Raw genomic sequence first — 115343 nt, 5'->3', positions numbered from 1 at the left:
ACCCACAGATAGTCAATTAAAAACCAGTTGCCGAAAGTTTTGCCGCTAATACCGGCTAGTAGTTCGCCCTCTACATTTTGTAATTTTAGCCCGAGGTTTTTACGGCAAAGTCCTTGCCATTGAGCTTGGTTGAATTCAACGATTTTTTGTTTTACTGCATCGGCGAACTCGGTTGATTCATCATTAATTAAGGTTACATTCATCGTTATTTCCCATTTGGTTTTTTATGCTGTTTACGCTGTTATTCTGGGTTGATAGGCATTGGTATGCCGTAACGGATTAGGGTAAACTAGCGCCTTTGTCACTGGCCATAAGTATCGCAATGGAAACTTTTTACAGTCTATATCCTGCTATTAAGCATCTGCATTTAACCTTGATTGCCGTAAGCGTCCTCTTTTTTACTGTCCGTTTTGTGCTGCATTTACGTCAGTCTGAGGTAATGAATAAAAAAGTGATTAAAATCGCCCCTCATGTGATTGACACTTTTCTACTGCTGTCGGGCTTAACCTTGTGTTTTATGATCCAACAATTTCCTTTTGTTGATCCTTGGTTAACCGAAAAAATCGGTGCCGTTGTCGCCTATATTGCCTTAGGTGTGATCGCAATAAAATCAAATAGAAACAAACTGTTCAAAGTCTTCGCCTTTTTGGGTGCTATTGGTTGGTTGGTTTATGCGGCTAAATTGGCTCATTTTAAACAAGCGGTATTATTGGGTTAATGAGTAACTACACTCTGCAAGATGGCATTTCATTGCCCGAGTCGGCATTGGATATAGGTGCGCACCTTGGATTTTCTAAACTTGAAGCGGCTAGATTTGCTTGGTTTGAAATGGCGGGAGCGGTATTAAGTCATTATTTAGTTGATCAACAACAGCGCTTTAATGCGCTGTTGCATTGGTTTTATAACGACTTAGGCTTTTGCGTTCGTGATAACTACTTTAGCACTGAGGCAGCAGATTTAGGCACTTGTTTGATTAGCCGCCAAGGTAATAGCACCACGTTGGCAACCGTGTTGATGTTATTGGCTAAACAGCTAGACCTTGAGTTTGAACCCATATTGCTACCTGGTAATACGGTGCTACGTTGCAAGGTTGCCGGAGAAGTGAGTTATCTTGACCCTTTAACGGGTAAAGAGCTGACTCGTCACCAGTTACATGTGTTAGTACGCGGCGAGTTGGGTAATGCCGCTTTGCTTAAGCAAAGCTATTTAAAGCCCGCTACGGTGAAAAAGTTACTGACGCGTATGCTGCATGAACTTAAAGCCGGTTGCATTGTATCGCACCAATTTGAGGCGGCGATGGAATGTTGTAGTCTACTACTGCAATGGCATAGCGACGATGTGCATTTAAATCGCGAACGCGCATTTATCGCCCAGCAGTTGGGCTGTATTAGTGTGGCGGCGGCCGATTTACAACATTTTGTCGATAATAGCCCGCATGACCCAGTGATTGAAATCGTTAAAATGCAGCTTAAAGAACTTAACGAGCACGCCGAAATTTATCATTAAAGCAGAGCCTTTCGGGGCTCTTTTATCTACACACCGCAATACTCAATCAACAAAAAACAAATAACACTGAGCCAACAAAAAATTTGGCTCAAAGACTTAAGGTTAAGTCTCTAATATAAATAAAATAATAACTGTATCAACAGGGAGAAATTAGCATGACAAGTACGGCTTTAGTGACGAATGATGCCACGGCGTTAGGGATACTCGCGGCTATTTTAGGTTTTGTATTTTATACCAGTAGTAGCAGTCATCCATTTTGGAAAAAGTTCTATCGTTTTATTCCTGCCCTTTTATTATGTTATTTCTTACCTTCGTTATTGAATACTTTTGGCATCATTGACGGTAATACCTCGCAGTTGTATTTTGTAGCATCGCGTTATTTACTGCCTGCTTGTTTAGTCTTATTGATACTCAGTGTTGATTTTAAAGCTATTTTAAGCCTCGGTCCTAAAGCCTTGATTATGTTTTTAACCGGCACTGTCGGTATCGTTATTGGTGGCCCAATTGCCTTGTTATTGGTATCAATTATTGAACCCTCTTTGATTGGTGTTGATGGCCCCGATGCAGTATGGCGCGGTATGACAACTCTAGCGGGTAGCTGGATCGGCGGCGGCGCTAACCAAGCAGCAATGAAAGAAATTTATGAAGTCGGTGGCAATATTTTCTCTGTGATGGTGACTGTCGATGTAATTGTTGCCAACATTTGGATGGCCGTGTTGCTATTTATGGCTTCAAAAGCGAAAGAAATTGATGCTAAAACAGGCGCGGATACCACAGCGATTGAAGCGTTAAAAGATAAAGTTGAAAAGTATCACGCTGAAAACGCGCGTATTCCTACTCTAGGTGATTTGATGCTAATTGTGGCCGTGGGTTTTGGTATTACTGGTATTGCCCATATGGCGGCAGACTTTCTCGGGCCATTTTTTGAAGTTAATTACCCCTGGACCGAAGATTACAGTTTAACCTCTAAGTTTTTCTGGTTAGTGGTGATTGTTACTACCATTGGTTTAGCAATGTCATTCAGTCCAGTGCGCCATTTAGAGGCTGCAGGGGCATCGAAAGTCGCCTCAGCATTTTTGTATATTTTAGTGGCGACCATTGGTCTGCATATGGATGTGAGTAAAGTGCTCGACACGCCCTTGTACTTTTTAATTGGTATTGTGTGGATGCTTGTGCACGCAGGCTTTATGTTATTGGTGGCTAAGTTAATTAAAGCGCCGCTATTTTATATGGCCGTTGGCAGTCAAGCTAACGTAGGCGGCGCTGCTTCGGCGCCTGTAGTAGCTGCAGCATTCCACCCAGCTCTAGCGCCTGTGGGCGTGTTATTAGCCGTATTGGGTTATGCATTAGGAACTTACATGGCATGGCTCTGTGGCCAGCTGTTACAGGTAGTTGCGGCATAGCCATCTTAGCCTTATATTCAGTTCACCGCTGGGAACGATTCCAGCATTTTAGAGAGAAGTTGCGATGAGTAATAAAATCATAAACCTAGGTTCAATTGAGATTGCTAACGATAAACCTTTCGTGTTGTTTGGTGGCATGAACGTGCTTGAGTCTCGCGATCTTGCTATGTCGATTGCTGAAACCTACGCTGAAGTGACCCAAAAACTGGGGATCCCTTATGTGTTTAAGGCCTCCTTTGATAAAGCAAATCGCTCTTCAATCAACTCTTACCGTGGCCCAGGCATGGAAGAAGGTTTGAAAATTTTTGAAGAAATCAAAAAGACCTTTAACTTACCGTTGATCACCGACGTGCATGAAGTGCATCAGTGTGCGCCAGTGGCTGAAGTAGTTGATATTATTCAGTTGCCTGCATTTTTAGCCCGTCAAACTGATTTGGTTGTTGCTATGGCAAAAACCGGTGCCATCATCAATGTGAAAAAACCGCAGTTTTTAGCGCCGCACGAAATGCGCCACATCATCACTAAGTTTAATGAAGCGGGTAACGACGAAATTATTCTGTGTGAACGCGGCTCAAGCTTTGGTTATAACAACCTAGTCGTTGATATGCTCGGTATGGACGAGATGAAGCAATCTGGCTATCCAGTTATTTTCGATGCGACCCATGCGCTGCAACGTCCTGGTGGCCGTGCTGATTCTGCTGGCGGACGTCGTGCGCAAGCTACCGAATTAGCGCGCAGTGGCATGGCGTTAGGTTTAGCGGGCTTGTTTATTGAAGCGCATCCCGATCCTGATAATGCTAAGTGCGACGGCCCATGTGCTTTACCTTTGCATCAGTTAGAAAATTATCTCAAGCAAATGAAAGCAATCGATGATTTGGTTAAATCTTTTGAGCCTATCGATACTAGCAAATAATTTTTAACGCTATTGTTTAATATCAAAGCCTCGATTTGTCGGGGCTTTTGTTTTTACAGTGACATAGTGCATTTGTTATTGCTGCGTAGCTATCATAAACATGAATGTTTTATGATGGGCTTTAACATTCCCACGCTTTTACAGTCGACGACCTCTTACGGATTACCTTGATGTGGATTTTATTAACGCTGCTGGCGGCGTTTATGCAAGCTTGGCGCAATGCGTTTCAAAGCCAGTTGAGTAAAGAGGTGAGCGTTGCTGGCGTGACCTTAGCGCGTTTTATTTGGGCTGGGCCGATTGCCGCAACTTATCTGGCGGGTTTATACCTGTGGCAGGATATGGGTATCCCCGATTTTAGCGATCGTTTTATCGGTTTTATCCTTGGTGCATCGGCAATGCAAATCATTGCGACGGGCTTAATGGTAAAGCTATTTAAGCTACAGAACTTTGCCGTTGGCGCTGGGCTGGCCAAGAGTGAGGCGGTGGTTGCGGCGATTTTAGGTACTTTATTCTTTGGTACCCATTTATCGCTATTAGGCTGGTTAGGTGTATTACTTGGCGGAATGGCTATTTTTCTGATGAGCGCCAAACAAGGCTTACGTAGCTTATCGCTTAATACAGTGCTGATTGGTTTAGCATGTGGCACCTCATTTGCGTTGACATCACTTTGGGTGCGAGAAGCGAGCCTGTGTTTGAATGTGGGGTTTCCCTATAGTGCAGCTTGGGTATTGCTGTTTGTGATAAGCCTACAGACGCTGGTTTTAGTGATTTATTTATTAATGCGAGATCAGTCTACGCTGACGGCTTTATGGCAGCGGCCTAAGCTGACCTTGCTCACGAGTATTGCCAGTTGCTTTGGGTCTATCGGATGGTTTAGTGCAATGTCGCTGCAGGCGGTGCCCTACGTTAAAACTTTAGGCCAAGTTGAAATTTTCTTTATGCTGTTGATTGCGACCTTTTGGTTAAAGGATAACGTGAAGATCAAAGACATGTTCGGGTTAGCATTAATCGCTATTGCCGCGATTTTAGTCATGTGGCAGTAGCCAAATATTCTTAATATATCCTATGAACTTAATATCGCTATTGAGCGAGCAAAATATGCTTTAGATAGCGCAGCGAGCAACGTAAACCATTACCAATAAGCAAAATGATAAGACTATTTTCAACTGGTTGAATTATATCGCGTCTATCAATAGGCTGAGATTATATCGCATCAGCGCCTTCTTCTGAGGTGCGAATACGGATGACTTGTTCGAGTGCTGTGACAAAAATTTTGCCATCGCCGACTTTACCTGTATGGGCCGCTGCAATTATCGCATCGACAACTGCTTCTTCTTGGTCGGCATGAATAGCGACTTCAAGTTTTATTTTAGGTAAAAAATCTACCGTATACTCAGCGCCCCGGTAAAGTTCAGTATGGCCTTTTTGGCGGCCAAAACCGCGCACTTCAGTCACTGTCATGCCATGAACGTTAAACTGAGTTAAGGCTTCACGTACATCGTCTAATTTAAAAGGTTTAATTATCGCGGTGATCAGTTTCAATCTTTTCTCCAACCAATATCAGGCTCAATGTATGGAATAAAGCAGGAATCAGGCCAGATGAACAAGGCATTTATTATCATTATGTTGCTGTTATCGCGCACTGAAACAACATCAAATTTGACTCAAAACGGTGCAAGCTAAAATCATATCGCACATTTTTGGTGCATCTTGGTGCTATTTAATGACTTTGCCATAGCCCGCTATTGTGATTTTTAGTGAGTTAAGCCGTAACGGCTAACAGCTTAATTTGTTCACAGAGCTTAGCATTGATGGGCGCCGTTAAACCGTGCGCTTGTGCGCGTTCACAGATATAACCATTAATTTGGTCTATCTCGGTTTGCCTTTGATGCGCGACATCTTGGTGCATTGACGAGAAGTTTGCGGCGGTGAGCTGGATAACTTGGTAAATTCTATCGTGCAGTAAAGGTTTATCGAGCGGCACGCCATCTTGTGCTGCAACCATCACTAACTCATCGAGAATACCCTTAATTATTTCGTTAAAATCTGCTTTGGCTAGTGCGCCATTTGGGCATTGATGCAAAGCAGTGAGAGGGTTAATCGCCGCGTTGACGGCTAGTTTTTGCCATAAACAAGGCACTATGGTATCAACCCATTCACTATTGGGTATGGCTGTAAGTATGGCATTGCGATAATGCTCAGCCAGCTCTGTGCCAGTAAAATGTCCCAACTGAGTAAGTCCCTTACCCGTGTGTTTAATCTGCCAACGGGCTTGGCGTAACACGCCTTGCGATGTTGTACCTAGGCTTAGTCCTCGGTTATCTACTTTTTCAATCAGTGGCGCTATGGCTAAGTGAGGCCCCATACCATTGTGGAGTAGTAAAATATGGCATTGACGCGGGAGTTGATTGAGTAACGGCAAAAGGGCATCGATGACTTGATAGGCTTTAACACAAACAACCACAAGACGAAGATGATCAAGTGCATTGGTCGCTACGATGGGGACGCAATAGTCGATTGGTTGGAGTGAGTGGTTAGCCTCGCTTACCACTAATGGTGTAAAACTGAGCGGTTGTGATTGCGAATATTGCTGCGCCTGAGAATCTTGTTGCGATACCGAGCTTTGGGGATGACGGGCGATAAAACCAACATGCTCACCCGCGGCAATCAGTTGGCGACAAATAAGTTGCCCAACGGCGCCAGCACCTAAAATTGCAATATCCACCGCGCGCATATCTGTCAGCCTTAAATTCTTAATATCAGTGGATTAGGTTAATCTTTTCGTAATTGAGCTGCACGAAAGTATTTACCATAACCCCAATGACAAAAGTAGAACAGGGCGATACCGGCAAAATCAGCAATAACATCACCTACTGACGCACTACGATAGGGCAAGCGAGATTGCACCAACTCAATTAAAATGGCATAGATGGCAAGTGTGAGGGATAACCAATACCACTTGGGCTTGAACGCCAGATAGGTGAGATAGGATAGGCAAAAAAAGCTGCCAAGATGGCCTACCTTGTCAATATTCGGAATACTTTGCGAATAGGTTGGTCTGGAAAATACCAGATAACTGATCACGACAACGGCTACGGCTAACACCAGTTTAAATAGGGTATTTTTAGTTATCACAGCGCAGGTTTTATAATACTAAGATAGCGTCATGATAGAAAAATCTGCCACTAATGTCATCCATGTTGCGGCTTTATTCACGGCTTTATCTTCAACTTAGGCCAGTGTATGGGTAAACTAGCGGCATATTAATTTGAAACAGGACATAAAAACTATGCCTTCAATGGATATTGTGTCAGAAGTCAACGAAGTTGAGCTACGTAATGCGGTCGATAACACTAAGCGTGAGCTCGCGACTCGTTTTGATTTTCGCGGTAAAACCGCAGACGTTGAATATAAAGACCACGTGGTGACGTTAACTGCTGAGGATGACTTTCAGTGCCAACAGTTAGTGGATATTTTACGTATGCAACTTAGCAAGCGTAATGTCGATCCATCTTCAATGGATGTTGATGATAAAGCTATTCACAGTGGTAAAACGTTTTCTTTGAAAGTGAAATTTAAAGAAGGCATAGAAACCTTAATCGCTAAAAAACTGGTTAAGCACATCAAGGACAGCAAACTTAAAGTGCAAGCGTCTATTCAAGGCGAAAAAGTGCGAGTAACAGGTAAAAAACGCGATGATTTACAAGCGGTAATGGCATTGGCGCGTGAGTCTGATTTAGGTCAGCCTTTTCAGTTTGATAATTTTAAAGACTAATTTAAGCTGAACTTGGGATAACCCCTGCGTCTCTAACGGTTAATTTAAGTATTTAATACCATAGCGTTTATGGCGCAGTTAAATAAAAAGCCCTCAACTTATCGGTTTGAGGGCTTTTTTATGTGGTTTATTTATCAATTATGGCGCGTGGTTTAGCCTTTAATCTGGCTTTAACTCGCTACTTTTTGTGTCGTCATCGATTAACGAGGCGCTAGAATGCGGTGCATACTTGTTGACTAAGTAGATCAAAAATAATACTGGAAAACCAATAATACTGGCAGCCACAAAGAAGTTAACATAGCCGAATGAATCGACGTAAGCCCCCGAGAAACCAGCAATAAACTTAGGAAACAGCAACATAATTGAGGACAATAAAGCGTACTGTGTTGCACTGTAGCCGTTACTGGTGAGGCTTGATAGATAGGCAATAAACGCGGCGGTAGCGATACCCGCACTAAAGTTGTCTACGGAAATCGCAAAGGTCAAAAAGGGCACGTTATAGCCAATCACCGCTTGCCACGCGAATAACAGATTGGTTACGGCCACCAGTAAGGCGCCAAGGAAAAGAATCTTCATTGTGCCATAACGCGCTAACAGAACGCCGCCGAAGGCTGCGCCAACTAAGGTCATGATAAGACCGTATATTTTACTCAAATAAGCGATTTCTTCTTTAGTGAATCCCATGTCTACATAAAATACGTTCGCCATAATGCCCATGACAATATCTGAGATACGGTAGCAGGATATAAGCAGCAGGATGAGGATAGCGCTGCGACCATAACGTTTGAAAAAATCGATAAAAGGTAAAATGCTGGCCGTATATACCCAAGATATCGCAGCGGCAATAATTTTAGGGTGACGATCGCTTAAGCGCTGCTTTAATGCTAATTCGGTGGCATCGGCGGCGCGGGTATCAACTTCAGGCTCGCGGCTAAACAGTGTGGTTAGAATCCCTACTGACATCAAGCCCGCCATAATCAGATAAGAGGTTTGCCACGCGATTAAATTGTAGGTGGTATTACCCGGTTCGACCCAAGCTGCGATGGTGAGCGCCCCAGCGGTAGCAACAATCATGGCGCTGCGATAACCCACTTGATAGGCAGCTGCTAATGCGGCTTGCATCTTTTGTGGCGCCGATTCAATCCGAAAGGCATCAATGACAATATCTTGAGTGGCGGAAGCAAAGGCAACCATTAACGCGAACAATGCCAAACGTTGGAGATCTTGGAGTGGGTCGCTGAAGGACATTCCTAAAATCGCGCCGACTAATAATAACTGTGCAAAGAGCATCCAGCCTCGACGCCGTCCTAAAAATCGGGTTAATAGTGGCAACGAAAGCCTATCAACCAAAGGCGACCAAGCCCATTTAAATGCATAGGCCAAGGCTATCCAGCTGAAATAACCGATTGAAGTGCGATCAACACCAGCTTCACGTAACCAAAAGGATAGTGTTGAAAAAACCAGCATTAAGGGGAGGCCAGCAGAAAAGCCCAGTAATAACAGGATCAAAACCCGCTTATGATAATAGACACTGAGTGCGTCGAGGGTGCGTTGGATAAAACCTGTTGCGGGCATAGGTATAAGTCTAAGTGTTTAATTCGCCTAGCTTACGGGTAAGGCACTATGTGGTTCAAGTGCTATTGCGATCTAAGACTGGTTTATGACCTATGTGATTGGCATAACATGCAAAGATGGTTAGATGTGACTTGAGGTTTAAGCATATGTTAGTAAGGTTGGCGACTTACTTTGTAAGAAAATGGCCTTGTAAGAAAATAATGGCTTAATCAATTTGACTGACTTAGCCGAAAACGCAATTTTAAGCGGTAGGATATAAAATCGTATTATAAAAAAGGTCCTGCTAACAGGACCTTTTTTATACATGGAGCTTAGGGTCTTATCCCTATACACCCCTGTGGCATTTTGCCGCCTAAACTCAGGTAGTCACAGCAATCATTAACTTGTTTACGTAGATATTGGTTGCCGCGAATCGCATAGTCAGGCCACTGATTAAAACTGTGGAGCAAGTGCCAAAAGACTTTTTCTATTTCTGATTGTGCTTCGCCAGTTGAATTCAGTTGTTGCCATTCTTCTAACGTGTCCCACAAATAAAGCTGAACCTCATGGAAATCAAGTTCACCACTCAAAAACGCTTTTCCGTAACAGGCGAGTTGAGGTGCTTTATTATCGATGAATGCAGTCGTCCTCATCGAGCCTCCTTTCTGTTTGCCATTACAGTATAGAAGCAAAATTAGCGCTTTTACTCAAAATTTAAAATAAATTATTTTTTTGGTAATAATTTAGCTGTTTTCAATATGATAGGTGTCACTGGGACGTCGGGCCAATTCAGCTTCATATTGGTTCCTGTCTCCACTACGGCCATCGCTTCGAGGACGATTTTACCTTCAATGACGTCACCAAATACTGCGTAACCCCAACGACGCTTTGATGGATCAAGTTTAGTGTTGTCGGCAACATTAAAGTAGAACTGGCGTGTGGCTGAATGCGGTTGATTGTCCCGTGCCATCGCGATGGTGCCCATACTATTTGTCAGGCCGTTGCCCGATTCGTTGACTATGGGCTTGCCTGCTGGCAGTTCTTCAAGTTTAGGATTAAGCCCGCCACCTTGTACAACAAAATCGCTGATCACGCGGTGAAATAGGGTGTTGTCGTACTCGCCTTTAACCACATAAGTTAAAAAATTATCTACAGTGATTGGCGCACGAGTTCTATCTAGTTCTACCACTATTTTCCCGAGACTCGTTTCAAATTCGACTCTGGGGTACAAGTTATCAGCTTGAATATCGAGTGCGAGGCTATTAAAACTGATACTGAGAAATAACAGGGCTGATATCAAGCGGAGCATATTAATTTCCTTAAAAACTGGCGCTATTACTGTTGTAGAAACTGATTTAGCTCAGGATCATTTAAAATCTCTCCAGTCAGTTGACCGAGTAGTTTATTCATATCCAGTTCTAAGGTGGCAAAACCGGGAGTTAACGGGCCTTTTAAAACACCTTTGGCTTTATAGCGTTTAACCAGTTCTTGGGTGGAGTTTTTAGCCTGTACGGCAATCACCACACTGTGCTTCGCTTCATAGCCAAAGGTTTTTTTAGTCACATCCATTTGCAGTTCTTCTAATTGGATCTGCACTGCATTGGTGGCACTTGGATCGATTTGGTAGCCAGCTTCAGTAAAGCCTGTACGGAAAACTTCATCAAGTAACAGTTTTGGGGGTTCACTTGGGCCAATTAGACGTGTTTTAGTGCCTTCTTCAATAAAACGGGCCACATAATCGACGCTGCGAGAATCGACTGTTTCCAACGAAATGGGGACGCGTTGCGCTGTTTGTTGGCTGATATTAGGCACTTGAGGGCTGAAAGCCATATGAGTCGGATTTTGGCTGGCACAGCCCGTGAATAGTAGGGGGAAAGTTAAGGTCAGTAATAGCCGCTTCATAGCATCTCTCGTACAAATAAAAGTGGGTACAGCATACCAGAAATCACTTTTGATGCCACAAACCACGGTAATTGCCTAATAATAGGATGCCAAATCTCTTTGGATGATGACTACCGTGTACGGCATGCTGCTATTGAGTTCGAGCAGGTTTACTGAGTATAAAATAAGACCATTCAGCAACAAAATGACAACATTTGAAGCCTGCACCCTTTTAATGCTGATGGCGACAGGTTAGAGTAAAAGTTCGATATATAGGGTGAGCAAACATAAATGTGTCTCATCCTTTTTGTAAGGCCTAGCCATGGTAACGACAGCTACCCAAATCGCCCCAGAGAGTTTAATCAGTCCGAAAGGAATACCTCATTTTGGCCATTTCGATGGCATAGTTAACAGTTTAGGTTTAGCCCATTTTGCCTATTTTGATACTATGGATAAACCCGCTTCTAAGTGGGCGAAACACTTTGATTATAAACAATTTCAATTTATTTCTTTGGTCACTCCGCGTTTTGTCCTTGGAATAGCGCTTGCTGATATTGCCTATGTTGGCAGTGCTTTTTGTTATTTGTATGACATAAAAACTAACTCATTAACTCAGCTCGATTGGCTAAAACCCTTAAGATTAGGTTATAGAATGGCACCATCACCCGCCGCTGGTATCAGTAGCATTGGCCGTAAAGGGGAGCAGTTAAGCTTTGAGATTGTTGAAGGCGCTTGGCGCTTGGTTATCGATACCCCAAATATTCAAGCGGATATCACTTTGCATCCGGCTCCCTTAAGTCTGCCTATGGCCATGTGTACGCCAACCGGATATAACGGTTGGACTTATACCCAAAAGCACAATGGATTGACCGTTAAAGGCCGTTTAACCATAGGCCATGAGCCGCAGCCGTTACATCAAGCTTTAGCAGGCTATGATTTTTCAGCGGGTTATATGCGCCGCGATACCAGTTGGCGCTGGGCATCAATTAATGCGCAGATTGAAGCTGGCATTATGGGACTTAATCTTGCGGCAGGTGTTAATGAAACAGGCGCAACAGAAAATGTGTTTTGGATTAATGGTGAGCGGCACTTACTCGGCCCTGTACAATTTGAATTTGATCGCCATGCCACTTTGGGTACTAAGGTCTGGCGAGTTTACAGCCAGAACGGCCAAGTAGATTTACAGTTTTCGGCGCGCAATTGTCGGCAAGAAAAACGTAATCTATGGGTTATTAAGAGTAATTTCCGTCAGTATTTAGGTCACTTTAGCGGCACTATTATAGATAACCAAGGCCGCTGTTATCAGCTTAATCATGTGCTTGGATTAACAGAAGATCACTATGCCCGCTGGTAACACGCAGTTGTAAATACAGTAATATGCCGCTGATGATGAGTGAAGTCGTCATAAAAACTAAACCTAAACCGGATGAACGTATATGGATATCACTTCGCTGATCCAGCACCCTGAAGTGTTGCTGCTGGTGCTTGCACCGTTGTTTTTCGTATGTATTTTGCTGGAATGGTATGTTGGCGATAAAAAACAAAAACTGCCCTTAAGTGCACGTTATCGCGGCCAAGAAGTGTTGTGTAATTTTAGCTTGGCGGCGATGCACCAGGGGGCTGATTTGCTCACGGGTTTACTTATCGCTAAGTTGTATCTTGCGGTTTTTGGTTGGAGGTTGTTTGATATTGAAATGGGCCCGTTGAGCTTTATAGCTTTAATACTAGCGCAGGACTTTTGTTATTACTGGTTTCATCGGGCAAGTCACCGAGTGCGCTGGATGTGGGCGGCTCACGTGGTGCACCATAGCTCAGAAAATATGAATTTTAGCACTGCGTTTCGTCAGAGTTTGATGTATCCCTTGGCGGGTATGTGGGTGTTTTGGTTACCGCTGGTGGTAATCGGCTTTGACCCCAATTGGGTCATCTTTGTAGTGTTACTGAATCTTGGATTACAATTTTTTGTGCATACCCAAGCGGTTAAATCACTCGGGCCGCTGGAATGGATTTTTAATACGCCGTCACACCATAGGGTGCACCATGGTCGCAACTCTCAATATATAGATAAGAATTATGCCGGAGTACTGATTATTTGGGATAAGTTGTTTGGCACCTTTGAGCCAGAAGTTGAAACCGTGGTTTATGGCATTACTAAGCCGGTGAATAGCTTTAATCCCCTTAAAGTGACGTTTAGCGAATGGCGAGACATGTTTGCTGAGGTAGTGAGGCCAGGATTGAGTGTTAAGCAGCGATTACATATTTTATTAGCTCCACCTGCGAGCAGTTTTAACCGCAAAGAATAACAATCCACTGTATTTTCTAAGTTAAATAGCACAAATGGCTAATGGTGTCTTGAATTTAGCCCTGCTAGCCTACATTTCGTTTTTTGCCAGTATTTGGCTTAAAAATGTACAATCTTGTGCCTTGGTGGTGCTTTTTGTATTAGAAATATTAACTTGGGTGGACTTATCATGATAGATGAACCTCGATTATCAGCAGAGGAGCTTGCTTGTTTCAGTGAGCTATTTTCGTCGACTCGTATGGGCACTATTTTGAATAATGATTCCTTGGTCAATCATTTACTGACAGTGACAACCGAGGTGCCTCAAGTCGTCGCCTCTATTTTAGGTAAAGCAAAACTCACGTTATTAGCCGAAGTTGGCCCTTATAAACTTTGGTTTCCACTGCAAATAAAAGCCGATGACTTTGGCTTGTTTCAACCAACCTTGGGCGTTCCTGAGGTATTAGATGTATCAGGCATCGAGCGCAGTTGGCGTTTAGCCGATGCCGATGATGTGTGGATATTTGATCATGCCCAAGGCGAGCAGTGGCCAGTTGAGTCATTATCTAGCTCAGGCATGGCTATTCGTGCTCAATCTTCGCAGCAATTATTAAGTAGCAAGGATCTGCAATTACAGCTGCCTAATGGAGAAACGATGCGCGTTGATATTAAGCCTATTCGTAGAGAAAAAGGCTTAGCTGTGGTTAAGTTTGAAGCTGAATCAGAAGAGCGTGACGCTCTACGGCAGTTTTTGTTTAATCACCATCGTAGTCAACACGCTAATCTTTATAGCAAATTAAGCTAATCCCGCTATTTAGTGCTTGCACTTATGATCTGATTTTTAGCAACGTGTGCTGTTATGTTATTTACAATATCAAGCCTGCAACGCAGTTGTTGAATCCATTGGTTTAGGCTTTCTCATCTGCGATTGCAGCGCTTTTCCCTGATTGTTACCTGCCAATCTGTCGTCCGATGGATTAGAATAGCGTTGAATTCAAAACAGCAGAGCGAGCCGTATGCACGTACATATTTTAGGCATTTGTGGAACCTTCATGGGTGGTTTAGCGTTATTAGCTAGAGCTAAAGGGCATAGAGTGACTGGCTCAGATGCCAACGTCTATCCTCCAATGAGCACGCAACTTGAAGACCAAGGCATTGAGCTTATTCAAGGTTTTGAACCTAGCCAGCTGGGTGAAACTGGACAATATCCTGACTTAGTGGTGATTGGTAATGCAATGAGCCGTGGTAATCCCTGTGTGGAAGCGGTGTTAAACATTGGCATACCTTATACCTCTGGCCCACAGTTTTTAGCTGACCATATTTTACCTGAACGTTGGGTACTCGCAGTTGCTGGAACGCACGGTAAAACCTCTACATCCAGCATGTTAGCGTGGATTTTAGAAGATTGCGGCTATGAACCCGGTTTCTTAATTGGTGGTGTGCCGCAAAACTTTGGTGTATCGGCGCGTTTAGGCAAAACGGCTTTTTTTGTGGTTGAAGCCGATGAATACGACAGTGCCTTTTTTGATAAGCGTTCAAAGTTTGTACATTATCATCCGCGTACTTTAGTGATCAATAATCTTGAATTTGATCATGCTGATATTTTTGCTGATTTAGCCGCGATTCAAAAACAATTTAATCATCTGGTACGTACGGTTCCTGGTGAAGGTAAAATCATCTGGCCCGCAGATTCTCAAGCAGTTAAACAAACCATTGATATGGGCTGCTGGAGCGAGCAAGAAAACTATCATTTAGCTGAGTCACCCAGCGGCTGGTACGGCAAAGCCTTAAGTGATGATTGCCATCAATTTGAAGTATTTTTTGATGGTGAGTCCCAAGGTATTCTCCAATGGGATTTAATTGGGCAACACAATATTGAAAACGCGATTATGGCCATAGCTGCTGCGCGCCATGTGGGGGTTAAACCTAGCGCTGCAATTGTAGCTTTAGCTAAGTTTATGCCACCTAAACGTCGACTCGAATTACTCGGAACCGTTAAAGGTGTCAGCGTTTATGACGATTTTGCCCATCATCCAACCGCTATCGCAACCACATTAAAAGGAATGCGCGCTAAGGTCGGTCAGAGTAAAATTACCGTAATATTAGAACCACGCTCAAATACCATGAAGAGCGGCGTGCATAAAGATACGCTGGCTTTTTCTATGATGCAGGCCGACGAAGCTTTTTTATATCAAGCAGATAGTATCGATTGGAATATAAAAGAAGCGATGGAAGCCGCAGTGATCCCTGTGACCGTGCTACATCAAATTGATGAATTAGTGGCTAAAGTTGCCGCTAACGCTAAAGCGGGTGACACCATAGTGGTGATGAGTAATGGTGGTTTTGGTGGTGTGCATAAAAAGTTATTGGCGGCATTAGAATTAAACTTATCAGCGGTAGAGCAGGTTAGTTAATATGGCTTATGCAAGATCAACTAAAGCGATTAGCTTAGCGTGGACTGGTGCTTCTGGTGCCCCTTACGGCTTGAAATTACTTGAGTGTTTGTTAGTGTCGGGTTATCAAGTTTTTTTAATGATTTCTAGTGCTGCTCGGGTGGTACTGGCTACTGAGCATGGCTTACAACTTAGCGCCAATAGCGATAAAGCCCATGCACAACTATTAGCTTTATTGCATGAAAAAGGCGTAAGTATCACTGGCGAGTTAGTGGTATTAGGCAAAGATGAATGGTTTTCACCACCGGCGTCAGGTAGCGCCGCACCTAAGCAAATGGTGATTTGTCCTTGCTCGACGGGCACGTTAGCCGCTGTGGCCACCGGAATGAGTAATAATTTACTTGAACGCGCCGCCGATGTGGTACTTAAAGAGCGCGGCCAATTAATCCTAGTGCCAAGGGAAACACCGTTTAGTGCCATACACTTAGAGCATATGTTAAGTCTTTCTCGCCTCGGCGTGACGATTATGCCTGCCGCTCCTGGCTTTTATCACAATCCCCAATCGGTTGAAGATCTGGTAGACTTCATGGTCGCTCGAATTCTCGATCATTTGGGCGTTGACCATGCATTAACGAGTCGCTGGGGTTATGACAAACAGTCTAACCGCGACCTCGACAATTGAGACTTATATGAAACACACCACCGAAGTGATGATCTCTGCAGAAGAGATAAGCCAGAAATTAGATGAACTAGCCGAGCTGATTAATGCTCATTATGCCAACAGTGAGCGTTTGCTGATGGTTGGCCTACTAAAAGGCTCAGTGGTCTTTATGGCTGATTTATGTCGCCGCATTAAAGGCCATGTTGAAATCGATTTTATGTCAGTTTCTAGCTATGGCAATACCATGACCAGCTCACGGGATGTGAAAGTGCTGAAAGATATACAATCCGATATCGCGGGTCGCGATGTGCTGATTGTGGAAGATTTGATTGATTCAGGTAACACCTTAAGTAAAGTGCGCGAAATGCTGTTACTGCGTGAGCCAAAGAGTTTGGCACTGTGTACTTTACTGGATAAACCTGAACGCCGTGAAGTCGATGTGAAGGTTGATTTTATTGGCTTTACGATCCCTGATGAGTTTATTGTCGGCTATGGTATTGATTATGCGGAGCAGTATCGCAATCTACCTTATATCGCCAAAGTCGTGCCACTCGATTAAGTGTCCGATATTGTTTAAAACTCCCGCAGCAGGCGGGAGTTTTACTTTTTGCGCTTATACAAAAGTTAGAATAAATAAGTGAACCATTAAAGGCTAGTTTTTCAATCAATTAGCGAATTTATTTACCTTAGTTCTACAACCCATCATTGCAATTGTGTTTTTTAGCACCATCTTATGACTTTCTTAATATGTAAGGAACGGTACAAATATGGCAGATATTACCCATGCTCTGGTACTCGAAGGGCTTAAAAAAACCTATAAAGGCGGCGTCGAAGCGGTTAAGGGTATTAGTCTAACTGTGAACAAAGGGGATTTTTTTGCTTTACTCGGCCCCAATGGCGCGGGTAAATCAACTACGATTGGGATTATTAGCTCCCTAGTGCAGAAGAGTGCCGGTACGGTCAAAATCTTTGATTATGATATTGATAAACAATTAGAGCATGCAAAGCTGTGCATTGGTTTGGTGCCTCAGGAATTTAACTTCAATCAGTTTGAAACCGTGTTGCAGATTGTTGTGAATCAAGCGGGTTACTATGGAGTGCCTAAATCTGTTGCCCTTGAGCGTGCCAAAAAATACTTAAGCCAACTTGATTTGTGGGAAAAGCGTCACAGTCCATCGCGAGAATTATCCGGCGGCATGAAGCGACGGTTAATGATCGCCCGTGCGTTAATGCACGAACCTAAGCTATTGATTTTAGATGAGCCTACCGCAGGTGTAGATATTGAACTACGCCGTTCTATGTGGGAGTTTCTTAAACAAATCAATCAACAGGGCGTGACGATCATCCTGACCACCCATTACCTCGAAGAAGCGGAAATGCTGTGTCGTAATATTGGCATTATCGATAACGGTATTTTAGTGGAATGCACGAGTATGAAGGCGCTGCTGAGTAAGCTGAATATGGAGACCTTTATCCTTGATCTTCGCCGCGATATTCAAACCGCCCCCATCCTTGATGGCATGGCTTGTCGGTTAACCGACCCACACACCTTAGAGGTGGATGTGGCGAAAGAGCATAATCTTAATGATGTGTTTAGCCAATTAAGCGCGGCCAATGTGGAAGTGTTATCGATGCGTAATAAAGCTAACCGATTAGAAGAACTCTTCGTTGAGTTGGTGAAGAAAACTCAGGAGGCCTCTGTATGAACCAGCTCTACTTTATTGCTTTTAAAAGTATTCTTGCTAAAGAGATTAATCGATTTACCCGTATTTGGCTGCAAACATTAGTGCCGCCAGCAATTACCATGACCTTGTACTTTTTGATTTTTGGTAATTTAGTCGGTAGCCGCATTGGTGAGATGGGCGGTGTAACGTATATGGAGTTTATCGCTCCAGGCTTAATCATGATGTCGGTGATCACTAACTCTTACTCTAACGTCGCCAGTTCTTTCTATAGTGCTAAGTTTCAGCGTAATTTAGAAGAATTACTGGTTGCGCCAGTACCCCATTATGTACTGATTGCAGGTTATGTGGGCGGCGGCGTAGCCCGCGGTTTATGTGTCGGTTTAATCGTGACATTAGTGGCGATGTTCTTTGTCGATATTAGCTTACATCACGTAGGGCTTGTGGTTATGACGGTGTTCCTAACCTCAGTATTGTTTTCATTAGGTGGCTTAATTAATGCGATTTATGCCAAAAGTTTTGACGATATCAGTATCATCCCAACTTTTATACTTACGCCATTAACCTATCTTGGCGGTGTATTTTATTCGCTATCTCTCTTGCCATCATTCTGGCAAGGCGTATCGGCACTTAACCCTATAGTTTATATGATCAACGTGTTTCGCTATGGTTTTTTAGGCTTTGCAGATATTAGCGTGCCGCTCTCAATCGGCATCATGGTTGGTTTTTGTATTGCACTGTGGACGTTAGCTTATTATCTGGTTTCACGTGGGATAGGGCTTAAGGTTTAGTGTTGGTGTCTTAAACCTATAAAAAAACGCCCAACTCCGTGTGGAGTTGGGCGTTTTTTATTGAGAGTATTCGCTTAAGTACAAAGAGGGCTGCAAACTAAGCTAATTTGCTCTGTAAATTAGTCCTGCGAGTTTCTCGGGCGACTTGCGCCATTATTTGGACGACGAGTATTTTTCTTCGGGCCATTAGCGTAAGGATTGTCACCTGCTTGGCTACGATTCTCACCTGAGCTAGAACGGCCTTCACTCGGGCGACTAGCGCCTGAACTATTTGCACGACCATCGTTTGCACGTGGTGGGCGTGCTTGAGTATCGGCGCGTGGCGCACTCGTAGCATCATTGCTGTGTCGTGGGTTTTTATCGTTTGGTTTATGACCGCGCGCTACGTCACCACTGCGTTGACCATCTTTATGTTCAACACTTCTTTGGGCGCCCTCGCGTGAGGTTGATGGCGTTGAGCTGCGGCTATTTCGACGAGTCGCTACTGCTTTATTGTTACTTTTTCCACCACTACCTAAACGTGATTCAGGTAATACATGGTGGAAGCCTTCAACCATTTCACGATCTAACACGCGATTGATCAAACGCTCAATATCGTTCAGTAGTTTAATTTCTTCGTTACTGACCAGTGATACCGCTTGACCCGATGCACCTGCGCGGCCAGTACGGCCGATGCGATGCACATAATCTTCTGGCACGTTTGGTAAGTCAAAGTTAACCACTTGTGGTAATTGATCAATGTCCAAACCACGGGCAGCGATATCGGTCGCAACCAATACGCGGGCTTGGCCATTTTTAAAGTCAGCCAAGGCTTTAGTACGCGCGGTTTGGCTCTTGTTTCCATGAATTGCAGCGGCTTTAATGCCAGCATCTTCAAGGCTTTTCGCCAAACGGTTAGCACCATGTTTAGTGCGCGAAAATACTAACACTTGTTGCCAATCGTGTTGTTTGATCAGTTGGATCAACAACGCTGATTTTTGGCTCTTATCAACAGGGCAAATCCACTGTTTGACTGTGGTCGCCGCCGCGTTGCGTGGTGTGACCGAGATTTCGACCGGATTGTTGACTAAGCCTTTTGCCAGCTCGCGAATTTCATCGGAGAAGGTGGCTGAGAACATCAGGTTTTGGCGTTGCTTAGGTAAAATGGCCAGAATCTTACGGATGTCGCGGATAAAGCCCATGTCGAGCATGCGATCGGCTTCATCTAACACTAAGATTTCAAGCTGGCTAAATTTCACCGCTTTTTGATTGTACAGATCCATTAATCGACCCGGGGTTGCGACTAAAATATCAACACCGTGGCGCAATTTAGCGATTTGTGGATTGATAGGCACGCCACCAAATATCACCGCCGAACGCAGTGGTAAGTTCTTACCATAGGTTTCGACACTTTCAGCAACCTGAGCCGCCAGTTCGCGAGTCGGTGTTAACACTAATGCGCGCACTTGGCCTGCTTGAGCGCGCATACCTTTACTCAGGAGTTCGAGCATAGGCAGAGTGAAACCTGCTGTTTTACCTGTTCCTGTTTGGGCGGCCGCCATCACATCTTTGCCTTCAAGCACAGCGGGAATAGCTTGAGCTTGGATTGGCGAAGGTGTGTCGTAGCCTTGTTCGGCAACGGCTTTAAGTATCGGGGCCGATAAGCCCAGGGAGGTAAAACTCATAGATTGGTCTCTTGTGGCAACGCTTTGCTGCATTTATGGTCTGTTGCCAGGTCTGCTGGCGGGCGTGCAGCTTACAGGATTAGGCCCTTAAGTGCCATCAAATATGGACTTTTACAGCAGTTTTCATTCAGATTGGCACACAAATAGCTTGTCAGACTATTGAAGAGAGATTGGTTAACCTTTTCAGCATAAGTAGGATGGCGCAACTTAGTGGCTAAATATATGTCATAGATTAATCAGACGGACTATTACCAGTAATTTGTGCGGTATTACATCCGCCTTTTTTATCTATTTAGGGGTGATAATGGACTATTTTTTAACATGTTACATAAGTGAACGTTAGATCACTTCGTCCTGATTAGATTGGTATAAAATGAATGCTATTAATCTATCGCACTTAACACCGTTTTATAGCTGATATAACTTAAGAATCCGTCAGTGTATGCTTGCGATAGCGAGGATGTTTATTTTAAGGTAAACCATCTTCGTAAACGGTTAACTACCTCTTTAATAGGTGAATTATGACAGCCATACAGCATATTGAACGCCTTGCTCGTGGACGCAGCGAACAGGCCGTTGCTGTGATTAAAAATGTGCAACAGATGTCAAATATCCCTATGCATGAGATGCAGCTCGCGCTCAAGCAGTTACTCCATTGCGGCCGAATCGCGCTGCATTTCCATCCGGATAAAATTGATAGCCGTGGCATGACAGTCGCTGAAGGTTTACTGCGTGATGGCCAATACCGCAGTCAGTTTGAAACGCATATTTCTAATGGTCAGTTGTCACCTGAGTTAGGTGGCCCGCGAGATCATTGGGAAAATCAGCTTTTTGGTCATGCTTATAAAGGCACTAAATCACGGCCTAAGTATGGTGCACTTGATCTGGGCATGTGGCAGGATGGCCCAGCGCCCCGTTTTGGCAGTTGCTATTTACTGACAAAAACAGATGTGCTGGCACGCGCAACTTTTAGTTATCTTGATTCGTACCGTAACCCCAAAGAAAAGGGCACATTATCCTGTTTTGATGACATTTTAGCGGCGCTGTTAACCGAGAGTTTTGAGCGTCATTACGCTTTAGGTAAATCAGATTTTAAGCCATTGAATGTAGTCCAGTATATGGCGCATCAACTCAATGCTTCTTTGTTATCACGTTTTGAGCGACCTTTATCAAATAATCTTGATCATTATATTGAAGCGCAGATCCACGGCGATGTATTGCTTAGCGAGGATATTGCCATGTTGGTCGCTGATCCCAGCTTTAAGGGAACGGATATTGGTTCAACCTTAAGTAATGTGTGCGATAAATACGATATCGAGCTGCAATACCACAACGGTTTTAGTTTGCACACGGCGCAAATTCCGAGCGATTTTCGTGGTCCGACTATGCCATCGCTGGCGAGTCGTATCGCAATAGACGATAAGGTCGATGCCCATGCTATTGGCGTGGCTACGCGGGATTTATACCATTCGCCGCAGCATTGGCGCGAACGCGGTAATCGCGCTCAAGTCGCCCACGAACTTAAGTTGCTCTGGCATGTGCTAGTGAAATACGGCGCGGTGCAGTAAGGGCTAAGCCATTTAAAAATCCTTTAATGGTAAGATTTAGCTCTAACAAAAACAGCGAGCAACTTAAAGTTAACTCGCTGTTTTTTTTATGTTTTATATGTTATTACTGGTTTCAAGGTCGTCCTAGCAACCGGTATCAACTTTTTTATAGGTGGGAACACCAGTCGTTTCCCATTTGTAACTGATGTAGCAATTGGTTGCTTCGACTTGAGCTTGATTTGGCGTGGCAAGGTTTAGTTTTTGTTTTGGCGCGGCAATAACTTCATAGGTGCCGCTAGTAGTGTGAATGCGGTAGGACCATTCATTAACATTGAGCCCTGCAGCCTTAAAAATTTCTGGCGCAGTAGTGTAAGTATCGCTTGGGGTTATACCGCTGGTGCTAGCTGCCCAAGGTTGGTAGTTTTCACCACGAATATCGTCGTAAACGACTCGATTGGTGGTACCGCTGTTAGCAATTTCAGATTTCGCTTTGAATAAAGTGACGGCGGATTTCATCGATGCAAATGCTCCAGATAACTGACTTTTATAGGCATCTGATTGTAAATTGATGAATTTAGGAGCTGCAACTATGGCTAATATTCCTAGAATAATAATGACCACAATGAGTTCAATTAGGGTGAAACCGGCATTTTTATTTGGCATAGGTAGCAGGTACTTAATATAAAGAGCTTAATGCTATCGAAGTTTTGGCTATCAGGCTAGTGCTAGGGAAAGTTCCGTTAACTCAGGTATTTTTTTATCTTTAGCGCGTTTCTGTGAGTCTGCTAGCAAAAGTCTGTGGGAGGGTTTCATCTGCTGTAGATGCCTGCGATACTGCGTCCCTATCGAAACGTTTTCGCGGTTACAAGTACTTTAACTCAGTCGTTATCGGTATACATTTCTGCTATTCATCGCTTAATTTTTTTCTTGTTGGAGCACCATGGATAAGTCGTTAGAAAAATCCCTTCTTGTTTGGCTAAAAATACAAAAAAGAGCCTGTGGCTTGTTCCTTAAGTTGTCATTATGGCTGGGCATGCTAAGCGCTATCGCTATGGTGGCGCAGGCGTACCTGATTGCGACGATTCTTGATGGTGTCATTCTTGGCGGAAAGTTCATAAATAGCGAAGCTATAGCCGATAGCGGTACTCAGTCTTTAACGGTTAATATCGCCGCTTTTATGCCACATTTTATTGGTTTAATTGCGTTAATGTTGTTGCGCGCATTACTTGCCTATGGGCGTGAACGCGCTAGTTTTGAGGCGGGTAAACGCCTACGAGGTCATATCCGCTCAGCAGTAATGGACAAGCTGATTAAGCTTGGGCCTGCGTTTATTAAAGGTAAGCCCGCCGGTAGTTGGGCCAGCATAGTGTTAGAGCAAGTTGAAGACTTACAGGACTTTTATGCCAGATATCTTCCGCAAGTGAGTCTGGCTGGTTTTATCCCAATGTTGATTTTGGCCGCTGTATTTCCCCTCAACTGGGCAGCAGGATTAATTTTATTGCTCACCGCGCCATTGATTCCTCTGTTTATGATTTTAGTTGGCATGGGCGCTGCTGATGCTAACCGTAACAACTTCAATGCACTGGCCAGGTTGAGTGGTCATTTTATGGATAGATTAAAGGGCTTAAGCACCCTAAAACTATTCCACCGTGGCGATGCTGAACTTAACGTCATAGCCACGGCTTCGGAAGAGTTTCGCAGCCGTACTATGTCGGTACTACGGCTCGCATTTTTAAGCTCGGCGGTATTAGAGTTTTTTGCGGCGGTGTCGATTGCGGTGTTAGCGGTGTATTTTGGTTTTAGTTATTTAGGTAACTTAGATTTTGGCTACTATGGCGCTCATGCCAATATCAGCGCGAGTGCCGATCCTGAACTGGGTGGAATTCCTTTTAGTTTGTTTACTGGGTTGTTTATTCTCATCTTAGCCCCTGAGTTTTATCAACCACTGCGGGATATGGGCACTCATTATCACGCTAAAGCACAGGCCATTGGCGCAGCAGAGGCCTTGATTACCTTGCTTGAATATCCTGAGCCCGAGTTTGCGGGAACAATCCGTATTGATAGCATCCAGACGCTCCGCGCTGATAATCTTGAAGTATTCAGTGTAGATGGCACGCGTTTATTAGGCCCATTGAGTTTTGATGTCCAAAATGGTGAACATTTAGCTTTGGTTGGCCCAAGTGGCGCGGGTAAAACCAGCTTGCTTAATACGTTACTGGGGTTTTTACCCTACAAAGGTCATTTATTGATTAATGGCCATGAGTTATCTGCAATCGACTTACCCCACTGGCGGCAACACTTAGCTTGGCTTGGACAAGAACCGCAGTTATTTCACGGCACAGTGCGTGATAACGTTGCCTTAGCCAATCAAGCGATGCCAGAAGATAAGATTTGGCAGTTGTTAACTGCGGCCAATATAGCCGAGTTTATTAAAGCGCAACCATTGGGTTTGGACTCGCCGATTGGGGAGCAATCTTCAGGGTTGTCCGTTGGCCAAGCCCAGCGTATTGCGCTAGCAAGGGCGCTTGGACAGCAGGCAAGTTTATTTGTACTTGATGAGCCTACTGCGAGTTTAGATAGCCAGAGTGAGCAAGCGGTAAGCGCAGCCTTAAACACTGCGATGGCTGGCAAGATGTGCATTATGGTGACTCACAGATTAGATAAGCTCGATGAAATGGACAGCATTCTCGTGCTTGATAAAGGCTCGATAGTGCAGCGCGGCAACTTTACCACTTTATCTAACACGCCAGGGTTATTTCAAACGCTATTGCGGGAGAATGTTGAATCTGTGGCGGATATTGAACTTGCACCGTTATCAAACACTAGCTTGGTTGATTCCACGCTCGATATTGCCGCAGATATCACTCAAGGAGACCGCCAATGAAAGTGCTGATCCCCTTTATTAGATTGTTTTCGCGCCAATGGCTCATGATGTCCGTGGGCTTATTGTTGACCATTATTACCCTCATCACAGGTATAGGTTTGCTGTCACTTTCGGGCTGGTTTCTTTCTGCTACTGCGGTAGCGGGTTTAGCGATAGTCACAGCACAAACATTTAACTTTTTTACGCCCGCGGGCGGGGTACGATTTTTCTCAATAGCGCGCACCGCCAGTCGTTACGGTGAGCGTTTAGCCACCCATGAAGCAACCTTTAAACTACTGACCGAGCTGCGCGTTTGGGCGTGGCGTAAGTTGTTACCGCTCAGTGCTAAAAACCTACAAGGGTTACGCCGTGGCGACATGCTCAATCGCTTAGTTGCCGATATTGATACCCTTGATCATCTCTATCTTCGTCTGCTCACGCCAATGGCGGCATCATTATTGATGACGGGGCTGTTGTATCTGTTCCTCGCTTGGTTTGATGCCAAGCTTGCCCTGAGTCTTTGCCTGTTCTTAGTGGCGGTTTGGTTAGTGATGCCATTACTATTTTATCGACTGGGACACACGCCAAGCCGCACGATGCTCGAAACAAAACGCCAGTATCGGGTGCAATTATTAGATGTGTTGCAAGGCCAAGCCGAGCTGAGCTTATTTGGTGCTAACGACAGATTTAGGCAAAGACTGAATGAGGCAGAGGCTAGTTTGTTCAAAAGCCAAAGTGCGATGGCCAATATTACCGCGCTTAGCCAAGCCATGTTGATTATATCAACGGGTTCAGCCTTGATTATGATGCTGTATTTAGCCGCTCAAGGGGTAGGCGATGCAGTGCCGCCAGGGCCTATGTTTGCGCTTATGGTGTTTGCCACAATGGCCTGCGTTGAAATGATGATGCCGATTGCGGGCGCGTTTCAGCATTTGTCTGGCTGCGTGCTCGCGGCGACGCGGATTAATGAAATTATTGAACAAGAGGCCGATATTCAATTTATGACCGATACAGGCTTAAGAGCCAAATCGGGGGCGCTGTTGATTGAAGATATCCATTTTGGCTATCGTGAAGGGCAAAGTGTGCTGCAAGGGTTGTCCCTTGAAATCAAAGCCGGAGAAAAAGTTGCGCTACTTGGGCCAACGGGTTGCGGTAAGTCGAGCTTATTGGCGCTCATTACCCGTGAATGGCAGGCGCAGCAAGGACTTATCAAGCTCGATGGTCATGCACTTTCAGACTATAGCGAGCGCGGTCTGCGTGAGGCGATTACTGTGGTGAGCCAACGGATTTATCTGTTTGCAGGCACCTTGCGTGAAAACTTAGTATTGGCTTTACCGGTTGTTGAAGGTGAAAAACGCACCGCCCATGATGCGCGTTTGATTGAAGTGCTGCAAAGAGTCGGGCTTAGCGCCTTACTTACCGGTGATAAACCGCTGGAGCTATGGATTGGTGAAGGCGGGCGGCAGCTTTCAGGCGGCGAGCAGCGCCGTATTGGTGTCGCGCGAGCCTTGTTGCGTGATGCGCCATTGCTCTTGCTCGATGAGCCCACCGAAGGCTTAGATAAGCGCACTGAGCGAGAAATTTTAAGTTTACTATTTGAGTTTGCTAAAGATAAAACCTTATTGATGATCAGCCACCGTTTGACGGCAATGGCGAAGATGGATCAAATTCACTTGCTGCAAGAGGGCAAAATTAATGCCTCTGGCAATCATCAAATTTTGATGGCAAACAATAAAGAGTACCAAACCTTATATCAAAGGCTTGCATAAGTTTTTATACAAAATATCTCACGCTATATTAACACTGGAATTATGTCGATGAACCCTGCAATGCCAGTCGCCTTTGCCCCTCAAATTAATGCCCACTTTAGTGGCAAATTTGAGGTTGAGCTTAAATATCGTTTACTAGACCGCGATGCCTTTTTTGCAGTTTTGCAAACAAGGAACCCCGAGGTGATGCTCGAAGATAATCTAGAGCATGACTGTTACTTTGATTTAGCGTCACACTCACTGATAAGCGAGCATAAGAGTTTGTGTATCCGTGAGATGCAGCCATCGGGCATTATGCTGTGGATAGTCAAAGGCCCTGAGAAAGACCGCTGTGAAGCAGTTAATATCACCGATGCGACTAAAGCTAAGAGCATGCTGCATACCTTAGGTTACGAGTGTGTACTTGAAATCAAAAAGCGCCGTAGTATTTATTTTCTCGGTAAATTTCATCTAACACTGGACCATCTCGATGGGCTAGGGGATTTTGCTGAGCTGGCGATTATGACCGATGATGAAGCCCTGATGCCTGAATTTGAAGCGCAATTAGTGCAACTTGCTACCGAATTAGGTTTATGTGAAGCGCAGCGGGAGTTGTTATCCTATCGACAACTCTCTCAAGCTTTGAAGACCAACGGGCTTAAAAATGATGCTGCCCCAAGATGATTGGGGCTTATTAACTAGGCACTAATATTGTCGATAAGCTCGCAATACTTATGTATTCGCACAACATATCAGCAGGCTATACGGCCAGATATAACGATTAACCTAAGCGTTGCGAAAATGAAAGGTAACGCTTTACTTCAGCTTCATTGAATTTTAATTCGTTACCTTCTTGCACGCTCGATAGTAAGTTTTCTCGTGCAAAGCGTTTTATTGTTGCTGGCGTTTTATCGAGCATTTTGCACACTTCATCTAAGGTCAGTAAGTTCTCATTCATGTGACTTTCCTATCATTCCATTGCGTTATGATACCAACAGTATAGGACAATAATTCACAGCTGGGACACGCGTTAATCAGCGTGTGTGTTTCCTTTTATTTGACTTTCTATCAGTAAGTGACCTTTTGCCGCAGTAATTGCCGTGACCGCGCGGGATTTGAATTCGCGGCGATATAAGGTTGCAACTACGAATAAACTCGCGGAGATAAACAGTATCGGGTGTACAAACCAGCACAATACTGCCATCGAAAAATAATAGGCTCGCAGTCCATAGTTGTAAGAGTGCGCTGCTTGATCTTGCACTGTTGCCATTTGTCTTGCGTAAGCTTTGAGATTATCGTTTGAGCCATCGCTGTCTAATGGCCCTGCACCTATCATCACATTCACAAACCCATATTGACGCATTGACCAGGTAAACTGAAAGAAGGCCATCACAAAGATGCCAACTAATAGGGCAAGCTTTACTTGCACCAGTGAATGATTTGGAGGCGCAGCAAACGGAATGGTCGATATTACGCTCTCTAAGCGTTCAACTTGAGCAAATAAGGTCAGTACACCTGCGAGCACAAATAAAGTGGTTGAGGCAAAAAAAGCAATATTTCGTTCAAGGTTAGCCAGTAATGCTGCATCACCTACCCGTACTCCGCGGGTCATCACCTCAAGCATCCAATAAATTCTATGCTTATGTAGGCCACGGGCAATACAGTCGGTATCTTTCGCCTTAAGACGGGCAAAGGCGGTATAGCCAGCCCAAGAAACGATAAACCACACCAATGCAGAAATATCTAATAGCGAAAATGTCATAGCAACCTTAATAAAATTAACATTAGGATAAAACAAGAATAGCGTCAGGTGTTAATTATGGGGTGTTTGAAAGAGTCGGTGCAACAGAGAAACGATGACCTTGGAAAGTTTTTTTCGATAGTGGATATGAGTTCACAATAAACTGTTTCGAAAACACATAGGCGTTAGTCGTTGAAGCCATTTTAGGTAGGAAATCACTTATAAATTTAAGCTTTAATTAATGTTTTGGTTACATAAATGTCAACTTTAGATTGACTTTTCAAGGCTGATTTACTCTAATCCTTAACTTATTTTATCTATAGAATTCCGTTTGAATTTTAAAAAAAGTTAGGGATGACGATGAAGTCTAATTTCAAATCCATATCACTAGCCGTTGCTGGTGTATTATCGCTCAGTAGTTGTGCCATCACTCAGTCCGTCGAAGATAATAAAGAAACCGTTATTGGTTGTGCTATTGGTACCGGTTTAGGTGTGCTCATTGGTAATTATTTGGGCGGCAAAAAAGGTATGGTTTATGGTGGCGCGGCTGGCGCAGCGATAGGCTGTACCGTCGGTTATGATTTTCAGAAGAAACGCGAAGCGTTAGAACAATTGGCCAAAACTGAAAATCTCGATATTCAATTCACTTCAATCAGTGCTTCAAAGGCCAGTGATGAGCAACAAAGTAGTTTGTTGATCAGTTCTCCTGAACAAACTATGTCTAAGGACGATCAACAAAAATATGCCGATTATCAAGTTGTGGGCATGGCTGCAACTGTGTCTAGCAATGAGGTGATGTTTGCTTCAGGATCTGCAGAAGCCACGGCAGAAGCTAAGAAAAAGTTTCAAAAACTCGCTGCGATTTATAAAGATTCTAAACAAAATATTTTGATTACTGGGCACACTGATGCTAGTGGCGGAGAAGCGTTAAATCAAGAGCTTAGCGAAGCAAGAGCACGCTATGTAGCGACAATTTTTAATCAAGCGGGTATTCCGACAGAACGATTATTCTTCCAAGGTGCGGGCGAATCACAACCCGTTGCCGCCAATAGTGATGACGTGGGCAAGGCTAAAAACCGCCGCGTTGAGATTATTGAAATTGATGGTAAACCTGATCAATTACTGGCTTATTCCTATAAACAAAAAACGAATTTAAGCTATTTATCCCGCCGTTCGCAGGATAAAGTTGCCACGGTTCAACCGACAAAAGCGGTGGCGCAAACCACCCACACTCCAAGCCCATCAACTGCTGAGTCTGCATCAATTGACATGACGCAGTCAGAAATCGTGAAATTACTTGATCCCGTCAAGCAACAAAAAGCCCTCGTCGATTTTGGTGGCAAAAAAATGGCAGACGCCTCGACTAACTTTGCCCAATTGGTCGGAGTTAAGAAAGAGAGTGGTTTTGCACTATTTAGTAAGGCTTATGCATCAGAGATATCAAGTTTAAACTGCGCCGTAGAAGGGCCTCGGGTAACGGGTGATGTCAAAAGTTTATCTACGGGTGAGAGTTACAATCGTAATGATTACAACACCGCAGATTACTTACCCGGCATGAACGGAACGGTTTGGGTGAGTAAGGTTAACGGCCATTATATTGGCTTAACGCCAGTGGCTGTTATTAAAGACAGCGGCACCGCGATATCTGCACCTAAAGTGAATATTTGGAAGAACTATAAAGGCTCAAGCAAAGATGCGCCTAATTATCAACTGACTAGCCATGTAGAAACGTATTATGGCGATAAAGGTTTGTTATATCGTGTGTTTACAAGTGAGAAAGACTCGCCAGTGCGTTGCATGGATTTAGTGATGCCTATTGACCGTTCAGCTGCTGCGATTGCTGGCAAGCTGTATTACGAAAAAAACAAAGCGGTTTATGAAGCCGATTTTGAACCAAAATTGTTATAAGAAATGCGCTTAGGAGTTAGAAATGGATTTGGTGTCAACGCTGTTTAACGAGTATCGCGCATTAGTGTCGCTGTTACTGTCTTTGATGGTCTTAGTGGTCGTGATAACCATTTGGTGGGATAAAGTGAGCTTTTGGTGGCTCAATATGTGGTACGCCTTCCCATTGATCGGTAAGGAAAGTCGCTTAGCGAAAGATTATGAAACTCAAGTTAAGATTTACGATAAAGATTGGCTGAACACTGAAGTCGCGCTGTGTACCGACTTTGCTGCTCATTACGAAAAAGTAAATAAAGACGAAGAATTGTTCAGTAAAAGCCAAGATTACTTAGGTAAAGTGACTGAAAATGGTCGTAATAACTTACACATTTTAGGTTGGATTCTGATCGCCGCTTTAGTATTTGTTGAGGCGATGGGGTTTAGTTATGTGTTGTCTGGTTTTACTATTCCTGGCGCATCAGAAAAGCTGCAACAGCAAGGCGCTGTGGGTATTGCTTTTATTATTTCAGTTTTACTGGTTGGTTTAACTCACTTTACTGGGCATGAATTACATGCAAACTCGCTGATTAAAAAAGCGAAAGTATGGTGGAAAAATGCTAAAAATCGTGACAAAGCCACCCCAGAACTCGCGCCTAATACCCGCATTAATTTAGATAAAACCTTTGACGATGATGATGAGCCGCAATACAAACAAGTCATTAATCGGATTTCTACAAATGCTGAAGTTAAGCCCCGTTATTTCATCACTACAATAACTGCGATTGCGATTATTGTTATTGCGGTGTTGGCTACATATGTTCGTGGCCAAGTGCTTGAAAAAATGCACATTGACGAAGTCATGATCAAAACCTCCGGTGAAATGTATCAAACACAGGATCCCTACGCAGAAGCGCCGCCCGCATTTTTAGTGGCAGAAGCGAAAAGTGCCGACGATAAAGCCGGTGGTGATATTTGGGAGCGCGAACAGAAAGGCGGTTGGGGAACCTTCATCTTCCTCGCATTCCTGTTTGTACTGTTACAAATTTTCGGTATTTTGATTGGTTTTAAAACCGGATTTGCAGGTAAGCACTCTAAAGATGCCCGTAAAGAAATCGGTAACTTTAAGAGTGAGCGTGAGTTTAAGACGCATTATTCACGCTTAAAGCAGCAAGTTGCACGTGTGGCGCAAAAACGCTTAACCAACTTACAACAAAGAATGAATCAAAAGGCTGAGATTAACTGCCAAGATCCTAGAGTGTTGCAAGTATTAGAAGCGTGCGGCGATCGTTCATTCTTGATGTATATGGAAGATTTAGGTAATGCTGAAAATCGTTATGATCAATCGGTACGGTTACGCGAGCATCAAACGTTAGCCAGTCATCAGGCGATGAAAAATACCCCAGCCGCGGCAGAGAAAGTCGCTGTGGCCAAAGTCGTCGACGATGTTGTTACTGAGTCGCCAGAGCAAATGGAAGCCAGACTTAAAGCTGAGTTGATTGCCGATGCAGCCGCAAAGCAAGCAGCTGAAGCTAAAGCCGCTGCTCAAATAGAAACACCAGAACAGGCTGAGCAGCGTATTCGCCAAGAATTGCTTGCTGAAATGGCGCCGCCGCCAAAAGTGGCTGAAACGGAAGAACAGATGCGCGATCGTTTACGCAAAGAGTTGCTAGGAGAATTAAGTTAATGGCATGCGTGACAAAGCTCGCTAAGTTCGTTATCGGTGGCCTATTGGGCTCTTTCGCTATTTCTGCGAGTTTACCGCTCATCGCTGCTGAGCGAAATGACATTAAAAGTTGCTACGAGTTTGCCAAAATTGATCCCAGTACCGCGATATCAGTACCAGGACGGCACTTATTTGTGGCAATCGATGGTACCTTTTCCCCTGATCTTAATATCAAACAGTCAGTACATGAAAAGGTGCACCTTTTTCTTCAGCCGGGCGACAAAATCACCATCATCAGCTTTAGTGCTTATGTGAAAGATTATTATACCGATGTCTTGTTTAGTGGTCGATTGGACACCAACATTGCTGATAGAGATGATGTTTCAAAGAAAAACCTGATGACCTTTGATAGCTGCATGAATAAACAGGCTCAGTTTGTTAAGACTAAAATTGATGCCCATATCAAGCATGCTTTTAAACCTGATGATGTGGATTTACCTAAAACGGAAATTCTTAGCAACCTTTCGCAAGTGATAGCGCCGCAAGTGGCTGCTGATAACGAAGGGCGACGAGTGTTGTTACTGGTCTCTGATATGGTTGAGAACTCGGATGTCACCAGCTTTTACAGTAAAAATGCCTTAAAAGTTATTGCTCCAGAGCAAGAAATGCAAAAAATTACTAAAGCTAATATGCTCAGTGATTTTAAGCAGGCAGATATTTATGTGTTAGGCGCAGGTTGGGTTCCGGCAACGTCAAAAGGATTTCGTGGTGGCCAAGTTATGTTGCCGCTAAAGCAGTTTTGGCAGCAATATTTTGAGTCCTCCCATGCTGAACTTAAAGGTTTTGGTCAACCGGTGTTAATGACAGATATGTGATGCAGTTTTGGTTCAATAGCACTTACACTTAGTTAAGCACAGCGAAATAGCAGATCTGTAGTGGTTATCGAAGTCTTAAACGTAGTGTTGGGTTATGCGATTGATTTAAAGTAAAAAAGCCAGACGATAGTCTGGCTTTTTTAATGGCTTAGCGATTAGTTTTGATAGTCACGATATTTCAGAGCGATACCAAGAAATATCGCGACTATTTAACACAAAGATGCAGTGAGTTTATTCGTCGCCATCACCTAGTGATAGTAACGTCGCGTTACCACCGATGGCGGTGATGTTGTTGGTGCGAGTCTTTTCAGTCACAAAACGGGTTAAGTAATGCGGACCACCGGCTTTAGGGCCTGTACCAGACAAACCTTGGCCGCCAAAAGGCTGTACGCCAACCACTGCGCCGATTTGGTTGCGGTTAATGTACACGTTACCTACATTCACTTTATCGGCAACTTCAAGGGCATGGCCTTCGTTACGGCTGTGGATACCTAAGGTTAAACCAAAGCCTGTGCTGTTGATTTCATTAATCACTTGGCTTAGCTCTGCAGCCTTGTAGCGAATAACGTGCAGGATTGGGCCAAAGTGTTCTTTCTCAAGCACTTTAATCGAATCGATTTCAACCGCTGTAGGCGAAACGAAGTGACCATTTTCAGTCCCCGCAGGCAGCGGCATTTGCTTGATAAGCTTACCGACTTGCTTGATATGGTCGATATGCGCATCTAAGTTAGCTTTTGCTGTGGCGTCAATCACAGGACCCACGTCAGTTTTCACTGAACTTGGGTTACCAATGACTAATTCATCCATCGCGCCTTGCAATACTTCAATCACGCGATCGGCAATGTCTGTTTGCAAGAAGAGTACGCGCAGCGCCGAGCAGCGTTGACCCGCGCTAGTGAATGACGATGACACCACATCGTTAACCACTTGCTCAGGTTGCGAGGTTGAGTCCACCACCATGGCATTTTGACCGCCAGTTTCAGCAATTAAAGGAATAATTGCGCCTTCACGGTTGGCTAATGTGCGGTTAATCAGTTTTGCTGTGCCAGTTGAACCGGTAAAGCACACACCGCCAATACGCTCGTCCGCTGTAATTGCGCTCCCCACAGTGGCGCCAGTGCCGGGTAAGAATTGCAGCACCTCAACAGGAATACCCGCTTGGTGAGCCAGCTGCACTGCACGGTAACCAATAATTGAGGTTTGCTCTGCAGGTTTGGCGATAACAGTGTTACCCGCCGCTAATGCCGCAGAAACTTGGCCAAGGAAGATTGCTAGTGGGAAGTTCCATGGGCTGATACACACGAATACACCGCGGCCTTGCAGAAACAGTTCGTTCAGCTCACCCGTTGGGCCTGGAAGCAGTTCAGGCTTAGCCATCATCTTCTTGGCTTGTATGGCGTAGTAACGACAAAAATCAACGGCTTCACGCACTTCATCAATACCGTCTTGAATGCTTTTGCCTGCTTCACGGGTACAAAGAACAATTAACTCTTCACGGTTTTCTTCTAATAAATCCGCTAATTTTTGCAGCGCACAAGCACGTATTTCTACAGGCGTACGCGTCCATGAGGCAAATGCTGCGTCAGCAGACGCTAGCGCTAGCTCTATGGCAGCATCGTCGGCAAAGGCTATTTGTCCCACGGTTTGAGTGGTGTCGTATGGGCTAACAACGGTCTTGTGCTCGCCGATTAAGGTTTTGCCGTTAACCAGTGGACCCGCTTGCCATTGGGTATCTTTAAACTGTTCTAATGCGGCGAAAAATGGCTCAGATTCGGAAATGATGTTCATATTGAGTCCCTTGGAGTTTTTGCGATCACTACCGAAAATATCGGTAGGTAAAACGATTTTTTTGTTAGCCAGGGTTTTGTAACCCATAAGCGTTGTTAGCGGATGTACCACTAATGACTCGATTGGGGTTTTTGGATCGACCAATTTGTGGACGAACGAGGTGTTAGCCCCGTTTTCTAGCAGACGACGCACTAAGTAGGGTAGTAAATCTTTATGGGCACCAATGGGGGCATAAATACGCACTGCTTTAGCGCCTGCTTCTGCCAAAATAGTGTCATATAATTCTTGTCCCATACCATGCAAGCGTTGGAACTCATGGTTACGGTCGCCCGCCATATCTGCAATTGCTGCCACGGTTTGTGCGTTATGGCTGGCAAATTGCGGGTAAATAGCGCCACGAGTTGCCTCTGATAATAGATAACGAGCGCAAGCAAGGTAAGAAACGTCAGTACCGGCTTTACGGGTATAAAGTGGGTAAGCGGCTTCACCCGCTTGCTGAGCCCATTTAAGCTCGCTATCCCAATAGGCGCCTTTTACCAGACGTAAGGGGATTTCGTCCCCTTGCTCTTTTGCAAGACGGGTTAACCAAACTAGCACAGGTAGGGCACGCTTAGAGTACGCTTGTACTACGATACCTAATAATCCCCAGCCTTTTGCCGCTTCTGAATTAAATAGCTTTTGGAACAGCTTTAGTGATAACTCGAGGCGATCGACTTCTTCGGCATCGATAGAAATACCGATATTTAGGCCGCGCGCTAATTTAATCAGGCGGATCACGGTATCGTACAGTTCAGTTAAGACGCGATCTTCATTAGCGACTTCATAGCGTGGGTGTAATGCCGAGAGTTTGATTGAGATGGTTGGTCGCGGTGATTCGTTTTCGTTATAGTTTTGCGCCCCCAGCTCAGTGATGGCATTGGCGTAATCGGTAAAATATTTATCGGCATCTTTACGGGTTAATGCCGCTTCACCGAGCATATCGTAGGAATGGGTATAGCCGAGTTTACGTTTGTCTTCGCTGTTTTTAAGGGCTTCTTTCATATTGCGCCCCAGCACGAACTGTTTACCCATGATCTTCATTGCGGCCATCATGGCTTGGCGGATCACGGGTTCGCCAAGGCGATTGACTAAACGGCTCAGCAGATTGCTCGGGGAACCATCAAGATTTTTATCAAGCTTAACGATTTTACCTGTGAGCATTAGCCCCCAAGTCGATGCGTTGACCAGCACTGAGTCACTTTTGCTCATGTGCTCGTCCCACTTAGCCCCTGAAAGTTTATCTTCAATCAGTGCATCTGCAGTGGCCGCATCGGGAATACGCAGTAGCGCTTCGGCTAAACACATCAGGATAATTCCTTCTTGTGTCTCTAAGCTGTACTGTTGCAGGAAGGCGTCTATACCGACCATTAAGCCTTTTTTATCGAATTGACGAACCTTACTGACCAATTCATGGGCACGACGAGTGACGCGCTCTATGGCTTCATCACTGGAGGGAACAAGTTTGATTAGCTCTGACAAGTATTGTTCTTCGTCGACAATATAGTTATCGCTGACAGCTTTGAACAGTTCGTCGAGATTGGCAGAATCGTAGCGGCCTGCCAGCACTTCACTCGCTTTGAACATAGTAATCGCTTCCATCTTGGCCGTATTTAGGGCGTTATTGTTGAAACAAATGGGGAGGCGCTAAACGCATTTAGTATTTTGTATACAATATGAAGGTTTGCGCGCGCCGATTATACAACCAAAATGTGACGGGCAACACCATAGTGTGAGTAATTGTGAGGTTGTTTGATGGGTTTGTTAATAGCGAGATGTAATGCTGAGTTGACAAAAAAGCCAGTGTTTAAAAACACTGGCTTTTAGTGGGTAAAAAAAGGCTGATAAGATTACATCCAGCGTTTCTTACTGCGACGCTGTGGCCTAGGTAAGTAAACTAAAATAATCCCTACGAGTAACCCCATACCAGCAATTAATCCGCCTTGGCGCCATAATTCAAACCGCTCATCTTGCGCGGAGCTATCCAAGGCATTTTTGAGCTTGTCACGTTCTTGAGTCGTGGTAGCTAAGTTGCTTTCTAACTCGCTTAACTTAGTCTTTAGCTCAGCAACTTCGTCAGCATGGTTATTCGTTGAACCGAGCACTTCAGTTAACTTAGCTTTAGTTTGGGCTAACTCAGCAGTTAAGGCTGGCACTTGTTCGCGAAAACTTTGAGTAGAACTAATTAAGTTCGTTTGCACCCAACCTTCACGATTTTTATGATCGATTATTTTGGAATAATCACCTTGAGTTTCATTGAGCAGTGTCACAGGTTGGCCTGCTTCGATTGAGCCTACAATTCGAAACTCAGTACCCGGGCCGCCTAGAAGATAAAGAAACACATTATCTGATATGAAGCGGGATTGGCCTTCGGCCAGCAGGTTGGAAGACAATAACATCATTCCTACCAGAGTCAGGAGTCTAAACACTTTTGTATTCTCATCAACGAAATAGTCTGCACATGCTATGGATTTGAAGCCTGTAATGCAAGAGGGAAGTCATAGACTTCCCTCAATTTTACAGCATCCATGCTATGTCAATTCCAATTTAAAGCACTCTTTTTGACAATCTTCTTACGGAACGACCTGATGGTAATCAGCGCTCCAACAAGGCGGATTAATTAAAGACGCCTTTAATCATAAAGAAGAAGATGATAGATAAACCCGCACCAGCCGGTAGGGTTACTACCCAAGAGACAACAATATTACGGACAACACCCATGTTAATGGCTGCAATACCACGAGCCATACCTACACCTAATACCGCACCGACTAAGGTTTGTGTGGTGGAGATAGGTAATCCGGTACCAGAGGCAATAACAACGGTTGAAGCTGCTGCTAATTCAGCTGCAAAACCACGGCTCGGGGTTAAGTGAGTGATATTTTTACCAATAGTTTGCATTACGCGCTGACCAAAAATCGCCAGACCCAATACAATACCAACCGCACCTAAAGGCAAAATCCACCATGCGAGTGCTGATTTAGCTGCTATCTCACCACCGCTATTGACCACAGCTACAACTGCCGCTAATGGGCCAATGGCGTTGGCTACATCGTTTGAACCATGGGCGAATGCCATACAGCAAGCGGTTAAGACCATCAAAATCGCAAACACTTTTTCGACGTTTTTGAACTGGGTTTGACGATCGTTTTTCTCACTCATCTGCAAGCGAGAAATAGCAATCTTACCGAAAATACCAACAACTAGGCCAATGGCCGCTGCAAGTAAATAGGCTTGAGCCCCTGTAATATGGATACCCACATGGGATAAACCTTTTAAAATGGTCACCAGCGACATGATAAAGCCAGCAAATGCCATATAAAACGGGACATAGCGCTTAGCATTACTCAGAGGATCATCAGTGTTGAAGATAAGCTTCTGTACGCTTTGAAATATGATAAAGGCCATAAAGCCTGAGATTGCTGGGGTAATGACCCAAGAACCAACGATACCACCGACTTTAGTCCATTCAACCGACTCACTGCCTACACCCACGGCCGCAAAACCAATGATAGCGCCGACAATAGAGTGAGTGGTTGATACTGGCCAACCGAGAGCTGAAGCGACGACTAACCAAATACCAGCGGCTAATAGCGAACCTATCATGCCGTAAACCAGTAATTCAGGTGTATCAGTAAAATAATTTGAATCAATAATTCCATTACGAATTGTACTGGTGACTTCGCCACCGGCTAAAAAAGCGCCCGAAAACTCAAAAATCATTGCGATAATAATCGCTTGCTTGATCGTAATTGCGTTTGAACCTACAGAGGTTCCCATTGCATTGGCTACGTCATTAGCACCAATACCCCATGCCATCAGAAAACCAAATGCAGCCGCAACGGCAATAAGCCACGGGCCATTAGTGACTAAGACGTTAGCCACCTCAATACCTGCATCAACCATATTGATACCTTAGATAACCTTAATTTATTAAGCGCGAGCTAGCATAAGCTCAAGACGCGAACCGACGCGCTCGGCAAGATCTGCAAGACCACCGACCCACTCAATCGTTTTGTAGAGGAACATCACATCGATAGGATTCAATTGTGATTCCATAGCGAACAACTGACGGCGTAACTGAATTTGTAAATCGTCAGTATCTTCTTCGATGATATCGAGTTCGTTAATCATTTTGGCCACTAAGTCGAGCTCACGACCACGGAAACCGGTTTCGAGTAGATCTTCGAGTTCGTTAATGACTTGCTTTGCAAGGGCAACCGCATCTATACAACGTTGTAGATAAGCGATAAAAGGAACTTGCATGACCTGGGGTATTAACAACTGACGGCCGATAACACGGCCAGAAATATCTTTTGCCTTATTGGCGATCTTGTCTTGTTGCGTTAATAGTTCCAATAGATCGGTACGTTCTACAGGCATAAACAAACCGCTCGGCAGAGTAAGACGAATTTCACGCTTCAGTGAATCGGCTTGCTTCTCGGCTAAACTAATTTGCTTACGTAATTGAACTGCACTGTCCCAGTCATCTGCGAGAGTCGCTTCGAAAAAGGGGACCAGTAACGATGCACAATCGTGTACTTTGTCCATGTGCTCTTGAAGTGGCTTAATTGGCGATTTTGCAAACACGCCCAAAATAGAGTTTACTGGCATTGCCGTTTACCTATTTAGATTGTTCCATTATTGGAAAAAGCGGGCGCATGTTAACCTAAGCGTCCGCATATTGAAACTGTGTTTTTTTAAGAAAAAATCACAGCTTTATTCTAACGGGTTATCTACCAACTACAAAAGCAAATCCTACGGGAGTTTTATGACACATTTGTGACATTATGAACTAAACATGACGTATCAATGAATATTTGATGACAAAATGAGCGGCTATGCAATGAATGCTGAGATTGAACTAAAACTGTTTTTCCTACCGATATATCAACAATCCCTGATAAATAAGTTAGATAGCCTCGATAATAGTGTGCCTCAAGGGCTGCGTCGTTTGGCAAACGGTTACTTTGATACGCCTGATCTGCAATTGCGCCAATGGGACATGGGGCTGAGGGTCCGTGGCTATGATGCACACCGAGAACAAACCATAAAAACCGCGGGGCAGGTCATCGGTGGCATTCATTCTCGGCCTGAATATAATGTGACTATCCAAGCGGATAGCCCAGATTTAAGTCTATTTCCTCGTGAAATTTGGCCAAGCAATGCAGATTTAATTACTACCCAAGCTCAATTGGGCTGTATTTTTCACACTGATTTTTATCGCCGCGCTTGGCATGTTCAAATTGATAACAGCGTGGTTGAAGTGGCGTTAGACATAGGTGAAATCAGCGCTAATGGTCGGCAAGAAGCTTTGTGTGAACTGGAATTTGAACTGCTCAGTGGTGATACCGAAGCCTTACTCAAGCTCGCAACTCAAGTGGCGAGCGTTGTGCCAGTTCGTTTAGGTAAGGCCAGTAAAGCCCAGCGAGGTTATCGTTTAGCGGGCCAATCTCAGCCACTCGATTTAACCGTATTAGAATTTTTGCCGCTGGCGGAACACCGCCAGACTGCAGCCGCAGATTTAACTGCAAGTTGTCAAAGTTTGCTCGAAATCGCCCTTGAGCGTTGGCAATTATTAGAAAGTATGATTGCAGAGGCGCATACACCTGAAGCTTGTGTTGCGCTCTGGTGGCGAATGCGTGCGTGTATTCGTTTATTACGAATGACCTTAAGTCAGTTTGCGTTACTGGATGCGACGCTTTTGAGCCAATTTATACAGATTGAAAAACAGCTCGATTTTATTGAGCCTGCGCAAGCGCTAACAGCGTTACTGGGTAGCCAATATCGTTTGTTTTATCGGCAGCCGCAGAGTCGTCAATTAAAACCACAGCTGCAGCTCGATTTAGACGATATTAAGCTTGATGAACAATTAAACTTGCTTTGGCAGCAGCCTGAATATGGTCAATTGCAGTTAGCAGTCGTAGAGCGATTACTTAAGGTGAGTGCGGGTGATTTTGGCATTAATAAGCCGACAAGTTTGCGTCAGCATGCTGATAGTGTCCTACAAGCCTCTTGGCGGGCAATATTCGAGGTGATGTCAGTTAATAATGCCATGGCAAGCAAAAATTACCAGCAAGCAGCTACAGTGCTTGATGAGAGTATTCTCGTCGGTCAGGCTTATGGTAATTTATATGACGTTAAGTCGCGGGATACATTTCGTGCACCTTGGCTCGATTTAACCTTAGGAATTAAAACCTTGGCATGTTACAGCGCTTTAAATAATGCGGGCCATAAACTGGGTATTGATTTACATGAGTGGCTTGATGATAAACAGCAAAGCCTGTTGTTTGCGATGGAGTCAACACGACATAATGCGATACAACAATCTGGCTATTGGTAGTCAGTAACGGTTTATGATCCGAATGTGTAAATAAAAAGGCCCAATCCAATAATGGAGTAGGCCTTTTTATTGTAATTAATCGTTAGGTTTTCTGTCAAAACTCTGTTTTAACTCAGCAATTTTAGCGAGCATTTGTGCTTGATTCTGCTCCATCTTTAGTTGGTTTTCTTCCATTCTTGCTAACGCTAATTCAAGTTCTGATTTGAGTTCAGCTTTACTGGCGTCTTGGCGTTCTTGACGTTCAGCTTCATCGGGTGCGACAAACACAGAAGCCATATAGCCTGAAATGACACCGAAAAAACTCACACCGCTGATAATCACTATGCCGCCGATGACATGACCAGCCGTACTCACAGGATAATAATCACCGTAGCCTACGGTCGAGATAGTCACCAATGCCCACCAAATCGCTTGCTCAGCGGTTTGAATATTCGCGCCCTCTGTGCCACTTTCGACGATGAGCATAATGACAGAAGCTAACGCTAAAATTGTCACCATAGCGACCAGTAAACTGGCTAAGGTGGTTTGTTTGCGTTGTTTTATCAGCGGTAAGAGTAATGAACGGCTCATGCGGATCAGGCGTATAACGCGTAAAATCTGGAACAAGCGCGCCATGCGCAATGCTTCTATTGCCGGGATACTGGCAACAAAATCGACCCAGTGATGCTTAATAAAAAATAATTTATCACGAGCGCGGATCAATCCAATAAAGAAGTTAAGCATGAAAATCATGCAAATACCGCTATCGATGAAGAAGAGTAAGCGATAGGTTTCGCTATCGAGGCGGCCAAAGGTCATGACGAGCACGATAATCACTGACAGCAAGGATAAAATCATCATCGCCATTTCGATTGGAGAAGGCGTATCGAGGGTGCGAAGTGACCACGGGGTTTTATCTGTCATGCCAAACATTATTCCTGTTTTAGTGCGGTGGATCACTAAAGTAAAAGACTTTTGATTGCGAGTAAATTTTTTTAGTGAATTTAAAGAGCACTTTTGGGGGTGGGTTCTTCTTTATTACAGCGCATTTGACTCAAGGATTGCAGACCGATTTGATGTATGAGTATTAGGCTTTATCCACAAAATGGACGAGGTCATCAAGTACACGACGTTTAATTTCGAGTTGTGAATCGGCACTTAAACCATACTTTTCTGCTAGCTGAACGTAATCATCGGCGTTGAGTGATACGGTTAGGCGTGGGCGAGAAGGGCGTTTTGAGACCGTTAAGCCCAAAATAGTGCGAATTTGATCGGAGGGGCTAACGCCAGCATCTAATGCGGCTTTACGAATCGAATATTGAAATTTTTCATCGAGATCGAAAGCCACTTGTGTTGCTTTCGCGGCCTGTTGGTTTTTTAACCATTGCTCAGGGAGAGCGTGCTTGGTTTTACTCATAACGTATTACCTATTGCTATCAATCGTTTCTATCGCGCTTATCTGTGAGATTGTATTGGGATTATTGATAAAGTGCGAGCTCACACTTTATCTTATTTATACATTATTTTGCTGGCCAGTAATCGCGAATATCCGTTAGTGGGCGATATAGAGTCAATACGACATCGGTATCGCCGCCCTCATAAACTTCAACTTCGACGGCACGGTTCTCATCGTCATTGAGGAGTAAATAATACTCGAAGGGTTCACCCGTGGCACCATTAGCATCTTGTGGTGGCTTTTGGCCGCGGTAATCCTGACGATGGAAATAGCCAAAACCTGCAAAAGTGACTTGATGGTACTGTTTACCAAGCCATTGTTCAAATTGCGTAGCAAGCTCCGGAGGCAGTGCTTGAGTTGTGAGTTCGGCGTGGCCGGGTTCATCAAATATGGCACTGAACTGCTCAAGATCGAATAATTGCTCCACTTGGGCGCGAGAAATCTTAATCGAAAAAGCAAGATAGCTTTCATCGTCTTCTTCAATACTTAAAAACAGCGTGTCGCTACCATGACCTTTAAGCAACCACTCCGGCTGTTGATCCCGCTCTGATTCGTAGGTATTGACGGCTTCAACCCGTAATTGCTGGCCACGCAGTTGTGGTGGTAGGGCAAAGCTATCATCAAGGGTAATCATATCGCCCACATTAAGTTGTGATGGGTGATTGAGCTCGCGTGGCGGCGGCGCTTTTTTACCAAACATGCTATTGAAAAATCCCATCGTAACTCCTGCTGTGATTTACATGTGATAATAATGCTTACTCGGGCGCGGCTTTAAATTGACTCGCTGCGTATATTCACGGGCAAGATGATCATTATTTGATGAATAAAACAAAAAATGCCGAGTTCAGTAGGGGATTATCCCTCTAGAACTCGGCATTCGGTCAATCATAACTTAGCTTTTACGTGCTTTAATTCGATCTAACACGGCATTTGCATTTGATTTCTGTTCACCAATACCTGCTTCAGCTAGCTTAGATTGCAGTGATTTATCACTGTTTTCATCGGCTAAGGTTTCAGCAGCTTTCAAACGGTCATCAAACTGTTGCTGACGAGCCTTGATGCGCTCTAATGAATCCTTGGCGTTCATCAACTTAGAGTTGCTAGACGCGAACGAGTCTGTAATGGTTGCCGTCGCTTTTTGTACGCTTTCAGTGGTTTTAACCATGCTTAACTGGCGTTGATAATCAGACAGTTGGCGCTCGGTCTTTTTCACTAAGTCTTTCAAGCGCGTTGCATGGGCGCTAAAGCTGTCGTTAGCACTTTGTTGCTCGGCTAACTCTTGATCTAACATGGCAATTTTTTCAGCCACTTCAATCGCTAATTCTTCATTACCTTTATCAAGAGCTTGTGTTACATAACTTTCGTGTTCGGCGATTGAACGCTTTAGGCGGTCGATTTCACGACTGGCTTGCATTTCTTTCGCCATCACGTCAGTGAGTTCACGTTTAGCATTGGTTAAGTGCTTTTCAGCGTCACGAACTTCCTGTTCGAAAATACGGGTTGAGTTGGCATCAACAATACTTTGGCCAACTTCGGTGGCACCGCCGCGAAACGCTGTTAAAATTTTATTTAAAATGCCCATTTTGTGGCTCCTTATTTAAGATAGTCGACCATTTCATCAATAACTTCTAAACAGTTATCGGATAAAACTGCTAATTCTTGTTCAATTTCAAGCATGCTAGATTGAAGTGATAGCGCACCGTAAACCACGTATTTGTCATCAATTTTTGCAAAGGCTGACAAGGGCATTGGAATGTTGAGCTCTAGCATAGTTTCAAACATTTCACTGCGACGCTCTTGGTTTACTTCGTTCTCGCCCCACAAATAGCTGATGCACAAAATCTGATTGTCCGTTACCGATACAAATACTGGGATTTCTTCACGGCCAACGACATTCACTTGCAACACTTCGACTTCACCAGTAATTGGATAGCAATCAAACTGGAAGCCTGTTTGGCTGTTGTTGCCCAGACTGTTGAGGTGGTTGGCAATGGTATGGATATTCATATTTGTCCTTGTTGACATATTATGTCTGTGTTCAAAGATAGCACTGAGACATAATATGTCAAGCACTATCGCATCCTATTAAAAAAGATTCAGTCCTTGATTCTCTGACCAATCTTGCAAATGGTAGTGATACAGTTGCAGCGAACCCAATTCATTGGTTTTAATCTTAGTGGCATCTTGATAAAAGTTTGCCGGAAATTCAAAAGCACCCTCTACTAATCCTAAGGTTAGCCAATCATCTTTGATGGGCAACTCAGTCAGCTTGGCTAGCCTGTGCTGTGCATCAAGGCCATCTAAGGTTGCAATACTCCAGCCCCATTCACCAAAACTGGGGACATTATGATGATACTGTTTTACGTTAAATCCCGCTAAGGCCAAGGTTTTTGCAATCGAAATAAATGCCTTTGGGGCATGGTACGGCGACGTTGACTGTACTGTCAGAGCACCATCACTACTGATAAGTTCCTTTAATTTACGGTAGAAATAATCTGAATACAGCTTGTTAAGATCAGGATGGCTCGGATCCGGTAAGTCCACAATAATCGCGTCATATTTCACACCAGTTGCAATCAGTTTGTCGACTCCATTAAAGGCGTCATCGTTGATCACTGTGACGCGGGGATCGTTCAGCGCATTACCGTTGAGCGCGAGCATAGCGCGGCTGAGATTTTCAGGCATATCGGTATCAGGCGATGTAAATAATTGCACTAAACCCACATCAAGATCGAGAAGTGTAACTTGCTCAGGCTGCCAACGGAGCACTTGCTTGAGGCCAAGTCCGTCACCACCGCCAATGATCAGCACTTTGTTGTGACGCGCACTGGCGGCAAGTGTGGGATGCACCAGAAACGCATGGTAGATGTGTTCGTCTATGCTAGAAAACTGCAAGCGACCATTGATATATAAGTTATATACGGGGGCGAGACCATTACCACGTAACCGCTCAGTAAAGGTCAGTTGCTGGAAACGTGTAGCTTTGGAATATACCACCTTATCTTTATAGATCAGGTTGTTGAAGTGCTGCTCCCAGTGCGGGCCTTGGAGTGCTAGGACTAGCAAGACACCCGTGACGATAACATGTCCAGTCAACAGCAGTTTTGCACGACGGATTTTAGACCAGAAACGCCAGATAAATACAAAACCCGCCAACAGATTAAAACTAGCAGTCAAAGCGGCAGCGAGCTGGATATCAATGGCGAGCATAAAACCAACCCAAATGGCGGCACCTATGCCAGCACCAATATAATCAGCGCCATAAATCGTCCCCGCATTATGCAGTAAATGTTCATCTGAAAGCGATTGACGCACCCGTGCAATTAATGGAATTTCCATGCCGATCATCAAACCCAGTAACACGCCCCAAACATAGGGTAAATATTCGCTGAGTTTTTGCAGTGTTCCTATCATGCCGCCTTCAGGCAAGTGATCTGGCGGCAAGCCTAAGGTGTTAGCAATCATCAACGGTAGTTGTTGGCCAAAACCAATGACCGCCGCAGTGATTAAAATGGCGAGCGAGCCACATAGCGCAACAGTGAGCTCTAAAATCACAAAACCGGTAAAGGCATCACGGATCTTACGGGCGGCGAAGGCGCCTATGCCCATGGAAACGATCATCAGACCAATCATGGTATAGATGGCGGCTTCTAATGCGCCTAAAATGCGCCCCGCATAATGGGATAAAAGATATTCGTAAATCAGGCCGCAGCCTGCTAATACCGCCATAATGCCCAATAATAAGACATCATCGAACCAACCTAGGCGGCTAGGTTTAGCCGCCGAGGGAGTTAAACTATTTTGTTGCATTTGATTAGGCCATCAGTGCCGTAAGAATAAGTGCGATAGCGATGCAGATCGCCATTTCTACCGCAGCAATACCGATATTGTGCTGTTTTTCTACTTCATCAGCTAAATCGATACGGGCTAATACCAGTTTTTTCACGATAAATAGCAGTAAGGACAGCACGAGCAGCATGATGATTGAAAACACTAACCAGCCGATTACGTTGGTTACATAAGCGGTTGGATTAAAAATAATAAAGTGACTAGCAGCATTAAAGCTCAGCGCCATGGCAATCATATAACCGGCATGACGTAGCGCTAATGCGGTATGACCTTTTACTAGGGCTTGCTGCATGGACGAGTCTTGATTGCGACTTGCAAAACGGTTTTCGCGCCAGCGCGTCAGCAGCACTAACATTAACTGTGAAATTGCAAAGGCGCTGAAAATAGCAATAAAAGTATCTAAGGTTAAGTCTTCTGCCCATAACAACACGGCGCGGATAATAATTGCAGTGGCGATGGCGGCACTGGCATCAACAATCGCGACTGACACATTGCCTTTGATGATTTGCTCATTCTTATCAAATTCATTTAGCGCTAATTTATCGTGCAGGAAACGGCCAAATTTAATCAGCACTAAGCCGAATAAACCATAGGAGCTCATGCCAATCGCTTCAGTAAGATAAGAGTGTGCAGCAGCCCCTGTGATCGCGCCCGTTAGCACTATGCCCAGTGCGGCAACAGCGCCAGCGGTACTGATACCAAAGGCGAAGTTATCCCGCTCCGCCAGCTCTTTGCTGCTGTTGACTTTGACACTCCAACCCTGCAAGTAACGCATCAACGTTAGCAGAATCACCGCAATAGTGAGATCAATCGCCAGAATGGTAGCTAGCTCTGACGTGATACCGAAATCTTGAAATAATATCATTGATAATCCTTAGTTACTTACCGCGGCGCACACTGCGGGTCGTACGATTACTGGAATTGCGAAAACTGCTGTCTTTAGCATAGTTAGAGCGAAACTTACTTTTTGAGTTGTTCGCTGAACTCTTGCTTGCGCTAGTGGTGTTGGCTTTGGGAGCGCTGGTGCTTTCACGGGATAACGCCGTGCCACCGGTGCGTGCTTTCGCATAGGGGCTGTCAAAGCGCTTACCTTGGGAATCAAAGCGCTTTTTCGTCTGCTCAAATGTCTTAGTCTGTGCGCTGGCTTGTTTGGGTGAGGTATAGCGGTAACGACCTACGTCATTATAATAACTATAGCCTCGGTTCCCTGACCAGCGGTCGTAGGACACTGGTCGATTGAAGATATTGGAAAACATCGAATACATGCCATACCAAGCCCAAAATGAGGTACCGCTTGAGTTTGTTTGCCAATTACCATAAGCCGGATTACCCACCAGTTGGCTACCTGGGCCAAAGTCTTCGCCGCCATTAGCGAGGGTTGCGGCTTCGCGGCTAATCGAATTGACTCGAGCCAGTTTGCCGTCAGACATATCGGCGACGACGTTGACAGGATCTGACAGCATGTCGTTATACAAGCTGGGATCTGCAGCTTGATAGAGGTTTTCAGCCTCTGCTAGCTGTTGATCGAGATCGGCAAAGTTACTCGCTACTTTCGACTCATCTAAACGACGTTTTAGTGAGGTATACATGGGGCCTTGAGTGCCTGCATCTTTAGCTAATTCATCGAGTAAGGGGGCTAACTCAGGCTTCTGTTGCGTCAATAATGTGGTGTATTGTTTTAATAGGTTAGCGTTACGCAACTGCCCATCGTCGAGCATAGTCGTGAGTGTGGCAAGGCGTTGCTGCGTGAGTTGTTGATACTTAGCAATTTTATCCGGTCTGTCATCGCCACAACCCGTTAGCGCTAGCGCAACGGTTATAAAGAGTATCGATGTGAGAACACGGGTTAGCATTCCTGCCATGTTTTCTCCAAAAGGTAATGAAATAAAACGCAAATAGTTGCAGACAATCATAATCCGCTTGCTCAATATGCCTACTGCAAGGTTATAGTACCCTTAAATGTCGCAGATAAAGCCTGTAGCTTTACGTGTGTGCTACATCTGGCAGCTGTAAGTCATGGCAAACATAACATGATGCTGCATTAATTTATATCATTACGACATAATATGTCGATAGCTAAATTTGTTAGGAACCATTATGGCCATGCAAAAAGACAGTAATAAGTCATTGTCTATTCTCATTAATCAAACTGCGGAGCGTAATTTACAGCGGTTGGAGGAAGTGTGGTCCGAAGGGCTGGCTCAATTAACGCTTACACAACAGCAAGAGCTAAAAACGGTTTTAGGGCTCAGTGATTATGTGGCCGCCCAGTTATGCCGACATCCCGAGTGGATTAACATGTTGTTTGCCGGCGAGTTAAGCTTGATTGAGCGTAAAAACTTTGATCTTGAATTGCACGAAGTATTGAGTAGCACCACAACAGAAGAGATGGCCAAAGCCAGCTTGCGACAGTTTCGTAATTATCAAATGGTGCGCTTAGCCTGGCGTGACTTTTTAGACTACGCCAGTTTAGAAGAATCACTACTGGATCTGTCGGCGCTAGCTGAAGCCTTAGTGATTTGCGCCCGCGACTGGCTCTATAAAGAGATGTGCGCCCAATATGGCACGCCGATGGACAAAGAAGGTAATGCACAGCCGTTACTGATTTTGGGTATGGGTAAATTAGGCGGCCGCGAGCTGAATTTTTCTTCTGATATTGATTTGATTTTTACCTTTCCAGAACACGGTGAAACCGTCGGTAGCCGCCGTAGTATAGATAATCAACAGTTTTTTATCCGTATGGGGCAAAGGTTAGTTAACTTGCTTGACCAAGTTACGGTAGATGGATTTGTGTTTCGCGTAGATATGCGATTGCGCCCTTATGGTGAAAGTGGCCCGCTGGTGGTGAGCTTTAGTGGTCTTGAGGATTATTACCAAGAACAGGGCCGAGACTGGGAACGCTACGCCATGGTCAAGGCGCGTGCGCTAGGACCTTGGAGCCATTTCTGCGATGAACTACACAGTTTGCTCAGGCCCTTTGTGTATCGCCGTTATATCGATTTCTCGGCGATTGAATCTCTGCGAAAAATGAAGCAACTTATCGCCCAAGAAGTGCGCCGCCGTCATTTGACCGACAATATTAAACTCGGCGCGGGTGGTATTCGTGAGGTCGAGTTCGTGGTGCAGAGTTTCCAATTAATTCGCGGTGGCCGCGAACCAGCACTGCGCCAGCAGAGTTTATTCGGCGCTATCGATACGCTCTACAGCTTAGGACAATTTGAATATTTGGCAGTCGATGAGCTTAAACACAGCTATTTGCTACTGCGCCGAGTCGAGAATTTACTGCAAGCCATAGACGATAAACAAACCCAAACCTTACCGAATAATCCGCTAGATTGGGCGCGACTCTGTCATGTACTTGATATGGCCAGCGAGGTCGATTTACGTACCCATATTGAAGCAGCAATGAGCAAAATCCATCGTCACTTTAAAGCCACTGTGGGCGGCGAAGAAGGCGAGGATAAAGCTGAACACTGGACGGCGCAGCTGTGGAATGTACAAGATGTTGATGATGCCGTCGCGTTATTAGCCGAGCAGCAAATCGACGATGACAAATTATGCCCTATGCTCAGCAGTTGGCGCGAAACGGTCACTAAGCGTTCTATTGGTCCACGTGGGCGGGAAACCTTAGATAAATTAATGCCAAGATTATTGGAAGAGTTAATTAATCAACAGAGTCCATCGGCTGCTTTTGAGCCTGTGTCTAAGGTGATGGAGCAAATTTTAACTCGCACTAGTTACCTGGAACTTTTGTGTGAAAATCCAGGCGCGCGGCAGCAGCTAGTGAGCCTATGCTGCGCCAGCCCTTGGATTGGGGCGCAGTTGGCTAAGTTTCCTATGCTGCTCGATGAACTGATTGACCCTTCACAGCTCTATGACACCACCTCCATCGATGATTATCCTAGTGAGCTGCGCCAGTACATGTTGCGTGTGCCCGAGGATGATATGGAGCAGCAGATGGAAGCGCTGCGCCAATTTAAGCTGTCACAACAACTTAAAATAGCTGCAGCCGATGTCACAGGGGTTTTACCTGTGATGCAAGTGAGCGATCACTTAACCTTTTTAGCTGAAGCGATTATCGAGCAAGTGGTAATGCAGGCGTGGCAACAGGTTTCAGTGCGCCACGGCGTGCCCGCTCACCTTGAGGGCAATGACACCGGTTTTGCCGTGGTTGGTTATGGCAAGCTCGGTGGTATCGAATTAGGTTACGGCTCAGATCTCGATTTAGTTTTTTTGTGTGAAAACAAAGCAGATAACAGCCAGACCAATGGTGAGCGGCCAATCGAAGTCGGCCATTTCTACCTCAAACTCGCCCAGCGTATTCTGCATTTATTCTCGACTCGCACCACTTCGGGTGAGTTGTATGAAGTGGATATGCGCCTGCGTCCCTCGGGCGCCTCAGGATTAATGGTCAGTGAGATTGAACGCTTTGGCGAATATCAAGCTAACGAGGCGTGGACGTGGGAACATCAAGCCTTAGTGCGCTCGCGTTTTGTTTTCGGCGACAATAGTCTAGCGGTCAAATTTAGCCATATTCGCGCCTCGATATTGGAAAAACCAAGGAACAAAGTTGAGCTTAAGAAAGCGGTACGTGAGATGCGCCAGAAAATGCGCGACCATTTACTTAAGGCAAATGAAGGCATATTTGATCTAAAACAGAGCCCCGGTGGTATTGCAGATATTGAGTTTATTGCCCAGTATTTAGTACTGGCTAACGCCCATGAGTATCCGGAACTGACGATTTGGTCTGACAATGTGCGGATTTTTGGTGTATTAGCCGAGCTTGAATTACTACCCATGATGAGTGCCCAGCATTTAACTCAAACCTATTGCTTACTCAGGGATGAAAATCATCGATTGACGCTGCAGCAAAGACTCGGCCTATTACCCGTGCCTGCGGTGTCTGAATATACGGAGCGAGTGTTGGAGATTTATCGAACGATACTTGAATAAGTGTGCTGTCAAATAATACGTTACTCTGTAGGTCAAGCGTCTAAAGAAGCCCGCAAGAACACCTAATTTAGGCTAGAGTTTAATAAGAGTCGTTAGCAGAGATCGCTATGATATTACCTATAATTCCTGACAATGAACTGCAACGTCTGGCTAAGTTACGTGCACTAAATGTGCTTGATACTGACACAGAAGAGCGTTTCGACCGAGTCACCAGGCTCACTCGCAGAATTTTTTCTGTGCCTATTTGCCTTGTGACGTTAGTCGACGCTGAGCGCCAATGGTTTAAATCTCATCAAGGAATCGAGGCGACTGAAACATCTCGAGATATTTCCTTTTGTGGCCATGCGATTAATTATGACGGTATTTTTATCGTTAACGATGCACTTAACGATCCGCGATTTTGTGATAACCCATTAGTAGTACAAGAGCCCTTTATTCGCTTTTATGCTGGCTATCCATTAACGATTAGTGATGGTTTTCGTGCAGGGACTCTATGTGTTATTGGTACAGAACCTCGGCAACTAACTAGTGAAGAGATTGAGATTCTCACCGATTTAGGGAAAATGGTAGAAGCTGAATTATTGTCAATTGTGCAGAATACCCTAGACCCTTTGACGACTATTTCTAATCGTCGTGGTTTTGAGGTATTAGCACATCAGGCATTAGCGAGTTGTCGACGTACAAAGATGGCTGCTACGTTGGTCTTTTTTGATCTCGATTTTTTCAAAGAAATTAATGATAGTTTTGGCCATCGTAAGGGCGATCAGTTGTTATGTGATTTTGCCCATATTTTGTTAACGGCTTTTAGAGAGTCAGACGTCATTGCTAGAATGGGAGGGGATGAGTTTGTCGTGTTGTTAAGCTTTGTACACAAAGATACGGTTAACCATGCTATTGAACGCTTTAAGTTATTGCTTGAACAATATAATCAACACCATCAGCATAAAATATCTACCAGTATTGGTATTGCGCACTGGACACCCGATTCGGAACTTGGTTTGGATGATCTTTTAGATTGTGCTGATAAGGCCATGTATCAAGATAAAGCGATTCGTCGTAAATCGTGATTTTAAGCGTTAGCACAATGAACTCAATAAAAAAACAGGTATGAATCTCCCTTCTTTATTACTACTTCTATGCAGTAGTAAGCATGGTCCAATCTTGATATAAAGCAAAGCCAATTAATACGTTAATTGGAAGATAACTCCAAGTGATGCCGACATGGCTAGACTAATATTGACTTCAGGTATCGCTGCCTGCGCGGCAATATAAGATGCAACTGCACTCTTAACCCGGCCAGCACCTAAATACTCCCCGAGGTGACATCCAGCCATAAATCGGCACTAATTCCACAATATGCAAATACAAACGGAATAATCGCGGTAAACACCAGTAACCGCCCAATTTTGATTGTTGGTAATCACTTCGAATATGGCACAGTGATGCCGTAGTGGGAGGAGACCATCACATCAGGTTAAGTATACTTTAGCGCTGACTAAACCCATTTCACGTAAAAATAATGCAAGTAACGTTTTATTGTGCACGAAGCAGATTTTGCTACTTGCTTGATGTTTGGATTGTTAGTGGTGCTCAAGGCGTCACGCTCGGTGACACAATATAAATTGAGAGTAATGAGATGATACTGCTTAGCATCGCTTCAGGCTTAAGTTAGTTATTTCATCGAGCACATTACAAGAAGGTTGTGAGAAACCAGTAATCCCACTACATTTTTTTGCTTAACACTATCTTTAATGAATTAAAAAAGTAATAAAGAAGCTTAAAGTCCAAATTTACCCATTAAACACCACTTCAGCTTTGCGTCTTTGTGGTAACGAGGACAGTACATCACTCAGCAGTGCTTATTTTAAAAGTTTCTACACAGATATTTGCATATCTTTACCTGTTAACGACACTTCCTTCGTCTACTAAGTTTGGCTAACTCTATATACTGCAGAAATAATTTTGGTTTCTTAACAAGCTTGAGCCAGATAATGGCTTGCTGTCTTTAGCATTGATGGACATGACAATACCGATGAAAAAATCCTCAAAGCGTAACTTACTGCTCGCATTTAGCGGCTTAATTATTCTGGGCGGCGGTGCTTATTTTCTGTGGCATAAGCCTGATACAGCGCCTACTTACGTGACTGAAGCAGTGCGCCGTGGCGATATTGAAAACTCAGTACTCGCCAATGGCATGTTGCAAGCCTCTAAACTGGTAAGTGTGGGCGCGCAGGTGTCAGGTCAGATTTTAAGTTTGCCTTTGGCACTCGGGGATGAAGTGAAGAAAGGCGATTTAATTGCCCAGATTGACAGCCTTGCACAACAGAATAATTTGAAAGATGCGCTCGCATCACTTAAGAGTATCAATGCCCAGTTCCGTGCTAAACAGGCGCAAATTCGTCAAGCAAAATTGGAGTTTACTCGCCAGCAAGCCATGCTCGCCGATAGCGCCAGCTCCCGTGCCAGTTATGAAACTGCAGAAGCTACTCTGACAGTTTACCAAGCTGAACTTGAACAATTAGAGGCGCAAAAACAACAGGCTGAGATTAATGTTGATAGTGCCAGAATTGATTTAGGTTATACCAAAATTACCGCACCTATGGACGGCACTGTGGTGTATTCGGCGGTGGAAGTCGGCCAAACCGTTAACGCGAATCAAACCACACCAACCATAGTCGAAATGGCGCAACTCGAAACTATGACGGTTAAGGCGCAAATCTCCGAGGCCGACGTGGTCAATGTCCACCCGGGGCAAGCCGTGTATTTTACTATTCTGGGTAAGCCCAATCATCCTTACCTTGGCACATTAAGGGCGATAGAGCCTGGGCCGATTTCGATGAATGGTGACGACAGCAAGATGAGCTCAAGTGACTCAGATGCGATTTACTACCATGGCTTGTTTGATGTAGAAAATCCTGATCGTACCTTACGTATTGGTATGACTGCGCAGGTTTCAATCGTGTTAGCTAAGGCTGACGCTGCGTTGTTAGTGCCCGCGCAAATACTACGTATCAAGCCGAGGGACAAATCAGCGGCATCAGATAAGCCTAGTGAGCGCAAAACTCGCCGCGGTCCGCAGTATCAAGTGCCGGTATTAGTTGATAACCAGGTGCAATATATGGATGTGACCGTGGGCATTAATAACAAAATCAATGCTGAAATTACTGCAGGGTTGAAAGAGGGCGATCAGGTTGTGTTGGGTATGCCATCTTCAGACAGCGGCAGTAAGCTGCGTCGTCCACCTAGTATGAGGTTTTAATAGTGACAACGGCATTACTTGAAATTTCAGGTTGTTACCGCACCTTTCAAGCAGGCGATCAGCAACTTACTGTACTGAAAGATGTTAATTTATCGATTGGTCGTGGCGAATTGGTGGCGATTGTCGGTGCTTCTGGCTCGGGTAAATCGACCTTGATGAATATCTTAGGTTGTTTAGATAAGCCATCAAAGGGTGCGTATTTTATTAATGGCCAAGATACGTCGACTATGGATGTTGATGAGTTAGCGCAATTACGCCGTGAGCATTTTGGCTTTATTTTTCAGCGTTATCACTTGCTTGGCGATCTCACCGCCATAGGTAATGTCGAAGTGCCCGCTGTATATGCGGGTAAAGAACGTAGCGCGCGTAAGCTAAGAGCCGAGCATTTATTAACGCGCTTAGGTTTAGGCGATAGATTAGATCATAAACCGAACCAGCTCAGTGGTGGTCAACAACAACGGGTGAGTGTTGCGCGGGCGCTAATGAATGGCGGTGATGTAATCCTCGCTGATGAGCCCACTGGCGCACTCGATAGCCATAGCGGCGAAGAGATGATGCGCTTATTGCAAGAGCTACACCACGACGGCCATACCATCATTATCGTGACCCACGATATGCAAGTTGCCCAGCATGCTGACCGTATTATTGAAATTAAAGATGGCGTCATTATCAGCGATGAACCTAATCGTAGTACGCGTGATAATACAGATCCGCAAGGGGCTCACACTACGAGTGCTGCTGGTGTTACTCAAACGGTAAAACCGACACGTATGGCTTCGTGGGACAGATATGTTGAAGCATTAAAAATGGCTTTGCTTGCCATGTCGACCCACAGATTACGTACATTTCTTACTATGTTAGGGATTATTATTGGTATTGCTTCGGTAGTATCTGTTGTGGCACTGGGTGAAGGTTCACAGCGTGAAATTCTTAATAGTATCAGTTCGATGGGCACTAATACGATTGATATCCGCCCAGGCTCTGGCTTTGGTGATAGGCGTTCTGCACGGGTACGTACCTTAACGGGTAATGATGCCAGTGCCCTTAAAAACTTGCCCTATGTTGATAGTGTCACGCCGAGCATTACCTCCAGTGCAACGGTGCGCTTTGGTAATAAAGCCGTATCGGCATCGATTAATGGGGTCGGACCTGAGTTTTTTAGGGTACGCGGTTATGAATTAGCACAGGGGCAATTTTGGGATGATGCCAGTGTAACTGCCTTAGCTCAAGATGCCGTGATTGATGATAATACCCGTAAACAAATCTTCCCCGATGCCTCGGCAATTGGCCAAGTGATTTTTTTAGGTGACTTACCTGTGCGCATTATCGGCGTGACCCAGCCAAAGGAAAGTGCTTTTGGCAATAGTGATGCGCTGAACGTATGGGTACCTTACACCACAGTTTCAGGGCGTATGGTGGGGAAAAAATACTTAGATGGAATAACCGTGAGGCTCGATGAATCCGTACCCAGTAATGCCGCTGAGCAGGGTATTATCAGCTTGCTAAAAATGCGTCATGGGACTCAAGATTTTTTCACTATTAATACCGATACCATAAGGCAGAATATCGAAAAAACTACTGCCACTATGACCTTGTTAGTTTCGGCGATTGCGGTGATTTCTCTTATTGTTGGTGGCATTGGGGTAATGAATATTATGTTGGTGTCTGTTACCGAACGTACCCGCGAAATTGGTGTACGTATGGCGGTAGGTGCACGTCAAAGTGATATTTTGCGCCAGTTTCTTATCGAGGCTGTGCTGGTATGTTTGTGCGGAGGTGCCTTAGGCATTGCCTTAGCTTATTTGATTGGCGTTGTATTTGCGTCGGCGGGCGGTAGTTTCCAAATGATTTACTCAACAACATCCATCGTTGCCGCCTTTGCCTGTTCAACATTAATTGGTGTGCTATTTGGTTTCTTACCTGCCCGCAATGCGGCGCGATTAGATCCCGTTGATGCATTAGCAAGAGAGTAATAACACCATGGAACATAAAATCTTTAATCGAAAACTGACTCTTTGCGCTGCAGCGATTGCGGTTGGGATAGTGCTTGGCGGCTGCGGTAGTTTTATGCGCTCAGATTTTGAGCCGCCCGCACTGGCGATGCCTGCCCATTGGCAAAATATTACTGTGAACGAGCAAGTGAAGCTTGACCCTTGGTGGCAGCAGTTCCATCAGCCAGAGCTTGATAAGCTAATCACTCAAGTATTAAGCACCAATAATGACTTAACGCTTGCCACGCTAACACTGCAAAAAGCCCGCTTACAGGCGGGGTTAACGCGGGATGATTTATATCCGCAGCTATCTTCAAATCTGAGCGCTTCACGCAACCAACCCCTTGATGGTGGCGATGCGACAAAAAGTTATCAAGCCAATTTATCGGTGAGTTATGAAGTCGATTTATGGGGTAAGGTTTCGGCTAATATCGACCAAGCTCAATGGGCGGCTTTGGCCAGTGCCGAAGATAGAGAAAGTACCGCCCAAAGCCTAGTTGCAACCACCGCATCTCTTTACTGGCAGTTAGGCTATTTACATCAACGAGTGGATTTGAGCAAAAAAAGCATAGAGTACAGTCAACAAACTCTCGCATTAACTCAGCGGCAGTATGATTCTGGCGCCGTCACTCAATTGGATGTGCTTGAATCAAAGCGCAGCCTTGCAGGGCAAGAGGCGGCTCACAGTCAGCTAGTGCAGCAATTAACTGAAACACAAAATGCCCTTGCTATTTTATTGGGTAAGGCGCCAGGGCTTGATGAAGTATCGGGGGAGAATGGGCTTGAGATAACGCAACTCCCCGAAACAGCGGTGCCTGAGATTAGCGTTGGCGTTCCTGCTGATTTATTAGTGCGCCGTCCCGATGTTAAAGCGAGTTTGTATCAATTGCGTTCAGCCTTAGCGAGTAAAGATGCCACCTATGCGAGTTACTTTCCAAGCCTCAGTTTAACCGGCAGTGTTGGTGAATCGACCTCTGAGTTAAAGGAATTACTACGTAACCCCATTGGCAGTTTAGGCGCAGGCTTAGTGTTACCTTTTTTGCAGTGGAATCAAATGCAGATCAATAACGATATTGCAGATATCGATTATCAAACTGCGGTAGTGAATTATCGCAAGACACTCTATTCCGCTTTTAAAGATGTCGATAATGCGATTTCAGCAAAGCAGCAATTTGCTTATCAAGGTGATAAACTCATGCAGCAGTTTACGGCTGCCGCTGAGGTTGAAGCCATTTATGCTAGCCAGTATCGTTACGGCGCGATTGGAATTCAAAATTGGATTGACGCGCAAGAGAAACGCCGCAGCGCTGAGGCGGCTTTACTTGAAAACCGCTACAACCAATTCACGGTACAAGCCACGCTTTATCAAGCGCTTGGCGGTAGCGATATCGCCCCTCCTTTAATGCAGGAATAACCGTTTATACCGAAAAACAAAAAACCGCTATTAATAGCGGTTTTTACTTTTTGAATCGTTCAATTAGACGTTGTTAACTCTATTAGCTACGTAATATTTGTAGTGGTAGGCTGAGCATGTCATCGCCTGAACTCGCTAAGTGCCAGATAATGGCAATCAAGGCGCCGACAGTAAGTAAGTACCAAATAATTGAGAATATTTGTCCATATCTGTCTAACGGTAACAGATGGCTTTGGTGGCGAGTGCGCCACTCAAAGATAATTTCTAAGCTACCGATTAATAGTAAAAATCCTAATAATGCTAAGCCCAAGGTATAGCTGATATATACGCCAAAAGCTGCGCCTGCAGCACTGGCGACTAAGCCCATAATACTGTTCATTGAAAAGCTAATACTCTTCAAAATATGGCCGCCGTCTAAGGGTAAAATCGGCAATAAATTAAACAGGTTAAGCAGGGCGTTGAAGGCGGCAAGGCCAGCAAAAAATACATTGTCTGTCGCGTGGTAAGCGATGAGCGAGGCTATCGACATCAATAGACCAAAGGTCGGCCCCATGATGGATATCACTACATCTTGCCAGCGGGTGTTAATTTTTTCATCTGAGAGCGCAAGTCCGCCCATAAAGGGGATAAGGTAAATGCCTTTAGTTTTCATGCCGAAATATTTCATTGCACGGATATGTCCGTATTCGTGAAATACTAAACAGGCGATAAGTGCCAGAGCAAACTGGAATGAAAATAGCCAAGAGTAGGCTGCAATACTGGCGCCGGCTAATACGACCTTGATGACCTTAGCACTTTTTAGCAGTTTAAAACCGAGAGACGCTAACCCCACCATGCTAAGTTTTTGCTGTTTAACGATAGGTGTTTCAGGGGTTTGGCGTTCGATATCTTTTTCGGTACGTTGGCCTTGTGCGATGACTTTATCGTCTTGAAGTAAGCAATAATCGAGGCGAAAAGGTTGCCAAACGAGATCGATTTCAAGGCGCATTTGTATTGTCGTTGCTGCGATAGCATTAGCCTGTTCGCCGCCTTCGAGGACTGGAATACTGCTATGGTGTGTCAGTTCAAAGACATGCACTTTGAGGCCGCCATTATCGACTGCTGCGGCTTTTTGTGAGACTAAGTTGTTATCCCAGAAGAGTTGTTGCCAACCTGCGAGCGAGCCTTCTAAGCGCAGTTGTTTACCTAAACAGTCAATCTTAAGTAGTTCCAATTTCGGTTCCATTTGTTCGTATATCTGAGTGCTAACTCATCAGTTATTGTTTGAGTTAACACCTGAAATTGCCATATTTTAGCGTATTGGCAGCGTTTAATCACCGCCTGAATAGTTGATATTGTTACGTTGCAGTAAATTATGCTGCTGACTTGCCAATTGTGTGTGCTTTATTCTTCAAGGGTACGGACGATTTCAAACCCTTGAGTAACGGTGGTAAAAGCGAGTTTAGCCACACAACATTGGCCTAGTGCTTGGGCATGGTTTTGCACCCATTTTATAAACTCTGTAAGCGGGAGTATTTGTGGTTGACGCAGTAATTGAGGTAGTTCGCTCACGGGATCTTCATGGATGGTCTGTGGTGTGGCACAGATAAAATAAAGCTGACTTTTTGAGTCTAATAATTGATCCGTTTCAATAAAATGGTGCTGATAAAGACAGGCTAATTCGAGCCAATCCCTTTGGTGTTCAAGGTAGAGCAATTCATCATGTTGAGTGAGCTTTACAATTGCAGGCCACTCAATACTCGACATATTAACGCTTGTCATTTTAGATCCTTAAGATGTTAATCCTATTGGCGGCAGTAACAAGCATGAAGGTTGAAGAAGAGGCTTTGACATACTGCTGCCAATGTTGCTATTGAGCAGTATGCCATGCTTGGAGAAGATAGATAGAGGCTAGAGTGGCTTGGCTATTTAGCAAGCGCTTAACGGCGGTTTCTCCGTCAGGGTAAGGCTTACGCGATGCCATAATGCTATTTTATGTCATGGGTAGCGCAACGGCTTTAGCATTATAATCAAAGTTGATTTCTTGATTTACATTGGCAATACAACAAGTGCCATGTTCGCGCGCAGTGCGATGATTGAGTGGACCGATATGCACTTCAACGTTAAGAAATACATGTTTGAGTGCATCGATACGGTATTTCTCGTAATAACTTTCAACTTCTAGCTTTAAATTATCAAATTCAAGCTCTTCACGGGCGCGCTCATCCATTATTCGATTTTTTTCATCGAGCATCATTTTGATTTGTTCAATCATAATGGCATCACCTTGCCACTCTGACTTAGGTGGTAACTTATTCAGACGAGCTGTGATATCTAAGCTCGCCACCACCATTGCTTGAACGCTCTCATCGAGCAGCTTAAGATCTTGTTTCAGCGCAGCTTGTTCCATCGCGCAGTAAAGGTCGGTTTTAGTTCCTGCTGTTGCACCTATAACAACCGCAGTGATACCTTTTTCAGCATGGGCGACGCCACCAACCAGATCGCCGCGACGACCGCTAGGATCGCTCACCGTTAAACTACCCGCCGTTTTGGTATTACTGTGTAGCAATTGTTTAGTGACTAAGATATTGCCTTTAGCAACTAAATGGGAATATTGCACAAATTGAGCGCAGATCTGCCCTTGAGCATAAAGATTGGTAGAGAATTCATTCACTTTTACTTGTCTGCCGATGACTCCTTTACTGACGATAATGTCCCCTTCGGCTTCTAAGGTTGCCGAATCAACAAATCCCATTACGGTAATATCACCTGAGCTTTTTACAACCATGCCTTCGTGCACATCGCCGGTAATTAGAATACTGCCCTTAAACGTAATGTGGCCAGTGCCAATATCGACATCTTTAAGTTCTAACACATCATCCACATTCATTCCTGTGCGGGTTTCAACGGGTTGGCCCGCCACCGTCGCAATCAGTATATTGTGATCTTTGGGATGAAAAGCCGTACCTGTTCCCGCTTGGAGTACGATGTCTTTACCGGACTTTTGTTTGAGCACTTCGCCTTTAATATTGTAGCCAGGAGTGCCTTCGGTGACAGGGTGTTTGATCATCAGCACATCGTTTGCCTTGACCATAATCATTGAGCCGAGATTACGCATATCGACACTGCCGTCTTCACGTTCTTGCGGCTGTAACAAACGCTCGCGAGCAAGAAATACTTTTCGCTCAAATCGAGCATTTTTACCATTGACGGCAGCTTTACCTTGGGCGATTTCACTTTGGCAAGTTTCACCGGCTTTAAGTGTGCCGAGTTGCTGTAGTAGCGCTTGAATTTTGAGCTTACTTAAGCCCATGCAAACATTATTTTTTTTCAGGTAAGTGAGGATTGCTGGTAGATCGATTTCTTTTCCGCCCCACGCTGCAGTTAGCGTAAGGCTAGCCTGCATTTTATCTGGCGAAATTTCGATAGCGATACCGCCATCACGTCGCTCGGCTAACACAGCGAATAGTTCAAACTTACCCTCATCCTTATTACAAATGGAGTTAATTTTAGTGACGGTTTTAGTTATGGCGGGTTCGAGTGGGAATAAAGAGGCCAATTCGGGTAAAGATAACAAGCGCATTATGGCGTCGTGAGTTACAGGGCCATGGAGATTCGGAATTAAACGCAACTCGGCTTTGGTCTTATCGCTATTTAACTCAAGGAGTTCAGGATCCAACATAGAGAGCTTCCTACCCATTTGTTTTATTATTGTTTGAATTACTGCTTGAGTATACCAGTAGACTCTTTACGTAAAGAAGCCCTTTGGCTGGCAAAGTGAGTAAATGTTGCTATTTGGTTTGTTGTGGTCTAAGTGAAACATGTTGGATGAGGTTTTATAGGGAGTTGAAGCTGTTTTTTATATTGCAACCTGCTGTTTTTTCAATGAAAAATATTTCATTTTAAGTTTTAAATATCCACTTTCATCTTGTTGTTTTAATGTTGGTATTTGTGCTGAAGAAGAGTGTTTTGCGGTGATCACTGGTTTTTATCAAAACATATTGGCATGTTGTAGATCACAATATTGAATTTTTTAATGTTATCAAAGTGTATCTTTGGCGGGGCTTTAATCTGAGTTGTAAATAAGTAGGCGAAGAGTAGCCACGCGCTTAGTGCTAAAGCCTAAGCGCGTTTGGGGCGTTCAAGTTACTTCTGTTGGAAAAAATACAGTTTGTACTTGTTGTTATCGGCAACCACTTTTAATTGGCCAAATTCAGCGGCGATGATATCTGAATAGGGTAAATGACGGTTGGCGACGATTTGCCAAATACCTTTATGCTGCAATTGTTTAGCGCTGTCACTGACAAAATTCTGCGCTATGCTGGTGGTACTGGCGAGGCCATCATGAAACGGTGGATTAGAAATAATCCCGTTAAATTTACCTGTGGTTTGTGCGAGTCCATCGGAGGGATACACTTTGGCTGTCATGCCATTGGCGGCTAACGTTAGCTCGCAAGAGGCCAGTGCCATCGCATTAATATCGATACATTCTAGGGCTAAGCTTGGCTGTGCCTTGAGCAGTGCTGCAGTAATCACGCCTGCACCACAGCCAAAATCGAGCACTCGGCCCGATAACGTCGGTAGGTGTGATAGTAATAATTCAGTGCCTAGATCTAAGCGTTTCTCGCTAAATACCCCGACTAAATTACAAATGTTAACCTCACCTTGGGGTGTGGTGAGCTGATACTGGCTGACCCAGTCACTGAGTTTCATTGTCGGTGCACTGCCTTCTAAATTACTGCTAAATAGTAGGCAGTGGCGGGCATTATCGAGTTTCATCCCAGTCGCAAAATATTCTGGTAATAACTTAACCAAAGACTTAATACCGCCCTTATTTTCACCTACAACGAGCAATTGCCCATTAGGTAGCAGATGATTGGCGGCGAGGTTAAACAGATAAGGCGCAAGGGGTTTCGCCTTGGGGAAATAAACAATCACAGTGTCGTATTTTTCTGGTATCAGCGGGTCTTGGTGCGGCAGTTCATGGCCGAAATAGCAGCGTAGTTTGGAGTTAGCGTACGGCGCTAAGTGTAAGTGATGGTGATAATCCAAGGCGAGCGCATCGACCGATGCCGCGATATCAAGCAAGGCTTTTGGCAGTAGATCGGCTTCATGATTGAGCACTAATACCTTATGTTGGTTTAGGCTGTCTTGATTACGAATAATGACTTGCGATGGATTGGTTAACACTGTTGTAGGCACCGATAGACTTAAGTACGGGCATTATACCCGTTATTTACCCTCGAGCCAGTTGCTATGCAGCGGGCAATAAAAAAAGGCAACAGCGACATGCGGTTGCCTTTGATTAACAATATCGATTTAAACTTAACTCTTAGGTTTTTTAGGCTTAGGTAGCAAGCTAAAAACTTTATTGGCGATATCGGTATTGTCTTGATGACCGTTAAATAGCTCTGATGCCGGGCCTGCGGCAAATACTTGTACGTCGGTGCCAGTATGGCCGTCAGTTGTCCAACCGGTATTGGTACGTTTATCAATCAGGTGACGAATCGCGATTGTCAGTGTTTCTTGACCTTGCATTCTGGCAACATCTACCCCAGTCAGCTCTTCTGCGCTAAGCTCGAATCCTAAACCACGGGCAAGATCGGCTTGCCATTGCTCACCGTTAATGGCGGCTAAGGCTAAGGTGTCGGAGCTGGCGGACATATTGCGCAGAATTTCAGGGTTCCAGCTGTATTGGCCATGTGCGCCGATAGAGAGTCCACCGGTGTTATGGTCGGCTGTGATGACCATGAGGGTATCTGGATTTTCACGCACAAATTGTTCAACCACTTCAATGGTATTGGAAAACTCATCCATTTCACCCATTACCGCCGCGATATCGTTATTGTGACCCGCCCAGTCAATTAGGCTACCTTCAACTAACAGTACAAAACCTTGGTCATTTTGCGACAGTAAACTGAGTGCTTTTTGCGTTAAGGTGCTGAGTTTTTTCGCTTCTTTCTCATCAATCACCCAGGGTAATTGCACCTGCGCAAATAACCCTAACACTTTAGGTTGGGTGATGCTGGCAAGATCCTCAAAGCGAGTGATGTGTTGATAACCTTTTGCTTTGAACTGCTCTAATAGCTCAGGAGAAAAATACTTTTGGCCACCGCCTAAAAACACATCGGCATTGGTGTCTAAATAGCTCAGCGCTAAAGCGTCGTAGTTTTTACGACTTTCGTTGTGAGCTAAAAAAGCTGCCGGCGTGGCGTGGTTTATTTGTGATGTAACGGCCACTCCGGTACTCAGACCAAGACTTTTGGCTTTTTCGAGTATGGTGGGCAACGGTTGCTTTTGGGTATCGACTGAAATCGCCCCATTGTAGGATTTTACCCCAGTAGCGAGCGCGGTTGCCGCGGCAGCCGAATCGGTAACATAACCACTGACGCTGGCGGGATAAGTGCTTGCCATACCTACTAATAAGCGGTCGAATACAGTTTGTTCGACTTCTTCAGTGTCAGGGTTATCTTTGTAGTAGCGATAGGCGCTAGTGTAAGACGGCCCCATACCATCACCAATCATGATGACAATATTTTTGGGGCGCGAAGGCGCTTTGGCTGGGCCTATTTCGTCGGCGCCGGCTTCTTTGGCAAAAGAGGGCGTCGAAAATAGTAAACTTACGCCGAGTAGCAAGAATGGTACTTTGGTAAAACTCATATCACATCCCTATAGAGTCACTGGGCGCAGGCTAAGTAAAGCGCCTTACATAACAAACGATAACAACCTGTTTAGTTTAATTTTATTGCTGTGCTTATGCTTTAAGACGCGCTTCGATAGCATCCATCAACATGCCAGTAATATCAACATCAAATGCCGCTTGGATCTCACGGATACACGTTGGGCTTGTCACGTTAATTTCGGTGAGTTTGTCACCAATTACGTCTAGACCGACAAAAATCAATCCACGTTTTTTAAGCTCAGGGCCAATGGTGCGGGCAATCGCCCAATCGCTGTCGGATAAAGGCTGCGCCACACCGCTACCGCCGGCGGCTAAGTTGCCACGGGTTTCGCCTTTCATTGGGATACGGGCTAATGCGTATGGCACTGGCTCGCCATCGACCACCAAAATGCGTTTATCGCCTTGGGTGATTTCAGGAATAAAGGCTTGTGCCATTGCATATTGTTGGCCGTAGCTAGTCAAGGTTTCGATGATCACCCCAAGGTTAGGATCGTCCTGCTTGACGCGGAAAATTGAAGTGCCGCCCATACCATCTAACGGCTTTAGAATGATATCGCCCTTAGCTTGATGGAACGCGCGGATACGCTTGGCATCACGGGTCACGATCGTTTCTGGGGTGAATTCGCTAAACCATGCGGTGAATAACTTTTCGTTAGCATCGCGTAGGCTTTGCGGTTTGTTGATGATTAACACGCCTTGTTCTTCGGCGCGCTCAAGCATGTAAGTGGCGTAGATAAACTCAGTATCAAATGGCGGGTCTTTACGCATTAAGATTACGTCAAGTTCGCTCATTGGCGTATCCACTGCTTCGCCTAGCTCATACCACTTACTGGCATCATTGATAACCGTTAACGGACGCATATTAGCCATCGCTACGCCGTTGACCATGGCAAGATCGGCCATTTCCATATAAAACAGCTGATAACCTCTGTCCTGCGCGGCCATTAACATGGCAAAACTGGAGTCTTTCTTAATGTTGATCTCACTGATGGGGTCCATCACTATGCCGAGTTTTATCATTAATCTGTTCCTTATTTGTCGCCGTTTGCAGGCAAAAAATCATTTGTTGGATAATGGAGTCTGTCATGCCAACGCAGTTTGCAGCTGCGGTTTAGCCTAAATCACCAAATCTGAGTTGCAGTGCCGTAATGGCGGTGAGCGAGGCGGTTTCGGTGCGAAGCACTCTGGGGCCAAGCAATACATCGGTAAAGTGATGAGTCTCTGTCATGGCGATTTCCTCTGCCGACAAACCACCTTCAGGGCCAATTAATAGGCGTACACGCGTGTGAGTTAAGTCTAACCCATTGATACCGTGAGCGGCGCGTGGGTGTAGATTAAGTTTTAGCGCCGAGGTTGGCTCACTGCACCAAGCGTGTAAATCCATCGCCGGGCGTACTTCTGGTACATGGCTACGGCCCGATTGCTCACAGGCGCTGACAACAATTTTTTGCCATTGCTGAATTTTTTTCTCAAGGCGTTCGCCGTTAAGTTTTACGCCGCAGCGGTCAGAAAACAGCGGCGTAATCGTATTAACGCCAAGCTCTACTGATTTTTGAATGGTAAATTCCATTCGATCACCACGGGAAATCACTTGGCCTAAATGCAGGTTAAGCGGCGACTCGGTGAGATTTGCCTCAACAGAGATAATGTTAACCGTTACTGATTTTTTACCCGCATCGATAATTTCAGCAAGATAATCATTACCATCGCCATTAAACAGACTGATATGCTCGCCGTTACCCATACGTAATACTTTACCGATATGGGCCGCGCCATCTTCGTCTAAGTTCAACGATAGGTTGATGGCTAATGGCTGAGATTGATAAATTCTTGGGACTCTCATTGTTGACCTTACTCGGCTAATTGTTGACGCTGTGGCGGCGCATTACAGGCATTTTGCACAAAGGGATTATGGTTACCTTGAGTGAGTGCAATCGCGTTATCGCGTTTGCACTCAATAGTATCAACTGGATAGGTTTTATCCCATGCCTTAAATAATTTTAATTGACTGGACGCAATTTTAAGCCCGTAAGTATGCTGCATATATAAGTAGGTTCTGGCTATTTTGCCGCGAGCCTTGGCAGGTGGCTGCGCTTGACGATTCTTAAAGTCGACCACCATAGCGCATTGGCCATATTGATTAGCTTTACCATTCCATTGGCTAAAACGGAAATTACTGCGATCGCCGTTCACTTCACCAATCGCGGGCACTAGATTGTGCATGTCAGCTTCCATCGTATTGAATTCTTTGCTGTTGCCAGCACAGTTTTTTCGGCCACCTTTTTGCCAACATTGGAGTTGATGACCAAATTCCCATGCGGGCACAACATGCTCCCATTCAATACGATTAGCGCGTGTTTGTTGTTTGCGTACTTGATAACCGCAGCTGGCTAAATCGGGCTTCCAGGATTTGCCTTTGATTTGGATATCGCAGCCACAGTAAAAACTGACGGCAGGCAGTGCACCTTGGCGAGTGCCAACATAAAGCGCTTGTGACTTAGTTTTCGCTTGACCGAAACCGCTTGGGTGCGCTGGCGAAGCCTTGACTGGCGCAGATAAGAGTACGGCCCAAGCCAATAGGCACAGCAAAATGTGCCGCGAATGAGCACTTAAAAAAGTTTTGTTCAAAATTTATCCCAAAATAACCAACACTACGCGAGCCTTTGGCTCGTCTTTTATGGCGTGATGGTAAGGGAAATGCCATTGCTTATGCAAATTGAGTCGTACTTAGGTGTGAAAATTTTATGCCGTAGTCTGCTATGCCGCGATTAAATGGGCTTTGCAGCGTTTGCAAATATAGCGACTCTCACCACGTAGCACCTTGTTATGGCGACGAATGCTCAAGCGAATTGGCCCACAATCACAGCGGTATTCAACGTCTTTACTTGCAACCGAAGTGGTATTAAAACTGTGGGTGGTGCTCGGCTTGACCTTAAATACAGTGAGCATTAAAGATTGCCATTCTTTGCCGTGGGGCTTAGTTTTGCCAAAAAGTTGAAAACACAGTAAATGACAAATCTCATGCGGCACGACCTCAGTTAAAAATGCTTCGCTATTTTCACGAAGTAATACGGCATTAAATCGTAAACGATTTTGTTGTAAATGTGCCGTGCCGGCACTTTTCCCTCTGAGACTAAATTGTGTGATGGGGCGTGGGAAAGCGCGTTTAAGCGCTATTTCAGCTTCTTGATAACAGATTTCGACCCGTTCAAGTATTTGGATTTGCAGTGATGAAAGTGGCCGTGATGAACCCGAAAAGCTATGCGAATGTACAGCGGTGTTATCAGTTTTGCTAGCTAGCAGAGGTTGATTAAGAGCAAAAGCTGCCAATGTTGATGGTGCCAGTGGTGTAAGAACTTTACTGCCGCCACGACGTAAGACATTGAATAAATCAGCAGGTTTCAACATGAAATTAACCTTGGGTCTTATCGGTTAAAGGTAAAAGTGTAACGCTACACTTTTACCTATTTATCTCGATTTTGAGTTATTTAAAACCCATTCAAATAAAGGGAGCGAACTTTAGCGTTTAAGCGCTTGTATAATAGCGAACGACTTAAAAGCATACCAGCACAGCCTTGCTATAAACTCGCAGCGGCTTGCATCACCATAGCGCGTACTTGCTCGACAATGGCTTGTTCGGTATCGGCATCATAGCCTTTGACTCTTGGGGTATGAATGTGGCCGACTTTCGTATGGCTATTGAACTTTTGCTGCAACACTATGGCGCGATAAGAAATTTCATTAGAAAGATAACCGCCGCCAGAGCCTTCGACAGAGGTTTCGTTTTGCAGCTCATTCAATGATGTTGCACTAAACTCGCCGCGGGCAAGGGTGGTGACAGTGTGGTTATCGTTGACTTTCCATTGGCCATCTTCGACTTGCATCGCTGCAACGGGCAGAGAAAACTCAACAAACTCGGGGCCAACAAAATCTTGTCCATTGAGCTTAGGCGCAACTGGTGCGGTCTTAGTGCCGCCGGTGAGTACGTTTTGGTTATCAAAAGCGGCAGCGCTTCGATTACGGCCAGGGAAGCGTTCGATATCAAAATCGCTGCGGCCCATACTGACGGTAAACACCAATTTAGTGTTAGGGTCGCGGTAAATTGGACTCAGTAACGACTCTATAAGGCCTTGATCAAAATCCTCAAAACGTACTGGGATCATCGCGGTTTCGATTTGCGCTATTTTGCCATTCACCTCAAAGCGCCAACCATCTAAGGCAAGAGCGACTAAACCGGATGGATTACTCTGGGTGATATCTGTATCGAGGAAAAAAGGATCGAAACCAGTAAGGAATATTTTGATTTGAACATCATTCCCATATTGAATATCACTAAAGCCCCGTGAGGCTTTTTCTACTGCGCTCAGTAATATACTCTGTTGCCAATCGGCCATTTTGAAGTTGGCGTGGGAGGTATTAAGGTTATTTAGCATGGCAAGGCGAGCCCAATATAAGGGGCGGTCGTCAGCATGGCCAGACTGCACATCGCGTACCGCCTGTTGCCATAATCTGTGACCTTGACGTGCGGCCAATTGAGTGGCATCAGCTTCATTTTTTTTCGAGCCTAATTTATGAGCCAAACCATCATCTAAAGCTTGATAGCGGCTAACGACGTCGCTAATATTTTTTTCAGCTGTCGGTAGGCGAGAAGTTTCGACATTACCTAACAGTTGTACGGCATTGGCGGTATTGATTAAGCTGCTAACAAGAATGATCGTGAATACGGGTTTTAACATAATTGATTTTCCTGTCGTTATTTTGTGTCATACACGCGAAATGAGACGTCTTTTTTGTGGCTGCTGGACGTTTATATCAAAAAGTATGCACTACATGCACAGGGGAAGAAAGTTAACCCCAGTGTTCTTTATTGTTCAAAGCCATTTTTTTGCCACAATTGGTCAGCAGTTTGCTAGGGAAAACAGAAATATAAGGTGGTAGCCTTCAGTGTTTTTTGTTATCTGCGGTTTATCTACAAGGAAATATTATGCGTTGGTTAGTTATATCGGCTGTACTTCTCATATCACCAATCTTTGGTGCAACGGCTTTTGCATCAACAACGGCCAAAGCATGGCAAGAAACCCGCAGTTGGGATGCCATTTTCACCCAGTACGCAATTGAGTCGCAACAAGCTCGGTTGCCAGCCGCTAAGCTACAAGCAAATCAACCGCAAAAATCACAGGGTGTGGTGCTGTTGTGGAATGAAAATAAGCAGCAAGGATTCACTAACAATCTTAAACGCGCCAATCAAGGTTTTTTACCAGCATCGACGTTTAAAATTCCTAATAGCCTGATTGCGCTTGATTTGGGTATCGTTAAAGATGAGCATCAGATTTTTAAATGGGATGGTAAGACCCGCGATATCGATTATTGGAATCGGGATTAAACGTTAATTACTGCGATGAAATATTCAGTGGTACCAGTATATCAAGAGTTTGCTCGCCAAATCGGTGAGGCGCGTATGTCGAAAATGATTGCCTCTTATGATTATGGTAATGAGGATATCTCAGGAAATTTAGATAGCTTCTGGCTTGATGGCGCTATAAGGATTTCGGCCACTGAACAAATCGATTTTCTGCGCAGGCTTTATCACCATAAAATACACGCCTCAGAACGCAGTCAACGAATTGTTAAGCAGGCTATGCTCACTGAGGCAAATGGTGATTATATTATCCGTGCAAAAACGGGTTATGCAGTTGGGGCTAAGCCGAGTATCGGTTGGTGGGTGGGCTGGGTAGAGCTTGATGATAATGTATGGTTTTTCGCGATGAATATGGATATTCAAGCGGCAGATAGCTTGTCACTACGCCAGATTATTACTAAGGAAATCTTCAAACTGGAGCATGTCATTCCTTAAGCAGTGTTTGATATATCACCCAAGGATAACGGAGTTAATTTAAGTTGCGTGCTTGGCCTAAAACTAATTTTGACGCTAAAAGCCTAGATAACCGTCTAGGCTTTTTATTGGGCTTTTAAATAAGATTTTTAGCAGCATAACGAGAAAAATTAGCCCATTAGAGATTGCAGGCTTTCTTGGCTGCTGAAACGTTTGACGAAAAAATCTAAGAAGACACTAATGTTAGTGGCCAGTTGGCGCCTACTTGAATAAACCCCGTAAACCTTAAAAGGTTCAATTGGCCATTCCTGTAAAATCGGTACGAGTAAGCCATTGGCAAGTTCTGTTTTACAAGCTGAATTAGATAACATCGCAATACCAAAGTGATCTACCGCTAACTGCTTCACCATGATAGGGCTATTGACCCGCACCTTACGTTGAAAGCTAGCCATTGTTTTGCGTGGTCCTTTACCCAGCGGCCAAATAGGTGCCGAACGAGACGTGCCCAATAAAATACCATTGTGTAGACTGAGTTCTTTTGGTGTAGCGGGCGTGCCTTTGAGTTTTAAATAACCTGGGCTTGCGACTAAAATCGGTTGGCGTTCAAATAGTAACCTAGCGACGAGATCAGAGGATTGCAGTGGGCCATACTTGATCGCAATGTCATATCCTTCTCCGACTAACCCAATATCATTGTCGGTAAACTGGACATCTAATTCCACATTAGGATATAAACGCATAAACCCGCTACAGAGGTTCGCAATCAGTTCTTGGCTAAATGACACCGGGATCGCAATCCGTAATGATCCAGACACATCATCGTGAGTGTTCTCGATAACAGCTTTGGCCGCTTCTACCTCATTGCGAATAGAATCACAGTGTTGATAAAACAGTGCCCCGACTTGGGTTAAACTCAAATTACGGGTGTCGCGTTGTAATAATCGCACCCCAAGTTGTTCTTCAAGTTGGGCGATTTTGCGACTAATGGTAGATTTTGGATGGCCGGTTTCGCGGGCAGCTTGGGAAAATCCTTTGGCTCTTACCACGGCTGCAAATAGCATCATACCGTTTAAATCTGGCATGTTTTACCCACTGTCTCATATTTGGAACAAAGCGTCTTATGCAGTTTAATGGCATTTGACAGGATAACAAAGTTATATTTATTGGCTAAAAAATTTCAGAGGCTAAGCAGAGGATCTTTTGATGACCAGCAATAATCAGCCCAAACACATGACTCAAGCCCAAACGCCCGATCCGCTTTTTTTACAGGCCGAGCACTTGGCAAAGGATTTTTCTCTGTTTCCTAAGCACAGCAAACAGAGTTTATCGGAAGAAATTAACGGTCTTTTAAATGAGGATGCCATTCAGGCAAACTTGAAAGACTTGGCATTATTAGATGTCGATGGCTACGTGGCTAAAGTGATCCAGCCGACCCAAGATAAAGGTCGTCCTGGTGCAAAACGTATCATTGCCGATCTTAAAGGTCGTTTGATTACGGAAACGCACTTAGGCGCTTTTTACAGTGCTGAGGTCGAGCTTAACTTTGGCGTGCAAACTCGTCGTATTGGTTTTATCGCCCAAGAGCGCACTACTGCTAACGGTGCTTGGATGCCTGAGCATCACTACGCCGCCTGTAAAGCAATTCGCCACTTTGCCGAATTGTCTATGCCAATTATCTATTTAATTGACACTCCTGGCGCGGATGCTGGCGAAATCGCTAACAGCCAAAACCAAGCACATTCAATATCTAAAGCCATTGCAGAAAGTGCCAACGTTGACGTACCGACAGTCGGTATTGTTATCGGTGCCGGTTATTCTGGTGGCGCAATTCCATTAGCGGCAGCAAACATTTTATTATCGCTGCGTGATGGTATTTTCAACACGATCCAGCCGCAAGGTCTGCAAAGTATTGCCCGTAAGTACAACTTATCTTGGCAAGAATGTGCAAAATCTGTGGGTGTATCACCAGAAGAGCTTTATACCTCAGGTTGTATTGACGGTATTATTGACTTTTCACCGGGCGATCGTGACGAACGTCAGCATAATTTACGTCGCGCGATTATTAGCAGCGTAGAAGCTGTTGAGCGTGCCGCAATAAATTTTGTGCGTGATTCTAAAGATTTACGTGAACATTATGACCGCAGCTTAATGCGTTTCCTCGCACCCTCTAAAAACCTGATGGCGCTTGAGCAAAATGCAGAATTGGCCGTGGCCAGCAGCCCGACTAGTCACCATAACCTGTTTGGTAGCGCCTACCGTTATTTGCGTTATTTGACACTTCGTAGCCGTATTCATTCGATTTCGCAAGAGCAATATGGTCGTCTGTCGCGTGCTAGCGTGCCTGAAGGTGACTTGTTGGCGCGTATTCAGCAAGAACAAGATCGGGTATTCCAAGCTTGGTTATCTAACCCAGATAAACTGGTTTATGACGAAGAGTTAAATAAACTGTGGACTACCTTTGTCGCTAAGCGTGATGAAGTGTCAACTGAGCGTAACATGCTGACACGTTTGATTTTGGGTGAACCAAAAGAGAACTATAAAAAAGCACGTAAGGCGCTGTTATTTAACATCAGCTGGTCTTTGTATCACCGCTGGAAGAGCAATGCGGCTAACAACTTCAAGGGACTGATTCAGCACTTAGAAAGTTTGCCAAAGTCGGTGACTCAAGCTAAATGGCCTGAGCTAAATCAACTGACCGTACTCGATGTGGTTGTTAATGAAGAGCTGCGTGAAGACTTTATTTGGCAATGCCACAACATTCTGATCTTCAATGCCTTGTACGACAACGTTGTCGGCAGCTTAGCGTCAATTGCGAAAGAAGCCATGATGTCGAAGAGTTTGTCACGTAATTCAGTGAACAATCTACTGCACAAGTCAATTGACCATGCAATGTCGACACAAGATACTTCGAACGACAAAGCTAAGTTCTATAAGTGGCTTAAATATTTCATGGGTCAATCGAACCGTGCCGATTTGTTGGTGCGTGTAGAGCAATGGAAGAGTGTGGGTTTCCCGCAGCTTAACGACAGTTTGTTCGTGGTGCTGACTTACTTCTTTGAGCGTTTACTGCCTGAGTACTTTGATAGCGAAAGCGATAACAGTAAATACACTGGCGCAATTAACCCGGTGCGTATTGGTCGTCGTAAAGACTTCTGGAACCGCTTAACCATGGGTTATCAAGATTTGTTAATCCAAAAAGTGCTGCGCGACGAAAAACGTAAAGGCAACATGACGTGGGAAAATGTGGTTAAGCAGTTCTTTACCCATTTTGAAGAGATCAATGGCGACAAAATGTCGGCCAACTTGCTCAACTTCCCAGGTTTCCGTTTATCGATTGAAGACGCGTTAGATAAAGGCATTCGTCCGTGTGGTTTGATTACCGGTATTGCTGACTTTAAAGAGAAAGGCCAAAAGGTTCGCGTGGGCGTGGCTGTGTCTAACACGGCATTCCAAGCGGGCGCATTTGATATGGCCAGTGCCGAGAAATTCTCAGCGCTGCTTATTGAGTGTGCGAAACGTAAATTACCTGTGGTGTGCTTTATCAGCTCTGGTGGCATGCAGACTAAAGAAGGCGCTGCGGCACTGTTCTCAATGGCTGTAGTGAACGACCGTATCACGCGCTTTATTCGTGATAACGAATTGCCTGTATTGATGTTTGGTTTTGGTGACTGTACCGGTGGTGCACAGGCAAGCTTTGTGACTCACCCATTAGTACAAACTTATTACCTGTCAGGTACTAATATGCCGTTCGCCGGTCAAATGGTGGTACCCGCTTACCTGCCATCGACTGCCACGTTGTCTAACTATCTGTCAAAAGTACCTGGCGCAATGGCGAGCTTAGTGCATAACCCATTTAGCGACACTTTAGATAGCCAGTTAGCAAGTATCGACCCTCTGATGCCAATGCCAACGGCTAAAATTAACGACGTGATTATCAATGCGCTATCGACCTTAGTGGTTGAAGCGGCCGTTGAAGAAGATGTGATCGTACAAAACGATCCGCGTAAGTTAATGAAACCTATTAACAAAGTGTTGATTCACGCTCGTGGTTGTACTGCGGTAAAACTTATTCGTAAGGCTCACGACAATAATATCAATGTGGTATTAGTGGCGTCAGATCCTGATATGACGTCAGTACCTGCAGATATGCTAAAAGACACTGATAAGTTAGTTTGTCTAGGGGGTAACACCTCGGATGAAAGTTACTTAAACGCGTATTCAGTGTTAAGAGTGGCAGATTACGAACAAGTTGATGCCTTGCATCCGGGTATTGGTTTCTTATCTGAAAGCCCTCAGTTTGCAGCATTATGTGTCAATAATGGCGTTAACTTTGTCGGCCCAAGCGTGCATTCAATGACGACTATGGGTAACAAGTCGAATGCGATTAAGACATCACAAGCGCAAAATGTGCCTGTGGTACCAGGTTCGCACGGCATTTTGACCAATGCTGAGCAAGCGGTGAATGTGGCAACTGAAATCGGCTATCCAGTATTGCTTAAAGCGGTACAAGGTGGTGGTGGTAAAGGTATTCAGGTTGTTAAACGCCCTGAAGATATGATTGGTTTATTCCAAAAAACCGCGACAGAAGCTGCCGCAGCTTTCGGTAATGGTGACTTGTATTTAGAAAAATACGTAACATCATTGCGTCATATTGAAGTGCAATTACTGCGTGATAAGTTTGGTAATACCAAGGTACTGGGTATTCGTGACTGTTCAGTACAGCGCAATAACCAAAAAGTGGTTGAAGAGTCTGGCTCAACCATGTTGCCTGATGAGCTTAAAAAGCGAGTGTTGGATTATACCCGCGCTTTAGGAGATGCGACCGATTACATGGGTGCAGGTACTGTTGAGTTCATCTATAACTTAGATGCCAATGAAGTTTACTTCATGGAAATGAACACGCGTTTACAGGTTGAGCATCCGGTTACTGAAGCGACTTCGGGTATTGATATCGTTAGCGCCCAGTTTGATATTGCTGCAGGTCGTTCGATTGAAGCGTTACAGCCCCAAGAGATTGGTTATGCGATGGAAGTCCGTGTGACGGCTGAGAAAGCAGCGCTCGATAGCCATGGCATACTGCAGCTTATTCCAAACCCAGGTAAGATCACTGAGTGTGTGTTCCCAGAACACCCAGATGTCGAAATAATTTCGATTGCCGCGCCAGGTAAAGAAGTATCGCCATACTACGATAGCTTGATTGCGCAAATTATCATGCGCGGTGAAAACCGTGAGGATGTGATTGCCAAACTGTACGAATACTTAGACAGTGTAGTGCTGAAAGGCATCGCGACTAACATTCCGTTACTCAAGCTTATCCTAAAAGACGGTACCTTTAACGAGGGTGTTTACGACACTAACTATCTGCCACGCTTAATGGCCGAACTGGACATTCCGGCATTAATTGCTGAAATGGAAGCAGCGGCTGAAACAGTCGCAGTTGATACTGAATCACTACGCGTAGGTGAAAGTAACGAGCTGAAAGTATTAGCTCAAGGTGCAGGTATCTTCTATACCTCATCGGCACCGGGTGAAGCTGACTTCGTAAAAGAAGGTGACATAGTTACGGTTGATCAAACGCTTGCACTGACAGAAGCAATGAAGATGTTCTCGCAAGTGACGTTAGCTGGCTTTAACCGTCAGAGTGCAATTTTGTACCCTGAAGATAAGAAGTATCGCATCGAGCGCATTTTGAACAGCAATGGTCAACAAGTGTCGCAAGGTGACTTACTATTCGTAGTATCACCCGTCGAAGAGTAAACCTTAGCGGTTAACGATACCGATGAGTTTGATAATACCCGCCATTGGCGGGTATTTTTTTAGCATAAATCTGATAAACGTGACCGCTTAAGTTTAATACCATGCATAAGGCTATAAACACAGAATTTGAATGCCAAGTTTAAAGGTATGCAGGCCGATTATTAACAAACAAGCACTAGTTTGGCGCGAATTATGGCGGCGATTTTGAGGTGTTAAACGCGGTTATCTAAGCCACTTGCTTGTCGTTTTATTGTTAGTCGATAGTGCTTATGATGATATTTTTTAACGTATTGCCGTTGGAAGTTGTTAAAAAATGTCCTTATTAACGCATGTCAGGCTTTTTTAATGGCTTTTATTTTAAGGTTAAAAAATAAGCTGAAGTGTTTTACTTATTTGTTTTAACTTATGTTTACGGTCATTTAGTTAAATTAACACGTGACTTTGTCGTGAAAAAGTACGCTAGCCATTTGCGCCGAGCAGGGTTCCAATTTACAATATGCGCCTAAATAATCTGATGTGCGGTGTGTCGGTGTTTGTCGCATACTCCGTCTACTCCTTAAACTACTCATTTAAAGTTGAATCATGACCGAATTATCCAAATACAGAAACATTGGTATCTTCGCTCACGTTGACGCGGGTAAAACCACGACCACCGAGCGTATCCTTAAGCTAACAGGCCGAATTCATAAAGCCGGTGAGACTCACGATGGTGAATCTACAACTGACTTCATGGTACAGGAAGCTGAGCGCGGTATTACCATTCAGTCTGCTGCTGTAAGCTGCTTCTGGAAAGACCACCGTTTCAACGTTATCGACACACCAGGACACGTTGACTTCACCGTTGAAGTTTACCGTTCTCTGAAAGTGCTTGATGGCGGTATCGGTGTATTCTGCGGTAGCGGTGGCGTTGAGCCTCAGTCAGAAACTAACTGGCGCTATGCGAACGACTCAGAAGTTGCTCGTATCATTTTCGTAAACAAGTTAGACCGTATCGGTGCTGACTTCTTACGTGTTGTTAAGCAAACTAAAGACGTATTAGCTGCAAATCCATTGGTTATGGTTCTGCCAATCGGTGCTGAAGATCAATTTGTAGGTGTTGTTGATCTATTAACTCGTCAAGCTTACGTATGGGATGACTCAGGTCTTCCAGAAAACTTCAGCATTCAAGATGTCCCTGCTGACATGGTTGATATGGTTGAAGAATACCGTGAAATGTTAATCGAAACTGCTGTTGAGCAAGACGATGCAATCATGGAAGCTTACATGGAAGGCGAAGAGCCATCTATTGAAGACATTAAGCGTTGTATCCGTATTGGTACACGTACTATGGCTTTGTTCCCAACATACTGTGGTTCTGCCTTTAAAAACAAAGGTATGCAACTTATTCTTGATGCAGTTGTTGATTACTTGCCATCACCAGAAGAAGTTGATCCACAGCCGCTGACTGACGAAGAAGGTAATGAAACTGGCGAGTTTGCTATTGTTTCTGCTGACTTACCGTTGAAAGCGTTAGCGTTCAAAATCATGGATGACCGTTTCGGCGCCCTGACTTTCGTACGTATTTACTCAGGCCGCTTGAAGAAGGGTGACACCATCCTGAACAGCGCAACGGGTAAAACTGAACGTATCGGCCGTATGTGCGAAATGCACGCTGATGACCGTATCGAAATTGAATCTGCTCAAGCTGGCGACATTATCGCTATCGTGGGTATGAAGAACGTTCAAACAGGTCACACTTTATGTGACGTGAAACACCCATGTACTCTTGAGGCTATGGTGTTCCCTGAGCCAGTAATCTCTATCGCTGTTGCGCCAAAAGATAAAGGCGGCAGTGAGAAAATGGGTGTGGCTATCGGTAAGATGATCGCTGAAGATCCATCATTCCGCGTAGAAACTGACGAAGATTCAGGTGAAACCATCCTTAAAGGTATGGGCGAACTTCACTTAGATATCAAAGTAGACATTTTACGTCGTACTTATGGTGTTGAGTTGATCGTAGGTGAGCCACAAGTTGCTTACCGTGAAACAATTACTCAAATGGTTGAAGATCAATACACTCACAAGAAACAATCTGGTGGTTCTGGTCAGTTCGGTAAAATCGAATATATCATCCGTCCAGGCGAGCAAAACACTGGTTTCGTGTTCAAATCTACAGTTGTTGGTGGTAGCGTTCCGAAGGAATTCTGGCCAGCAGTTGAGAAAGGTTTTGCGAGCATGATGAACACAGGTACTATCGCTGGCTTCCCAGTGTTAGACGTTGAGTTCGAATTAACTGACGGTGCTTTCCACGCAGTTGACTCATCAGCTATCGCGTTCGAAATCGCTGCTAAAGGCGCTTTCCGTCAGTCAATTCCTAAAGCTAAACCACAACTTCTTGAGCCAATCATGAAAGTTGACGTGTTCAGCCCAGATGACAACGTAGGTGACGTAATCGGTGACTTAAACCGTCGTCGTGGCATGATCAAAGACCAAGTTGCTGGTGTAACGGGTGTTCGTGTTAAAGCTGACGTACCGTTATCAGAAATGTTCGGTTATATCGGTACACTACGTACAATGACTTCTGGTCGTGGTCAGTTCTCTATGGAGTTCTCACACTACAGCCAATGTCCAGCTAGCGTAGCTGAGAAAGTTGTAACTCAGGTTAAAGAACGTAAGGCTGCTGAAGCTAAGAAGTAATTCTTACCTTCTATTCGCTAATTTAGTTAGTGAATAAAAACCGCTGTTGGCCCTAAGGCTAACAGCGGTTTTTTTATGGACGACATTTAGATAAACCACGTGCGACTAATGACCAAGTTCAACCTTGACCCTGTTTATCTAACGTTTGTTGTGGTGCGACTTCTCAGTGCTCAATTTTTTGTTTACTCAATTCGAGTAAAGCGCTAGCCGCAGGGGTTAAGGGTAAATTTTGCCGCCAAATAAGCGCGAGATCCCATGTCATAGCGGGTTGCATTGGTTTAAATATTAATTTACTAGCGTTTAATCGATTACAAATTGGCTCAGGTAAAATCGCTACGCCCATGTCTGCTTCAACCATAGCAGCAAGAAAATCCCATTGGCCACTGCGAAAGGCGATATTAAGCTGTACACCTGCTTTACGGCTGAGGCGATTAATCAGTTTCGCGAGTGAGAAATCTTCGTTATAGAGAATGAAAGGATAGGGTTCAAAGTCCTGCCAATTTAAGTGGTCTTTCTCGGCTAAGGGATGTCCCTCTGGCAGACAAGCAAGTAAAGGATACTTAGTCAGTGGTTGATTGACGAGCTGCACCTCATGGGTTGTTGGTAGTGCAGTAAAGGCGATATCAAGGCTGTTATTGAGTAGGGCTTGTTCGCAGCCAAATCCACCGTACTCATACATTTGCAGCTCAACCCCAGGATAACGCTTACGATAGCTGGTGAGTAAACCAATGATAAGGCTACTCATCATAGGGCATACACCTAAGCGTAATCGCCCAGACTTTAGGCCGCTCAGATTACTCATGTCCTCTTGCAGTCGATGCCATTGGCCTAGAATTTCCCGCGCACTGTGTTCAAATAGCTGCCCCGCTTGAGTTAATACTACCTTCTGGTTATTACGGATAAGCAAGGTTTCGCCTAGGCTTTCCTCCAGCCTTTGGATCATTTTGCTCAGTGTGGGCTGGGTAATAAAACATTTTTGCGCGGCGCGGGTAAAGTTTTCTGTTTCCACTAAGGTTAAAAAACACTGTAAGGTCTTGATTGGAATATTCATGCTTAAATGGAATCCATATTATGGAATTTATTCATTTTACTAATCATGGCTCGAGTATTACTTTGACCTTGTTAACAAAATAGGGGAATACCGATGAAATCCACTTCAAGTTTATGGGTAAGTGCTTTGTGGCAGGCGGCTATGCCTGTGACAAAAGAGGTAGAAGCAGCAAAAGTGTCGCAGGTTATTAAAGCGGCGCCGGTGGGTGTTTTGCATAAAGCAAAACCGCAAGTCAACCCAGCCTAGGCTGGGTTTTTATTTTCTGTTTTCTATTTAAAGTATTTTTGTTCCTTATTGTTGTTACCTCATCTGCTAAAACTCGACTTAACCTCCTTTATCAGAAAGTATCGCTTAGCAATAAAATGGCTGATTTTTTCGTCTGCAATAAAATATAACTATATTTATCTTTGATTTACTCGAACACGTGGCTCACGTACTGATAAAACCGTGGGGCGCTGCCAATTATCGTTGCGTGTTTCTTCATCTATCATTAAACAAATCACCCGTTATGGGCATTACTCTTAGCGGCTAAGGGAGTATAGGTTTACACTAGTGTAGTTTTGTAAATTTGATCACAGTTTACGGGTATTTTGTGAGCGCGATCGTCAGCATTTATTCGTGCAAACATAACCAAGTGATATTTATAAACGGAATGTGAGGTTTTTGCCTCGTCTTTTTTCCATTAAAAACCAAAAAACAATGAGGCAATGTAATATGCGTAAACGCAGTTTATATAGCGTGTTTATTGCTGCTATCGTCGCTGTGGGCGCTTTTAGCATTTATGCTTGGCATCCATCGATGGCACCGATAACGCCACCCGTCAAAGACCAGTTTGCTGCAGATGTGATTGCGCAAGGTAAAGTGCTGGCCGCCGCAGGTTACTGTAGCACTTGCCATACCACGCCAGGTGGATCTCCGTATGCAGGTAATTACGAGATGCACACTGATTTTGGCACTATCTACTCCAGTAATATTACCCCTGACGTTCAGACCGGTATCGGCAATTGGTCAGAAGAAGCATTTATTCGTGCGATGCGAACCGGCGTGAGCCGTGATGGGCACCACTTGCTGCCAGCATTTCCATACGAGCATTTTAATAAGATGACTGATGAAGATATTAAGGCAGTTTATGCTTATATCATGTCGTCAGTCCCAGCTGTTAGTCAGCAAAAAACCGATAACGGTATCCCGTTTCCACTAAATATTCGTTTCTTGCAGTCGGGTTGGAAACTGTTGTTTGCCGACACCACCCTGTTTAAATCGCAAGTCGATGAATCAGCAGAATGGAACCGTGGTGCTTATCTCGCACAAGGCGTTGCTCACTGCGGGGCATGTCATACACCACGTAATGCGCTTGGTGGTGAAAAACGTGACCAAATGTACAGCGGAGCCGCTATTGATGGTTGGATTGCGCCATCGTTGACCGCTAGCAGTAAGGCACCATTGAAGTGGCGCGCTGCTGATTTTGATGAGTACCTACGTACTGGTAATTCTTCTTTCCACGGCAGTGCGGCGGGCCCGATGGCGCCTGTTGTGCATGCGGGTTTATCGGCACTGTCTGATAGTGATCTCAAGGCGATTAGTGTTTATTTTGGCGCACTTGCGGGCAATCACAGTGATAATCCTGCCAGTAGCCCAGAGCTTAAGGCGGCTCTAGAGTCACAACAGCTGCCTGATCCGCGTATTGATAATGGTGCTCGCTTATATGCGATTTCTTGTCAGTCGTGCCATTACAGTAGTAACGAGCTTAACAAAGGGCGCCCACTACTGGCATTAGGCAGTGCACTGCATTTGGATGATCCTACGAATCTTATTAATGTCACGCTTGACGGTTTCCGTGCTAATCAAGGTATCACAGGGGTGGTTATGCCTGCGTTCCGTGACGCATTATCAGATGAAGATATAACTGCGATTGCAACCTATCTACGTCAATCTGCCGGTGAACAACCTTGGCCTAACCTAAAACAAAAAGTGGCTGAGATCCGTCTTCAACCACGCTTTGAACATTAATCACGGGAGAAGTGAGCAATGGCTAAATTTATTTTGAATGGCAAGCCTGTAGCTGCCGATGTAGACGGAGAAACCCCGCTGTTGTGGGTTATCCGTGATGAACTGGATATGACTGGCACCAAATTTGGTTGCGGTATTGGCACTTGTGGAGCCTGTACTGTGCATGTCGGTGGCCGGGCGACGCGCTCTTGTGTGACGCCTATTTCTGCCGTTGAAGGTGCTAGCATTACCACGATTGAAGGCTTATCTGAAACAGGGGCTCACCCATTGCAGATATCTTGGCAGAAACATCAGGTACCACAATGTGGTTACTGTCAGTCTGGGCAAATTATGCAGGCTGCGGCGCTGTTGAAAGACATTCCACAGCCAACGGATGCAGAGATTGATGCAGTGATGAGCGGTAATCTATGCCGCTGCATGACTTATGTGCGTATTCGCGAAGCGATTCACGAAGCTGCTGATTCAATGAAGGAGGCCAGCCATGTCAAGATTGCCTAATAAAAATAAAGATTCTGGCATGACACGCCGAGGTTTTTTAATTGCGATGACCGCAGTGGGTGTGAGTTTTGGTTTTCCGCGTACGTCTTGGAGTGCGATGGACCCTGCTACTGAAGGTGGGGCACTATTACCCGATAACGGCTCGCTGTATGAACCATCATTATGGTATTCGATTGATGCTAAAGGCAAAATCAAGGTCAATATTATTCGCGCCGAAATGGGCCAGCATGTGGGTACCTCCATCGCTCGCATTTTAGCCGATGAGCTAGAAGCCAATTGGGACGATGTAGAAATTGTCCACGTTGATAGTAATAAAAAATGGGGCTTAATGGTCACAGGTGGCAGCTGGTCTGTGTCACAAAGTTGGTCAGTATACCGTCAGGCAGGTGCTGCGGGTCGCACAGCATTACTTGAAGCGGCTGCCAAAAAATGGGCTGTACCTGTGGGTAAATGCCACGCCAGTAACGGCAAAGTTATCTGTGGTAACAAAGAGATTAGCTATGGTGATCTCATTGCCGCAGGGGTGAATCGCCAGTTCACTGAAGCAGAGCTTAAAGCGTTGCCGCTTAAGCCTAATGACGATTTGAAATTAGTTGGCAAGCAGGTAACGTCGCTCGATATCAGCAATAAAACTACCGGTAAGACCGTATTTGGTATTGATGCCAAAATCGACGGTATGGTTTACGCTGCCCCTATTTTGCCGCCGACTCGTTATGGCTCAACTGTGACGGCAATGGATGACTCAGCTGCCAAAGCGGTTAAAGGTTATCAGCAAACATTAGTGCTTGAAGATCCAAGTCAGACGGTACCTGGCTGGCTTGTTGTTATTGCCGACAGCTATTACGCCGCGCATAAAGCTGCTGCGTTAGTCAAAGTCAGTTGGCAAGCAGGCGCTGCGGCTAATGTGTCAGAGGTCGATATTATCAACCACGGCCGTGAGCTGCTAAAAGACAGCAGTAAAGGCGCCATTCTTGATACGGGCGATGTCAACACTGAGCCAGTGTTTAGCCAAGCCGCATCGACTATAGAGTATGAATATCTGACCAGCACTGTGTTACACGCGCAGATGGAACCGCTCAATGCGCTGGTGTTTCAGAACGAAGATGGTATATGGGAAATCCATTCAGGTTGTCAGTGGCAGTCGTTAACGACCTCGGTATTGGCAGCAGCGCTAGGTGTCGCGGAAGATAACATTCTTATTCGCGCTTATATGCTCGGTGGTGGTTTTGGTCGTCGTCTTAACGGTGACTACACAGTGCCTGCCGCGCTGGTGTCTAAAGCTCTGGGGGGCAAGCCGGTTAAGTTGGTGTTTACGCGCGCACAAGATTTGCAGTTTGATAGTCCGCGCTCGGCTTCTGTGCAACAACTGAAAATGGCCTTTAACGCCGATAAAACAGTTATTGCAATGGAACATCATGCAACTGCGGGTTGGCCGACCGAGGTGATGATCCCTGTCTTTATGCCTAAAGGGGTAAATGGTCAATCGTTTGATCCATTCTCTATTGCTGGCGCCGATCATTGGTACAGTGTTGGCGCACAAAAGGTGAGAGCAGTCTCTAACGATCTTGCTAATGCCTCATTCCGCCCCGGTTGGTTGCGTTCAGTTGGCCCAGGGTGGACCAATTGGGCGCTCGAAAGCTTTATGGATGAAGCCGCGCACCATGCGGGTAAAGATCCCTTAGCATTTCGTTTAGCACTATTGACCGCACAAGGCCGTAATGCTGGCAGCGGTCCAATTGCCTCTGGTGGCGCCGCGCGCCAAGCTGCGGTATTGCAAAAAGCTGCCGAGATGATTGGTTGGGGAACTGCTTTACCTGAAGGCAGTGGTATGGGGATAGCCTCGACCTTTGGACAAGAGCGTGATATGCCCACTTGGGTTGCCGTTGCTGCGCAAGTTCGGGTTGATAAAAGCACCGGACTTGTGCATGTAGAAAAACTGCAAGTGGTCGTGGATGCGGGCATTATCGTTGATCCTAATGGCGCGCAAGCCCAGTGTCAGGGTGCTGCTTTATGGGGCTTATCGATGGCACTTTATGAGGGGACTGAGCTGGTTAATGGCAAGTTCAAAGATTCGAATTTTGACAGCTATACACCATTGCGTATTGGCCAAACACCTGCGATCAATGTTGAATTTATCGTCAGCCCTTATGCACCATCAGGCTTGGGTGAGCCGGCGGTCACACCCGTTGCGCCCGCCATTGCTAATGCGATTTATCAAGCCATTGGTGTACGGCTACGTAAAATCCCAATGACTGCGAATGATGTTAAAGCCGCATTGACTAAAGCGTAATCCAAAGGCCCGTAGTTAATGCGGGCCTTATTTATATTCTTATGAAGTAAACGGTAGCGTTAACGCCGTTTACTTTTATACAGGAACTGTTCATGTCGTATCTCTCCCAACCATTAGATGCCAAAGTACTACAACAAGCCGCAATTTGGGTGCAATCCAGCCCAGTATGGCTTTGTACCGTGCTGCATACTTGGGGTTCATCACCGCGTTCACCAGGCTCCTTATTGGTAGCTATGCAAGATGGGCGACAGGTGGGCTCCTTGTCTGGCGGTTGTGTAGAAGATCATTTTATTCGTGAGATAGCGAAAGGTCGCTGGCAACAACCCAGCCAAGTGATCCGTTATGGCGATGGTGAATTGGCACCCGATGTATCACTACCCTGTGGAGGGGTTTTAGAGATATTGGTGGAGTACCTTCCGGCAAGCGAGCAGAGCGTTTTTTATCTACAGCAGCAGCTTAAAGCCGTGCAAGGTTATCAAGCTATGCGGAAACAATTGCGATTGCCTGAAGCCTGTAGCGCGATAGTGCCCGAAGAGTTAACTGGGACTACTGCTATTAGTTACCAACATCCCGACATTGAGATTCGTATTGCCGCCGCGCCGCGCCTGTTAGTGGCCGGTTACTCACCTGTAGCGCATTACTGTTTAGAGTTTGCCCATGCTTTGGGGTTTGAAACTGTGCTGTTGGAGCCACGTGAAAATGTATTGGCAACGCTGGCTGAACAATGTCCACCCAATACGAATGTGATCAACAGCTTTCCTGCAAAATATCTGGAACAACATGGCTGCCATTCTAATACCGCCATAGTCGCCCTGACTCACGATCCGCGCATGGATGACTTAACGATGATGGAAGCGGTTAACACCCCCGCATTTTATATCGGGGCTATGGGTTCAACACGTAACAGCGCCAAACGCCGTGAACGTTTAGAACGTATTGGTGAGCTGACAAAAGATCAATTATTACGTATTCATGCACCGATAGGATTAGCTATTGGCAGTAAAACTCCGGCAGAAATTGCCCTAGCGATATTAGCCGATATTGTGCGAGTCAAAAATCTGGGCACACTTTCAACCCGCCCCTTGCTTCTGGGTACGTTAGAGCAACAGCTAAGCACTGGTGTCGACAGCGGCTCTAGTTGCATGATCTAATTGTTTTTAAATGCCCAAAATTTTGTCATTCACTCAATATCCCGTCAGTTCCATATACCCTGTGCCAGTATGGCTGCCAGAGAGTAGTACTGGGCCTTCCCAATAGGGTGTCGATAATGGCATGGCGCTATTAGGATTAAGTGGGGTGATAGTGAGATTGATATTCTCGCTGGGAATTCTAACCTGCCAACTGACGGGGTAATCGCCATTGACGGTATGTTGCCATTTGAGCGGCGTCATCTGAATGTCATTGGGGTTATCGGTGGAATTGATATTACGCCCCGTGCCATCGGCAAACATTCTTCTGGCGCTATAAAATGCCGAGATAGGGGTATTGGTAGCGGCCTCTGTTGGTGATTGATCCCGTAACTGAAACAACATCAGCGTCGATCCATCGTTTAACCGGAGCGCGAACCAATCCCAACCTTGCTGTGTTTTAGTGAGGAACTGCGAACTCCATTCCCTGTCGAGCCAGCCTTGACCCGTGACTCGCTCAACTTTGCCATTACGGCTAATTTCACCGCTGATTTCAATAAAGGGTTGGCTGTAATAGTAAGATGCGACTTGTCCATCGCGGCTTTTGAGGCTATAGCCGTTATCGCCTTGGTATTGCAGTGGCGCTTGACTATTGAGCTTTAGTTGATAGCTAAAGTCAGGATTTTCTACCGTTAATGTGGCGGGGAATAAGGCATTAGTCTCGCTCTGCCAGCGCCAGTTATCGAGGCGGATTTGATAGGGGTTTAATGTCACATCGGCAAACTCGCTATGACGGCGTGACCATTTTTCGTGGGCAAGGTGAGTCGTGCTTGAAGTGAGTGCGCTGTGGGCCAAATACAGTTGGTCTGTAGCCCAAGTGGATTGGTCTTTAGGCAGCGTATCTTTTATTGATTGCTTGGACGATTTAAGGGCAACTCTAAATTGTGTCCATTGGGCACCGAGTTGCTCTCCTTTTTCGGTAGTTAAATTAGCCGTCAGATACCACCATTCTTGTCGAAAACCATTATGTGTTAAGTGATCGCGCGGGAATTCAAATTTATAGCCAGGAACAACCGGGGTGTATGCCTGGTCATCTTGAGTACCCGAGGTCTTCCCTACCACATTGGCCATCGATTTTGGCTGAGTGTTCTGCATTGACGGCGCTTTATCGCAGCCGCCGATAAGCATTAAGCCAATGGCAGCCCATAACATACACTTCAAATTAAGAGCCTTCATCACAGGGTCTCCTGTTGCAGACTGGCGACGAGAGGTTTGCGGGTTTGCCAATACAGTGGCAAGAGCACGGCTAATGTACAGGTGGCTAAAGCAATCAATATAGCATGGCCATAGGCTTGCCAATCCCAAATCATTTTTATCGTCCAACCAAAGGCTTGCAAGGTGATCTTGTTAATCAGCAAGTAGCCTAGCAGCGCGCCCGTTGGCATAGCGAGTAGGCAAGTAATCAGCACCACAATCAACATTTGCATAAACACCATGCCGCGCAGCGCATTACGACTAACGCCTAAGGAATACAAACGCGCCAGTGGCGCTTGTCTTGCCTGCGTCAACATTAAGCAGGCACTAAAAAGGCCAATAGCCGCAACAATTAGCGTCAAACTGTTCAGCACTAAGGTAATAGAAAAAGTACGTTTAAACATGGCGATAGCTTGAGTTTTAATCTTAGTTTGGCTGTAAATTTGTGCTTGGGATAAGCCTAGCTCGGCCGCCAATTCAATTTGGAGTTGGTCAAGCGCTGTCTCAGTGATTTTACTGCCTTGCTTATCACCGTGAAAACTCGCCGCTAAACTGATGGGCAGTAGCGGCAATTGCGCTTGTTGCCAAAGTGGCTGGCTGATAATGACCTCGTTGCGGGTATTACCATGGTCATAATAAATACCGCCGATAATCGCTTGGCTGTTACCGGTTTTTGCGAGCGCATTTAATGACACATTGTCACCCAGTTTGAGCTGGTATTTGAGGGCAAGGGGTTCACTCACTAAAATAACGTGGGCGTTAAAGTAGGATTGCCACAGTGTTGGTAGGCTTTCCTTTAGGGCGCTGGTGTGACGAACCGAATAATCATCGCGGCTGAGTAGACTGACGGGAATCGTCTGTTCGCTCGCATTCTTTGCAGATGCAGGCAGTGAAAGTTCGGCTTCAATTTGCCACTGTTGATACAGGCCGCTAACTCTAGTGTCATGCATCAGCTGGGTTTGTATGGTATCGATACGCTGACTCGGTGGGCGAATATAAAGATCGGCATGTAAGCGGGTCTCTAACCAAGTGCGCAGGGTTTGTTCAAAACTGCCAACGAGCGTGTTCATCGACACATTGGCGCTTAGCGCCAGCAAGATTGCCATCATAGCTAAGGAGAGCGGCGCGATAAGCTCGCGGGTTTCGGCAAGTAGATATTGCCATAATCCAGGGCGTGCCAAGGGCATTAAGGCGCTGACGCCCCAATGTAATAGTTGTGGCAACAGTAGCGGGATAGCGATAGTGACGGTACCGAGTAACACTAAGCTGATGTTGTAGCTTTGGCTGAAGGGAAACAACAACGCCGCTATGCCCAACAGACCACAAGCTGAGGCAAATTGAATACTGTGTGTTTTGCGGTGCGCCTGCATCTGCTGATAACGGTTCGCCCCTTGTGCCAGCGCTTGGCGCGTGAGATCTCGATATAAGGGTAAACAAGCGGCGAGGGCGGCAGCTAAGGTGAGTGCAATCGCCTCAAAAAGCCAAGTCCATTGCCAAATCCCGGGCAGCAAGTGGGCACCATACATTTGCTCTAAGGTCATGGCGACCATAGGTTGCAGCCAGTGGCTAAGCTGTAAGCCACTGATAAAACCCAAACTTGAGCCTATGACCACCAGCAAGACTAATTCAAGCATCAGCGCTGTCATTAAAGCGCGGCGCTCAATTCCCTGCTGTAATAACTGCACTAACAGTTTTTGCCGTTTCATTAGGCTGTAGCGCACACCGTTGTAAGCGATAAACAGGCCGACAACGAAGGCTAACATACTCATGGCATTGAGATTAAGATGAAAACTGCGGGTTAGGGCTACCAGTGCTTGGCCTTGATCTTGTTGGCTAAAACTGGCCTTTTGCGGCGTAATTCCTAAGGCATCGAGCTGGGATTTTAGTTGAGGTAGGTCTGCTCGTTCACTGAACATAGCGATATAACTGAGCTGGCCTTGCATATTCAATAATTGCTGGGCGAGTGAGATATCCGCCAAAATAGCACTGCCTAGACCAAAGCTGTCGTCAATACTAATGACGTCTAAGCTGCTATTTTCTAAAATAAGTTTACCATCTGACGCTACTTTAGCGGCGAGACTTTGGCTCATGATTACTGTGGGTGCGCCGCTCAGTAGCTCGGCAAGCGGTAAGTGATTCATCTGCGGCGAGGAGGTGGGCGACGTTTCAGCCGAGGCACCATTTTTAGATTGTTGTAGTGTTAATGCGGCAATCAGATCGCTGCCTTCCAGTTGCCAAAACTGCCCATTTTTACCGCTTATTTTGCCATTCACCACGGCGAGACTTTGACTTAATCCGGCAGTTCTTAAGGCAAAATAAACTGACTCATTTAAGCTGTTTTTCCCAAGTGGCGGCGTAAGTAGTACATCGGCACGCTGGCTCAAAAGCTCAGTTGCGTCGCTATAACTGCGCACCGCATTATCGTTGGTCGCTTTTACTCCAATCAGTAGCGTCACGGCTAAGGCTATACCGAGCAAAATGGCGCCGGCTTGTAATGGCGCATGGCGGTAATGGGCAATAAAGACCTTTAAGCTGAGCCAGGTTAGGGTAAGCGAACGTGACTCAAGTTTTGTTGGAGCCGCCTTAGTGAGCTGTTTATTTTTCATAGATAGCCACTGCGCCTTGGGATAAATGCCAGCGTTTTTGCATAAAAGCGGCGCACTCTTCACTGTGGGTGACCATTAAGATGCTGGTTTGGCTTTCCTGAGCCAGTTCACACAGTAGTGCCATCACTTGTTTACCCGACACATCATCTAGATTACCTGTGGGTTCGTCGGCTAATAGCAGCGTCGGTTTATGAGCTAAGGCACGGGCAATGGCGACCCGCTGTTGTTGACCGCCAGATAGCGCCTCAACTTGTCGATGCAGTAGCGGCAGTAGCCCCAGTTTTTCAACCAGATAATCGCACCAAGCAGACCATGGCTGCGCCGTTAAACTTAAGGGAAAGGCAATATTATCTTTGACGTTGAGTGGCGTGAGTAAATTAAATTGTTGAAACACCACCCCTAAAGAATGGCGTCTGAAATGGCTCCAATCTTTATCCTGCCAATGTGATGTGGACGTTTGGTTGAGTAAAATCTCACCTGAGTCTGGCATTTCAAAACCGGCAATCAAGTTGAGTAAGGTGCTCTTACCGCTGCCGCTGGGGCCTGTGAGGGCGACGGTGTCGCCTCGATTAATTTGCAGGTCGACCGCTTGCAGTACCTGATGATATTGCTCGCCATCGCGAAAGCCCTTAGTAACTTGGTTAAGTTTAGCGACGTCGGCCATTGAGCCACTCCTTCATATCGATTGGCAGTGTGTGAGGTAAGCCGTAAGTATGGCGATAAGTTAGCATTGCAACCTCATGTTTAACATAAAGCATTTTCTATTCAAATAGATACTGGTTTTTCCTGTAATGGGATCATAAACATAACAATTAACTGTAAATCATCATTTGCCGTAAAAATAATCAATTGGATTAAATCTACTCCCAACAGTGGGTAAACGGCTTGAGCTGACGCCGTGTTTGTTGCATTCTGTGCGCCTGCTAGCGTGAGATTGATATTTTAGGCTAGCAATCCGTTCGGATGAAGGTAGCAGGAGAGTGGGGAATTGACCCCACACCGACGAGGCAACTTTGGTTTTATCGAAGCAAATCTTCTGATAAAAACAAAGCACTCTTTCAGGTGCCACAAGGCGAGGACTGTTACTGGACGAGCCTCTGGAGAGACTACCAATTGCACTTAACTTAAAGTGCAGTCAGGTGGCGCCGAAGGCGAAAGTGTCGTGATGTTAAACACTACGACGCGAAACGCTCAGGCAAAAGGACAGAGGAGAGGATGACTGCACAGTCCCTGTCGTTTGTCGTCGTGGGCTATTTTTACCTTTTGCTTGCAATAGCGCATTTTGCCGCCATTAAAAGCACTTGTTTAGGCTACTTGCTTGCAACGCTTTTGGCGTTCAGCGTGGGTGAGTCTAAACCGAGAACAGGCTTAAAATAGTTTGCTATAGCGTCCGACTGCGGCGCGTCACAGCCATTTCTTTTCCTCCTCCGTTTATTAATTTTGTTGTTTAATATTCGAGGAATATCATGAATTTTCAAGCTTTTCTTGCCAGCATTAATGGCATTGTCTGGGGCCCTATCACCTTGTGTTTGCTGGTGGGCACTGGCGTTTATCTCACCGTTCGTCTCAAACTTATTCAAGTGTTTCGCTTACCTATGGCGCTGGGGTTGTTATTTAAACCGGCAAAGGGTCACGGGGATTTATCTTCCTTCGCGGCGCTATGCACTGCATTGTCTGCCACCATTGGTACGGGCAATATTGTCGGCGTGGCGACAGCCATCAAAATGGGCGGTCCGGGCGCGTTATTTTGGATGTGGTTGGCGGCGTTTTTCGGCATGGCGACTAAATATGCTGAGTGCATGTTGGCGGTAAAATACCGCACCACCGATGCCCGCGGGCAGATTGCTGGTGGGCCCATGTATTATATTGAGCGTGGCCTTGGGTTGCCTTGGATGGCAAAATTGTTCGCTATTTTCGGGGTTGGTGTGGCCTTTTTCGGTATTGGTACTTTTGCGCAGGTTAATGCGATTAGTGATGCGCTGACCATCGCCTTTGAGGTGCCAACTTGGCTCACGGCGACGGTACTGACGCTTTTAGTGGCGGCGGTGACATTAGGCGGCGTTAAACGCATTTCTAACGTGGCGCAAAAATTAGTGCCTACTATGTCAGTAGGTTATGTACTGGCGTGTGTGTGGATTCTGGTTGGTTTTTCCGACCAAATCTTACCCGCTTTAGGTCTAGTGATTGAATCGGCCTTTACACCACTCTCGGCAGCGGGAGGCTTTTTAGGGGCTACGGTGGCACAGGCGATTCAAATCGGTATTGCCCGCGGTGTATTTTCCAATGAATCAGGCCTTGGCAGCGCGCCGATTGCTGCGGCTGCGGCTAAAACCAATGAGCCGGTTGAGCAAGGGTTAGTGAGTATGACGGGCACCTTCTTCGATACCATCATCATTTGCACTATGACAGGCTTAGTGTTGATCATCACCGGCGTATGGAGCGGTGAAACGGCAGGTGCTGCTATGACCAGCGCGGCGTTTGCCCTTGGAGGCTCTGCGATAGTGGGTCAATATGTGGTAACAATAGCGCTTGTGTGTTTTGCTTTTACCACCATCTTAGGCTGGCATTATTACGGTGAACGCTGTTGGTATTACTTAGTCGGTGAGCGTGGACTACGCGGGTATCAAGTGATGTTTTTAGTGCTGATTGCCGGCGGGGGTTTTATCAAGTTAGATGTGATTTGGCTGCTGGCCGATACCGTCAATGGCTTGATGGCAATACCAAACCTGATCGCAATTGTGGGCTTAAGGCATATCATTATTGCTGAAACGCAGAGTTATTTTAGCCGTATTTTACCTAATCGCACCTTAGATACTGTTTATTAATGTTGTTAAAACAATAAATTACTTTGTATATTTTTAGTTTTAACATTGTCGTCACTCGGTTATTCGTTTACTTTATAAGCACTATTTAAAAATAGTGCTTATAAAATCGGAGACGTTAAGGCGGCGTTATGAATAAAAATAAACTTCGTACGTTTCGCAGCAAAATTTTATCTCACATTGCCTTGCCTTTAATTTTAATTATGGCGAGTGTTTATGCAGTAAACGCTTGGTTTAGCTATCAATCATCCGAGGAGCGGCTGTATCACAGCTTGACACAAGAGGTGAACCATTCCGCTTCTCGTCTACAGAATTTACTCGAATACGCACAAGCTAACACTCAAGGTCTTGCAGACTTCATCGGTTTTCTGTCTAGTAAAGAAGACATTAACGATGCAGATAAAGTCAAACGTGTCTTAATTAATCGACTGCAACGTAATCCTGACTTTTTTGGTTCTGCAGTTGCATTCAAACCCAATACCTTCACTACTCGAAAGCTGTTCTCGCCTTATGTTTATCGTGATGGACTCGATAATGGCGAACTGCATTATCTCGATATCGGCGCTGAAGGTTACGATTATACCGATGGTACTTGGGATTGGTGGAGCAACGCCATCAATCTAACTGGTGGTTACTGGACCGAAGCCTATTTTGATAAGGGCGCTGGCAATGCACTGATGGTGACCTATTCTGCTCCTTTTGGCGCAGTGGACCATTATTTTGGCGTGGCCACAGTTGATCTAGCCTTAGAGCGATTGCCTGAGCAATTAGGGGTTACTCCCAATCGTTTAGTGGTTTTAGACGATCAAGGTCGGCTGATATATCACCTCGATAGGGATAAAATATTAGCGAGCAGTTCAGCTGCATGGTTAGATAAAAACAAACCTATAAATGCCGACTTTTGGGCGCTACAGGATAAAGGGCTTGATGGTCAGGTTCGGTTTATCGATGATAAAAATGTAGTGTATCTTGCGAGTATTGCTACCGTTTCAAAGTTGAAGTGGCAAGTGATTGTGTTAGCGCCAGAGCAAGATTTATTTAATTTGTTGTTTGATGAGGTGCTGGCAAGTATTCTCGATTTAAGTTTATTAATACTGTTGTTATTACTGACCTGTTATTTGGCGGCTAAACGGCTGACTCGGCCGTTAGAATTATTAGAAGCGGATATTATGTCCTTTGGACAAGGCAAGTTACAGCAGCTGGCGGTACCTAAAGGTGCGGTGAGTGAGATAGTGACCTTAAGCCATGCTTTTAATCACATGGCGACATTACTGGGTGAACGTGAACAAGCGATTCTCGATTCTCGCGGTAATCGGTTTGCCCGTTTAATTGATGGTATGAGTGATAAATCTTTTTATTGTTCTCTCGCTCCAGACGGTAATTTAGCGCAAGTCAGTGAAGGTGTGACTAAAGTACTAGGTATTTCTCCTGATTTACTGAAACGTAAATATCAACGACTCTTTTCGGTTAACCCTCTTAATGAAAAAAACTGGCAATACACTAATTTGGCTTTAAATGGCGAAAACGTCCCTGCACATCAAGTCGAGATGCTTGACGTTAATGGTCATGTGAAAAGGCTTGATGTATTCATGCAGCCCTTAGTTTCGGATGCGGGTGAATTAATGTCGGTGGAGATGCTATTCACGGATGTGACCGAACAATTCTCGGCGGCGGCTTGGTCAAATGCCGTGCTTGAGGCCGCGCCAGAAGCCATGCTGATTGTTGATAAACAGGGCAATATTGTTTTTAGTAATAGTCGCTGCCAGCAACTGTTTGGTTACGATGCGCAAGCGATGCTGAGTTTGCAGATTGAAACATTAATACCACATGCACATGGCGATAAAAGCCTACTTGAAAAGCGACAATTTATGCGCTCTGGCTTTGATAGTACGATGGCAAGTAATCGCTATGTGCGAGCGATAAAAGCTGATGGCAGTGATTTTACTGCAGAAATTATGTTGAGCATTCTTCCCGCTGATATCGATGGCAACAGGCAAGTGGCGGCGTCTATTCGCGACATGACACAAAAGCTCGCTGTAGAACAAAAAATCCGTGATAGCGAGCAACGTTTTCGTGGATTGGTAACCAATATTCCTGGCGCGGTATATCGCACTCGTCTTGGCGCAGTATGGGTAATGGAATATGTAAGTGACAATATTGCTGAAATTACTGGTTATGCCGCGAGCCAGTTTATTGATAATAGCCAGCGCACTTATTCTTCGTTAATTTTAGAAGAAGATAGAGTCCTGTGTTATCAACATATCGATGCTGCTTTAGCGCAACAAGAAACCTTTGAAGTGGAATATCGCATCCGTCATCGTGACGGTAGCATTCGTTGGGTACATGATAAAGGTAAGGCAAGTTACACCGAAAATGGCAGTACTCTGTGGTTTGACGGTAGCATCGATGATATTACTGCGAGTAAGTTTGCCTTAGAGCAATTAGAGGCATCGCGGCTGCAATTGGCCAATATTACCGAGACGATTCCTTGCACTGTGTATCAATTATTATGGCATTCGGCATCAGAACGTCGATTTGCTTTTTTGTCTAGTGCAGCGATAAAAATGTTTGGGCAGTCCCGTGATGAGTTAATTAACGACTTTAACATGATCTCGGAGCGAATTTTCGACGAGGATCGCTCGGATGTTGTGCAGGCGCTTTCGGGCCTGAGCAGCGATAAGTTGCAATGGATCCGTGAGTTCCGCTATCGCCATCCTAACGGCTGCATATGTTGGATGGAAGCGGGAGCCAGTGGGAATATAGGTACTGATGGGGTGATTACTTGGAATGGTTATGTGATGGACATAACCCAACGTAAAACCATGGAGCAAGAGTTAGCGCTCAGCGAGGCACACTTTAAGGCGCTGTTCGATGGGGCGACAATTGGCATAGTTAATGTGGATATCAAAGGCGTTATTTTAGATTGTAATGACCAATTCTGCGCCGATATGACACGCACCCGTGATGACTTATGCCAGAGCACGATTTTTGAGTTATTCAGTGCAGAAGATAAAGTCATCGCTAAGATGCAATTTACACAATTAACCGCTGGTAAAATTAGCCATTATCGTGCTGAGAGAAGCTTTATTCGCCCCACGGGTGAAACGCTATGGATGACAGTTAATGTATCCGCGCTGGTAGATGTTGACGGTCATTTTGATTCGGCCGTCATCAGTATGGTTGATATGACAGAGCTTAAATTGCTCTCCGAACAATTGTTACAAGCTAAAGAACAAGCCGATGCTGCCAATAAGGCTAAGAGTGACTTTTTAGCGAATATGTCCCATGAAATACGCACGCCGATGAATGCCATTATTGGCATGTCTCAATTATGCCTGCAGACTGAGCTCGATAAAAAACAAAAAAACTATGTAGAGAAAATCGAGCGAGCCTCAAAATCTTTACTTTCAATCATTAATGACATTCTCGATTTTTCTAAAATAGAAGCGGGTAAGTTAGAAATCGATGCCGTGTCATTTCAGCTTGATACCCTACTTGAAGATCTCAGTGATATGTTTGCCGAAAAAGCGGCGCATAAACAGCTTGAGCTGTTATTTGCTGTTGCTCCTAATGTGCCTCGGTACTTATACGGGGATTCGCTGCGTTTAAGTCAAGTGTTGATAAATTTGGTGAATAACGCGATTAAATTTACCGAGCGAGGCGAAGTATTACTGTCGCTGAATTTAGTCGAGCAACAAGATGATGATGTGACGTTACGTTTTAGCGTGCGCGACACCGGTATTGGTTTAACCGCTGAGCAGCAGGATAAATTGTTTACCTCCTTTAGTCAGGCCGATACCTCAACTACCCGTAAATATGGTGGCACAGGTTTAGGCCTTGCCATCTCTAAACAGTTAGTCGAGCTAATGGGCGGTACCATAGGCGTTGAGAGTCAGCTTGGTCATGGCAGTAATTTCTATTTTACGGTGAAGTTACAAATCGCTGATGGTCAAAAACTGGTACTTGAGCAAGAGTTAGAAGGCATGTCGGTGCTGGTGGTGGATGATAATGCTACCGCTCGGGACATTATGCGTACCACACTCGAAAGTATGGGGTTTAGCGTTGATACCGTACGTAACGGCGAAGAAGCCGTGATTCGTTGCGCTCAGCAAACTTACGCCGTGGCGTTAATTGATTGGAAAATGCCAGAGATGGACGGGATAGAAACCGCTCATAAAATCCAATTGCAAGCTCAATCGCGGGCTCTGCCTGAGCCTAAAATTTTGATGGTATCAGCCCACGCTAACCATGACTTCCTCACTCAGATTGAGCAATTAGCATTGGCGGGATACATCAGTAAACCCATCAGCGCCTCACGTTTACTCGATGGCATTATGAATGCGGTTGGTCGCAGCGGTTTACTGCCAGTTAGGCGCAGTAGTGAGGAGTTAGACCTTCAATTATTATTACCACTACAAGGAAAACGCATTTTATTAGTCGAAGATAACGAGATGAATCTTGAAGTGGCGAGCGAGTTTTTAGAGCAAGTCGGTATTATTCTCTCGATTGCGACGAATGGTCAAATCGCCTTAGATAAACTGGCTCAACAGTATTTTGATCTGGTCTTAATGGATTGCCAAATGCCGGTGATGGATGGTTATCAAGCCACTCAAGCCATAAGAAAAATCCCCCAATTTGCTGATTTACCCATAGTCGCCATGACGGCTAATGCGATGGCTGGCGACAAGGAAATGTGCATCATGGCAGGCATGAACGACCATATTGCGAAACCCATCGATGTGAATGTGCTATATCAAACATTACTAAAATATCTTGCGCCCTCGAATAACGGTTCTACCACCGAAGGTGCCGTCACCCCAGAACAAACAATAATATCGAAGCGGTTGTATGAATCTGTAAAAAACATAGAAAAAGCACGGTTATTTAAGTGGCCAGAACACCCAGAGCTAGATATTGATCGAGGTTTACAGCTAGTACAGCATTCGTCGCGGCTTTATCAACGTATTTTCGAGCGTTTTGTGATGAGCCAGCGCGATGTGGTGGCGAGAATTCAACAAGCTATTGCTGCGGAACAGTACGACGATGCCGTACGTATTGCTCATACTTTAAAAGGCTTAGCGGGTAATTTAAGTTCACCTAAGTTAGTCGAGTTAGCACGTTTATTGGAGTTACATTTAACTGAAAAGACGCCCTTTGACGATGAGCTTGCACAAATTCAACTATTAGTGAGTTCTATCTGCGATGCAATCGAAAGCGCTATGCCTGCAACGGCTAATCAGCTTGAACCACAAACGGCTGATTTATTATCTAATGAAAATTTGAAGGCCGAATTACATGCCCTGCGCCAAAGTCTCGATGAGGCTGATGCTAATGCAGTCGCTAAAATTGAGGCGTTAAAGCCCCAAGTCAGCTGTGCAATGTGGCAAGCGTTAAATCCAATATTGTCTATGATTAATCAATATCGGTTTGATGAAGCTATCGACTTAATTGATGATGCTCTTAGTCAGCTAGACTAAAAGAGCCACACCGTGAATGATCAATAAATAAGATAGATTGGAGTTGTTAATGGATAAGGCAACAGTATTAATCGTCGATGACACACCGGAAAATATCGATATTTTAGTCGGCATATTAAGTGATGATTACAAAATCAAAGTGGCGATTGACGGACCAAGAGCGTTAGCGCTGGTAGCAAAATCTCGGCCTGATTTGATTCTGCTCGATGTCATGATGCCGGGGATGAATGGTTATGAGGTCTGCAAGCTACTTAAGCAAGATCCGCTGACTAGCCATATTCCGGTGATATTTGTGACCGCCTTATCTGAGGTGGCTGATGAAACTCAAGGTTTTGCACTAGGTGCCGTGGATTACATCACCAAACCGGTGAGTGCAGCTGTCGTTAAAGCGCGCGTTAAGACACACCTTGCTTTGTATGATCAAAAACGCCTCCTTGAACAACAGGTTAAAATTCGTACCCAAGAGTTAGAAGCCACTCGTTTTGAGATTATTCGCCGGCTTGGGCGTGCAGCTGAATATAAAGACAACGAAACAGGATTGCATGTGGTGCGTATGAGCCACTATGCCCGTCTATTGGCTATTAAATTAGGCTTACCGGATACTTTCTGTGACTTGATCTTTAACGCCGCCCCGATGCACGATATTGGTAAAATAGGCACACCTGACGCCGTATTGAAAAAGCCGGGCAAACTCAATGCTGAAGAATGGGCGATCATGCAGCAACACGCTGTGATTGGTGCTGAAATCATTGGTGAGCATGATGATCCTTTATTAAAAATGGCTCGCCGCATTGCTTTAACTCACCATGAAAAATGGGATGGTTCAGGGTATCCCTGTGGCTTGGCCGGTGAGGATATTCCTCTTGAAGGGCGTATTGTCGCAGTTGCGGATGTGTTTGATGCGCTGACATCACAACGGCCTTACAAACCGGCTTGGACTATTGAAGCGACCATGGAATTATTTGAAAGCGAAGCGGGAAAACACTTCGATCCTAAGTTAGTAGCAGAGTTCAAACAAATCTTGCCACAAGTCATCGAAATTCGAGACACGCATTTAGAGTATTGAGTGGCAATTGAAGAAACTAAAGGCGCCAATGGCGCCTTTAGTTTTTCATTAAATCAAAGCCTTATGCTTCTTCTAATGAGTAGGGTAGGGCTTGAATCGTTAGGCTTGAGTGTTCATCGCCAGCAAAACGCAGTTTAGTGTCATTTTCGGTATCATTGGCCAGCACAGCGGTTAATAACACTTGGTTACCGCGTTGTACAAACTCAATAATCTGACCGCCTCGACGAAAGCCGTCTTCTAGGGCAATTTCTAAACCTGATTCTAAGCTAATTCGCAGTTCTGTGTGACCACGCAAAATATATAGGGCGCGCTTATTACCACCACGATATTTCATCCGTGCGATAGTCTCTTGCCCCATATAGCAGCCCTTGTTGAAGCTAATACCGTTGATCGCTTGCAGATTACACATTTGCGGCACGTACTGACCAGCATGGCTGGCGGCAAGGTTTGGATAACCAGCTGCAATTTCTAACGCTTGCCATGCATGGGCATCAAATACACTGAGTTTTGATTGAGTCACTAAGGTTGATGCAGCATCAGGGCTGAGCATTAATATAAAACGCTCAGCGTCTTTTAAAATTGCGCCATGCTCAATGATTGTGAGCTCTTGATTTATTTCACCAAAATGCTCAGTGATAAATTGGCTTGCTTGTTCTCCAGCAACACCCAGTAGTGTCCACTCACCACTGGCATCACTTAGGGTTGCCTTGCTAAATACGGCATATTTTTGCAGTTGTGGTAAATCTACCGCGATGGTGTCTCTTGGCATTAACATAAACAGTGCATCTTTAATGGCAAAAGTTCTGAAGCTGGCCAGCATCTTACCTTTGGGATCGCAATGTGCGCCCCAGCGCCATTGGTCGGCAGTTAATGAGGTGATGTCGGTGGTCACCTGACCATGTATGAAACTGCGGCCTTGCTCGCCAACCACTTTGATAAGGCCAAGGTGAGATAAGTTAGCTAGCATAAGTGGAGGCAAAGAAGCATCCAGATCCCAATGGGGCGTAGAAACTGAAATAGTCATAGCGAGATCCTGAAAATGAAGACGATGAGAGGCTAGATTGTAACGGAATTCCTGCAGGCTCAACAGCATAAGGCGCACATATCTGTGAATGATATGCGCGCCTTAATATAGATGCCGTCGTTGTAAAGCGTCGTTCCGCTTAATCGCCGACCTTAAAGCTTAAAACAATACGCGGGTGCGCAATGTGCCTTCAATCGCTTTTAGTTCAACCAGCGCTTCTTCTGCTTGATTAGTATCGACCTCCATCACCACATAACCAATCTCTGCGGTTGTTTGCAGATATTGCGCGGCAATGTTGATGCCTTTTTCTGAAAACGCTTGGTTGATTTTAATCAGCACACCCGGGCGGTTTTGGTGAATATGCAGTAAACGTGAAGTGCCTTTATGCATTGGCAGTGAGACTTCTGGAAAGTTAACGGCAGAGACAGTTGAGCCGTTATCTGAGTATTTAGCTAACTTACCAGCCACTTCAATACCAATGTTTTCCTGTGCTTCGGCGGTACTTCCACCGATATGAGGCGTCAGTAACACGTTATCTAAACCACGCAGTGGGGTGATAAATTCATCATCATTTGATTGTGGTTCAATCGGGAACACATCAATTGCAGCACCTGCAAGGTGACGTTCTTTTAAGGCGATAGCTAATGCATCAATATCCACCACAGTACCGCGTGAAGCATTAATGAAAATACTGCCTTTACGCATAGCGGCAAATTCAGCAGCGCCTATCATATTTTTAGTTTGTGGGGTTTCTGGAACGTGTAAACTCACCACGTCAGCTTGTGCTAATAGCTGCTCCATCGAATGGATTTGCAGTGCGTTACCTAATGGTAATTTATCTTCGATATCGAAGAATACGACGCGCATGCCTAAAGTCTCAGCCAAAATACCCAGTTGAGTACCAATATGACCGTAACCGATGACGCCCAAGGTTTTACCGCGGACTTCGTAACTGCCTGCAGCCGTTTTCATCCAGCCGCCACGATGGGCAATGGCATTGCGTTCTGGAATGCCGCGCATCAGCATAATGATTTCACCAATAACGAGCTCAGCAACACTGCGTGTATTGGAGAATGGTGCGTTAAATACGGGGATACCCAAGGATTCGGCAGTAGCAAGGTCAACTTGGTTGGTACCAATACAGAAACAGCCTATCGCAATCAGTTTCTCGGCGCGTTTTAGTACTTCTGCCGTTAATTGGGTACGCGAACGAAGTCCAACAAAATGCGCATCTTTAATCGACTCCAGTAATGCTTCGTCGCTCAATGAGGCTTTGTGGTATTCGATATTTGTATAGCCTGCACGTTCCAGTACATCAACCGCCGATTGGTGGACGCCTTCCAACAGCAGGATTTTGATCTTATCCTTGTCCAGCGAATGTTTCGCCATGATATGGGTACCCTCTGATTAATAGAAATGTTTCTTATGATATGCTGACAACCTTCACCGACCAAAGTAGCACTTTTTTTGCTCATTGTGGAGGGCTAGATGGCTAAAGTTAATATTCTAAATTTAGAACAATATCGCATAAGAGGGAACTATGTTGAATAACAAAATCGTGTGGTGTGGTATTTATCTCAGTGTATTGGTCTGGTCAGTGATCAACCCCGCAGATATGTTTACCTGGTGGCTTGAAGCCGCTCCTGCATTAGTGGCAATACCGCTGCTATTTTTCACCCATAAACGCTTTCCATTAACCTCCTTAGTGTACTTTTTAGTATTAGTACATTGCTGTGTATTATTTGTTGGCGCGCATTACACCTATGCAGAAGTGCCATTATTCGACACCATTGCCAATTGGATGGGATCAGAGCGTAATAATTACGATAAATTAGGTCACTTTGCCCAAGGCTTTATTCCTGCCATGTTAGCGCGAGAAATTATGCTGCGTAATCAAGCGGTCAAACCCGGTGCTTGGTGTGCGTTTATTGTGACCTGCTTTGTTTTAGCTTTTTCAGCATTTTATGAGTTGATTGAATGGTGGGTTGCTGTTGCTACAGGTGAAGGTGCAGAGGCCTTTTTAGGGACTCAAGGTTATGTGTGGGACACACAATCTGATATGTTGATGGCGTTGATTGGCGCTATCGTTGCTCTACTTTTATTGTCTCGTGTTCAAGATAAACAAATCGCTGAACTCAAGTTAACATCTTAATCGGGCGCAGCGGTTACTGCATTACATTTGGATGGCACGTTATTTCTCCTCACAATTATCAAACAATCGAGTGATGACATTTAGTTGTCACACTCGAACGTTAGTTTAATGTTTATTTTGTGTTGTTAGTAACGGGCATTGTCTGCATAGTCAAAATGTACTAGGAACAACGGGCGAGCTCAATGTAGTAGTTTTTTGCACTATTATTCCTTTTTATAGGGTGAGATAGTCCTTTTTATTAGAGCGAAGTAGGGAATAGTACATTTGGGTGATGTTTTTACCTCCTTAACTCGTCAGAATCGACAAGGTTAATAGGATGTTTAAAATTAAAACAACATAGGTTGGTCAAAGCATCCTCGTTTGCGCATTAAGACACCATACTTTTCAGGGAGGAGAGTCAGTGAGCACAATTAATGAATTGGTTTTTTTACATCAAATGGCTGCGCCATGTCATTTAGCTTTACTCGCCGAATCCATCGGACTAAAAACCCGCATAGTGAAGAATACCGCAGAGTTAGATTTAGATAAAAGTAGTCGTAGTTTTTATCTGATCACCCAAAAAGGTGCTGCATTAGATAATAAAGGAATCCCTTTACTGGCTTCGCGTTTAGTCTCGCACGCCCCTGTAGCCTTGTATCAAGTTGAACGCGATTCTCTGGATCAAGAGTCGGCTATGTTACTGGGCATTCGAGGTATTTTATTCGCCGATCAACGTATGGATTTAATGTTGACTGGGTTACGTAAAATGGTAGCTGAAGAGCTTTGGTACGATAGAACGTTGTTGAGTAAGATGTTTCGGCGTGTCGTGCAAAAATTAGATGGTAACAATGAAATACCAGCTGATACTGTGGCTATGTTACAGATGCTGACCTCTCGAGAGCGCACCATTATTCAATTTGTTTCTAGTGGTGCGAGGAATAAAGAAATCGCTCACAGATTATGCATTAGCGAACATACTGTGAAAGCACATATTTCTTCTATTTTCCGTAAAACGCAATCCCGAAATCGTGTTGAGTTATTGCGTTGGGCGCAAACTTATCAAACTCACTTCGAGTTGTGCAGTTAATATTTATCTGTTCTTTAGCACTTATTTTATTGCTGATTTTATGGTTAGTTTATAGGCTTGGGTTGAGATATTTATTGCGGTTACGGTTTGAATCGTAAAATGGATACAGTAAAAAGCGGAAATGTTGATATCAACATTTCCGCTTTTTGATCTGCACTTTGGTTAACAGCCACATGATTCGGCCGTTAACCATTATCGCAGCTGATTAGTATTGCACCACACTGGCAATGTTCATGTTGCCTGATTGGTTAACGCTAATGCTATTGTTATTACCCGCTTGAGAACCTACTACCAAGTTGTCATTGCCAGCTTGAGTAATCAACAGGCTGTTATTATCACCGGCGACAGTAAATGAACTCGTGTCATCACCGCCTACCCAGTTACCATTACCTGATTGAGTAATTAGTGCCGTGTTTTTATCACCTTCGATAATTAAATCGATAAGGTTTAAATCGCCATTTTGCAGTGCAGTGACATCAGCATTATTGTTGCCAGCAATTGAAATGACCGCTTCGTTTTGAAGGCCATCTTGCTCGACATCTACTTCGTTATCGCTACCCACTACATCGACATAAGCAAAGTTAGCATCACCTTCTTGGCTAACTTCGATGCTGTTGTCTTCACCTTCAGCGAAAGCAACGATTTCGTTGTTATCGCCTTTAGAAGATAAATCGAAATCGTTATCTGTACCGTATGCACCAAAGGTTGCGAAGTTAGCATCGCCTTTTTGTTTCAAGTCAACGTCGTTGCTATTGCCCCATACTTGGAACTCAGCACCGTTGACGTTACCTTTTTGTGTGATAGTAATATCGTTATCATCACCTTGGATATCGGCCACTAGCGTATCACCAATAGTGTTGTCACGACCATTTTGGGTAATATCGACAGTGTTATCATCACCTGTTGTCATCGCAAGGTAAGCTGTGTTGCCTTTACCTTTTTGGTCCATTGAAATATCGTTATCGCTGCCAGCTAGTGCGTAAACGAAACCAACATGGTTATCACCTTTTTGGACTATGTCTACAGTATTATTGTCGCCTGCAATACCCTTAGCTGCGCCAAAGTTATTATTACCTACTTGTTCAACAGAAACGTCGTTGTTGTTACCTACGTTAGCTGTTAGGCCGAGTGAGATTAAGCCCGCTTGGTTGTTATCACCGTATTGCGTGATTTTACCGTCGTTATCGTTGCCTTGAACGCGAAATACTGCCAAGTTAGCATCGCCGTCTTGCTCAACTGATACGCTGTTTTCTGCACCAGTGATTTCAACTTGGCTGTCGTTGACTTCGCCTAATTGGCTAACGATTACCGTGTTATCGTTACCAGCAACATCGTTGCTGCTCTGATTAAAGAAACCATTTTGCGACACATTTACATTGTTGTTGTCGCCTACAACATTTGCACTTGCCACATGCCAGTCAACTTGTTGCGTTATTTTGACTGTGTTATCTATGCCTGTAGAATTAATAGTCGCTTCGTGCCACACACCGTTTTGTTGCACAGTTGCGACTTGATCTGTACCTGTCTGCACCACTGAAGCTGCGTTAATGATACCCGTTTGTGAGACTGAGGCTTCCTGACGTTCGCCAGATTGCACTACGCTAATTTCGCTCACTGAGCTGGCTGCAAACGCATTGCCGCTTAAACCTGTTGCAATGGCCAAAGCAATAAGAGATTTTTTAGCTTGTGATTTCATGTGACGCTCCCTGTTTAATATTGAGTTATTGAGATTGCAGCACCATCTGCAATCTGTTGAATCGAAAAGTTACCGCTGCCTAATTGGTTCAGTTGCACTAAATTGTCATTGCCAATTTGTGTTACTGAGGCCGTATTTTGACTGCCGACTTGCAGTAGTTGAACTTCGTTATTTGAACCAATCTGTGTAATTAGCGCATCGTTCTCATTGCCCACCTGCATTACATCAGCCTTGTTATCGCTACCTGATTGGAACAGTAATCCTTGGTTTGCATTGCCTTGTTGAACCAGTTCGATAAGGTTATCGCGCCCAGAGCGTTCTAGTAATGCTTGAAGGGTTACGGGTAACTCGCTGACGTTCAACTCTTGTGCTGAGGTCATGCAACTACATAGCAAGATGAGCGATACCAAAAAACGTAGAGATAGATTTGGCACGAGTGACTCCTTGCATGCATCAAATACTTTGAATTATCTAAAATCTGAATAATCCAAATTCAGGTTCATAAAGTACTGGGCATGTGAATATCAATCAATTGGTCAAAAGGATATGAATAATGAAATACTACCTGAGCGTCAAATGCAGCTTTTTTTGTTAGTTTATTGATTAAATTGAGCTTTTATCTGTGTTATCTACTTTTGCTTATCGTCACTAACCTAGTCGGCCTAGTAGTTAAGTCGTATTCTGCTGGAGCATTTTTTGTCTTTAGATTGTATAAGGTAAGTATTGTATGCCATGACCGAGCGGTAACACTGTGATTGAATTTAGTTTGTAAATACAAGGTTGGTTTTATCTGGGCGATTATTAAATCTATGATTTTAAATGATATTTTTGATTCTGCATGAGTGAGTGATTAACGATAAGGTATTGTTGATGGAGTATGTGCTGAAACAGAAGTATTCAACTACGGTAGATGTAATGGTGGGGAGTCGTTAATGTCTCAAATGGTATTAATGCAGTTCTGGCTCTTTAGATGTGTCAGTGCTAGTTTCGCGAGTGATTTGAGTTTTTCGATCGCTTAGCTGTTGTATTTTAGCATTATTATTTATTAATGACGCATTAAAGTGAGTGTTGATATCGCTCATTTCATTTATATATTCAGGATCGTTTTTTTCTTGGTTTTGCCAATAACGTTTGCGTTCTAATTTTTGTAATTCGCTGGCGCGCAAAATCTCAAAGTAACTATTTTCTTGTTTAAGACGATAAATCTCGCCATCAAGTAGTTGCAATAACTTTTCTTTTGAAATAGTTTTTTGGTTTAGTAATGCTTGAAATGGATCGATTAATATTTCTTTTTTATCTGAATCAACTTCTGTGGTCACTCCCAGTTGATACTCAATTTTATGCTGGCTAAATTCTTGTGGGCAAGCGGTTTGGCTAAAGATTACTTTATCCTCTTTACGGCACTTATAAATAGTATTTGCCTGAGAGAGACAGGGCAAAAGAACCCAAATTAGGGTGAGTATCAGTCTTGCCATTAGGCCACAAATCCTTTGTAAACGAATATAGCGATCATGATTAAGTCTTTTTAGCCTATGAGGTAAATCGTCATTAGCTCGTTTTATGATGACGGCTATTCAGTCTCTACTTTGAGGTGTTATCCAGCTGCTTATACTGAGTATTTTGACTGCTAACGGCAAGCTAAATCACTCCAGTTTAATTGCGCCAGTATACTTAAAATTAACATCTGCATCATACTATGACGCAATTTATTTAATAAAACCAGTTTTTGATAAGACAAAAGATTTGTATTTTAAGTTTTTGATAAAATAGGGAATAATAGAGTCGTGCAGCGTTTATGACATAAAAAAGGAGCACGTAGCTCCTTTTTTATTATTGATGCGCAAAATTAGCGTTCGAATCTTAAATTATCAATAAGCCGCGCTTTACCGATATAAGCCGCCGCTAGAATGACTAAGGCTTGATCTTGTCTCTGCGCCGCTTCAAGTGTATGAGCATGGCGAATTTCAAGGTAATCGGGTGTAAATCCCGCTGCGACTAAACTGGCTTGCGCTTGCTCAGTAACTGCGTCAATACTCTCGCCTTGCTTGATCCCTTTTGCCATGGCATCGATAGCTATTTTTAGCGCTGGCGCTGCGGCTTTTTCAGTGTCAGTAAGGTAGCAATTACGTGAACTCATAGCTAAACCTGAGTCTTCACGTATGGTATCTACACCAATAATTTCAATCGGTAAGGACAAATCTTCAACCATAGCTTGGATCACTAACAGTTGTTGATAGTCTTTATTACCAAAAAAAGCCAAATCGGGTTGGACTATGTTGAATAGCTTACAAACTATGGTCGCTACTCCACGAAAATGTCCTGGACGACTGGCACCGCATAATACGTCAGAAATCATCGGCACTTCGACAAAGGTTTGTTGGCTTAACCCTTTGGGATACATCACCGCAGGCGTGGGCGTGAACAACAGTTCGGCTCCTGCTGCAGTAATGGCCGCGCTATCGGCGGCAAGTGTACGTGGGTAGGCATCGAGATCTTCATTTTGGCCAAATTGCATTGGATTAACAAAAATCGATACCACCACATGGTCGCACTTTTGCGCCGCTTCGCGCACTAAAGTAATGTGTCCCTGATGGAGGTTGCCCATGGTTGGCACAAAGGCGATGGTTTCGCCCTTGGCACGCCATGCACGCACTTGAGTGCGAATATCATCAATATGGGCGCTAGTGATCATTGAGCCTTACCTTGCATAAATCTATGACTAATTAAAAGTGTGTTCGTCGCTAGGGAATATCCCTTGGGCCACTTCGTCGATGTAAGCTCGCACAGCAGAACGGATTTCACCGGTTTGCTTTAGGTAGTTTTTCGAAAAACGTGGAATATAACCACTTGAAATACCTAGTACATCATGCATAACTAAAATCTGACCATCAGTTGATGCGCCAGCACCAATGCCAATCACTGGGATTGTTAAGGCTTCAGTGATTGCTGCGGCTAATGGCGCAGGAATACATTCAACCACCAATAGTTGAGCACCAGCAGCTTCCATCGCTTTGGCTTCGTCAATAATCCGTTGAGCATTTTCTGCATCACGACCTTGTACTTTAAAGCCACCAAATACATGCACTGACTGCGGCGTTAAGCCTAAGTGTGCACATACTGGAATGCCGCGCTCAGTCAGTTTAGTCACGGTTTCTAGCAACCAATGGCCGCCTTCGACTTTGACCATGTTGGCACCGGCCTGCATTAGCTCAGTCGCATTAACCATGGCTTGCTCTGGTGTGGCGTAACTCATAAAGGGCATATCGGCGATCAGCAGGGCACGTTCAATACCACGACGGACACAGCGCGTGTGGTATGCGATATCCGCTGTAGAGACGGGTAGTGTGTCGTCATGGCCTTGTAGCACCATTCCTAAAGAGTCACCGACGAGCAGTACCTCGACACCTTCGCTATCAAACGCGTTGGCAAAACTGGCATCATAGGCTGTAAGTGCCGTGAATTTTCTACCTTCCCGCTTATATTTCAACAGGGTTGAGCTAGTAATTTTAGACATATGGATGATCTTCAAACCAAATAGAAGTGGTGTTATAAGCTAACTGGAGACGGACTTCAATGATCAATGCCCAGTTGTTGTAACTCGGCCAACATTTTAGCATCGATGAGACATGTAATTGCAGTGCCACAGGGCAAAATAAGACTCGGTGCAATAGCGGCTAAAGGTACAAGCACAAAACTGCGTTCTTTCATGCCGTAGTGGGGCACTTTGAGCCTAGGAATATCAATATTCTCATTGCCATACAAGAGTAAATCGAGATCTAAGGTTCTGGGCCCCCAGCGCTCAAGACGTATTCGGCCTTGGGTGTTCTCAATCTGCTGCAGTGCATCGAGTAAAGCTAATGGCGTAAGCTCAGTATCAAAACTGACTACTGCATTAACATAATCGGGTTGCACCACATCGCCCATGGGCACCGAGCGGTAATAGGGTGAAACCTGTAGGCGGTTTTCTAAGGCTAATATGGACAATGCCGCAACAGCATTGTCCAATTGAGCCTTTGGGTCTTCAAGATTTGCGCCTAACGCAACGTAGACACGAGGCATTATTCTGCGGCTTTTGTCTTTGGCGTGGTTGGCGCAGAACCATCAGCATTTGGCGCACGAGGGCGACGGCGACGCTGAGTGGCATTACGGTTACGGTTTGGCGATTTACTGCCGCCACGGGCAATGGCTAGGCGCTCTGTTTCATCGGCTTCGACAAATTGTTGCCACCAAGCTGCACTCTTAGCTAGATTACCAGCTTCGACTTCACCTCTGAGCAATAGCAAATCATATGCGGCTCTAAACTTAGGATGTTCCATCAGTTTAAAGGCGCGGGTGCCTTGACTGCGGTCAAAGCGTAGCTGTAACTGCCAAATATCTTTTGCTGGCGTACTAAAACGGCGTGGAATGCTAATGGTTTGGCATTGCTGCTCCATTACATCGCCCATCGCGGCAAAAAAAGCATCATATAAAGTTAAGCCACTTTCAAGCGCAATATCTTCAGCGCGTTGGCGTAGTGGATACCACAGAATGGCGGCATAAAAGAAAGAGGGCGTGACCGGCTTATCTTCGTTAACGCGTTGGTCGGTACTCTTCATGATAGCTTGTAGCATCTTCATGGGAGCGCCTTTAGGATCATCCTTTAGCAGTGCAGCCACTTGCGGAAACAGTGGTTCGAACAGTTTGTATTCTTGCATTAGCTCAAAGTTGGCTAAGGCTTTGCCTGCAAAGAAGAGTTTCAGCACTTCTTCATACATACGTGCGGCAGGAATATCTTTTAACAACGGCGCTAATTGTTTAATTGGTGCCGCTGTTACGGTTTCGATAGTCATGTTGAGTTTAGTGGCGAAACGTACTGCCCTTAACATGCGCACGGGATCTTCACGGTAACGGGTTTCAGGATCGCCAATTAATCGTAAAGTCCCCGCTTTAAGATCGTTCATACCGCCGCCGTAGCTGCGAATAGAGTAGTCGCTGATATCGTAATAGAGTGCATTAACGGTAAAGTCGCGGCGCTCGGCATCTTCGTCAATTTCACCATAGACGTTATCGCGCAGCAAACGCCCTTCGGCATTAGCTTTAGAGACTTTCTCATTGCTTTCGCCATGGTGACCGCGAAAGGTGGCCACTTCGATAACATCGCGGCCAAAAACGATATGCGCTAGGCGGAAACGACGGCCAACAACACGGCAATTACGGAATAGCTTTTTGATTTCTTCTGGGGTTGCGTTGGTGACGACGTCGAAATCTTTCGGTTCAATCCCTAAAAGTAAATCGCGTACGCCGCCGCCGACTAAATAGGCTTTAAAACCCGATTTATTCAGTCTGTATAATACCTTAAGGGCATTTTCGCTAATTTGTTTGCGCGAGACGGTATGGGCATCTCTTGGCACTAACTCTAAGCTTAACGCACCAGAATTTTGTTCGGGTGTGGAGGGTTCAGTCTGAGCTTGAGTTGGAGCGGTCGTTTTAGGCGCGTCTTCAAATAGCTGTTTGCAGAATTGGCTGATACGGCGAAAAATGGGACACCTCGAAATATGATCTGTTATTTGATTAAAAATCTGGCGGCTATCATATACCAAATGCGGCCTAATGAGTATATCAGGGCTCGATCAGTATCTCAGATTGTTGCGGGATTGCAGATAATTGAAACTGAACCACAGCTTGCGCGAGCATTTGTGCCACATCAGTCTGGTTTTCAACTGGGGCTTGGCCTAAAAAAACCAGTGCCGCATTGAGACTCGTCTGTGGATTACGTGTATCAATCGCCTGCGCATGGTTTTGTTTGGAGAGCTTAAAGCCTTTACTAATGCAAGCCAGCGGTAGGTGCAACCACTGCGGTGCAGTCAAACCAAAGTTTTGATACAAGCTCAGTTGACGGCAACTGGCTTCGATTAAATCACAGCCTCGAACCACTTCAGTAATCCCTTGATAGGCATCGTCGAGCACCACGGCCAATTGGTAGGCATACAGGCCATCACTGCGTTTGATAATGAAATCCTCTGCGGCAAAATGGCTGTCGACGTTAATATGGCCCATTAAATTATCATCAAACTCTTGCACTCTGGCTGTATTAACGATTCGCACTGCGCCCATCTTTAAAGCCTGAGCGGCGGGTAATCGGTGGCAGCGACCATCGTAGACACCGCCCATGGCTTGAATTTGTTTGCGGCTACATTGGCAGAAATAAGCTTTATCTTGGGCGAGTAGCGCATCAATGTGAGCTTGATAGGCCTCAGTACGCTGGCTTTGATATAAAGGTGCATCATCCCATTCAAACCCATAGGCTTCTAGGGTGCGTAAAATATCATCGGCAGCACCTTTGACTTCACGCGGAGGATCAATATCTTCAATGCGGATTAGCCACTTGCCCTGTTGTGAACGCGCGCGTAAATAGCTACCAAGGGCAGCGATAAGCGAACCAAAATGTAAGGCGCCTGAAGGCGAAGGTGCAAAACGGCCGACATAAGGTTGGCGGGATAAATCACAGTGCAATCGATTCAGCATAATATTTAACGAGTATTTAAAAGCTGGGGTATTTTAGAGGCAGATAAGAATAAAAGCGAATGCTGGTGTATGGAGGCGATTATGGCGTTAACTTAGATTTTAAAACCTAGATCTTAAACCTCGGATTTTGAAATTGGGATATTGAAGTTGAAGTATTGAATTTTTTCACTACAAAAAAATAGGCGGGGAAGACCCGCCTATTATATTTGATTAACCAGCCATTTGTTTCTCTTTGATCTCTGCAAGCGTTTTACAGTCGATACATTGATCGGCTGTTGGACGCGCTTCGAGACGGCGAATGCCTATTTCAACACCGCAAGAATCACAGAAGCCGAAGTCGTCTTCTTCAATTTTTTGCAGTGTTTTTTCGATTTTCTTGATCAGCTTACGTTCTCTATCGCGAGCACGAAGTTCGAGACTGAACTCTTCCTCTTGTGCTGCACGGTCAACAGGATCGGGGAAGTTTGCGGCTTCATCCTGCATGTAGTTAAGAGTACGGTCGACCTCTTCACGCAACTGATTGCGCCAAGCTTCAAGAATTGTCTTGAAGTGACCCAGTTGCTTAGCGTTCATGTATTCCTCACCCGGCTTTTCCTGGTAGGGAGTTACACCTGCGATAGCGAGTACGCCAAGTTTTTTGGTGCCTTCAGGCATAACGCATCTCCTGTAATCATTTGCGTTTGTAGGGCGTCCTTAAGAACGGCCGCTATCTATACCAGAATCTTTACATCGAGGCAAACTTTTCATACTGAATTGTTTGAATTATTTGACTGCGTTCGCGAATGTAAACGAAATAACATTTAACTCAGTTTTAACATCATACTCGGACAACACAGGGGTAAGCTAGGTTAATCTCTGTGGGGGATATTTCACAGCGATAGGCTAATACTTCAACTCCACTTAACACAGCTATTTTCAGTAGCTTAGCATATTCAGGGTCGATGTGTGCCGCTGGAGCGACGCAGGTTATCTCTGAATGTTGTACTACAAATAACAGCACCGCCCTATGGCCAAGGCTCACCATATGCATTAATTCACGTAAGTGTTTTTGGCCTCGCAGACTCACGGCATCGGGGAAATAGCCTTGACCATCCTCAAGCAAAGTACAACTTTTGACTTCTATATAACAGGCGGGTTTTTGAGCAGCTTGCAACAAGATATCGATACGGCTATTTTCATCACCGTATTTTACTTCTCGGCTTAGGCTGTCATAACCTGTTAGTTCGCTGATGATACCTTTATTGATCGCATCCTCCGCTAAGGCGTTGGCCTGGCTTGAGTGAATGCCAATTAAGCTGCCGTTGGGCGTAGTCATTAATTCCCACGTATGGGCATATTTGCGTTTAGGGTTATCAGAGGTCGAAAACCACACGGTTTCACCGGGATACAGGCAGTTTCGCATCGATCCCGTATTAGGACAATGTAGGGTGATTTCACTGCCATTGCTTAGCTGCACATCGGCCAGAAAACGTTTATAGCGGCGTAATAAAATACCCTGTTGTAGTGGCGGAGCAAATTCCATCAGTAGACCTATCTCGGCTATTCTAGGCCGCAAAGCCTAACAAATTTTGCAAATGTTTACAGATTTTACCCGAGTAACTTTGCTCAATTGCTTTGCGTCACCGACGGCTAGCAGTAAACTGCCGTCATACCGTTTGTTCAAATTGATTGTTCTAAAACGAATCTAAAAATAAGGATCCACAATGAGTGAACTAAAAATGACTGAATTGATGAAAGTACAATTAACCAAAGATGCACCTGCCGCCCATTGGGGCAAAGCCGATGTAACTTTTACTGCAGGCGGCGCGCAAATTCATTTAGCCGGTGGTGATGAACTACGTCAAATTCAAATGGCGGCACGTAAACTACGCAGCCAAGGCATTAGTTGCGTCGTATTAGACGGGGCGTTGTGGGATCTCAATAGCCAGTGGGTATTCGCCCAAGGTTTTGCGACAGCGAAAACAGGCTATCAAATCCATTGGTGCGGCGATGATGCGGTGCAAACTGAATTACAGCGTCGCTTTGATGTGGCAACTTTTGCTCGCAAGCTTATCAACGACACACCTGAAAACTTATCGCCAGTGAAATTAGCCCAACAAGCGGCGACATGGCTGGCAGATGTGGGTGGCGACAAAATTAGTTATCGTATTATCGAAGGCGAAGCGCTGCTTGAAGAACAGTGGATTGGTATCCATGCTGTGGGCCGTGGCAGTGAACGTCCACCAGCAATGTTAGAGTTAGACTTCAATCCATTAGCTGCCGATGCACCGGTATCGGTTGCGCTTGTGGGTAAAGGGATTACTTTTGATTCTGGCGGTTACAGCATTAAAGCCTCCGAAGGCATGTTAGGCATGAAATGCGATATGGGCGGCGCCGCCACTGTGACCGCTGCGCTCGGTTTAGCGATCAAATCAGGCCTAAATAAGCGGGTTAAACTGTTCTTATGTTGTGCTGAAAACCTGATCAGCGGCCGTGCTTATAAGTTAGGTGATATTCTGACCTACAAAAATGGTGTAACTGTTGAAGTGGTTAACACTGACGCAGAAGGGCGTTTAGTGCTAGCCGATGGTCTGCAAGCTGCTTCTGCAACCGGTGCACCTTTTATTATCGATGCTGCCACATTAACGGGCGCTGCTGTAATGGCAGTTGGCTCAAACTACAACGCAATTTTCTCGCCACAGGCTGATGTATTGCAACTGGCTCAGCAAAAAGCCATCAGTGTTGCCGAGCGTGTTTGGCCGTTGCCGCTGGACGCTTGGCATAAAGAAATGTGCCCGTCGGCCTATGCCGATACGGTGAACAGCCGCGCAATGAAAGGCGGCGGTGCGGGCGGCGCTTCTAATGCGGCAGGTTTCCTATGGCGCTTTGTTGCACCAGAAGCAAAATGGTTGCATGTTGACTTAGCGGGCGCCTTTGAAGATTCAGCTTCTGCACTGTGGGGCGCTGGCGCCACGACTCACGGTGTATTGACCATCAGTGAATTAATCAAAGGTTAAACCTAGGTCAAAGTCAGCTATGTTAGCTAAGATCTATTGAAGTTTTACTGACTTGATGAAAACCGCCTTTGGGCGGTTTTTTATTGCGTGAAATCAGATACTACACGTTCGCTTGGCTATTACGTGGCCCCATGGCATGTTATGGCTAAGGTGTGTTGGAGAAACATGATGATAACGATACGAAAAGCGACTAAAGATGATGCTCAAGCCTGTTGGGATATTCGCAACGCGGCCATTAATAAAGGCTGTAGCGGATTTTATGATGCGGGTGATTTACTTATTTGGACCGAGGGTGAATTAACCGAGCAGTTTAGCCGTATTGTTGCCGCACATTTTTATGTGGCAGAGCAGTTCAGTGTAAATACGCAGCTTAAAACCGTGGTCGGTAGCATTATGCTTGATGAACCCTATGCCCAGTTAGAAGCACTGTTTGTCGCCCCAGATGCCATGGAAATTGGTGTAGGTAAAGCCTTATTACAGTTTATTGAAACCATGGCTTTTAATCAGGGTATTGCTCAACTCAGATTAGAATCAACCCTTAATGCGGTAGATTTTTATCGCCACAGTGGTTTTGGCGGTGAAGGCCTAGAAGAGGACTCTATTTACTGTTCGCCCAGAGGCATCGCCTTAGAATGTATGGTGATGTACAAAAATTTAGTGCGTAGAAAATGACGTTAAAATGGGATTACTGACATACTCAAGGAAATCAACAGAGCAAGTATGGATGTGGAATTAACACGTTATGACTAGATAGGTTACTGACATACTCAAGGGAATCAACGGATCAAGCATGGATGTGGAATTAACACGTTATAACTAGATAGGTTGCTGACATACTCAAGGAAATCAACAGATCAAGCATGGATGCGGAATTAACTTTTCAT

Annotated in this window: 94 protein-coding genes, 1 pseudogene and 1 riboswitch (1 of these 96 cut by a window edge); of the genes and pseudogenes, 43 read left to right on the top strand and 52 right to left on the bottom strand. The window is 44.9% G+C overall.

All coding sequences use genetic code 11. The features are described from left to right. Positions 1–203: the beginning of a GNAT family N-acetyltransferase gene (locus BW947_RS06850; protein WP_076497844.1), read on the bottom strand. Its footprint begins 211 nt before the window's first position; only the first 203 of its 414 coding nucleotides appear in the window; the start codon lies at positions 201–203; its stop codon lies beyond the left edge, outside the window. Positions 204–322: 119 nt separating this feature from the next. Here BW947_RS06850 and BW947_RS06845 point away from each other — a divergent pair, with 119 nt between their 5' ends. The 5 genes from BW947_RS06845 to BW947_RS06825 all read left to right on the top strand — a co-directional run bounded on the left by BW947_RS06845 (position 323) and on the right by BW947_RS06825 (position 4865). Then, positions 323–718, top strand: coding sequence for a SirB2 family protein (locus tag BW947_RS06845; protein WP_076497843.1), 396 nt, complete (start codon positions 323–325; stop codon positions 716–718). Further along, positions 718–1506: a SirB1 family protein gene (locus BW947_RS06840; RefSeq protein ID WP_076497841.1), complete on the top strand. Its 789-nt coding sequence runs from the start codon at positions 718–720 to the stop codon at positions 1504–1506. Before BW947_RS06845 ends, BW947_RS06840 begins: the two co-directional genes overlap by 1 nt. 155 nt (positions 1507–1661) lie before the next feature. After that, positions 1662–2909, top strand: coding sequence for a DUF819 family protein (locus BW947_RS06835; protein ID WP_076497839.1), 1248 nt, complete (start codon positions 1662–1664; stop codon positions 2907–2909). Positions 2910–2973: 64 nt separating this feature from the next. After that, positions 2974–3822, top strand: a complete 849-nt coding sequence (kdsA, locus tag BW947_RS06830) for a 3-deoxy-8-phosphooctulonate synthase (protein WP_006080266.1) — start codon at positions 2974–2976, stop codon at positions 3820–3822. A 170-nt stretch (positions 3823–3992) separates the two neighbouring features. Beyond that, complete coding sequence (locus BW947_RS06825; RefSeq protein WP_076497838.1) at positions 3993–4865, top strand: EamA family transporter; 873 nt, start codon at positions 3993–3995, stop codon at positions 4863–4865. A 160-nt stretch (positions 4866–5025) separates the two neighbouring features. On the opposite strand, the gene BW947_RS06820 is transcribed toward BW947_RS06825, so the two are convergent. The 3 genes from BW947_RS06820 to BW947_RS06810 all read right to left on the bottom strand — a co-directional run bounded on the left by BW947_RS06820 (position 5026) and on the right by BW947_RS06810 (position 6957). Beyond that, positions 5026–5364: a P-II family nitrogen regulator gene (locus BW947_RS06820; protein ID WP_076497836.1), complete on the bottom strand. Its 339-nt coding sequence runs from the start codon at positions 5362–5364 to the stop codon at positions 5026–5028. Positions 5365–5584: 220 nt separating this feature from the next. After that, positions 5585–6556, bottom strand: coding sequence for a ketopantoate reductase family protein (locus tag BW947_RS06815; RefSeq protein WP_076497834.1), 972 nt, complete (start codon positions 6554–6556; stop codon positions 5585–5587). Positions 6557–6594: 38 nt separating this feature from the next. Next, on the bottom strand, positions 6595–6957 hold the full coding sequence (locus BW947_RS06810) for a VanZ family protein (RefSeq protein WP_076497832.1): 363 nt from the start codon (positions 6955–6957) through the stop codon (positions 6595–6597). A gap of 154 nt (positions 6958–7111) precedes the next feature. Between BW947_RS06810 and BW947_RS06805 the strand changes: the two genes are divergently transcribed. After that, complete coding sequence (locus BW947_RS06805) at positions 7112–7597, top strand: YajQ family cyclic di-GMP-binding protein (RefSeq protein ID WP_076497830.1); 486 nt, start codon at positions 7112–7114, stop codon at positions 7595–7597. Positions 7598–7756: 159 nt separating this feature from the next. On the opposite strand, the gene BW947_RS06800 is transcribed toward BW947_RS06805, so the two are convergent. From BW947_RS06800 to BW947_RS06785, 4 genes are all read right to left on the bottom strand, one after another. Further along, on the bottom strand, positions 7757–9172 hold the full coding sequence (locus tag BW947_RS06800) for an AmpG family muropeptide MFS transporter (RefSeq protein WP_076497828.1): 1416 nt from the start codon (positions 9170–9172) through the stop codon (positions 7757–7759). Positions 9173–9483: 311 nt separating this feature from the next. Next, the gene (locus BW947_RS06795) at positions 9484–9804 is read right to left on the bottom strand and encodes a hypothetical protein (protein WP_076497826.1); all 321 of its coding nucleotides are present in this window, start codon (positions 9802–9804) and stop codon (positions 9484–9486) included. Between the two features lie 71 nt (positions 9805–9875). After that, a complete protein-coding gene (locus tag BW947_RS06790) occupies positions 9876–10460 on the bottom strand; it encodes a peptidylprolyl isomerase (protein ID WP_076497824.1) in 585 nt (194 codons plus the stop codon). Positions 10461–10486: 26 nt separating this feature from the next. Further along, positions 10487–11053 (bottom strand): YajG family lipoprotein, encoded by a 567-nt coding sequence (locus tag BW947_RS06785; protein WP_076497822.1) that lies wholly within the window; start codon positions 11051–11053, stop codon positions 10487–10489. A 301-nt stretch (positions 11054–11354) separates the two neighbouring features. On the opposite strand from BW947_RS06785, the gene BW947_RS06780 reads away from it, so the two are divergent. From BW947_RS06780 to BW947_RS06745, 8 genes are all read left to right on the top strand, one after another. Then, positions 11355–12386: a DUF2804 domain-containing protein gene (locus BW947_RS06780; RefSeq protein WP_076497820.1), complete on the top strand. Its 1032-nt coding sequence runs from the start codon at positions 11355–11357 to the stop codon at positions 12384–12386. 82 nt (positions 12387–12468) lie between these two features. After that, on the top strand, positions 12469–13335 hold the full coding sequence (locus tag BW947_RS06775) for a sterol desaturase family protein (RefSeq protein ID WP_076497818.1): 867 nt from the start codon (positions 12469–12471) through the stop codon (positions 13333–13335). A gap of 168 nt (positions 13336–13503) precedes the next feature. Further along, on the top strand, positions 13504–14118 hold the full coding sequence (locus BW947_RS06770; protein WP_076497816.1) for a hypothetical protein: 615 nt from the start codon (positions 13504–13506) through the stop codon (positions 14116–14118). A gap of 211 nt (positions 14119–14329) precedes the next feature. Beyond that, on the top strand, positions 14330–15727 hold the full coding sequence (gene mpl, locus BW947_RS06765) for a UDP-N-acetylmuramate:L-alanyl-gamma-D-glutamyl-meso-diaminopimelate ligase (RefSeq protein ID WP_076497814.1): 1398 nt from the start codon (positions 14330–14332) through the stop codon (positions 15725–15727). Position 15728: 1 nt separating this feature from the next. Further along, on the top strand, positions 15729–16388 hold the full coding sequence (locus BW947_RS06760; protein WP_076497812.1) for a flavin prenyltransferase UbiX: 660 nt from the start codon (positions 15729–15731) through the stop codon (positions 16386–16388). A 7-nt stretch (positions 16389–16395) separates the two neighbouring features. After that, positions 16396–16926 carry a hypoxanthine phosphoribosyltransferase gene (gene hpt / locus BW947_RS06755; RefSeq protein WP_076497809.1) on the top strand — a complete coding sequence of 177 codons (531 nt, stop codon included), beginning with the start codon at positions 16396–16398 and terminating at the stop codon, positions 16924–16926. Positions 16927–17134: 208 nt separating this feature from the next. Next, positions 17135–18073 carry an ABC transporter ATP-binding protein gene (locus BW947_RS06750; protein WP_076497807.1) on the top strand — a complete coding sequence of 313 codons (939 nt, stop codon included), beginning with the start codon at positions 17135–17137 and terminating at the stop codon, positions 18071–18073. Continuing rightward, positions 18070–18840, top strand: coding sequence for an ABC transporter permease (locus BW947_RS06745; protein ID WP_076497805.1), 771 nt, complete (start codon positions 18070–18072; stop codon positions 18838–18840). The genes BW947_RS06750 and BW947_RS06745 overlap by 4 nt, the downstream gene beginning before the upstream one ends. Positions 18841–18959: 119 nt before the next feature. On the opposite strand, the gene BW947_RS06740 is transcribed toward BW947_RS06745, so the two are convergent. Then, positions 18960–20504: a DEAD/DEAH box helicase gene (locus BW947_RS06740; RefSeq protein ID WP_076497803.1), complete on the bottom strand. Its 1545-nt coding sequence runs from the start codon at positions 20502–20504 to the stop codon at positions 18960–18962. A gap of 521 nt (positions 20505–21025) precedes the next feature. Between BW947_RS06740 and BW947_RS06735 the strand changes: the two genes are divergently transcribed. After that, a complete protein-coding gene (locus BW947_RS06735) occupies positions 21026–22072 on the top strand; it encodes a DUF3626 domain-containing protein (protein WP_076497801.1) in 1047 nt (348 codons plus the stop codon). 123 nt (positions 22073–22195) lie between these two features. Here BW947_RS06735 and BW947_RS06730 read toward each other — a convergent pair whose 3' ends face one another. Then, on the bottom strand, positions 22196–22714 hold the full coding sequence (locus tag BW947_RS06730) for a prepilin-type N-terminal cleavage/methylation domain-containing protein (RefSeq protein ID WP_076497799.1): 519 nt from the start codon (positions 22712–22714) through the stop codon (positions 22196–22198). Between the two features lie 277 nt (positions 22715–22991). Here BW947_RS06730 and cydD point away from each other — a divergent pair, with 277 nt between their 5' ends. Genes cydD through BW947_RS06715 form a run of 3 tightly spaced genes read left to right on the top strand, consistent with a single transcriptional unit; the run spans position 22992 to position 27346 of the window. Next, on the top strand, positions 22992–24935 hold the full coding sequence (gene cydD / locus BW947_RS06725) for a heme ABC transporter permease/ATP-binding protein CydD (RefSeq protein ID WP_076497797.1): 1944 nt from the start codon (positions 22992–22994) through the stop codon (positions 24933–24935). Then, a complete protein-coding gene (gene cydC / locus BW947_RS06720) occupies positions 24932–26683 on the top strand; it encodes a heme ABC transporter ATP-binding protein/permease CydC (protein WP_076497795.1) in 1752 nt (583 codons plus the stop codon). The genes cydD and cydC overlap by 4 nt, the downstream gene beginning before the upstream one ends. A gap of 48 nt (positions 26684–26731) precedes the next feature. Beyond that, positions 26732–27346, top strand: coding sequence for a class IV adenylate cyclase (locus BW947_RS06715; protein ID WP_076497793.1), 615 nt, complete (start codon positions 26732–26734; stop codon positions 27344–27346). Between the two features lie 97 nt (positions 27347–27443). On the opposite strand, the gene BW947_RS06710 is transcribed toward BW947_RS06715, so the two are convergent. After that, a complete protein-coding gene (locus BW947_RS06710; protein ID WP_076497791.1) occupies positions 27444–27620 on the bottom strand; it encodes a helix-turn-helix domain-containing protein in 177 nt (58 codons plus the stop codon). Positions 27621–27692: 72 nt separating this feature from the next. After that, positions 27693–28424, bottom strand: coding sequence for a DUF599 domain-containing protein (locus BW947_RS06705; RefSeq protein WP_076497789.1), 732 nt, complete (start codon positions 28422–28424; stop codon positions 27693–27695). A 339-nt stretch (positions 28425–28763) separates the two neighbouring features. On the opposite strand from BW947_RS06705, the gene BW947_RS06700 reads away from it, so the two are divergent. From BW947_RS06700 to BW947_RS06690, 3 genes are read left to right on the top strand one after another with little or no spacing between them, the layout of a single operon-like run. Further along, entirely contained in the window at positions 28764–30311 is a 1548-nt protein-coding gene (locus BW947_RS06700; protein WP_076497787.1) for an OmpA family protein, read from the top strand. A 22-nt stretch (positions 30312–30333) separates the two neighbouring features. Further along, positions 30334–31971 (top strand): hypothetical protein, encoded by a 1638-nt coding sequence (locus BW947_RS06695; RefSeq protein WP_076497785.1) that lies wholly within the window; start codon positions 30334–30336, stop codon positions 31969–31971. Then, a complete protein-coding gene (locus BW947_RS06690; RefSeq protein ID WP_076497783.1) occupies positions 31971–32825 on the top strand; it encodes a hypothetical protein in 855 nt (284 codons plus the stop codon). The genes BW947_RS06695 and BW947_RS06690 overlap by 1 nt, the downstream gene beginning before the upstream one ends. A 231-nt stretch (positions 32826–33056) precedes the next feature. On the opposite strand, the gene putA is transcribed toward BW947_RS06690, so the two are convergent. The 4 genes from putA to BW947_RS06670 all read right to left on the bottom strand — a co-directional run bounded on the left by putA (position 33057) and on the right by BW947_RS06670 (position 39263). Then, positions 33057–36251 carry a bifunctional proline dehydrogenase/L-glutamate gamma-semialdehyde dehydrogenase PutA gene (gene putA, locus BW947_RS06685; RefSeq protein WP_208606966.1) on the bottom strand — a complete coding sequence of 1065 codons (3195 nt, stop codon included), beginning with the start codon at positions 36249–36251 and terminating at the stop codon, positions 33057–33059. Positions 36252–36499: 248 nt separating this feature from the next. Next, on the bottom strand, positions 36500–37048 hold the full coding sequence (locus BW947_RS06680; protein WP_076497779.1) for a TIGR04211 family SH3 domain-containing protein: 549 nt from the start codon (positions 37046–37048) through the stop codon (positions 36500–36502). A 217-nt stretch (positions 37049–37265) separates the two neighbouring features. Further along, positions 37266–38555, bottom strand: coding sequence for an inorganic phosphate transporter (locus BW947_RS06675; protein WP_076497777.1), 1290 nt, complete (start codon positions 38553–38555; stop codon positions 37266–37268). Between the two features lie 27 nt (positions 38556–38582). Further along, positions 38583–39263, bottom strand: coding sequence for a TIGR00153 family protein (locus BW947_RS06670; protein ID WP_076497776.1), 681 nt, complete (start codon positions 39261–39263; stop codon positions 38583–38585). A 232-nt stretch (positions 39264–39495) separates the two neighbouring features. On the opposite strand from BW947_RS06670, the gene BW947_RS06665 reads away from it, so the two are divergent. Next, entirely contained in the window at positions 39496–40992 is a 1497-nt protein-coding gene (locus BW947_RS06665; RefSeq protein WP_076498047.1) for a CYTH domain-containing protein, read from the top strand. 75 nt (positions 40993–41067) lie between these two features. Here the strand turns inward: BW947_RS06665 and BW947_RS06660 are convergent, their stop codons facing one another. The 8 genes from BW947_RS06660 to BW947_RS06625 all read right to left on the bottom strand — a co-directional run bounded on the left by BW947_RS06660 (position 41068) and on the right by BW947_RS06625 (position 48138). Beyond that, positions 41068–41895: an ion transporter gene (locus BW947_RS06660; RefSeq protein ID WP_076498046.1), complete on the bottom strand. Its 828-nt coding sequence runs from the start codon at positions 41893–41895 to the stop codon at positions 41068–41070. 163 nt (positions 41896–42058) lie between these two features. Further along, positions 42059–42388 (bottom strand): hypothetical protein, encoded by a 330-nt coding sequence (locus tag BW947_RS06655; RefSeq protein ID WP_076497774.1) that lies wholly within the window; start codon positions 42386–42388, stop codon positions 42059–42061. A 103-nt stretch (positions 42389–42491) separates the two neighbouring features. Then, positions 42492–43145: a DUF4178 domain-containing protein gene (locus BW947_RS06650; RefSeq protein WP_076497772.1), complete on the bottom strand. Its 654-nt coding sequence runs from the start codon at positions 43143–43145 to the stop codon at positions 42492–42494. 174 nt (positions 43146–43319) lie between these two features. After that, complete coding sequence (locus BW947_RS06645; protein ID WP_076497770.1) at positions 43320–44009, bottom strand: PspA/IM30 family protein; 690 nt, start codon at positions 44007–44009, stop codon at positions 43320–43322. Between the two features lie 11 nt (positions 44010–44020). Continuing rightward, on the bottom strand, positions 44021–44434 hold the full coding sequence (locus BW947_RS06640; protein ID WP_076497768.1) for a YjfI family protein: 414 nt from the start codon (positions 44432–44434) through the stop codon (positions 44021–44023). 78 nt (positions 44435–44512) lie between these two features. Beyond that, positions 44513–46237 (bottom strand): polyamine aminopropyltransferase, encoded by a 1725-nt coding sequence (locus BW947_RS06635; RefSeq protein ID WP_076497766.1) that lies wholly within the window; start codon positions 46235–46237, stop codon positions 44513–44515. A gap of 4 nt (positions 46238–46241) precedes the next feature. Then, positions 46242–47141, bottom strand: coding sequence for a DUF350 domain-containing protein (locus BW947_RS06630; RefSeq protein WP_076497764.1), 900 nt, complete (start codon positions 47139–47141; stop codon positions 46242–46244). A 13-nt stretch (positions 47142–47154) separates the two neighbouring features. Next, complete coding sequence (locus BW947_RS06625) at positions 47155–48138, bottom strand: hypothetical protein (RefSeq protein ID WP_076497762.1); 984 nt, start codon at positions 48136–48138, stop codon at positions 47155–47157. A 235-nt stretch (positions 48139–48373) separates the two neighbouring features. On the opposite strand from BW947_RS06625, the gene glnE reads away from it, so the two are divergent. Continuing rightward, on the top strand, positions 48374–51229 hold the full coding sequence (glnE, locus tag BW947_RS06620; protein ID WP_076497760.1) for a bifunctional [glutamate--ammonia ligase]-adenylyl-L-tyrosine phosphorylase/[glutamate--ammonia-ligase] adenylyltransferase: 2856 nt from the start codon (positions 48374–48376) through the stop codon (positions 51227–51229). Positions 51230–51336: 107 nt separating this feature from the next. Beyond that, positions 51337–52296, top strand: a complete 960-nt coding sequence (locus BW947_RS06615) for a sensor domain-containing diguanylate cyclase (protein WP_076497758.1) — start codon at positions 51337–51339, stop codon at positions 52294–52296. Positions 52297–52410: 114 nt separating this feature from the next. Here BW947_RS06615 and BW947_RS19075 read toward each other — a convergent pair whose 3' ends face one another. Continuing rightward, a complete protein-coding gene (locus tag BW947_RS19075; protein WP_244153233.1) occupies positions 52411–52563 on the bottom strand; it encodes a hypothetical protein in 153 nt (50 codons plus the stop codon). A 698-nt stretch (positions 52564–53261) separates the two neighbouring features. Here BW947_RS19075 and BW947_RS06610 point away from each other — a divergent pair. Genes BW947_RS06610 through BW947_RS06600 form a run of 3 tightly spaced genes read left to right on the top strand, consistent with a single transcriptional unit; the run spans position 53262 to position 57893 of the window. Next, positions 53262–54488: an efflux RND transporter periplasmic adaptor subunit gene (locus BW947_RS06610; RefSeq protein ID WP_076497756.1), complete on the top strand. Its 1227-nt coding sequence runs from the start codon at positions 53262–53264 to the stop codon at positions 54486–54488. A gap of 2 nt (positions 54489–54490) precedes the next feature. Then, the gene (locus tag BW947_RS06605) at positions 54491–56461 is read left to right on the top strand and encodes a MacB family efflux pump subunit (RefSeq protein ID WP_076497754.1); all 1971 of its coding nucleotides are present in this window, start codon (positions 54491–54493) and stop codon (positions 56459–56461) included. A gap of 7 nt (positions 56462–56468) precedes the next feature. Next, the gene (locus BW947_RS06600; RefSeq protein ID WP_076497752.1) at positions 56469–57893 is read left to right on the top strand and encodes an efflux transporter outer membrane subunit; all 1425 of its coding nucleotides are present in this window, start codon (positions 56469–56471) and stop codon (positions 57891–57893) included. An 82-nt stretch (positions 57894–57975) separates the two neighbouring features. Here the strand turns inward: BW947_RS06600 and BW947_RS06595 are convergent, their stop codons facing one another. The 10 genes from BW947_RS06595 to BW947_RS06550 all read right to left on the bottom strand — a co-directional run bounded on the left by BW947_RS06595 (position 57976) and on the right by BW947_RS06550 (position 69290). Then, the gene (locus BW947_RS06595) at positions 57976–59118 is read right to left on the bottom strand and encodes a site-2 protease family protein (protein WP_076497750.1); all 1143 of its coding nucleotides are present in this window, start codon (positions 59116–59118) and stop codon (positions 57976–57978) included. Between the two features lie 158 nt (positions 59119–59276). Next, positions 59277–59654, bottom strand: coding sequence for a DUF4144 family protein (locus BW947_RS06590; protein ID WP_076497748.1), 378 nt, complete (start codon positions 59652–59654; stop codon positions 59277–59279). Positions 59655–59865: 211 nt separating this feature from the next. Further along, the gene (locus tag BW947_RS06585; RefSeq protein WP_076497746.1) at positions 59866–61554 is read right to left on the bottom strand and encodes a DUF342 domain-containing protein; all 1689 of its coding nucleotides are present in this window, start codon (positions 61552–61554) and stop codon (positions 59866–59868) included. A 464-nt stretch (positions 61555–62018) separates the two neighbouring features. Continuing rightward, entirely contained in the window at positions 62019–63062 is a 1044-nt protein-coding gene (locus BW947_RS06580; protein ID WP_076497744.1) for a methyltransferase, read from the bottom strand. A 135-nt stretch (positions 63063–63197) separates the two neighbouring features. Then, on the bottom strand, positions 63198–64532 hold the full coding sequence (locus tag BW947_RS06575; protein ID WP_076497742.1) for an alkaline phosphatase: 1335 nt from the start codon (positions 64530–64532) through the stop codon (positions 63198–63200). A gap of 94 nt (positions 64533–64626) precedes the next feature. Beyond that, positions 64627–65574, bottom strand: coding sequence for a glutathione synthase (gshB, locus tag BW947_RS06570; RefSeq protein ID WP_076497740.1), 948 nt, complete (start codon positions 65572–65574; stop codon positions 64627–64629). 91 nt (positions 65575–65665) lie between these two features. Continuing rightward, a complete protein-coding gene (gene rsmE / locus BW947_RS06565; protein WP_076497738.1) occupies positions 65666–66397 on the bottom strand; it encodes a 16S rRNA (uracil(1498)-N(3))-methyltransferase in 732 nt (243 codons plus the stop codon). Between the two features lie 8 nt (positions 66398–66405). Continuing rightward, positions 66406–67182, bottom strand: a complete 777-nt coding sequence (endA, locus tag BW947_RS06560; protein WP_076497735.1) for an endonuclease EndA — start codon at positions 67180–67182, stop codon at positions 66406–66408. 129 nt (positions 67183–67311) lie between these two features. Next, a complete protein-coding gene (locus BW947_RS06555) occupies positions 67312–67962 on the bottom strand; it encodes a SprT family zinc-dependent metalloprotease (protein ID WP_076497733.1) in 651 nt (216 codons plus the stop codon). 170 nt (positions 67963–68132) lie between these two features. After that, positions 68133–69290, bottom strand: coding sequence for a C15 family peptidase (locus BW947_RS06550; RefSeq protein WP_076497731.1), 1158 nt, complete (start codon positions 69288–69290; stop codon positions 68133–68135). Between the two features lie 248 nt (positions 69291–69538). Between BW947_RS06550 and blaOXA the strand changes: the two are divergent. Further along, positions 69539–70408: pseudogene (gene blaOXA / locus BW947_RS06545) on the top strand (class D beta-lactamase). Between the two features lie 149 nt (positions 70409–70557). Here the strand turns inward: blaOXA and BW947_RS06540 are convergent. Continuing rightward, positions 70558–71469: a LysR family transcriptional regulator gene (locus tag BW947_RS06540; protein ID WP_076497729.1), complete on the bottom strand. Its 912-nt coding sequence runs from the start codon at positions 71467–71469 to the stop codon at positions 70558–70560. 121 nt (positions 71470–71590) lie between these two features. Between BW947_RS06540 and BW947_RS06535 the strand changes: the two genes are divergently transcribed. Both BW947_RS06535 and fusA read left to right on the top strand, forming a co-directional pair. Beyond that, positions 71591–76144, top strand: coding sequence for an ATP-binding protein (locus BW947_RS06535; RefSeq protein ID WP_076497727.1), 4554 nt, complete (start codon positions 71591–71593; stop codon positions 76142–76144). Positions 76145–76726: 582 nt separating this feature from the next. Next, positions 76727–78820 carry an elongation factor G gene (gene fusA, locus BW947_RS06530; protein ID WP_076497725.1) on the top strand — a complete coding sequence of 698 codons (2094 nt, stop codon included), beginning with the start codon at positions 76727–76729 and terminating at the stop codon, positions 78818–78820. Positions 78821–78983: 163 nt separating this feature from the next. Here the strand turns inward: fusA and BW947_RS06525 are convergent, their stop codons facing one another. Next, complete coding sequence (locus BW947_RS06525; protein WP_076497723.1) at positions 78984–79871, bottom strand: LysR family transcriptional regulator; 888 nt, start codon at positions 79869–79871, stop codon at positions 78984–78986. Between the two features lie 93 nt (positions 79872–79964). Here BW947_RS06525 and BW947_RS18785 point away from each other — a divergent pair, with 93 nt between their 5' ends. From BW947_RS18785 to BW947_RS06505, 5 genes are all read left to right on the top strand, one after another. Beyond that, a complete protein-coding gene (locus BW947_RS18785) occupies positions 79965–80117 on the top strand; it encodes a hypothetical protein (protein WP_167368904.1) in 153 nt (50 codons plus the stop codon). Between the two features lie 468 nt (positions 80118–80585). After that, on the top strand, positions 80586–81881 hold the full coding sequence (locus BW947_RS06520) for a cytochrome c (RefSeq protein WP_076497721.1): 1296 nt from the start codon (positions 80586–80588) through the stop codon (positions 81879–81881). An 18-nt stretch (positions 81882–81899) separates the two neighbouring features. Further along, complete coding sequence (locus tag BW947_RS06515; protein ID WP_076497719.1) at positions 81900–82379, top strand: (2Fe-2S)-binding protein; 480 nt, start codon at positions 81900–81902, stop codon at positions 82377–82379. Continuing rightward, a complete protein-coding gene (locus tag BW947_RS06510) occupies positions 82363–84669 on the top strand; it encodes a xanthine dehydrogenase family protein molybdopterin-binding subunit (RefSeq protein ID WP_076497717.1) in 2307 nt (768 codons plus the stop codon). The genes BW947_RS06515 and BW947_RS06510 overlap by 17 nt, the downstream gene beginning before the upstream one ends. Positions 84670–84761: 92 nt before the next feature. Further along, a complete protein-coding gene (locus BW947_RS06505) occupies positions 84762–85820 on the top strand; it encodes an XdhC family protein (protein ID WP_076497715.1) in 1059 nt (352 codons plus the stop codon). 33 nt (positions 85821–85853) lie between these two features. Here BW947_RS06505 and BW947_RS06500 read toward each other — a convergent pair whose 3' ends face one another. From BW947_RS06500 to BW947_RS06490, 3 genes are read right to left on the bottom strand one after another with little or no spacing between them, the layout of a single operon-like run. Beyond that, entirely contained in the window at positions 85854–87032 is a 1179-nt protein-coding gene (locus tag BW947_RS06500; protein ID WP_076497713.1) for a lipocalin-like domain-containing protein, read from the bottom strand. Continuing rightward, positions 87032–89656 carry an ABC transporter permease gene (locus BW947_RS06495; protein ID WP_076497711.1) on the bottom strand — a complete coding sequence of 875 codons (2625 nt, stop codon included), beginning with the start codon at positions 89654–89656 and terminating at the stop codon, positions 87032–87034. The genes BW947_RS06500 and BW947_RS06495 overlap by 1 nt, the downstream gene beginning before the upstream one ends. Then, a complete protein-coding gene (locus BW947_RS06490; RefSeq protein WP_076497709.1) occupies positions 89646–90320 on the bottom strand; it encodes an ABC transporter ATP-binding protein in 675 nt (224 codons plus the stop codon). The genes BW947_RS06495 and BW947_RS06490 overlap by 11 nt, the downstream gene beginning before the upstream one ends. 423 nt (positions 90321–90743) lie before the next feature. Beyond that, a riboswitch (glycine riboswitch) is annotated at positions 90744–90873 on the top strand. Between BW947_RS06490 and BW947_RS18700 the strand changes: the two genes are divergently transcribed. The 4 genes from BW947_RS18700 (at position 90872) to BW947_RS06475 (ending at position 99021) form a co-directional block, all read left to right on the top strand. Beyond that, entirely contained in the window at positions 90872–91033 is a 162-nt protein-coding gene (locus tag BW947_RS18700; RefSeq protein ID WP_159436980.1) for a hypothetical protein, read from the top strand. (Overlaps the previous riboswitch by 2 nt.) Before the next feature lie 89 nt (positions 91034–91122). Further along, complete coding sequence (locus BW947_RS06485; protein ID WP_076497707.1) at positions 91123–92481, top strand: alanine/glycine:cation symporter family protein; 1359 nt, start codon at positions 91123–91125, stop codon at positions 92479–92481. A 128-nt stretch (positions 92482–92609) separates the two neighbouring features. Next, positions 92610–97955, top strand: a complete 5346-nt coding sequence (locus BW947_RS06480) for a PAS domain S-box protein (RefSeq protein ID WP_076497705.1) — start codon at positions 92610–92612, stop codon at positions 97953–97955. Positions 97956–98004: 49 nt separating this feature from the next. Next, positions 98005–99021, top strand: a complete 1017-nt coding sequence (locus BW947_RS06475; RefSeq protein WP_076497703.1) for a response regulator — start codon at positions 98005–98007, stop codon at positions 99019–99021. 61 nt (positions 99022–99082) lie between these two features. On the opposite strand, the gene ygfZ is transcribed toward BW947_RS06475, so the two are convergent. Together ygfZ and serA are read right to left on the bottom strand one after the other, a co-directional pair. Continuing rightward, a complete protein-coding gene (gene ygfZ, locus BW947_RS06470) occupies positions 99083–100045 on the bottom strand; it encodes a tRNA-modifying protein YgfZ (protein WP_076497702.1) in 963 nt (320 codons plus the stop codon). Positions 100046–100204: 159 nt separating this feature from the next. Continuing rightward, complete coding sequence (gene serA, locus BW947_RS06465; RefSeq protein ID WP_076497700.1) at positions 100205–101434, bottom strand: phosphoglycerate dehydrogenase; 1230 nt, start codon at positions 101432–101434, stop codon at positions 100205–100207. Between the two features lie 154 nt (positions 101435–101588). On the opposite strand from serA, the gene BW947_RS06460 reads away from it, so the two are divergent. Next, entirely contained in the window at positions 101589–102197 is a 609-nt protein-coding gene (locus BW947_RS06460; RefSeq protein ID WP_076498044.1) for a DUF2238 domain-containing protein, read from the top strand. Positions 102198–102597: 400 nt separating this feature from the next. Further along, positions 102598–103263, top strand: a complete 666-nt coding sequence (locus BW947_RS06455; protein WP_076497698.1) for a helix-turn-helix transcriptional regulator — start codon at positions 102598–102600, stop codon at positions 103261–103263. A gap of 205 nt (positions 103264–103468) precedes the next feature. On the opposite strand, the gene BW947_RS06450 is transcribed toward BW947_RS06455, so the two are convergent. The 10 genes from BW947_RS06450 to sfsA form a co-directional block, all read right to left on the bottom strand. After that, positions 103469–104959: a curlin gene (locus tag BW947_RS06450; RefSeq protein WP_076497696.1), complete on the bottom strand. Its 1491-nt coding sequence runs from the start codon at positions 104957–104959 to the stop codon at positions 103469–103471. 14 nt (positions 104960–104973) lie between these two features. Then, the gene (locus tag BW947_RS06445) at positions 104974–105393 is read right to left on the bottom strand and encodes a curlin (RefSeq protein WP_076497694.1); all 420 of its coding nucleotides are present in this window, start codon (positions 105391–105393) and stop codon (positions 104974–104976) included. Positions 105394–105906: 513 nt separating this feature from the next. Continuing rightward, the gene (locus BW947_RS06440; RefSeq protein ID WP_076497692.1) at positions 105907–106434 is read right to left on the bottom strand and encodes a DUF4124 domain-containing protein; all 528 of its coding nucleotides are present in this window, start codon (positions 106432–106434) and stop codon (positions 105907–105909) included. Positions 106435–106805: 371 nt separating this feature from the next. Next, positions 106806–107651, bottom strand: a complete 846-nt coding sequence (panC, locus tag BW947_RS06435) for a pantoate--beta-alanine ligase (protein WP_076497690.1) — start codon at positions 107649–107651, stop codon at positions 106806–106808. Positions 107652–107678: 27 nt separating this feature from the next. Further along, on the bottom strand, positions 107679–108473 hold the full coding sequence (panB, locus tag BW947_RS06430; protein WP_076497689.1) for a 3-methyl-2-oxobutanoate hydroxymethyltransferase: 795 nt from the start codon (positions 108471–108473) through the stop codon (positions 107679–107681). A gap of 56 nt (positions 108474–108529) precedes the next feature. After that, entirely contained in the window at positions 108530–109018 is a 489-nt protein-coding gene (gene folK / locus BW947_RS06425; RefSeq protein WP_076497687.1) for a 2-amino-4-hydroxy-6-hydroxymethyldihydropteridine diphosphokinase, read from the bottom strand. Then, on the bottom strand, positions 109018–110538 hold the full coding sequence (locus BW947_RS06420) for a polynucleotide adenylyltransferase PcnB (protein WP_076497686.1): 1521 nt from the start codon (positions 110536–110538) through the stop codon (positions 109018–109020). The genes folK and BW947_RS06420 overlap by 1 nt, the downstream gene beginning before the upstream one ends. Positions 110539–110557: 19 nt before the next feature. Then, the gene (gene gluQRS / locus BW947_RS06415) at positions 110558–111463 is read right to left on the bottom strand and encodes a tRNA glutamyl-Q(34) synthetase GluQRS (RefSeq protein WP_076497684.1); all 906 of its coding nucleotides are present in this window, start codon (positions 111461–111463) and stop codon (positions 110558–110560) included. Between the two features lie 210 nt (positions 111464–111673). Then, a complete protein-coding gene (gene dksA / locus BW947_RS06410) occupies positions 111674–112117 on the bottom strand; it encodes an RNA polymerase-binding protein DksA (protein WP_076497683.1) in 444 nt (147 codons plus the stop codon). Between the two features lie 163 nt (positions 112118–112280). Beyond that, the gene (sfsA, locus tag BW947_RS06405) at positions 112281–112985 is read right to left on the bottom strand and encodes a DNA/RNA nuclease SfsA (protein ID WP_076497681.1); all 705 of its coding nucleotides are present in this window, start codon (positions 112983–112985) and stop codon (positions 112281–112283) included. A 181-nt stretch (positions 112986–113166) separates the two neighbouring features. On the opposite strand from sfsA, the gene pepB reads away from it, so the two are divergent. After that, positions 113167–114459, top strand: a complete 1293-nt coding sequence (gene pepB, locus BW947_RS06400; RefSeq protein ID WP_076497680.1) for an aminopeptidase PepB — start codon at positions 113167–113169, stop codon at positions 114457–114459. Between the two features lie 168 nt (positions 114460–114627). Continuing rightward, positions 114628–115131: a GNAT family N-acetyltransferase gene (locus tag BW947_RS06395; protein ID WP_076497678.1), complete on the top strand. Its 504-nt coding sequence runs from the start codon at positions 114628–114630 to the stop codon at positions 115129–115131. Positions 115132–115343 lie beyond the last annotated feature (212 nt).

The sequence above is a fragment of the Shewanella morhuae genome, assembly GCF_900156405.1.
GTDB lineage: Bacteria > Pseudomonadota > Gammaproteobacteria > Enterobacterales > Shewanellaceae > Shewanella > Shewanella morhuae.
Note: the sequence above shows the minus strand (reverse complement) of the source record. Positions and strands in the feature narration are given on the sequence as shown.

Coding starts and splice junctions, on each gene's coding strand:
- BW947_RS06845 (WP_076497843.1), top strand. CDS start 323: ATGGAAACTTTTTACAGTCTATATCCTGCTATTAAGCATCTGCATTTA.
- BW947_RS06840 (WP_076497841.1), top strand. CDS start 718: ATGAGTAACTACACTCTGCAAGATGGCATTTCATTGCCCGAGTCGGCA.
- BW947_RS06835 (WP_076497839.1), top strand. CDS start 1,662: ATGACAAGTACGGCTTTAGTGACGAATGATGCCACGGCGTTAGGGATA.
- kdsA (WP_006080266.1), top strand. CDS start 2,974: ATGAGTAATAAAATCATAAACCTAGGTTCAATTGAGATTGCTAACGAT.
- BW947_RS06825 (WP_076497838.1), top strand. CDS start 3,993: ATGTGGATTTTATTAACGCTGCTGGCGGCGTTTATGCAAGCTTGGCGC.
- BW947_RS06815 (WP_076497834.1), bottom strand. CDS start 6,556: ATGCGCGCGGTGGATATTGCAATTTTAGGTGCTGGCGCCGTTGGGCAA.
- BW947_RS06805 (WP_076497830.1), top strand. CDS start 7,112: ATGCCTTCAATGGATATTGTGTCAGAAGTCAACGAAGTTGAGCTACGT.
- BW947_RS06800 (WP_076497828.1), bottom strand. CDS start 9,172: ATGCCCGCAACAGGTTTTATCCAACGCACCCTCGACGCACTCAGTGTC.
- BW947_RS06795 (WP_076497826.1), bottom strand. CDS start 9,804: ATGAGGACGACTGCATTCATCGATAATAAAGCACCTCAACTCGCCTGT.
- BW947_RS06790 (WP_076497824.1), bottom strand. CDS start 10,460: ATGCTCCGCTTGATATCAGCCCTGTTATTTCTCAGTATCAGTTTTAAT.
- BW947_RS06785 (WP_076497822.1), bottom strand. CDS start 11,053: ATGAAGCGGCTATTACTGACCTTAACTTTCCCCCTACTATTCACGGGC.
- BW947_RS06780 (WP_076497820.1), top strand. CDS start 11,355: ATGGTAACGACAGCTACCCAAATCGCCCCAGAGAGTTTAATCAGTCCG.
- BW947_RS06775 (WP_076497818.1), top strand. CDS start 12,469: ATGGATATCACTTCGCTGATCCAGCACCCTGAAGTGTTGCTGCTGGTG.
- BW947_RS06770 (WP_076497816.1), top strand. CDS start 13,504: ATGATAGATGAACCTCGATTATCAGCAGAGGAGCTTGCTTGTTTCAGT.
- mpl (WP_076497814.1), top strand. CDS start 14,330: ATGCACGTACATATTTTAGGCATTTGTGGAACCTTCATGGGTGGTTTA.
- BW947_RS06760 (WP_076497812.1), top strand. CDS start 15,729: ATGGCTTATGCAAGATCAACTAAAGCGATTAGCTTAGCGTGGACTGGT.
- hpt (WP_076497809.1), top strand. CDS start 16,396: ATGAAACACACCACCGAAGTGATGATCTCTGCAGAAGAGATAAGCCAG.
- BW947_RS06750 (WP_076497807.1), top strand. CDS start 17,135: ATGGCAGATATTACCCATGCTCTGGTACTCGAAGGGCTTAAAAAAACC.
- BW947_RS06745 (WP_076497805.1), top strand. CDS start 18,070: ATGAACCAGCTCTACTTTATTGCTTTTAAAAGTATTCTTGCTAAAGAG.
- BW947_RS06740 (WP_076497803.1), bottom strand. CDS start 20,504: ATGAGTTTTACCTCCCTGGGCTTATCGGCCCCGATACTTAAAGCCGTT.
- BW947_RS06735 (WP_076497801.1), top strand. CDS start 21,026: ATGACAGCCATACAGCATATTGAACGCCTTGCTCGTGGACGCAGCGAA.
- BW947_RS06730 (WP_076497799.1), bottom strand. CDS start 22,714: ATGCCAAATAAAAATGCCGGTTTCACCCTAATTGAACTCATTGTGGTC.
- cydD (WP_076497797.1), top strand. CDS start 22,992: ATGGATAAGTCGTTAGAAAAATCCCTTCTTGTTTGGCTAAAAATACAA.
- cydC (WP_076497795.1), top strand. CDS start 24,932: ATGAAAGTGCTGATCCCCTTTATTAGATTGTTTTCGCGCCAATGGCTC.
- BW947_RS06715 (WP_076497793.1), top strand. CDS start 26,732: ATGAACCCTGCAATGCCAGTCGCCTTTGCCCCTCAAATTAATGCCCAC.
- BW947_RS06710 (WP_076497791.1), bottom strand. CDS start 27,620: ATGAATGAGAACTTACTGACCTTAGATGAAGTGTGCAAAATGCTCGAT.
- BW947_RS06705 (WP_076497789.1), bottom strand. CDS start 28,424: ATGACATTTTCGCTATTAGATATTTCTGCATTGGTGTGGTTTATCGTT.
- BW947_RS06700 (WP_076497787.1), top strand. CDS start 28,764: ATGAAGTCTAATTTCAAATCCATATCACTAGCCGTTGCTGGTGTATTA.
- BW947_RS06695 (WP_076497785.1), top strand. CDS start 30,334: ATGGATTTGGTGTCAACGCTGTTTAACGAGTATCGCGCATTAGTGTCG.
- BW947_RS06690 (WP_076497783.1), top strand. CDS start 31,971: ATGGCATGCGTGACAAAGCTCGCTAAGTTCGTTATCGGTGGCCTATTG.
- putA (WP_208606966.1), bottom strand. CDS start 36,251: ATGGAAGCGATTACTATGTTCAAAGCGAGTGAAGTGCTGGCAGGCCGC.
- BW947_RS06680 (WP_076497779.1), bottom strand. CDS start 37,048: ATGTTATTGTCTTCCAACCTGCTGGCCGAAGGCCAATCCCGCTTCATA.
- BW947_RS06675 (WP_076497777.1), bottom strand. CDS start 38,555: ATGGTTGATGCAGGTATTGAGGTGGCTAACGTCTTAGTCACTAATGGC.
- BW947_RS06670 (WP_076497776.1), bottom strand. CDS start 39,263: ATGCCAGTAAACTCTATTTTGGGCGTGTTTGCAAAATCGCCAATTAAG.
- BW947_RS06665 (WP_076498047.1), top strand. CDS start 39,496: ATGAATGCTGAGATTGAACTAAAACTGTTTTTCCTACCGATATATCAA.
- BW947_RS06660 (WP_076498046.1), bottom strand. CDS start 41,895: ATGACAGATAAAACCCCGTGGTCACTTCGCACCCTCGATACGCCTTCT.
- BW947_RS06655 (WP_076497774.1), bottom strand. CDS start 42,388: ATGAGTAAAACCAAGCACGCTCTCCCTGAGCAATGGTTAAAAAACCAA.
- BW947_RS06650 (WP_076497772.1), bottom strand. CDS start 43,145: ATGGGATTTTTCAATAGCATGTTTGGTAAAAAAGCGCCGCCGCCACGC.
- BW947_RS06645 (WP_076497770.1), bottom strand. CDS start 44,009: ATGGGCATTTTAAATAAAATTTTAACAGCGTTTCGCGGCGGTGCCACC.
- BW947_RS06640 (WP_076497768.1), bottom strand. CDS start 44,434: ATGAATATCCATACCATTGCCAACCACCTCAACAGTCTGGGCAACAAC.
- BW947_RS06635 (WP_076497766.1), bottom strand. CDS start 46,237: ATGCAACAAAATAGTTTAACTCCCTCGGCGGCTAAACCTAGCCGCCTA.
- BW947_RS06630 (WP_076497764.1), bottom strand. CDS start 47,141: ATGATATTATTTCAAGATTTCGGTATCACGTCAGAGCTAGCTACCATT.
- BW947_RS06625 (WP_076497762.1), bottom strand. CDS start 48,138: ATGGCAGGAATGCTAACCCGTGTTCTCACATCGATACTCTTTATAACC.
- glnE (WP_076497760.1), top strand. CDS start 48,374: ATGGCCATGCAAAAAGACAGTAATAAGTCATTGTCTATTCTCATTAAT.
- BW947_RS06615 (WP_076497758.1), top strand. CDS start 51,337: ATGATATTACCTATAATTCCTGACAATGAACTGCAACGTCTGGCTAAG.
- BW947_RS19075 (WP_244153233.1), bottom strand. CDS start 52,563: ATGGCTGGATGTCACCTCGGGGAGTATTTAGGTGCTGGCCGGGTTAAG.
- BW947_RS06610 (WP_076497756.1), top strand. CDS start 53,262: ATGAAAAAATCCTCAAAGCGTAACTTACTGCTCGCATTTAGCGGCTTA.
- BW947_RS06600 (WP_076497752.1), top strand. CDS start 56,469: ATGGAACATAAAATCTTTAATCGAAAACTGACTCTTTGCGCTGCAGCG.
- BW947_RS06595 (WP_076497750.1), bottom strand. CDS start 59,118: ATGGAACCGAAATTGGAACTACTTAAGATTGACTGTTTAGGTAAACAA.
- BW947_RS06590 (WP_076497748.1), bottom strand. CDS start 59,654: ATGACAAGCGTTAATATGTCGAGTATTGAGTGGCCTGCAATTGTAAAG.
- BW947_RS06585 (WP_076497746.1), bottom strand. CDS start 61,554: ATGTTGGATCCTGAACTCCTTGAGTTAAATAGCGATAAGACCAAAGCC.
- BW947_RS06575 (WP_076497742.1), bottom strand. CDS start 64,532: ATGAGTTTTACCAAAGTACCATTCTTGCTACTCGGCGTAAGTTTACTA.
- gshB (WP_076497740.1), bottom strand. CDS start 65,574: ATGATAAAACTCGGCATAGTGATGGACCCCATCAGTGAGATCAACATT.
- rsmE (WP_076497738.1), bottom strand. CDS start 66,397: ATGAGAGTCCCAAGAATTTATCAATCTCAGCCATTAGCCATCAACCTA.
- BW947_RS06555 (WP_076497733.1), bottom strand. CDS start 67,962: ATGTTGAAACCTGCTGATTTATTCAATGTCTTACGTCGTGGCGGCAGT.
- BW947_RS06550 (WP_076497731.1), bottom strand. CDS start 69,290: ATGTTAAAACCCGTATTCACGATCATTCTTGTTAGCAGCTTAATCAAT.
- BW947_RS06540 (WP_076497729.1), bottom strand. CDS start 71,469: ATGCCAGATTTAAACGGTATGATGCTATTTGCAGCCGTGGTAAGAGCC.
- BW947_RS06535 (WP_076497727.1), top strand. CDS start 71,591: ATGACCAGCAATAATCAGCCCAAACACATGACTCAAGCCCAAACGCCC.
- fusA (WP_076497725.1), top strand. CDS start 76,727: ATGACCGAATTATCCAAATACAGAAACATTGGTATCTTCGCTCACGTT.
- BW947_RS06525 (WP_076497723.1), bottom strand. CDS start 79,871: ATGAATATTCCAATCAAGACCTTACAGTGTTTTTTAACCTTAGTGGAA.
- BW947_RS18785 (WP_167368904.1), top strand. CDS start 79,965: ATGAAATCCACTTCAAGTTTATGGGTAAGTGCTTTGTGGCAGGCGGCT.
- BW947_RS06520 (WP_076497721.1), top strand. CDS start 80,586: ATGCGTAAACGCAGTTTATATAGCGTGTTTATTGCTGCTATCGTCGCT.
- BW947_RS06515 (WP_076497719.1), top strand. CDS start 81,900: ATGGCTAAATTTATTTTGAATGGCAAGCCTGTAGCTGCCGATGTAGAC.
- BW947_RS06510 (WP_076497717.1), top strand. CDS start 82,363: ATGTCAAGATTGCCTAATAAAAATAAAGATTCTGGCATGACACGCCGA.
- BW947_RS06505 (WP_076497715.1), top strand. CDS start 84,762: ATGTCGTATCTCTCCCAACCATTAGATGCCAAAGTACTACAACAAGCC.
- BW947_RS06500 (WP_076497713.1), bottom strand. CDS start 87,032: ATGAAGGCTCTTAATTTGAAGTGTATGTTATGGGCTGCCATTGGCTTA.
- BW947_RS06495 (WP_076497711.1), bottom strand. CDS start 89,656: ATGAAAAATAAACAGCTCACTAAGGCGGCTCCAACAAAACTTGAGTCA.
- BW947_RS06490 (WP_076497709.1), bottom strand. CDS start 90,320: ATGGCCGACGTCGCTAAACTTAACCAAGTTACTAAGGGCTTTCGCGAT.
- BW947_RS18700 (WP_159436980.1), top strand. CDS start 90,872: ATGACTGCACAGTCCCTGTCGTTTGTCGTCGTGGGCTATTTTTACCTT.
- BW947_RS06485 (WP_076497707.1), top strand. CDS start 91,123: ATGAATTTTCAAGCTTTTCTTGCCAGCATTAATGGCATTGTCTGGGGC.
- BW947_RS06480 (WP_076497705.1), top strand. CDS start 92,610: ATGAATAAAAATAAACTTCGTACGTTTCGCAGCAAAATTTTATCTCAC.
- BW947_RS06475 (WP_076497703.1), top strand. CDS start 98,005: ATGGATAAGGCAACAGTATTAATCGTCGATGACACACCGGAAAATATC.
- ygfZ (WP_076497702.1), bottom strand. CDS start 100,045: ATGACTATTTCAGTTTCTACGCCCCATTGGGATCTGGATGCTTCTTTG.
- serA (WP_076497700.1), bottom strand. CDS start 101,434: ATGGCGAAACATTCGCTGGACAAGGATAAGATCAAAATCCTGCTGTTG.
- BW947_RS06450 (WP_076497696.1), bottom strand. CDS start 104,959: ATGAAATCACAAGCTAAAAAATCTCTTATTGCTTTGGCCATTGCAACA.
- BW947_RS06440 (WP_076497692.1), bottom strand. CDS start 106,434: ATGGCAAGACTGATACTCACCCTAATTTGGGTTCTTTTGCCCTGTCTC.
- panC (WP_076497690.1), bottom strand. CDS start 107,651: ATGATCACTAGCGCCCATATTGATGATATTCGCACTCAAGTGCGTGCA.
- panB (WP_076497689.1), bottom strand. CDS start 108,473: ATGTCTAAAATTACTAGCTCAACCCTGTTGAAATATAAGCGGGAAGGT.
- folK (WP_076497687.1), bottom strand. CDS start 109,018: ATGCCTCGTGTCTACGTTGCGTTAGGCGCAAATCTTGAAGACCCAAAG.
- gluQRS (WP_076497684.1), bottom strand. CDS start 111,463: ATGCTGAATCGATTGCACTGTGATTTATCCCGCCAACCTTATGTCGGC.
- dksA (WP_076497683.1), bottom strand. CDS start 112,117: ATGCCTGAAGGCACCAAAAAACTTGGCGTACTCGCTATCGCAGGTGTA.
- sfsA (WP_076497681.1), bottom strand. CDS start 112,985: ATGGAATTTGCTCCGCCACTACAACAGGGTATTTTATTACGCCGCTAT.
- pepB (WP_076497680.1), top strand. CDS start 113,167: ATGAGTGAACTAAAAATGACTGAATTGATGAAAGTACAATTAACCAAA.
- BW947_RS06395 (WP_076497678.1), top strand. CDS start 114,628: ATGATAACGATACGAAAAGCGACTAAAGATGATGCTCAAGCCTGTTGG.